General features: G+C 65.7%; 109 protein-coding genes, 2 tRNA genes, 2 pseudogenes and 1 riboswitch (1 of these 114 running past the window's edge). Of the genes and pseudogenes, 60 read left to right on the top strand and 53 right to left on the bottom strand.

Annotated features, from left to right (window positions below):
* Positions 1-279, bottom strand: the 5' portion of a protein-coding gene (locus tag WKW79_RS04700; RefSeq protein ID WP_340333953.1) for an Lrp/AsnC family transcriptional regulator. It extends 183 nt beyond the left edge of the window; only the first 279 of its 462 coding nucleotides appear in the window; its start codon is at positions 277-279; the stop codon falls past the left edge of the window.
* A gap of 101 nt (positions 280-380) precedes the next feature.
* Here WKW79_RS04700 and WKW79_RS04695 point away from each other — a divergent pair, with 101 nt between their 5' ends.
* The 3 genes and pseudogenes from WKW79_RS04695 to WKW79_RS04685 all read left to right on the top strand — a co-directional run bounded on the left by WKW79_RS04695 (position 381) and on the right by WKW79_RS04685 (position 3,982).
* Positions 381-1,541, top strand: a complete 1,161-nt coding sequence (locus WKW79_RS04695) for a M20 aminoacylase family protein (protein ID WP_340333952.1) — start codon at positions 381-383, stop codon at positions 1,539-1,541.
* Positions 1,542-1,549: 8 nt separating this feature from the next.
* Positions 1,550-2,752 (top strand): annotated as a pseudogene (locus tag WKW79_RS04690) (diaminopropionate ammonia-lyase); the annotation flags it as partial.
* Positions 2,726-3,982, top strand: coding sequence for a Zn-dependent hydrolase (locus WKW79_RS04685; RefSeq protein ID WP_422823836.1), 1,257 nt, complete (start codon positions 2,726-2,728; stop codon positions 3,980-3,982). The pseudogene WKW79_RS04690 and the gene WKW79_RS04685, both read left to right, overlap by 27 nt.
* A 39-nt stretch (positions 3,983-4,021) precedes the next feature.
* On the opposite strand, the gene WKW79_RS04680 is transcribed toward WKW79_RS04685, so the two are convergent.
* Positions 4,022-4,657 (bottom strand): GntR family transcriptional regulator, encoded by a 636-nt coding sequence (locus WKW79_RS04680; RefSeq protein ID WP_422823835.1) that lies wholly within the window; start codon positions 4,655-4,657, stop codon positions 4,022-4,024.
* 251 nt (positions 4,658-4,908) lie between these two features.
* Between WKW79_RS04680 and WKW79_RS04675 the strand changes: the two genes are divergently transcribed.
* The 4 genes from WKW79_RS04675 to WKW79_RS04660 all read left to right on the top strand — a co-directional run bounded on the left by WKW79_RS04675 (position 4,909) and on the right by WKW79_RS04660 (position 10,186).
* A complete protein-coding gene (locus tag WKW79_RS04675; protein ID WP_340333950.1) occupies positions 4,909-5,886 on the top strand; it encodes a Bug family tripartite tricarboxylate transporter substrate binding protein in 978 nt (325 codons plus the stop codon).
* A 201-nt stretch (positions 5,887-6,087) separates the two neighbouring features.
* Positions 6,088-6,864 (top strand): LamB/YcsF family protein, encoded by a 777-nt coding sequence (locus tag WKW79_RS04670; protein ID WP_340333949.1) that lies wholly within the window; start codon positions 6,088-6,090, stop codon positions 6,862-6,864.
* Positions 6,864-8,453 (top strand): 5-oxoprolinase subunit B/C family protein, encoded by a 1,590-nt coding sequence (locus WKW79_RS04665; protein ID WP_340334612.1) that lies wholly within the window; start codon positions 6,864-6,866, stop codon positions 8,451-8,453. The genes WKW79_RS04670 and WKW79_RS04665 overlap by 1 nt, the downstream gene beginning before the upstream one ends.
* Positions 8,450-10,186, top strand: a complete 1,737-nt coding sequence (locus WKW79_RS04660) for an acetyl/propionyl/methylcrotonyl-CoA carboxylase subunit alpha (protein WP_340333948.1) — start codon at positions 8,450-8,452, stop codon at positions 10,184-10,186. Before WKW79_RS04665 ends, WKW79_RS04660 begins: the two co-directional genes overlap by 4 nt.
* An 82-nt stretch (positions 10,187-10,268) precedes the next feature.
* Here the strand turns inward: WKW79_RS04660 and efp are convergent, their stop codons facing one another.
* The 3 genes from efp to WKW79_RS04645 all read right to left on the bottom strand — a co-directional run bounded on the left by efp (position 10,269) and on the right by WKW79_RS04645 (position 14,087).
* On the bottom strand, positions 10,269-10,823 hold the full coding sequence (gene efp, locus WKW79_RS04655; protein WP_340333947.1) for an elongation factor P: 555 nt from the start codon (positions 10,821-10,823) through the stop codon (positions 10,269-10,271).
* 140 nt (positions 10,824-10,963) lie between these two features.
* On the bottom strand, positions 10,964-12,058 hold the full coding sequence (gene earP, locus WKW79_RS04650; protein ID WP_340334611.1) for an elongation factor P maturation arginine rhamnosyltransferase EarP: 1,095 nt from the start codon (positions 12,056-12,058) through the stop codon (positions 10,964-10,966).
* A 46-nt stretch (positions 12,059-12,104) separates the two neighbouring features.
* The gene (locus tag WKW79_RS04645) at positions 12,105-14,087 is read right to left on the bottom strand and encodes a gamma-glutamyltransferase family protein (RefSeq protein ID WP_340333946.1); all 1,983 of its coding nucleotides are present in this window, start codon (positions 14,085-14,087) and stop codon (positions 12,105-12,107) included.
* Between the two features lie 178 nt (positions 14,088-14,265).
* Here WKW79_RS04645 and uvrC point away from each other — a divergent pair, with 178 nt between their 5' ends.
* From uvrC to WKW79_RS04630, 3 genes are read left to right on the top strand one after another with little or no spacing between them, the layout of a single operon-like run.
* Positions 14,266-16,215, top strand: coding sequence for an excinuclease ABC subunit UvrC (gene uvrC, locus WKW79_RS04640; RefSeq protein WP_340333945.1), 1,950 nt, complete (start codon positions 14,266-14,268; stop codon positions 16,213-16,215).
* Positions 16,216-16,236: 21 nt separating this feature from the next.
* Positions 16,237-16,803 (top strand): CDP-diacylglycerol--glycerol-3-phosphate 3-phosphatidyltransferase, encoded by a 567-nt coding sequence (gene pgsA / locus WKW79_RS04635; protein ID WP_340333944.1) that lies wholly within the window; start codon positions 16,237-16,239, stop codon positions 16,801-16,803.
* Between the two features lie 35 nt (positions 16,804-16,838).
* A complete protein-coding gene (locus tag WKW79_RS04630) occupies positions 16,839-17,690 on the top strand; it encodes a DMT family transporter (protein WP_340333943.1) in 852 nt (283 codons plus the stop codon).
* Between the two features lie 2 nt (positions 17,691-17,692).
* Here the strand turns inward: WKW79_RS04630 and WKW79_RS04625 are convergent, their stop codons facing one another.
* Positions 17,693-18,628, bottom strand: coding sequence for a LysR substrate-binding domain-containing protein (locus WKW79_RS04625; RefSeq protein ID WP_422823815.1), 936 nt, complete (start codon positions 18,626-18,628; stop codon positions 17,693-17,695).
* A gap of 98 nt (positions 18,629-18,726) precedes the next feature.
* Between WKW79_RS04625 and WKW79_RS04620 the strand changes: the two genes are divergently transcribed.
* The 7 genes from WKW79_RS04620 (at position 18,727) to WKW79_RS04590 (ending at position 23,843) form a co-directional block, all read left to right on the top strand.
* Complete coding sequence (locus WKW79_RS04620; RefSeq protein WP_340333942.1) at positions 18,727-19,602, top strand: alpha/beta fold hydrolase; 876 nt, start codon at positions 18,727-18,729, stop codon at positions 19,600-19,602.
* A gap of 19 nt (positions 19,603-19,621) precedes the next feature.
* A complete protein-coding gene (locus WKW79_RS04615; protein WP_340333941.1) occupies positions 19,622-20,707 on the top strand; it encodes a tartrate dehydrogenase in 1,086 nt (361 codons plus the stop codon).
* 225 nt (positions 20,708-20,932) lie between these two features.
* On the top strand, positions 20,933-21,205 hold the full coding sequence (locus WKW79_RS04610; RefSeq protein ID WP_068642416.1) for an HU family DNA-binding protein: 273 nt from the start codon (positions 20,933-20,935) through the stop codon (positions 21,203-21,205).
* 16 nt (positions 21,206-21,221) lie between these two features.
* Positions 21,222-21,297 (top strand) — tRNA-Val (locus WKW79_RS04605).
* Positions 21,298-21,374: 77 nt separating this feature from the next.
* Positions 21,375-23,282, top strand: coding sequence for a SurA N-terminal domain-containing protein (locus WKW79_RS04600; RefSeq protein ID WP_340333940.1), 1,908 nt, complete (start codon positions 21,375-21,377; stop codon positions 23,280-23,282).
* Between the two features lie 29 nt (positions 23,283-23,311).
* Positions 23,312-23,387, top strand: a tRNA-His gene (locus WKW79_RS04595).
* Positions 23,388-23,504: 117 nt separating this feature from the next.
* Entirely contained in the window at positions 23,505-23,843 is a 339-nt protein-coding gene (locus tag WKW79_RS04590; RefSeq protein WP_340333939.1) for an H-NS histone family protein, read from the top strand.
* 230 nt (positions 23,844-24,073) lie between these two features.
* Here the strand turns inward: WKW79_RS04590 and WKW79_RS04585 are convergent, their stop codons facing one another.
* The gene (locus WKW79_RS04585) at positions 24,074-25,060 is read right to left on the bottom strand and encodes an NADPH:quinone oxidoreductase family protein (RefSeq protein WP_340333938.1); all 987 of its coding nucleotides are present in this window, start codon (positions 25,058-25,060) and stop codon (positions 24,074-24,076) included.
* A 169-nt stretch (positions 25,061-25,229) separates the two neighbouring features.
* Here WKW79_RS04585 and surE point away from each other — a divergent pair, with 169 nt between their 5' ends.
* The 5 genes from surE to rlmD all read left to right on the top strand — a co-directional run bounded on the left by surE (position 25,230) and on the right by rlmD (position 30,285).
* Positions 25,230-25,988 (top strand): 5'/3'-nucleotidase SurE, encoded by a 759-nt coding sequence (surE, locus tag WKW79_RS04580; RefSeq protein WP_340333937.1) that lies wholly within the window; start codon positions 25,230-25,232, stop codon positions 25,986-25,988.
* Positions 25,988-26,764: a protein-L-isoaspartate(D-aspartate) O-methyltransferase gene (locus WKW79_RS04575; protein ID WP_340333936.1), complete on the top strand. Its 777-nt coding sequence runs from the start codon at positions 25,988-25,990 to the stop codon at positions 26,762-26,764. Before surE ends, WKW79_RS04575 begins: the two co-directional genes overlap by 1 nt.
* A gap of 11 nt (positions 26,765-26,775) precedes the next feature.
* Positions 26,776-27,729, top strand: a complete 954-nt coding sequence (locus tag WKW79_RS04570) for a peptidoglycan DD-metalloendopeptidase family protein (protein WP_340333935.1) — start codon at positions 26,776-26,778, stop codon at positions 27,727-27,729.
* A gap of 105 nt (positions 27,730-27,834) precedes the next feature.
* Complete coding sequence (locus tag WKW79_RS04565) at positions 27,835-28,755, top strand: sigma-70 family RNA polymerase sigma factor (RefSeq protein ID WP_340333934.1); 921 nt, start codon at positions 27,835-27,837, stop codon at positions 28,753-28,755.
* Positions 28,756-28,854: 99 nt separating this feature from the next.
* Positions 28,855-30,285 carry a 23S rRNA (uracil(1939)-C(5))-methyltransferase RlmD gene (gene rlmD, locus WKW79_RS04560; RefSeq protein WP_340333933.1) on the top strand — a complete coding sequence of 477 codons (1,431 nt, stop codon included), beginning with the start codon at positions 28,855-28,857 and terminating at the stop codon, positions 30,283-30,285.
* Positions 30,286-30,342: 57 nt separating this feature from the next.
* Here the strand turns inward: rlmD and WKW79_RS04555 are convergent, their stop codons facing one another.
* Complete coding sequence (locus tag WKW79_RS04555) at positions 30,343-31,044, bottom strand: Bax inhibitor-1/YccA family protein (RefSeq protein WP_340333932.1); 702 nt, start codon at positions 31,042-31,044, stop codon at positions 30,343-30,345.
* A gap of 132 nt (positions 31,045-31,176) precedes the next feature.
* On the opposite strand from WKW79_RS04555, the gene WKW79_RS04550 reads away from it, so the two are divergent.
* Positions 31,177-31,584 carry a GlcG/HbpS family heme-binding protein gene (locus tag WKW79_RS04550; RefSeq protein WP_340333931.1) on the top strand — a complete coding sequence of 136 codons (408 nt, stop codon included), beginning with the start codon at positions 31,177-31,179 and terminating at the stop codon, positions 31,582-31,584.
* A 175-nt stretch (positions 31,585-31,759) separates the two neighbouring features.
* On the opposite strand, the gene hemP is transcribed toward WKW79_RS04550, so the two are convergent.
* From hemP to bfr, 13 genes are all read right to left on the bottom strand, one after another.
* Entirely contained in the window at positions 31,760-31,969 is a 210-nt protein-coding gene (gene hemP / locus WKW79_RS04545) for a hemin uptake protein HemP (protein WP_340333930.1), read from the bottom strand.
* Between the two features lie 96 nt (positions 31,970-32,065).
* The gene (locus WKW79_RS04540) at positions 32,066-32,479 is read right to left on the bottom strand and encodes an ExbD/TolR family protein (protein ID WP_340333929.1); all 414 of its coding nucleotides are present in this window, start codon (positions 32,477-32,479) and stop codon (positions 32,066-32,068) included.
* Positions 32,480-32,484: 5 nt separating this feature from the next.
* Complete coding sequence (locus WKW79_RS04535) at positions 32,485-33,198, bottom strand: MotA/TolQ/ExbB proton channel family protein (protein WP_340333928.1); 714 nt, start codon at positions 33,196-33,198, stop codon at positions 32,485-32,487.
* 15 nt (positions 33,199-33,213) lie between these two features.
* The gene (locus WKW79_RS04530) at positions 33,214-33,951 is read right to left on the bottom strand and encodes an energy transducer TonB (RefSeq protein ID WP_422823814.1); all 738 of its coding nucleotides are present in this window, start codon (positions 33,949-33,951) and stop codon (positions 33,214-33,216) included.
* Positions 33,952-34,022: 71 nt separating this feature from the next.
* Positions 34,023-34,295 carry a (2Fe-2S)-binding protein gene (locus WKW79_RS04525; RefSeq protein WP_340334609.1) on the bottom strand — a complete coding sequence of 91 codons (273 nt, stop codon included), beginning with the start codon at positions 34,293-34,295 and terminating at the stop codon, positions 34,023-34,025.
* Between the two features lie 263 nt (positions 34,296-34,558).
* The gene (locus tag WKW79_RS04520; protein ID WP_340333926.1) at positions 34,559-35,239 is read right to left on the bottom strand and encodes a Fe2+-dependent dioxygenase; all 681 of its coding nucleotides are present in this window, start codon (positions 35,237-35,239) and stop codon (positions 34,559-34,561) included.
* A gap of 88 nt (positions 35,240-35,327) precedes the next feature.
* Complete coding sequence (locus WKW79_RS04515; RefSeq protein ID WP_340333925.1) at positions 35,328-37,712, bottom strand: catecholate siderophore receptor Fiu; 2,385 nt, start codon at positions 37,710-37,712, stop codon at positions 35,328-35,330.
* 226 nt (positions 37,713-37,938) lie between these two features.
* Positions 37,939-39,294, bottom strand: a complete 1,356-nt coding sequence (locus WKW79_RS04510) for a sulfite reductase subunit alpha (protein ID WP_340333924.1) — start codon at positions 39,292-39,294, stop codon at positions 37,939-37,941.
* A complete protein-coding gene (locus WKW79_RS04505; protein ID WP_340333923.1) occupies positions 39,291-40,247 on the bottom strand; it encodes an FAD:protein FMN transferase in 957 nt (318 codons plus the stop codon). The genes WKW79_RS04510 and WKW79_RS04505 overlap by 4 nt, the downstream gene beginning before the upstream one ends.
* Before the next feature lie 56 nt (positions 40,248-40,303).
* Positions 40,304-41,098 carry a DUF4198 domain-containing protein gene (locus WKW79_RS04500; RefSeq protein ID WP_340333922.1) on the bottom strand — a complete coding sequence of 265 codons (795 nt, stop codon included), beginning with the start codon at positions 41,096-41,098 and terminating at the stop codon, positions 40,304-40,306.
* Between the two features lie 26 nt (positions 41,099-41,124).
* Positions 41,125-41,649 (bottom strand): DUF2271 domain-containing protein, encoded by a 525-nt coding sequence (locus WKW79_RS04495; RefSeq protein WP_340333921.1) that lies wholly within the window; start codon positions 41,647-41,649, stop codon positions 41,125-41,127.
* 28 nt (positions 41,650-41,677) lie between these two features.
* On the bottom strand, positions 41,678-42,322 hold the full coding sequence (locus tag WKW79_RS04490) for a PepSY-associated TM helix domain-containing protein (protein WP_340333920.1): 645 nt from the start codon (positions 42,320-42,322) through the stop codon (positions 41,678-41,680).
* A gap of 149 nt (positions 42,323-42,471) precedes the next feature.
* Complete coding sequence (gene bfr / locus WKW79_RS04485; RefSeq protein WP_340333919.1) at positions 42,472-42,948, bottom strand: bacterioferritin; 477 nt, start codon at positions 42,946-42,948, stop codon at positions 42,472-42,474.
* A gap of 241 nt (positions 42,949-43,189) precedes the next feature.
* Between bfr and ahpC the strand changes: the two genes are divergently transcribed.
* Complete coding sequence (gene ahpC / locus WKW79_RS04480; RefSeq protein ID WP_340333918.1) at positions 43,190-43,762, top strand: alkyl hydroperoxide reductase subunit C; 573 nt, start codon at positions 43,190-43,192, stop codon at positions 43,760-43,762.
* Positions 43,763-43,841: 79 nt separating this feature from the next.
* The gene (ahpF, locus tag WKW79_RS04475) at positions 43,842-45,443 is read left to right on the top strand and encodes an alkyl hydroperoxide reductase subunit F (RefSeq protein ID WP_340333917.1); all 1,602 of its coding nucleotides are present in this window, start codon (positions 43,842-43,844) and stop codon (positions 45,441-45,443) included.
* A gap of 79 nt (positions 45,444-45,522) precedes the next feature.
* Here ahpF and ppsR read toward each other — a convergent pair whose 3' ends face one another.
* Positions 45,523-46,344, bottom strand: a complete 822-nt coding sequence (ppsR, locus tag WKW79_RS04470; RefSeq protein ID WP_340333916.1) for a posphoenolpyruvate synthetase regulatory kinase/phosphorylase PpsR — start codon at positions 46,342-46,344, stop codon at positions 45,523-45,525.
* A gap of 185 nt (positions 46,345-46,529) precedes the next feature.
* Here ppsR and ppsA point away from each other — a divergent pair, with 185 nt between their 5' ends.
* The 7 genes from ppsA (at position 46,530) to dnaB (ending at position 52,800) form a co-directional block, all read left to right on the top strand.
* Positions 46,530-48,923 carry a phosphoenolpyruvate synthase gene (ppsA, locus tag WKW79_RS04465; RefSeq protein WP_340333915.1) on the top strand — a complete coding sequence of 798 codons (2,394 nt, stop codon included), beginning with the start codon at positions 46,530-46,532 and terminating at the stop codon, positions 48,921-48,923.
* Between the two features lie 231 nt (positions 48,924-49,154).
* Positions 49,155-49,643: a hypothetical protein gene (locus WKW79_RS04460; protein WP_340333914.1), complete on the top strand. Its 489-nt coding sequence runs from the start codon at positions 49,155-49,157 to the stop codon at positions 49,641-49,643.
* 118 nt (positions 49,644-49,761) lie between these two features.
* Positions 49,762-50,139 (top strand): 30S ribosomal protein S6, encoded by a 378-nt coding sequence (rpsF, locus tag WKW79_RS04455; protein ID WP_213956395.1) that lies wholly within the window; start codon positions 49,762-49,764, stop codon positions 50,137-50,139.
* A 4-nt stretch (positions 50,140-50,143) separates the two neighbouring features.
* Positions 50,144-50,446 carry a primosomal replication protein N gene (priB, locus tag WKW79_RS04450; protein WP_340333913.1) on the top strand — a complete coding sequence of 101 codons (303 nt, stop codon included), beginning with the start codon at positions 50,144-50,146 and terminating at the stop codon, positions 50,444-50,446.
* An 18-nt stretch (positions 50,447-50,464) separates the two neighbouring features.
* A complete protein-coding gene (gene rpsR, locus WKW79_RS04445) occupies positions 50,465-50,746 on the top strand; it encodes a 30S ribosomal protein S18 (protein WP_007830781.1) in 282 nt (93 codons plus the stop codon).
* A 13-nt stretch (positions 50,747-50,759) separates the two neighbouring features.
* Positions 50,760-51,212: a 50S ribosomal protein L9 gene (rplI, locus tag WKW79_RS04440; protein ID WP_340333912.1), complete on the top strand. Its 453-nt coding sequence runs from the start codon at positions 50,760-50,762 to the stop codon at positions 51,210-51,212.
* A 181-nt stretch (positions 51,213-51,393) separates the two neighbouring features.
* Positions 51,394-52,800, top strand: a complete 1,407-nt coding sequence (gene dnaB / locus WKW79_RS04435; protein ID WP_340333911.1) for a replicative DNA helicase — start codon at positions 51,394-51,396, stop codon at positions 52,798-52,800.
* Here the strand turns inward: dnaB and WKW79_RS04430 are convergent.
* From WKW79_RS04430 to WKW79_RS04400, 7 genes are all read right to left on the bottom strand, one after another.
* On the bottom strand, positions 52,797-53,489 hold the full coding sequence (locus WKW79_RS04430; protein WP_340333910.1) for a helix-turn-helix transcriptional regulator: 693 nt from the start codon (positions 53,487-53,489) through the stop codon (positions 52,797-52,799). The genes dnaB and WKW79_RS04430 overlap by 4 nt on opposite strands.
* Complete coding sequence (locus WKW79_RS04425; protein ID WP_340333909.1) at positions 53,489-53,941, bottom strand: MGMT family protein; 453 nt, start codon at positions 53,939-53,941, stop codon at positions 53,489-53,491. Before WKW79_RS04425 ends, WKW79_RS04430 begins: the two co-directional genes overlap by 1 nt.
* A 6-nt stretch (positions 53,942-53,947) precedes the next feature.
* Complete coding sequence (locus tag WKW79_RS04420; RefSeq protein ID WP_340333908.1) at positions 53,948-54,412, bottom strand: EVE domain-containing protein; 465 nt, start codon at positions 54,410-54,412, stop codon at positions 53,948-53,950.
* 8 nt (positions 54,413-54,420) lie between these two features.
* Complete coding sequence (locus WKW79_RS04415) at positions 54,421-54,792, bottom strand: VOC family protein (RefSeq protein ID WP_340333907.1); 372 nt, start codon at positions 54,790-54,792, stop codon at positions 54,421-54,423.
* A gap of 152 nt (positions 54,793-54,944) precedes the next feature.
* Positions 54,945-56,741: a PhoH family protein gene (locus WKW79_RS04410; RefSeq protein ID WP_340333906.1), complete on the bottom strand. Its 1,797-nt coding sequence runs from the start codon at positions 56,739-56,741 to the stop codon at positions 54,945-54,947.
* Positions 56,742-56,909: 168 nt separating this feature from the next.
* Positions 56,910-57,386: a peroxiredoxin gene (locus WKW79_RS04405; RefSeq protein WP_213956404.1), complete on the bottom strand. Its 477-nt coding sequence runs from the start codon at positions 57,384-57,386 to the stop codon at positions 56,910-56,912.
* Between the two features lie 135 nt (positions 57,387-57,521).
* Entirely contained in the window at positions 57,522-57,908 is a 387-nt protein-coding gene (locus WKW79_RS04400; protein WP_340333905.1) for an Mth938-like domain-containing protein, read from the bottom strand.
* 67 nt (positions 57,909-57,975) lie between these two features.
* Here WKW79_RS04400 and WKW79_RS04395 point away from each other — a divergent pair, with 67 nt between their 5' ends.
* From WKW79_RS04395 to moaD, 6 genes are read left to right on the top strand one after another with little or no spacing between them, the layout of a single operon-like run.
* Positions 57,976-59,199, top strand: coding sequence for a pyridoxal phosphate-dependent aminotransferase (locus WKW79_RS04395; protein WP_340333904.1), 1,224 nt, complete (start codon positions 57,976-57,978; stop codon positions 59,197-59,199).
* Positions 59,200-59,203: 4 nt separating this feature from the next.
* Positions 59,204-60,529 carry a homoserine dehydrogenase gene (locus WKW79_RS04390; protein WP_340333903.1) on the top strand — a complete coding sequence of 442 codons (1,326 nt, stop codon included), beginning with the start codon at positions 59,204-59,206 and terminating at the stop codon, positions 60,527-60,529.
* Complete coding sequence (thrC, locus tag WKW79_RS04385; protein WP_340333902.1) at positions 60,529-61,944, top strand: threonine synthase; 1,416 nt, start codon at positions 60,529-60,531, stop codon at positions 61,942-61,944. Before WKW79_RS04390 ends, thrC begins: the two co-directional genes overlap by 1 nt.
* A 39-nt stretch (positions 61,945-61,983) precedes the next feature.
* Complete coding sequence (mobB, locus tag WKW79_RS04380) at positions 61,984-62,529, top strand: molybdopterin-guanine dinucleotide biosynthesis protein B (RefSeq protein WP_340333901.1); 546 nt, start codon at positions 61,984-61,986, stop codon at positions 62,527-62,529.
* Positions 62,522-63,775, top strand: a complete 1,254-nt coding sequence (locus WKW79_RS04375; RefSeq protein ID WP_340333900.1) for a molybdopterin molybdotransferase MoeA — start codon at positions 62,522-62,524, stop codon at positions 63,773-63,775. The genes mobB and WKW79_RS04375 overlap by 8 nt, the downstream gene beginning before the upstream one ends.
* Positions 63,775-64,026, top strand: coding sequence for a molybdopterin converting factor subunit 1 (moaD, locus tag WKW79_RS04370; RefSeq protein WP_340334608.1), 252 nt, complete (start codon positions 63,775-63,777; stop codon positions 64,024-64,026). The genes WKW79_RS04375 and moaD overlap by 1 nt, the downstream gene beginning before the upstream one ends.
* Before the next feature lie 147 nt (positions 64,027-64,173).
* Here the strand turns inward: moaD and WKW79_RS04365 are convergent, their stop codons facing one another.
* On the bottom strand, positions 64,174-64,860 hold the full coding sequence (locus WKW79_RS04365; RefSeq protein ID WP_340333899.1) for an RraA family protein: 687 nt from the start codon (positions 64,858-64,860) through the stop codon (positions 64,174-64,176).
* Positions 64,861-64,895: 35 nt separating this feature from the next.
* On the bottom strand, positions 64,896-65,780 hold the full coding sequence (gene dapA / locus WKW79_RS04360) for a 4-hydroxy-tetrahydrodipicolinate synthase (protein WP_422823811.1): 885 nt from the start codon (positions 65,778-65,780) through the stop codon (positions 64,896-64,898).
* A gap of 274 nt (positions 65,781-66,054) precedes the next feature.
* On the opposite strand from dapA, the gene WKW79_RS04355 reads away from it, so the two are divergent.
* Complete coding sequence (locus WKW79_RS04355; protein WP_340333897.1) at positions 66,055-66,543, top strand: molybdenum cofactor biosynthesis protein MoaE; 489 nt, start codon at positions 66,055-66,057, stop codon at positions 66,541-66,543.
* A 135-nt stretch (positions 66,544-66,678) separates the two neighbouring features.
* On the opposite strand, the gene WKW79_RS04350 is transcribed toward WKW79_RS04355, so the two are convergent.
* Positions 66,679-67,527 (bottom strand): acid phosphatase, encoded by an 849-nt coding sequence (locus WKW79_RS04350; RefSeq protein WP_340333896.1) that lies wholly within the window; start codon positions 67,525-67,527, stop codon positions 66,679-66,681.
* Between the two features lie 123 nt (positions 67,528-67,650).
* Positions 67,651-68,643: a Bug family tripartite tricarboxylate transporter substrate binding protein gene (locus WKW79_RS04345; RefSeq protein WP_340333895.1), complete on the bottom strand. Its 993-nt coding sequence runs from the start codon at positions 68,641-68,643 to the stop codon at positions 67,651-67,653.
* 101 nt (positions 68,644-68,744) lie between these two features.
* On the opposite strand from WKW79_RS04345, the gene clpB reads away from it, so the two are divergent.
* The 5 genes from clpB to WKW79_RS04320 all read left to right on the top strand — a co-directional run bounded on the left by clpB (position 68,745) and on the right by WKW79_RS04320 (position 74,610).
* On the top strand, positions 68,745-71,366 hold the full coding sequence (gene clpB, locus WKW79_RS04340) for an ATP-dependent chaperone ClpB (RefSeq protein ID WP_340333894.1): 2,622 nt from the start codon (positions 68,745-68,747) through the stop codon (positions 71,364-71,366).
* A 6-nt stretch (positions 71,367-71,372) separates the two neighbouring features.
* Positions 71,373-71,705: a hypothetical protein gene (locus WKW79_RS04335; protein WP_340333893.1), complete on the top strand. Its 333-nt coding sequence runs from the start codon at positions 71,373-71,375 to the stop codon at positions 71,703-71,705.
* A gap of 94 nt (positions 71,706-71,799) precedes the next feature.
* Positions 71,800-72,984, top strand: a complete 1,185-nt coding sequence (locus WKW79_RS04330) for an acetyl-CoA C-acyltransferase family protein (protein WP_340333892.1) — start codon at positions 71,800-71,802, stop codon at positions 72,982-72,984.
* Between the two features lie 2 nt (positions 72,985-72,986).
* The gene (arfB, locus tag WKW79_RS04325; protein WP_340333891.1) at positions 72,987-73,394 is read left to right on the top strand and encodes an alternative ribosome rescue aminoacyl-tRNA hydrolase ArfB; all 408 of its coding nucleotides are present in this window, start codon (positions 72,987-72,989) and stop codon (positions 73,392-73,394) included.
* A 115-nt stretch (positions 73,395-73,509) separates the two neighbouring features.
* Positions 73,510-74,610, top strand: coding sequence for an enolase C-terminal domain-like protein (locus WKW79_RS04320; protein WP_340333890.1), 1,101 nt, complete (start codon positions 73,510-73,512; stop codon positions 74,608-74,610).
* Here WKW79_RS04320 and WKW79_RS04315 read toward each other — a convergent pair.
* A complete protein-coding gene (locus tag WKW79_RS04315; RefSeq protein ID WP_340333889.1) occupies positions 74,598-75,542 on the bottom strand; it encodes a LysR family transcriptional regulator in 945 nt (314 codons plus the stop codon). The two genes, WKW79_RS04320 and WKW79_RS04315, sit on opposite strands and share 13 nt — an antisense overlap.
* Positions 75,543-75,664: 122 nt before the next feature.
* On the opposite strand from WKW79_RS04315, the gene WKW79_RS04310 reads away from it, so the two are divergent.
* The 9 genes from WKW79_RS04310 (at position 75,665) to WKW79_RS04270 (ending at position 84,829) form a co-directional block, all read left to right on the top strand.
* Positions 75,665-76,819: a muconate/chloromuconate family cycloisomerase gene (locus tag WKW79_RS04310; protein WP_340333888.1), complete on the top strand. Its 1,155-nt coding sequence runs from the start codon at positions 75,665-75,667 to the stop codon at positions 76,817-76,819.
* Between the two features lie 11 nt (positions 76,820-76,830).
* Positions 76,831-77,121 (top strand): muconolactone Delta-isomerase, encoded by a 291-nt coding sequence (catC, locus tag WKW79_RS04305; protein WP_340333887.1) that lies wholly within the window; start codon positions 76,831-76,833, stop codon positions 77,119-77,121.
* Between the two features lie 47 nt (positions 77,122-77,168).
* Positions 77,169-78,098, top strand: a complete 930-nt coding sequence (locus tag WKW79_RS04300) for a dioxygenase family protein (RefSeq protein ID WP_340333886.1) — start codon at positions 77,169-77,171, stop codon at positions 78,096-78,098.
* A gap of 149 nt (positions 78,099-78,247) precedes the next feature.
* Complete coding sequence (benA, locus tag WKW79_RS04295; protein WP_340333885.1) at positions 78,248-79,621, top strand: benzoate 1,2-dioxygenase large subunit; 1,374 nt, start codon at positions 78,248-78,250, stop codon at positions 79,619-79,621.
* Positions 79,621-80,106, top strand: coding sequence for a benzoate 1,2-dioxygenase small subunit (gene benB / locus WKW79_RS04290; protein ID WP_340333884.1), 486 nt, complete (start codon positions 79,621-79,623; stop codon positions 80,104-80,106). The genes benA and benB overlap by 1 nt, the downstream gene beginning before the upstream one ends.
* A gap of 24 nt (positions 80,107-80,130) precedes the next feature.
* Entirely contained in the window at positions 80,131-81,147 is a 1,017-nt protein-coding gene (benC, locus tag WKW79_RS04285; protein ID WP_340333883.1) for a benzoate 1,2-dioxygenase electron transfer component BenC, read from the top strand.
* Positions 81,144-81,932 (top strand): benzoate diol dehydrogenase BenD, encoded by a 789-nt coding sequence (gene benD / locus WKW79_RS04280; RefSeq protein ID WP_340333882.1) that lies wholly within the window; start codon positions 81,144-81,146, stop codon positions 81,930-81,932. The genes benC and benD overlap by 4 nt, the downstream gene beginning before the upstream one ends.
* A 31-nt stretch (positions 81,933-81,963) precedes the next feature.
* The gene (locus WKW79_RS04275; RefSeq protein ID WP_340333881.1) at positions 81,964-83,346 is read left to right on the top strand and encodes an MFS transporter; all 1,383 of its coding nucleotides are present in this window, start codon (positions 81,964-81,966) and stop codon (positions 83,344-83,346) included.
* Between the two features lie 160 nt (positions 83,347-83,506).
* Positions 83,507-84,829 (top strand): amidohydrolase, encoded by a 1,323-nt coding sequence (locus WKW79_RS04270; protein ID WP_340333880.1) that lies wholly within the window; start codon positions 83,507-83,509, stop codon positions 84,827-84,829.
* A gap of 21 nt (positions 84,830-84,850) precedes the next feature.
* Here the strand turns inward: WKW79_RS04270 and WKW79_RS04265 are convergent, their stop codons facing one another.
* Positions 84,851-85,714, bottom strand: a complete 864-nt coding sequence (locus WKW79_RS04265; protein ID WP_340333879.1) for a LysR family transcriptional regulator — start codon at positions 85,712-85,714, stop codon at positions 84,851-84,853.
* Positions 85,715-85,802: 88 nt separating this feature from the next.
* Here WKW79_RS04265 and WKW79_RS04260 point away from each other — a divergent pair, with 88 nt between their 5' ends.
* Positions 85,803-86,735, top strand: coding sequence for a DMT family transporter (locus tag WKW79_RS04260; protein WP_340333878.1), 933 nt, complete (start codon positions 85,803-85,805; stop codon positions 86,733-86,735).
* Between the two features lie 76 nt (positions 86,736-86,811).
* Positions 86,812-87,171 (top strand): DUF1428 domain-containing protein, encoded by a 360-nt coding sequence (locus WKW79_RS04255; RefSeq protein ID WP_340333877.1) that lies wholly within the window; start codon positions 86,812-86,814, stop codon positions 87,169-87,171.
* A 15-nt stretch (positions 87,172-87,186) separates the two neighbouring features.
* Here WKW79_RS04255 and WKW79_RS04250 read toward each other — a convergent pair whose 3' ends face one another.
* On the bottom strand, positions 87,187-87,831 hold the full coding sequence (locus WKW79_RS04250) for a PDZ domain-containing protein (RefSeq protein WP_340333876.1): 645 nt from the start codon (positions 87,829-87,831) through the stop codon (positions 87,187-87,189).
* 16 nt (positions 87,832-87,847) lie between these two features.
* Complete coding sequence (locus tag WKW79_RS04245) at positions 87,848-89,542, bottom strand: SulP family inorganic anion transporter (protein ID WP_340333875.1); 1,695 nt, start codon at positions 89,540-89,542, stop codon at positions 87,848-87,850.
* Here WKW79_RS04245 and WKW79_RS04240 point away from each other — a divergent pair.
* The gene (locus WKW79_RS04240; protein WP_340333874.1) at positions 89,541-89,939 is read left to right on the top strand and encodes a hypothetical protein; all 399 of its coding nucleotides are present in this window, start codon (positions 89,541-89,543) and stop codon (positions 89,937-89,939) included. The genes WKW79_RS04245 and WKW79_RS04240 overlap by 2 nt on opposite strands.
* On the opposite strand, the gene WKW79_RS04235 is transcribed toward WKW79_RS04240, so the two are convergent.
* Together WKW79_RS04235 and WKW79_RS04230 are read right to left on the bottom strand one after the other, a co-directional pair.
* A complete protein-coding gene (locus WKW79_RS04235; RefSeq protein ID WP_340333873.1) occupies positions 89,906-90,292 on the bottom strand; it encodes a DUF2501 domain-containing protein in 387 nt (128 codons plus the stop codon). The two genes, WKW79_RS04240 and WKW79_RS04235, sit on opposite strands and share 34 nt — an antisense overlap.
* A gap of 24 nt (positions 90,293-90,316) precedes the next feature.
* Positions 90,317-91,180 (bottom strand): AraC family transcriptional regulator, encoded by an 864-nt coding sequence (locus WKW79_RS04230; protein WP_340333872.1) that lies wholly within the window; start codon positions 91,178-91,180, stop codon positions 90,317-90,319.
* Between the two features lie 88 nt (positions 91,181-91,268).
* On the opposite strand from WKW79_RS04230, the gene WKW79_RS04225 reads away from it, so the two are divergent.
* Positions 91,269-92,519: an MFS transporter gene (locus WKW79_RS04225; protein ID WP_340333871.1), complete on the top strand. Its 1,251-nt coding sequence runs from the start codon at positions 91,269-91,271 to the stop codon at positions 92,517-92,519.
* Positions 92,520-92,603: 84 nt separating this feature from the next.
* On the opposite strand, the pseudogene arsC reads toward WKW79_RS04225, so the two are convergent.
* From arsC to WKW79_RS04165, 12 genes and pseudogenes are all read right to left on the bottom strand, one after another.
* A pseudogene (gene arsC, locus WKW79_RS04220) lies at positions 92,604-92,954 on the bottom strand (arsenate reductase (glutaredoxin)); the annotation flags it as partial.
* Positions 92,955-92,995: 41 nt separating this feature from the next.
* Entirely contained in the window at positions 92,996-93,505 is a 510-nt protein-coding gene (locus WKW79_RS04215; protein ID WP_340333869.1) for a 6,7-dimethyl-8-ribityllumazine synthase, read from the bottom strand.
* 92 nt (positions 93,506-93,597) lie between these two features.
* Positions 93,598-93,777, bottom strand: a riboswitch (FMN riboswitch).
* Positions 93,778-93,867: 90 nt separating this feature from the next.
* Positions 93,868-94,959: a DNA glycosylase AlkZ-like family protein gene (locus WKW79_RS04210; RefSeq protein WP_340333868.1), complete on the bottom strand. Its 1,092-nt coding sequence runs from the start codon at positions 94,957-94,959 to the stop codon at positions 93,868-93,870.
* Between the two features lie 19 nt (positions 94,960-94,978).
* Entirely contained in the window at positions 94,979-95,857 is an 879-nt protein-coding gene (locus WKW79_RS04205; RefSeq protein ID WP_340333867.1) for a sugar phosphate isomerase/epimerase family protein, read from the bottom strand.
* A gap of 4 nt (positions 95,858-95,861) precedes the next feature.
* Positions 95,862-97,046, bottom strand: a complete 1,185-nt coding sequence (locus WKW79_RS04200; RefSeq protein WP_340333866.1) for a dihydrodipicolinate synthase family protein — start codon at positions 97,044-97,046, stop codon at positions 95,862-95,864.
* 6 nt (positions 97,047-97,052) lie between these two features.
* A complete protein-coding gene (locus WKW79_RS04195) occupies positions 97,053-98,216 on the bottom strand; it encodes a Gfo/Idh/MocA family protein (protein ID WP_340333865.1) in 1,164 nt (387 codons plus the stop codon).
* A 26-nt stretch (positions 98,217-98,242) separates the two neighbouring features.
* On the bottom strand, positions 98,243-99,685 hold the full coding sequence (locus WKW79_RS04190; protein ID WP_340333863.1) for an enolase C-terminal domain-like protein: 1,443 nt from the start codon (positions 99,683-99,685) through the stop codon (positions 98,243-98,245).
* Positions 99,686-99,693: 8 nt separating this feature from the next.
* Positions 99,694-100,524, bottom strand: coding sequence for an ABC transporter ATP-binding protein (locus WKW79_RS04185; RefSeq protein ID WP_340333862.1), 831 nt, complete (start codon positions 100,522-100,524; stop codon positions 99,694-99,696).
* 22 nt (positions 100,525-100,546) lie between these two features.
* Positions 100,547-101,545 (bottom strand): ABC transporter substrate-binding protein, encoded by a 999-nt coding sequence (locus WKW79_RS04180; RefSeq protein ID WP_340333861.1) that lies wholly within the window; start codon positions 101,543-101,545, stop codon positions 100,547-100,549.
* A 43-nt stretch (positions 101,546-101,588) separates the two neighbouring features.
* Complete coding sequence (locus WKW79_RS04175; RefSeq protein WP_340333860.1) at positions 101,589-102,359, bottom strand: ABC transporter permease; 771 nt, start codon at positions 102,357-102,359, stop codon at positions 101,589-101,591.
* Positions 102,360-102,372: 13 nt separating this feature from the next.
* Positions 102,373-103,110, bottom strand: a complete 738-nt coding sequence (locus WKW79_RS04170; RefSeq protein ID WP_340333859.1) for a phytanoyl-CoA dioxygenase family protein — start codon at positions 103,108-103,110, stop codon at positions 102,373-102,375.
* A 51-nt stretch (positions 103,111-103,161) separates the two neighbouring features.
* A complete protein-coding gene (locus WKW79_RS04165; protein ID WP_340333858.1) occupies positions 103,162-103,833 on the bottom strand; it encodes a TetR/AcrR family transcriptional regulator in 672 nt (223 codons plus the stop codon).
* A gap of 169 nt (positions 103,834-104,002) precedes the next feature.
* On the opposite strand from WKW79_RS04165, the gene WKW79_RS04160 reads away from it, so the two are divergent.
* The gene (locus tag WKW79_RS04160) at positions 104,003-105,706 is read left to right on the top strand and encodes a thiamine pyrophosphate-binding protein (RefSeq protein WP_340334607.1); all 1,704 of its coding nucleotides are present in this window, start codon (positions 104,003-104,005) and stop codon (positions 105,704-105,706) included.
* A 146-nt stretch (positions 105,707-105,852) separates the two neighbouring features.
* Here the strand turns inward: WKW79_RS04160 and WKW79_RS04155 are convergent, their stop codons facing one another.
* Both WKW79_RS04155 and WKW79_RS04150 read right to left on the bottom strand, forming a co-directional pair.
* Positions 105,853-106,296 (bottom strand): SWIB/MDM2 domain-containing protein, encoded by a 444-nt coding sequence (locus WKW79_RS04155; protein ID WP_340333857.1) that lies wholly within the window; start codon positions 106,294-106,296, stop codon positions 105,853-105,855.
* A gap of 156 nt (positions 106,297-106,452) precedes the next feature.
* The gene (locus WKW79_RS04150) at positions 106,453-107,313 is read right to left on the bottom strand and encodes a DMT family transporter (RefSeq protein ID WP_340334606.1); all 861 of its coding nucleotides are present in this window, start codon (positions 107,311-107,313) and stop codon (positions 106,453-106,455) included.
* Between the two features lie 95 nt (positions 107,314-107,408).
* Here WKW79_RS04150 and WKW79_RS04145 point away from each other — a divergent pair, with 95 nt between their 5' ends.
* A complete protein-coding gene (locus WKW79_RS04145) occupies positions 107,409-107,801 on the top strand; it encodes a gamma-glutamylcyclotransferase family protein (RefSeq protein ID WP_340333856.1) in 393 nt (130 codons plus the stop codon).
* A 411-nt stretch (positions 107,802-108,212) separates the two neighbouring features.
* Positions 108,213-109,544, top strand: coding sequence for an isocitrate lyase (gene aceA, locus WKW79_RS04140; RefSeq protein WP_340333855.1), 1,332 nt, complete (start codon positions 108,213-108,215; stop codon positions 109,542-109,544).
* Positions 109,545-110,015 lie beyond the last annotated feature (471 nt).

Genomic DNA, 110,015 nt, shown 5'->3' with positions numbered 1-110,015 from the left:
GTCGGGCTCCGCGCTCATGCGCTTCTCGAAGTTGCGCAGCAAGGCATCGTTCTGCTTGTCCAACTCGACCGAGACGAACACCGTGAGCGGCCGTCCGACCTTCAACCGGTCCACGATCGCCACCTGCTTGAGCAGCACGCCGGAGGCCTTGAGCTGGGCGATGCGGCGCTGGCAGGTCGCGGGGGAGGCGTTGAGCTTGTCGGCCAGTGCGCGCAGGGGCAGCGAAGCGTCTTGCTGCAACTGGTCGAGGATCTGCGTGTCCAGGCGGTCGAGGTTCATGCGGTGTCTGTTTCATCCGAGGGGCGAAGTCGGGCGAAATGAAGCAAAAGCGGGGCGCGAATGGTAAATCCACTCGCACGGCCGTTCCTAAGATCGTGGTCATGACCACCGAAGACTTCGACCAGCAACTGGTGCGCTGGCGCCATCACCTGCACCGCCATCCCGAGACCGGCTTCGAGGAGAAGAAGACCTCCGACTATGTGGCCAGCGTGCTCAATGCCTTGGGCCTGGAGGTGCATCGCGGCATCGGCGGCACGGGCGTCGTCGCCAACCTCAAGGTGGGCGACGGCCAGGGCACGATCGGGCTGCGCGCCGACATGGATGCACTCGCCATCACCGAGGATGCGACAGGCCGCGCGCATGCCTCGCAGGCACCGGGCCGCATGCATGCCTGCGGCCCTGACGGGCACATGTCGATGGTGCTGGGCGCGGCACAACTGCTGGCGGAGCGGCGCGATTTCAACGGCACCGTGCGCTTCATCTTCCAACCCGCCGAGGAACATGGCCGGGGCGCCAAGGCGATGATGGACGACGGCTTGTTCGAACGCTTTCCGGTCGACGAGATCCACGGCGCGCACAACATGCCCGGCATGCCGGCCGGCCACTTCGCCACGCGCAGCGGCGGCATCATGGCCAGCGAGGACAACTTCGTGATCCGCATCACCGGTCGCGGCGGCCATGCGGCCCGGCCGCACATGGGCGTGGACCCGCTGGTGATCGGCGCGGAGATCGTCGTGGCGCTGCAGACGGTGGTGGCGCGTTCGGTCGACCCCGGCATGTCGGCGGTCGTGTCCTGCACCGAGTTCATCACCGACGGCATCCGTAATGCCATCCCGACGCACGTGACCATCAAGGGCGACACCCGCAGCTACGCACCCGAGGTGCAGGCGCTGCTGGAGCGCCGCATGCGCGAGATCTGCATGGGCATCTGCCAGGCGCACGGCGCCGAATGCCGCTTCGACTACACGCACGAGTTCGCGCCCACGGTGAACTGGCCCGAATGCGTGCCCACCGCATTGGCCGCCGCCACCGCCATCGTCGGCGCCGACAAGGTCGACGCCAACGTGCAGCCGATGATGATTTCCGAAGACTTCGGCGCCTTCCTGCGCCATGTGCCGGGTGCCTTCGTCTTCATCGGCAATGGCGATGCAGGGCAGGGTGGCGTGCCGCTGCACAACGCCCGCTACGACTTCAACGACACCGTGCTGCCTGTGGGCGCACGCTACTTCGCCGAACTGGCGCGCATCCGCCTGCCGCGCTGAAAGACACCATGCTGATTGCCAACACGCGCGCCCGACGCGGCGCCTACGAGCCTGCGCTCGCGCAGGTCATGAACATCGCCGCGGCGCGCGAAAGCCGTCAATGGCTGTCGCACTGGGCGGGACTCAATCCCGGCGCAACGCCGTTGCGGACCTTGCCGGGGCTGGCGCAGCGCCTGTCGGTAGCGAGTGTCGATCTCAAGGACGAATCCGCACGCTCGCCGCTCGGCAGCTTCAAGGTGCTGGGTGCGCCCATTGCGTTGCTGCGATTGGTGCTGCGGCGCTGGCCCGACGATGCGTTCGAGCCCGCGGATTTATTGAACGGGCGCCATGCGCAAGTGCTGAAGGACTTCACAGTCATCAGCGCCACCGACGGCAACCATGGCCGCGCGCTGGCCGCTGCCGCGCAGAGCCTCGGCTGCCGTTGCGTGATCGTGCTGCATGCCCACGTGAGCCAGGAGCGCGAGGACGCCATCGCGGCTTTCGGCGCGACCATCGTGCGCATCGCCGGCAACTACGACGCCTCCGTGCAGGAGGCCGCGCGCCTCGCCGAGGCCAACGGCTGGCAGGTGGTCTCCGACACCTCGTACGAAGGCTACGAAGACATCCCGCGCGACGTGATGCAGGGCTACGCGGCGATCGTCGACGAATTGCTCGAAGGCCAGGGTGCATGCCCCTGGACCCACGTCGTCCTGCAAGGCGGCGTCGGCGGGCTCGCGGCCGGCATCGTGAGCTACTTCTGCGAGCGCTTCGCCGCAGCCCGGCCCACCTTCATCGTGGTCGAGCCCGAGCAGGCCGATTGCCTGTTCCAGAGCGCCCGCTTGGGCCGGCCGGCACTCGCGACCGGCTCGGTCGATTCGGTGATGGCCGGGCTGGCCTGCGGCGAAACCTCGCCCCTCGCTTGGCGCTTCCTGGACCCCGCCGTCGACTTCTTCATGACGATCCCTGACGACGCAGCGGTGCATGCGATGCGCACCCTGGCCGAAAGCGCGGGAGGCGACGTGCCTGTGTTGAGCGGCGAGTCCGGCGCCGCAGGCCTGGCCGCGCTGCAAGTGTTGGCCGGTGCACCGTCGCTGCGTCAGCAAGTCGGGCTCGCCAGCGATTCGCGCATCCTCCTCATCAACACCGAAGGCGCGACAGCACCCTCCGTGTACCGGGAACTCACCGACCGATCGCCCGCCGATGTGCTGGCCGCACAAGCCGCTTTTGGCGCCCGCACGGACATCAACGAACACGCGCTGCTGCGTCGCATCGCCGCCCATGCCGAAGTCGGCGCGACCCCGCAGGGCGGCGTCTGCCGCATCGCACTGACCGACGCCGACCGCGACGGCCGCGACCTCCTGGTGCGCTGGATGAACGAACTGGGCCTCGACGTGCGCATCGACCAGATCGGCAACATCTTCGGCATCCGCGCAGGTGCGCAGGCCGATGCTGCACCCGTCATGATGGGCTCGCACATCGACACCGTGGCGACCGGTGGCCGCTATGACGGCTGCTACGGCGTGATGGCGGGGCTCGAGGCGGTCCGCGTGATGAATGCAGGTGGCATCCGGACGCATCGCCCTATCGTCGTTGCCGCATTCACCAACGAAGAGGGTGTGCGCTACATGCCCGACATGATGGGTTCGCTGGTCCATGCGGGCGGCTATCCGCTGGATCAGGCGCTGGCCACGATCGGCACGGATGGCAGCGTGCTCGGCGCGGAGCTTGCGCGCATCGGCTACGCGGGCGCCATGCCTTGCGGCGCGATCCTGCCCCATGCCTTCGTCGAACTGCACATCGAACAGGGCCCTGTGCTGGAAGCCGAAGGCATCACCATCGGCGCGGTGCAGGACTTGCAGGGCATCTCCTGGCAGGAGATCACCATCGCCGGCCAATCGAACCATGCGGGCACCACGCCCATGCACCTGCGCCGCGATGCGGGCTATGCCGCGGCCGCCATCGCGGTGTTCGTGCGAGAGCTGGCGCAACGCTACGGCGGCAGTCAGGTGGCAACCGTCGGCTCGCTGCAACTGCATCCGAACCTGGTCAACGTGATCGCATCGCGCGCCACCTTGACCGTCGACCTGCGCCACACGGACGAGGCGACCTTGCAACGCGCCGAGGCCGAATTGGCCGGGTTCCTCCAGGCCTTGTCCGAGCGCGAATCGGTGAGCATCGAAACGCGCCCGCTGGCCCGCTTCGAACCGGTGCGCTTCGACCCGCGCATCGTGGGCCTGATCGAGCAATCGGCCGCCCGCCGCGGCCTGTCCCGTCGCCGAATGACCTCGGGCGCCGGCCACGATGCGCAGATGATGGCGCGCATCTGCCCCACGGCGATGGTCTTCGTGCCCAGCCAGCAGGGCATCAGCCACAACCCGCGCGAGTACACCGCGCCCGCGGACCTCGTGCACGGTGCCAACGTGTTGCTGGACGTGTTGCGCGCGCTGGCAGACGAAAAGTAGGGCCCGTCAAACGGCCAGGGACCGGGCAGCCTCGGCCGTTCAGCTCCCCCAGCCGCCCTCGGAGATGTGCCGCGCATAGACCGCGAGCACGATGCGCTCCGAGTGCACCAGGTACTCGTTGAGTTCCGCCGCCGCCTCGGCGAACTTGCCGGCCTCCGCCAGCTCGACGATCTTCACGTTCATTTCCACGTAGGGCGCGTGCAGGAATTCGGCGTCGCGCAGGAAGCCGAAGGCCAGGCGCAGTTCGGCCAGCACCGGCGCGAACAGCTGGTTGAGCCGTTCGCTGTCGGCCAGCTCCACGATGGCCATGTGGAAGGCCATGTTGGCCGTGCCCACGGCGACCCAGTCGCCTTCGCTGCGGCAGCGCAATTGCGTTTCCACTGCCTCACGCATCTTTTTCTTGGCCGGATGGCGTGGGTAGGCCTGCGACAAGGCCTGGCACTCGATCAGCCGGCGCACCCGATAGATGTCGATGATCGACGCGATGCTCGGGATGGCCACGAAGACGCCGCGATTCGGCGCATGCTTCACCAGGCCGTCCTTGGTCAGCATGCGGAACACCTCGCGCAGGGTGTTGCGCGAAATGCCCAGGCTCTCGCTCAAGGCCTGCTCCGACAGACGCTGGCCGGGCAGGAACTCGCCCTGCGTGATCTTCTGTCGAACCTGCTCGGCCATGCGCTCGCTGAGCGTCCGGGCGGCGGGGGAGGGGGTGTCGGGCGCGGTCATGGGATCTGGGTTGTAACAGAGTCGGTGCCGGATTGTTCAACAGTGCTCGGGTATCTCCCTAGAAGTTTGGCCTAGTCTTGTCTTCCAATTTTTCTTGATTGTTCAACAATACATCCTGTTTGAATCAACCAAAAGTTCACGATGGTTGAGCCATCCACCCTTTCGCTGTCACATCCCACAAGCCAAAACCGGAGCCTCCGATGACCTCTTCTACCTTGCGTGTTCTCGCCGCCGCCGCGGTGTTCCTCGCCGGCGCCCAGCCGGCCTGGTCCGCCGACTATCCGACCAAGGCGATCAAGATCGTCGTGCCGTATGCGGCCGGCGGCTCCACCGACACCCTGGCCCGGGTGGTCGCGGAAAAGCTGGGCAAGCGCCTGGGCCAGCCCGTGGTGGTCGACAACAAGCCGGGCGCCAGCGAGCAGATCGCCATCACCAGCGTCACCAAGGCCGCGCCGGACGGCTACACGCTGTTGCTGTCCACGCTCAGCGGCCTGGCGGTCAATCCGGGCCTCTACGGCTCTCGCATCCAGTACAACCCGCAGAAGGACCTCGCGCCCATCGTGCTGGCGGCCACGGTGCCCAGCGTGGTCGTCGTGCACCCGTCGGTGCCGGCCAAGAACATGAAGGAACTGGGCGCCTACCTGAAGAGCAAGCCGGGTGAGGTCAGCTATGCCTCGGCCGGCGCCGGCACGCCCAGCCACCTCGGCATGGAGTACTACAAGAAGCAGAACGGCTTCGATCCGGTACATGTGCCCTACAAGGGCGGCGCCCCCGCCTTGAACGAGGTGATGGGCGGGCAGGTGCAACTGATGATGGCGCTGGTGCCGGAGGCGATGCCCATGGTCAAGGGCGGCCGCCTGCGCGCGCTGGCGGTGACGACCACCAAGCGCCTCTCCACCTATCCCGACCTGCCGACCGTATCGGAATCCGGCGGCAAGGACTTCGACATGACCTTCTGGTACGCCTTCATGGCCCCGGCCGGCACGCCCCCGGAAATCGTCACGAAGCTCAACCATGAGATCGACGCGATCCTGGCCGAGAAGGACGTCAAGGCCAAGCTCGACGAGATGAACCTCGACGTGGTCGGCGGTGCACCGTCCAAGGTGACTGAATTGATCAAGACCGACTCCGCCAAGTGGAAGAAAGTCATCGACGACGCCAACATCAAGGTGGATTGAAGAAGGTGTGAATCCTTCTGCCGCGGCCATCGACACCGGGGCCGCGGTCTCGGCTCCGGCTTGACAAGCGCTTCGCGCAGTTGCCGGCCTCTGCCGCAACTTCGTTGTCATCGCACAAGAGTGCGGTTGCGCGCCGAAGACCGGACCTCGGCGCCCTCGCCACGAAATCTTCACGCCTTCTGAACCCCTCAAGGAACTGATATGGATCTGAACAGCGATCTCGGCGAAAGCCTGGGCGCCTGGCGCATGGGCGACGATGACGCCATGCTCGGCATCGTCAGCAGTGCCAACGTGGCCTGCGGCTTTCATGCAGGCGACGCCGCCGGCATCCTGCGCACCTTGCGCGCCGCGGCCCGGCAGGGCGTGACGGTTGGTGCGCATGTGGCCTATCCAGACCTGGCCGGCTTCGGCCGCCGCAACATGGACGTGGCCAGTGCCGACCTGGTGGCCGACGTGATCTACCAGATCGGCGCGCTCAAGGGTCTGGCTGCTGTCGCGGGCACCACGGTGCGCTACGTCAAGCCGCACGGCGCGCTCTACAACACCATCGCGCATGACGAGCGGCAGGCGCGCGACGTGATCGAGGCGATCCGCGCGATCGATGCCAGCCTGTACCTCGTCGGGCTGGCCGGTTCGCCGCTGCTGGATTGGGCCCAGGAAAGCGGCCTGCGCACCGTGGCCGAGGCCTTCGCCGACCGTGCCTACACGCCCAATGGCACGCTGGTCTCGCGGCGCGAGAAGGGCGCCGTGCTGCACGACGCGAACGAGGTGGCCGCGCGCATGCTGCGCCTGGCGACCGAGGGCGTCGTCACCGCCATCGACGGCAGCACGGTGCGCATCGAGGCCGACTCCATCTGCGTGCATGGCGACAGCCCTGGCGCGGTCGAGATGGCGCGGGAAGTGCGCGCGCTGCTCGAGCGCTCGGGTGTGCGCGTGCAATCCTTTGTCGATGCGCCGGTCGCGCAGGCGCATTCATGATGCGTTTCCTCCCGGTCAACCTCGACGCCTTGCTGGTCGAGCTCGACGACCTCGCCCAAACGCTGGCGCTGCTGGCTTCTTTGCAGGCCGAGCCCATCGCCGGTATCGAGGAACTGGTGCCGGCGGCACGCACGCTGCTGGTCCGCTATCGGCCTGCGAAGGTCTCGCAGGCCGCGCTGGTCGAACGCATCGGCGCACGCAGCCTGGACGCACGCGTCGAGCGCGCCGCCACCCGGATCGAAATCCCGGTCGACTACAGCGGCGAGGACCTCGACGAGGTCGCGCGGATGCTGGGCATCCCGCGTGAGGAAGTGATCCGCCGCCACACCGCCGGCGAGTACACCGTCGCCTTCACCGGCTTCGCGCCGGGCTTTGCCTACATGAGCGGCGGCGATCCGCTGCTGAACGTGCCACGCCGTACCACGCCGCGCACGCGCATCCCGGCCGGCGCCGTCGGACTGGCCGGGCCGTTCAGCGGGATCTATCCGCAGGCCAGCCCCGGAGGTTGGCAGATCATCGGCGTGACGGACTTGCCGATGTGGGACCTGGGCCGCGAGGTGCCAGCCTTGCTCCAGCCGGGCTTCCAGGTGCGCTTTGTGGACAAGGCGGTTCGGCCTGCGCTGGCCTTGCCGGCATCGGTGGCCCGGCCCGTCGCGGCGCGCATTGCCCAAGAGGCCTCCGGAGGCGCCGCGCTGGAAATCCTCAGCCCCGGTGTGCAGGCCCTGTTCCAGGACACCGGTCGCCATGGCCAGGCCGGGCAGGGCGTGTCGGCATCGGGCGCGGTCGATCAGGGCGCCTTGCGCGCAGCCAATCGATTGGTCGGCAATGCCAGCGATGCAGCCTGCGTGGAGATCGTCGATGGCGGCTTCCACTTCGTCTGCCGCGGCGAGGCCGTGATCGCCTTCACCGGCGCCGATGCGCCCATTGAAGTCACTTCGGTCAGCGGTGCGCAATGGACCGCGCCGGACCACGAAGCGATCGCACTGTCGGACGGCGACAGCGTCATGCTGGGCCACCCGCGAGCAGGCATGCGCTCCTACCTGGCGGTGCGCGGCGGCTTCGCCATCGCGCCAGTGCTCGGCAGCTGCGCGACAGACACGCTGGCTCGCGTCGGCCCCGCACCCATCGGGGCCGGTGACCTGCTGCCGGTGCGGCCAGTGGCCCACGGTGCGATCGTTGGCACACCGGAGCAACCGCCCGCCGAACTCCCCACGCGGGAGCACACCGTCACCCTCGACGTCGTGATGGGCCCGCGCACCGACTGGTTCACGCCCGAGGCCGTGGCCCTTCTGGCCAGCCAGGTGTGGCAGGTCACGCCGCAGTCCAACCGCGTTGGCCTTCGCCTGGCCGGCGAACAACCCCTGTCACGCAGCAACCCGTCCGAACTGCCGAGCGAAGGCACGGCACTGGGCGCCTTGCAGGTCCCCCCGAGCGGCCAACCCGTGCTGTTTCTGGCCGACCACCCATTGACCGGCGGCTACCCCGTGATCGGCGCCGTCGCCAGCCATCACCTCGACCGCGCGGGCCAGATCCCCATCGGCGCCAGCGTGCGCTTCAACCCCATCCAACCCTTCACCGCTGCCTCATGAAAAAAGTCCTGATTGCCAACCGCGGCGAGATCGCCGTACGCATCGCGCGTGCCTGCGCCGACTACGGCGTGAAGTCCGTCGCCGTCTATGCCGACGCCGACCTGGATGCGCTCCACGTTCGCATGGCCGACGAGGCCTACGGCCTGGACGGCCAGCGCCCCGCCGACACCTACCTGCGCATCGACAAGCTGCTGGCCATCGCCGAGCGCAGCGGCGCCGACGCGGTGCATCCGGGCTACGGCTTCCTGTCGGAGAACGCGGGCTTCGCGCGCGCCGTCATCGCGGCCGGCCTGCGCTGGATCGGCCCGCCGCCGGACGCCATCGATGCGCTGGGCGACAAGGTCCAGGCCCGCCAGATCGCAATGGAAGTCGGCGCGCCGCTGGTCGCCGGCACGCCCGGCCCGGTGGACAACGCGCTGGAAGTGCTCGCCTTCGCCGAACAGCATGGCCTGCCCATCGCCATCAAGGCTGCCTTTGGCGGCGGCGGACGCGGCCTCAAGGTGGCCTGGCGCATGGACGAAGTGGCCGACTTGTACGAGTCGGCCGTGCGCGAGGCGGTCACGGCCTTCGGCCGCGGCGAATGCTACGTCGAGCAGTTCCTGGATCGCCCGCGCCACATCGAGGCGCAGGTCATCGCCGACACCCACGGCCACGTGGTCGTGCTCGGCACGCGCGACTGCTCGCTGCAGCGGCGCAACCAGAAGCTGGTCGAGGAGGCACCCGCGCCCTTCCTGACCGACGCCCAGCGCGAGCGCATCCACACCTCGGCCCGCGACATCTGCGCCAAGGCCGGCTATGTCGGCGCCGGCACGGTGGAATTCCTGTTGAGCCCGTCCGGCACCATCTCCTTCCTCGAAGTCAACACCCGCCTGCAAGTCGAGCATCCGGTCACGGAGGAAACCTCCGGCATCGACCTGGTGGTCGAGCAACTGCGCGTGGCCGACGGCCTGCCGCTGTCGATCGCCGAGACCCCCGTGCCGCGCGGCCATGCCTTCGAGTTCCGCATCAATGCCGAAGACGTGGCCCGCGGCTTCCTGCCGACGCCCGGCCCGGTCCGCCTGTTCGAGCCGCCGTCGGGCCCCGGCGTGCGCGTCGACACCGGCGTGCTGTCCGGCTCCACGGTGCCCGGCACCTTCGATTCGCTGATGGCCAAGCTCATCGTCACCGGCGCCACCCGCGCCCAGGCCATCGCCCGTGCACGGCGCGCGCTCGCGGAGTTCCGCATCGAAGGCGTGGCCTCGGTCCTGCCCTTCCACCGCGCGGTCATGGCGCAGGAGGACTTCACCTCCGCCGACACCTTCCGCGTCCACACCCGCTGGATCGAGACCGACTTCGCCAACACCCTGACCGCCGCCGTCCGCAGCGAGCCGCCCGCATCCGACGCAAGCCTGGTCCGCACCGCCATCGAGATCGACGGCCGCCGCATGGCACTGGCGCTCCCGCCCGAACTCCTGCGCGGTCTGCAATCCGCGTCAGCCGGCGCCGCGCCCGCAGCAATACCCCGAGCTCCGGTCGTCACAGACCCCACCACCGTCGCCGCCCCCATCGCTGGCACCCTGCAATCCTGGAAAGTGTCCGAAGGCGACGCCGTCGCCCAGGGCGACCTCATCGCCACGATGGAAGCCATGAAGATGGAAATGCAAGTCACCGCCCATCGGGCAGGCCGGATCGCGCTGAAGGCGGAGCCAGGCGCGTACATGTCGGCAGGTTCGCCGGTCGCCGAAATCTGCTGAAGACCCACGAGGCAGGTGACTGCTGCGCGCGAAAACAAAAAAGGCTCCTTTCGGAGCCTTTTTCATTGGTGCGAAGCAAGCCTCAGACGCGCTTGCGGTACTCGCCCGTGCGCGTATCGATTTCGATGCGGTCGCCTTGCGCCACGAACAGCGGCACGCCCACTTCGAAACCGGTCGAGATCTTGGCCGGCTTCATGACCTTGCCCGAGGTGTCGCCCTTGACGGCGGGTTCGGTCCAGGTGATTTCGCGTTCGACGCTGGTCGGCAGTTCGACCGAGATGGCCTTGCCGTCGTAGAACACCACTTCGACCGGCATGCCGTCATCGAGGTAGTTCAGCGCGTCGCCCATGTTCTCGGCTTCGACTTCGTACTGGTTGTATTCGGCGTCCATGCAGACGTACATCGGGTCGGCGAAGTAGGAGTAGGTGCACTCCTTCTTGTCCAGCACGATCTGGTCGATCTTGTCGTCGGCCTTGAACACAACTTCGGTGTTGAAGTTGGCGATCAGGCTCTTGAGCTTCATGCGCACGGTGGCGGAGTTGCGGCCGCCGCGGCTGTATTCGGTCTTGAGGACGACCATCGGGTCCTTGCCGTGCATGATGACGTTGCCAGCGCGGATTTCTTGAGCGATTTTCATATCAGGGTCTCTGGATGTTGGGCCGCTCGGAGCGGCTGCAGACGAAAGGCCTGAAGCTGCATATTTCCCGCGGCGGGTTCAGCGAAACGTGAGGCGGGTCCAGGAAAGTGCCCGGCCCGAATTTCGCAAAGCCCGCAATTTTAGCTTTTTTGCGAAATCAGGCCGCGCAACTGTGTCACCAGATCGTTCTGTTGCAACAGCCGTTCGCGCGCGGACTGGGCATTGGCGCGCCATTCCGCCAGCGTCGCACGGTCGAGCGAGGGCAGGGGGCCGGCCTCGAATCCGTTCCAGATCAGGTGACCGTGGCGCAGTGAAGCGGGCGCGCCCAGCCAGTCCAGAAAGGCCGCCAGCTTGACGTGGTGCGCGTCGTCGTCCTGCGGATAGATCTGCCAGACCATCGGCGCGCCGGCCCAGATCGCGCGTACGAAGGAATCCTCGCCGCGAACGAAATTCAGGTCGCTGGCCCAGAGGAGGTGATCGAAGTCCTGCTGAGTCAGGTAGGGCAGCCAGGAGATGGACAGCGCGCCCCGCACGTATGGCGCGCTTTTCGCGTTGAGGCCGGTGATCGCCTCGACCTCTCGTGCCGCACGGCCGGGCGTGACCAGCAGTCGCGTCGGCACCGGCCCGGCGGCCAACTGGCCCAGCAGGTCCGCCAGCGCCGGTGGCTCGTAGCAAAAGAGCGAGACCAGCCGCTCGCCCTGCCAGTCGATGCCCTGCGCGCTCAGCCAGGCCGCGCGGTCGAAGGCCTCCTGCCGCGACGTCAGGTCCGGCTCGCGCAGCAGGCCGCCCGTGGCCGTCGTGAACCCCGGATAGAAAAACTTCTTCGACAGACCCTCGCCCGGCCCCCGGAACACCGGGGACGGCAAGCCGTGCAGCCGCTCGACGTACGGCTCGGCCGACAGGTACTCCAGGTTGATCCAGGGCCGCGGCGGCCGGTCGTCCGAGCCCGCCTCCGCGAAGCGCGCAATGAGTTCCGGCGCCGGATCGCAACCGAAGGCCTCGACCAGCACATCCGGCGCTGCCTCCGCGGCGGCCTCCAGCACGGCCGCCGACGCGCGCCAGTCGACCACCTGCACGCCGGCATGTCCCGTCGGCGCCATCCACTGCAGCGCCGCGCCATCGTCCACCCAGAGCCGAACGCTGTCACCCTGCGCTGCCATCTGGCAAGCGAGCCGCCAGCACACCCCCAGGTCGCCATGGTTGTCGATGACTTTGCAGAAGATGTCCCAGCGCATCATGGCGATTGTGGCGGTCCAGGAGGCGCAGAGGCCATCCGGCCTTTCAGGGCATGGACCCGAGCACGATTCCCTCGCGCCGCGGATCGGCGCCACCCGTCAGCACCGTCCCGCCGTCCACCTTTTTGCGGATGATGGTCGAAATGCCACTGATCTGCGCGGTGGTCGACACCGTGTGCCCCAGCGCCCGCAACCCGGTAATCAACGGATCGTTGTTGCCGCCGTTGGAGGTATCGATGTTCGGATGCTCGCCGCCGACGTTGGTCGTCGGCGTATTGGCCGCGCCGAAGTCGACCATCGACGTCGCCTGCTGCGCATCCAGCCCCCAGTCCAGCGCACCCACCGTGGTCTTGACCACGTACTGGATGATCGTGCCGCCGCCCGGCGAGCCGGTTGCCATCAGGAAGTCGCCCGTGTCGGTGCCCTTGAACACCAGCACCGGCGCCATCGTGCTGCGCGGACGCTTGCCCGGCGCCACGCGGTTGGCCACCGGCACGCCGTTGGCATCGACCGGCGACGCGCTGAAGTCGGTCAACTGGTTGTTCAGCATGATCCCGCGCGCCATGTGGTACGAGCCGAGCGTGGATTCCACCGTGGTCGTCATCGTCACCACGTTGCCTTCCCTGTCGACGATGGAGATGTGCGTCGTGCCTTGCTCCACCGTCTTGTCGATGCCCAGCGGCGGCGCGCCGAAGTCGCCTGCGGTGGCCGTGCCCATGCTCTTGTTGAGGCTGATCAGGGCGGCCCGCGAGGCGAGGTAGGGCTTGTTGAGCAGCGTGTCCGGGCTGCCACCGGGCAGCGGCACGAAGTCGGTGTCGGCCACGTACTTGTCGCGGTCGGCATAGGCCAGGCGTTCGGCCTCGCTGACCAGGTGCACGCCCAGCACGGCGGGCTTGCCGCCTTCCAGGTCGATGTTGGTCGGCGGATAGTTGCCGAGCTGGAAGTTCTCCAGGATGCCGAGCGTCGACAGCACACCGATGCCGCCGGACGACGGCGGCGACATGCTGCAGACGTTGTAGCTGCGGTAGGTCGCGCACACCGGATCGCGCCGCTTGGGCTGGTAGGCCGCCAGGTCGGCCAGCGTGGTCTTGCCCGGCGTGATGACCGAGCCGTCGGCGCCCTGGGTCGCCTGGATCTTGGCCACGATGTCCTGCGCGATGGGGCCGGTGTAGAGCGCATCGGCGCCCTTGGTCGCGATCGTCTTCAGCACCTCGGCATAGGCCGGGTTGGTCAGCGTCGTGCCCAGCGGCTTGGGATTGCCGGCTGCGTCGAGGAAGTAGGCGGCGGCCTCGGCATCGCGCTTGAGGTTCGGCGCCGACAGCGCAATGGCCGCGGCCATGCGCCCGCCGATCTTGAAGCCGTTGGTGGCGAGGTCGGTGCCTTCGCCGAACAAGTCCTTCCAGGGCAGCTTGCCGTGGTCGCCGTGCGCCAGGGCGAGCATGCGCATTACGCCCGGCGTGCCGATCGAGCGGCCGCTGGCGCGCGCATTCGGCAGGGGCGGCGACTGGTCGGTCGTGTCGTCGATGTAGCGCAGGTAGTTGCCGGTGGCGGCGGCTGGCGCCGTTTCTCGGCCGTCATAGGCCTGAACCTTCTTCGTCTTCGCGTCGTAGTGCAGCAGGAAGGCGCCGCCAGCCAGGCTGCTCGATTGCGGCTCGACCAGGCCCAGCACGGCCTGCACCGCGATGGCTGCGTCCGTCGCGCTGCCGCCGGCCTTGAGCACATCGCAGCCGGCCCGCGTGGCCAGCGGATGGTTGGCCACCACCATGTAGCTCTTCGTGGTCACCACCTTCCGACCCGTGATGTAGCCGGAGGCCGGCTCCGGCAGGGCCGGGTCGCCGGGCAGGCCCGAACCGACCACGACGGGTGTGCCCGATGCGCCGGTGGTCTCGCAGCTGCTGTCCACCGCGGCCGGCGGCGGCGTGGTGATGGGAAAGTAGTAGTTGCTGTTGTGGGAGCCCCCGCCGCAGCCGGCGAGCGCGAGCGACAAGGCAACCGGTGTGGCGAGCCACCAGGGGTGTTGGGTTTTCATGAGGCAATCCAGCGTTGGTTTTATCGATGCCCCGGCGCGTTGCACCGCGGCCCTCCCGCGTGCCGCACAAGGCGTGCGGCAGCCGGAACATCCTGCTTGAGAAAATGCAGCGAGACAAGGCCGACATTACCGAGGCGGGGCGCTTCGGGCGCCCTCCGGCCAAGCCACAATATCCGCCATGTCAGACGTGCATTCCGATCAACTGCTCAGCGAAGTCGCGGCCCTGCCGCAACTGCCGGGCGTCTACCGCTACTTCGACGCGGCCGGCGCGGTCCTCTACGTGGGCAAGGCGCGCAACCTCCGGAAGCGGGTGGCCAACTACTTCCAGAAGAACCACGGCGGCACGCGCATCGGCCACATGATCAGCAAGATCGCGCGCATGGAGACGACGGTGGTGCGCTCCGAGGCCGAGGCGCTGCTGCTCGAGAACAACCTCATCAAGACGCTCAAGCCCAAGTACAACATCCTGTTCCGGGACGACAAGAGCTACCCCTACCTGAAGATCGCCTCGCACACCTACCCGCGCCTGGCCTACTACCGCGGCGCGACCGATCGCAAGCACCGCTACTTCGGCCCGTACCCGAGCGCCTGGGCCGTGAAGGAGTCGATCCAGCTGCTGCAGAAGGTGTTCAAGCTGCGCACCTGCGAGGACACGGTCTACGCCAACCGCGCCCGGCCCTGCCTGCTCTACCAGATCAAGCGCTGCACCGGTCCGTGCGTCGGCTACATCACGCCCGAGGCCTATGCGCAGGACGTGGCCAATGCCGAGTCCTTCCTCATGGGCGACACGCAGGCTGTGCTCGGCCAGCTGGAAGCCCGCATGACCGCGCATGCCGAGAAACTCGAATTCGAGCAGGCGGCCGAACTGCGCAACCAGATGTCGGCCATCTCGCGCGTGCTGCACCAGCAGTCCATCGAGATCGCCTCGGACAAGGACGTCGACATCCTGGCCGTGAAGGTGCAGGGCGGCAAGGCCTGCGTCAACCTGGCCATGGTGCGCGGCGGGCGGCACCTGGGGGACCGGGCCTACTTTCCGGTGCATGTGGAAGACGCGTCGCTGGTCCATCCCGACGAGCTGGACGAAGGCAGCGCGCCCGCCGTGCTCGATTCGGTCGAAGTCCAGGTGCTCGAAGCCTTCATCGCCCAGCACTACATCGACGTGCCCGTGCCTGCCACGCTGGTGTTGAGCGAACAGGTGAGTCGCGCGCTCATCGAGGCGGTGTCGCAGCAGGCCGGCGTGCGCGTCACCGCCGTGTTCCAGCCGCGCGAACAGCGGCGCCACTGGCTGGAGATGGCGCAGACCAATGCAGGCCTGCAACTGGCCCGCCTGCTGGCCGAGGAAGGCTCGCAGCAAGCCCGTACGCGCGCGCTGGTCGATGCGCTGGAACTGGCCCCTGACGATCTCGACACCCTGCGCATCGAATGCTTCGACATCTCGCACACGGCCGGCGAGGCCACGCAGGCCTCCTGCGTGGTGTTCGAGAAGCACGCGATGCAGAACCGCGAGTACCGCCGATTCAACATCGAAGGCATCACGCCCGGCGACGACTACGCCGCCATGCGCCAGGTGCTCACGCGCCGCTACGGCCGCCTCGCAGAAACCATGGCCGCCGAGACCGACGCCCCCACGCCCGGCGATGGCGGCGGCGCCGACGCACCCGCCGGCACCAAGGCCGCGCGCATGCCCGACCTGGTGCTGGTCGACGGCGGCAAGGGCCAGGTCTCGATGGCGCGCGAGGTGTTCAGCGAACTGGGCCTGCCGCTGTCGCTGATCGTCGGCGTCGAAAAGGGCGAGGGCCGCAAGGTCGGGCTGGAAGAACTGGTCTTCGCCGATGGCCGTGAAAAGGTCTACCTCGGCCGCGACTCCGCCGCCTTGATGCTGGTCGCGCAGATTCGCGACGAGGCGCACCGCTTCGCCATCACCGGCATGCGGGCCAAGCGCGCCAAGGTCCGCGTGGGCGGCAGCCAGCTCGAGGACATTCCCGGCATCGGCCCCAAGCGGCGTGCCCGGCTGCTCCAGCGCTTTGGCGGAATCCGGGGCGTTGCGGCGGCCAGCGTCGAGGACATCGCCTCGGTCGAAGGCATCGCCCTGGACCTTGCGGAAGACATCTACAAAGCACTCCACTAATCCAAGTCACAATCAAGCGCTATGTTCTGGACCCTGCCGACCATCATGACCTGGACGCGCATCGTCGCGATTCCCTTGATCGTCGGTGTGTTCTACCTGCCCCTTGCCGAGCCGATGCGCAATCTCATCGCCACGGTGATGTTCATCGTCTTTGCCGCGACCGACTGGCTGGACGGCTACCTGGCCCGCAAGCTCAACCAGACTTCGTCCTTCGGCGCCTTCCTCGACCCGGTGGCCGACAAGTTCCTGGTCTGCGCCTCCTTGCTGGTGCTGGTGCACCTGCAACGCGCGGACGTGTTCGTGGCGCTCATCATCATCGGCCGTGAGATCGCGATCTCCGCCTTGCGCGAATGGATGGCCCAGATCGGCGCCAGCAAGAGCGTGGCCGTGCACATGGTCGGCAAGGTCAAGACGGTCGTGCAGATGGTGGCGATCCCGTTTCTCCTCTACAACGGTGTCCTGTTCGGTGTGATCAACACGCAGTGGTGGGGACACATCCTGATCTGGATCTCCGCCGTGCTCACCGTCTGGTCGATGGTCTATTACCTGCAGAAGGCGCTGCCCGAGATCCGGGCCCGCGCCAAATGACGGCCCAGGGGCGAGACACCGCCTGGCTTCGGATGATGCCGGGGGTCTTCGTGCTGATCTGGAGCACCGGCTTCATCGTGGCGCGCTATGGCATGCCCTATGCGCCGCCGCTCAAGTTCCTGGCGGTGCGCTATGCGTTCTCGGTGCTTTGCTTCGGCTTGTGGATCGCCATTGCGCGCGTCGCGTGGCCTCGGGGCCGGGCGCAGTGGCTGCACCTGGTCGTCACCGGCATCCTGATGCAGGCCGGCTACCTGGGGGGCGTTTGGGCCGCAGTCAAGGCCGGCATGGGCTCGGGCCTGATCGCCTTGCTGGTCGGCATCCAGCCCGTGCTGACGGCCGTGTGGCTGTCGCTCCGCGGCGGCGCCATCTCCAGGCGTCAGTGGACAGGGCTGCTTCTCGGCTTTGCCGGCCTGGTGCTTGTGGTCTCGCGCAAGCTGGGGCAGGGTGGCGAAGTCACTGCCACGAGCATGAGTCTGGCAATTCTTGCGTTGCTGTCGATCACCGCCGGCACGCTCTACCAGAAGCGCTTCGTCGAGCCTTGCGACGTGCGCAGCGCGAGTGCAGTGCAACTCGGCGCCGCGCTGATCGTGACCTTGCCATTCGCCCTCATGGAGACGGACGCCATCGTCTGGAATGCCTCGGTGATCGGTTCGCTGGCCTGGTCCGTGCTCGCACTTTCACTGGGTGGCAGCTCGCTGCTCTACATGTTGATCCAGCGCGGCACCGCGACCGCCGTCACCAGCCTGCTGTACCTCGTGCCGCCGACCACAGCGGTCATGGCCTGGCTGCTGTTCGATGAACCCATCACCGCGACGACGCTGGCTGGCATTGCCATGACGGCCGTGGGCGTGAGCCTGGTGGTGCGCGGCGACAGCGCGCAAGCGTAGGCCTACCTGTTCCGGCGTGTCGCTTTCGATGCGGCCGGTACCTTCCACGGCTCCGCGCGAAACGCCTCGACCAGGAAGTCGATCAGCAGGCGCACGCGGCGCGGCGTCTTCGGGCGCCAGGGCGCGATCCAGTGGATGTCCGCATCGGGCATCGCGTACTGCGGCAACACCCGCACCAGTTCGCCCGAGGCCAGTTGCGGCGCAATGTCCCAGAGGCTGCGCAGCATGATGCCGCGCCCCTGCAGGCACCAGTCGCGCACCATCTCGCCAGAGTTGCTCGCCAATGCGCCGTTCACACGGACGCGCGCCGTGCTGCCGTCGCGTGAATGCTTCAAGGTCCAGAGATCGACCGGCCGTTGCAGTGCGTTGGCGTTCTCGCGCGTCACCAGGCATTCGTGCCCGACCAGCGCCTGCAAGTCGGCCGGCGAGCCGCACCGGGCCAGATAGCCCGGTGCCGCGGCCAGCACACGCTGGTTGCGCGCTATGCGGCGCGTGACCCAGTCACTCGCATGTCGGCTCTGCACGCTCCACAGCCAGACCGCGCCGTCGTAGCCTTCGGCGCCCAGTTCGGGCAGTTGCTCGGTCAGGTGCAGGTCGATCTGCAACCCCGGATGCCTTGCCTGGAACTCGGCCACCGCGGGCCCGACCCAGCGCCGGCCGAAGCCGAAGGTCGCCACCAGCCGCAAGCTGCCGCTCAAGGCGTTCTGCCGTTCCGACAGTTCCGTCTCCAGCGCGGCGAAGCCATCGAGCAGGCTGTCCGCGCGCAGGCACAGCGCCTCGCCTTCGGTGGTCAGGCTCAGTCGCCGCGTCGTTCGTTCGAACATGCGCTGCCCCAATCGCGACTCCAGCGCACCCAGGCGCTTGGTGACAACCGAAGGCACCACGTCCAGCGCAAGCGCCGCGCCCGCCAGACTGCCTTGCGCGCGAATGGCCTGCATCAGCTCAAGATCGTCTCGATCGATTCGTGCCATAAGGGAAAGTATTGCTTCGCGGATTGTTGCTTGATGCAGCGAAGCGCGCAACGCACAATCATCCCGTGCTCAATACCTTCACCCCCTTCGATGTTCAACGCGGCCCGGTCCGCCTGCATGGCCGCATTGGCGGCCAGGGCGCACCCCTGCTGCTGTTGCACGGTCATCCACAGACGCATGTGATCTGGCACCGCATCGCTCCCATGCTGGCGCAGCGCTTCACGCTCGTCATGATGGACCTGCGCGGCTATGGCGACTCCAGCCGTCCCATCGCAGGCGCCGACCACGCGGCCTACAGCAAGCGCGAGATGGCGCTCGATGCGCTGGCCGTGATGCGGCACCACGGCTTCGATCGCTTCAGCGTGCTGGCGCATGACCGAGGCGCGCGTGTCGCGCATCGACTGGCCGCCGACCATGTGGACGCGGTCGATCGCATGCTGCTGCTCGACATCGCGCCCACGCTGGCCATGTACCGCGACACCAGCGAGGCCTTCGCCCGCGCCTACTGGCACTGGTTCCTGCTGATCCAGCCGCCGCCCTTGCCCGAGGCATTGATCGAATCCGGACCGGCGCGCTATGTGCGCAGCGTCATGGGCAGCCGCCATGCAGGCCTTGCGCCGTTCGCGCCCGAAGCGCTTGCCGAATACGAACGCTGCGCCGCCATCGAAGGCACGGCCCATGCCATCTGCGAGGACTATCGCGCCTCCGCATCGATCGACCTCGAACACGATCGCGCCGACATCGCCGCAGGCAAGTGGCTTACCCAGCCCGTGCAGGTGCTATGGGGCGAGCATGGCGCGGTCGGCCGCTGCTTCGACGTGCTCTCGCTGTGGCGTGAGCGCGCATCCGATGTGTCCGGCCGCGCATTGCCGTGCGGCCACTACCTTCCCGAAGAGGCACCGCAAGCCATCGCCGACGCGGCCCTCTCTTTCTTTCAATGATGAATTCTGGAGACCCTGAATGAGCACCCAACGCATCGCAGTCATCGCCGGCGACGGCATCGGCAAGGAAACCATGCCCGAGGGCATTCGCGTCCTCGACGCAGCCGCCCGCAAGTTCGGCATCGACCTGAAGTTCGATCACTTCGACTTCTCGAGCTGGGACTACTACGAGAAGCACGGCAAGATGCTTCCCGACAACTGGAAGGACCAGATCGGCGGGCACGATGCCATCCTCTTCGGTGCCGTTGGCTGGCCGCAGAAGATCCCGGACCACGTCTCGCTGTGGGGCTCGTTGCTGCTGTTCCGTCGCGAGTTCGACCAGTACATCAACCTGCGCCCGGCGCGCCTTATGCCTGGCATCACGGCGCCAGTGGTCCGTCGCGACGGCTCGCCGCGTCAACCCGGCGAGATTGACATGTACATCGTGCGCGAGAACACCGAAGGCGAGTACTCGAGCATCGGCGGACGCATGTACGAAGGCACGTCGCGCGAGATCGTCATTCAGGAAACCGTCATGTCGCGCATCGGCGTGGATCGCGTGCTGAAGTTCGCCTTCGAACTGGCCCAGTCGCGCCCGAAGAAGCACCTGACGAGCGCCACCAAGTCCAACGGCATCTCCATCACCATGCCCTACTGGGACGAGCGCGTCGCAGCAATGGCCAAGGACTACCCCGGCGTCGAACTGGACAAGTTCCACATCGACATCCTCACCGCGCATTTCGTGCAGCGCCCCGACTTCTTCGATGTGGTCGTTGCAAGCAACCTGTTCGGCGACATCCTGTCCGACCTCGGCCCCGCGTGCACCGGCACCATCGGCATCGCGCCCAGCGCCAACCTGAATCCGCAACGCACCACGCCTTCGTTGTTCGAACCCGTACACGGGTCCGCCCCCGACATCGCGGGCAAGGGCATCGCCAATCCGATCGGGCAGATCTGGTGCGGCGCGATGATGCTCGAGTTCCTTGGTCACAAGGATGCGCACGATGCGATCCTGGCCGCGATCGAGGCCGTGCTCGCCCCGAAAAGCGGCGCGCCACGCACGCCGGACATCGGTGGAACGGCCGGCACGATCGACCTCGGAAAGGCCATCGCAGCCGCCCTTTGAAATGGAGTTCACGAAAGGCCCCTAAAATCGCGGACCCCGTTGGTCAGACCGGCGCCATGTCTTATTGACACCCCGTAGACCAGTGGCTTTAATCCTTGTCGGCAGTGCGCTGCCGACGCGCCGAAATTGTTTCCTCCTTCTCGCACCGCGCAGCGCGGCAACACTGCGAAGTCGGTCATGCCATCGGCGATACACCTGACAACTTTTTTCCGACAAGAGGCCCTTGTGAACAAGACCGAACTGATTGAGCACATCGCAAAGAATGCCGATATTTCCAAAGCAGCCGCCACGCGCGCCCTCGAATCCACCATCGGCGCGATTCGCACGACCTTGAAAAAGGGCAACTCGGTGTCGCTCGTGGGTTTTGGTACTTTCGCTGTAGGCAAACGCGCGGCGCGCACTGGTCGCAACCCGCGCACCGGCGCTGCGATTAAAATCAAGGCCGCCAAGATCCCCAAGTTCCGTCCCGGCAAGGCGCTGAAAGACGCGCTGAACTGAGACATCGTTTTCGGTGGGGTGCTTAGCTCAGTTGGTAGAGCGGCGCCCTTACAAGGCGTAGGTCGGGGGTTCGAGCCCCTCAGCACCCACCACCCGATGCAAAGGCGAACAGGTTGTTCGCCTTTTTTATTGCCTGAGTTCGGGCCGCGTTCGATAGAGAGAGTGCTCAATGTTTGATTTCTTCCGCAAGCACAACAAGATCGTCATGGTGTTCTTGTTCTTGCTGATCATTCCGTCGTTCATCTGGTTCGGCGTTGCAGATCGCTACGACAAATCCAACCAGGGCGAGAAGGTCGCGAGCGTCGATGGCCATGGCATCACGCGGCCCGAATGGGAAGCGCAGCACCGCATGGAGGTCGATCGCATTCGTCAGCAGAATCCGAGTGTCGATGCGGCCATGTTCGACACCGACGCAGCCAAGTACGCAACGCTCGAGCGCATGGTGCGCGACCGCGTGCTGCAGGCAGCCGCGGCGAACACGCACATGACGGTGTCGGAAGACAAGCTGGCCCGCGTATTCGCGGCGGACCAGGGCCTGGCCATGTTCCGCGGCGCGGACGGCAAGTTCGATCGCGCGTTGTTCCAGCGCGCCACCCAGCAGACACCCGAGCAATACGAGGCTTCGGTCCGCGCTAGCCTGGCGACGCAACAGGTGTTGCAAGGCATTGCCGGTTCGGCATTCGCGACCAAGGCGCAAGCCGATGCAACACTCAATGCGTTCTATGACCGCCGCGAGGTGCAGTTGGCCCGCTTCAATCCGACCGACTTCGCCAGCAAGGTCACGGTGAGCGACGCGGACCTGGAGTCCTGGTACAAGGATCACAAGGCCCAATTCCAGGCGCCGGAGCAGGCCGATGTCGAATACGTCGTGCTGGACCTCGATTCGGTCAAGAAGAACATCGCCGTCAGCGACGCCGACCTCAAGACCTACTACGAGCAGAACAAGTCGCGCTTCAGCACCAAGGAAGAGCGCCGCGCCAGCCACATCCTGATCACCGCGCCGGCCAGCGCGCCCGCCGCGGACCGCGAAAAGGCCAAGGCCAAGGCCGAGCAGTTGCTGGCCGAGGTGAAGAAGTCGCCCGCCAGCTTTGCCGACATCGCACGAAAGAATTCGCAGGATCCCGGCTCGGCAGAAAAGGGCGGCGACCTGGACTTCGTGAAGCGTGACGGCACGATGGTCAAGCCCTTCGAGGACGCGATGTTCTCGCTCAAGAAGGGCGAGATCAGCGGCATCGTGGAAACCGAGTTCGGCTATCACATCATCGAGGTCACCGACATCAAGCCGGAGACGACGCCTTCGTTCGAGCAGGTGCGTGCGCGCATCGAGGACGAGGCTCGCGCGCAACAGGCGACGCAGGAGTTCGCCAAGGCGGCCGAGTCATTCACCGACATGGTCTTCCAGCAGCCGGACAGTCTCCAACCCGTAGCCGACAAATTCAAGCTCAAGATCCAGACGGCCAGCGATGTTGCACGCACACCGCCGGCCGGCGCCACCGGCCCCTTGGCCAACCGCAAGTTCCTGGATGCATTGTTTGCCGCCGATACGCGCGAGCGCAAACACAACACCGAGGCCATTGAAATCGGCGCGAGCCAGATCGCTTCCGGGCGCATGACCAAGTACATGGCAGCTCGCACGCTGGAGTTTGCCGAGGTCAAGGACAAGGTGCGCACCCAGTTGATCGCCGAGCGCGCTGCTGCGCTGGCCAAGGCCGAGGGCGAAACGAAGCTCAAGGCGTGGCAAGCCGATGCGGCAGGTGCCAAGCTGACGGAGCCCGTGACGATCTCGCGGCTCGAGGCCCAGTCGGTGCCGCCGCAGGTCGTCGAGGGCGCACTGCGCGCCGACACGAACAAGCTGCCGGCATGGACGGGCGTCGACCTCGGCGCGCAGGGCTATGTGGTGGTTCGCGTGAACAAGGTGGTGCCGCGTGAAGCGCCCAAGCCGGAGCAGGCCGCGCAGGAGATCGGCCAGTTCTCCCAGATCGTTTCCAGCGCCGAGAGCAACGCGTACTACGAGTTGCTGAAGCAACGCTACAAGGCAGAAATCAGCGTTTCGAAGCCTGCTGCGCCAACACAGTAAATTTTGACGCTATAATTGAAGGCTCTTTGGTGGCTGTAGCTCAGCTGGTAGAGTCCCAGATTGTGATTCTGGTCGTCGTGGGTTCGAGTCCCATCAGCCACCCCAAAACACCTTGAAACGCGCCCGTCCTCACGACGGGCGCGTTTTTTTGCGTCTGCGGGTTGGAAGCATTATTTTTTTGAATTAGAATTTTTTCTTTTCAAATTTGAGAAAGCAGGCCAAATGTCCTCCCTTGCCGATATCAATTCCCAGATCAAGAAGCACGACGAGCAGATCGCGCAATTGCGCAAGCAGGCCGAGGAGCTTCGCAACCAGGAACGCGCCGCCGTCATCGATGACATTCGGGCGAAGATTGCGGAATATGGCCTCAGCGCTGCCGATCTGAAACTCGTGGCGCGCGGCGCTGCCGGCAAACGCAGCGGTGGTGCGGCACCGGCAAAGGCCGCTGTCAAATACCGTGGTCCGAATGGCGAAGGTTGGTCGGGTGGCCGCGGTCGCAAGCCGCGTTGGGTGACCGAGGCACTGGCTGCCGGCAAGTCGCTTTCCGACTTCGAAATCTGAACGAATCCTGGCCTCAAAAGAAAAGCCCGCATCGCGGGCTTTTTCAATGGTGCGCCGCACTGGGGGCGCGGCAAGGACGCATCAGTCTTTCACCACGTATCGCATGAGCCACGGCGCATGAATCCAGCGTCTGCACGCCCATTCGTGGGCACCCGCGGAACCGGCTCTGCCGGGCCGCTGGATGCGCCCCCTTGAGGGGGAGGCGCCGCAGGCGCTTCGGGGGGTTGATTTCAGTTGACCATCACCAGTTTGCCCTTGACCCCGCGTGAACCCATGTGCTCATAGGCGGCCTTCAGGTCTGCCATGGGCATCGTGCTGTCGATCACCGGCTTGATCTTGCCCTGGCCATACCATTGGGCCAATTCGGCCATCATTGCCGCATTGGCCTTGGGTTCCCGTTTGGCAAAGTCGCCCCAGAACACGCCCACCAGCGATGCGCCCTTGAGCAACATCAAATTCAAGGGCAGTGCGGGAATGGGTCCCGATGCAAATCCGACCACCAAATAGCGGCCACGCCAGCCGATCGAGCGGAAGGCAGGTTCGGCAAAGTCGCCGCCTACAGGGTCATAAATGACATCGGGGCCTTTGCCGTCGGTCGCCGCTTTGATGGCATCGCGGAAGCCATTCGGCAAGGCATGCGTCGTGTAATTGATGGCGATATCCGCACCGATGGACTTGCACAGTTCGCATTTCTCATCGGTTGATGCAGCCGCAATCACGCGAGCGCCGGCCGCCTTGGCAATCTGGATTGCCGCAGTACCGACGCCGCCCGCCGCGCCCAAAATCAACACGGTTTCGCCGGCTTTGAGTTGCGCCCGGTCCATCAATGCATGCCATGAAGTGGCGTAGATCATGATGAAGGCGGCCGCATCCACATGGCCGAACCCATCGGGCAGTGGCATGCAGAGTGCGGCCGGCGCCAAGGTGTGCGTGCCGAAGCCGCCGGTGCCGGACAGGCATGCCACGTTCTGGCCCACCTTGAGATGCGTCACGCCTTCACCGACCGCCTGCACCACGCCGGCGTACTCCGAACCCGGCACGAAGGGCAGGGGCGGCTTCATCTGGTACTTGTTCTGGACGATGAGCAAGTCCGGGAAGTTCAGGCTGGCCGCCTTGATCTCGATCAGCACCTGGCCGGGGCCGGGTTGCGGTGTCGGCAGTTCCTTCCAGGTCAGCGCATCGACGCCCACCGGGTTTTCGCAAAGCCATGCGTGCATGTCAGGCCTCCCGCCGGGCCGCCCCAACGGGCGCGTTGAATACACGAAGTGATGAAGGTGGGCACATAGATTGAGTCTCCTTGAGGGGCGGCCATGATACGGTTGGCGGGCGTGGGCCCAATGTCTCTGGCGTGACCTGGCGCAACCCTAGAATGACCGCATCAACGCCATGAAAATTCTCATCTCCAACGACGACGGTTACCAGGCACCCGGCATCGTCGCACTGCATGCCGCACTGAAGGACATTGCCGACGTCGAGGTCGTTGCACCGGAGCACAACAACAGCGCCAAGTCGAACGCACTGACGCTGGCCGCGCCGCTCTACGTGCATGCGGCGCACAACGGCTTTCGCTATGTCACTGGCACGCCGGCGGACTGTGTTCACATCGCGCTGAAGGGCCTGCTCGGCTACCGGCCGGACCTGGTCGTCTCAGGCATCAACAACGGCGCCAACATGGGCGACGACACGATCTATTCAGGGACGGTCGGCGCGGCCATGGAGGCGTATCTGTTTGGCATCCCGGCCATTGCGTTCTCGCAAACGGAAAAGGGCTGGGCGCACATCGAGGGAGCGGCGGAGGTCGCGCGACGGCTTGTGCAGCAGATCGAGCGCGAGCGCATGCTCGAAGGGCCGGCTTTCCTGCTCAACGTGAACGTGCCGAACCTGCCGTTCACTGAATTGCAGTCAACCAAGGTCTGCCGCCTTGGGAGGCGCCATTCGGCGGAGAAGGTCATCACGCAGGACAGCCCACGCGGCGAAACCATGTACTGGATCGCCGGTGCCGGTAGCGCCAAGGACAGCGGCGAAGGCACGGACTTCCATGCCGCGTCGCTGGGTCATGTGGCGCTGACGCCGTTGCAGATCGACCTGACCGATCACGCGAACCTCGGCGCCTGGCGCGACGCGGTCGCACGTCTCACGACCTGATGGCAACGCAGCGCCCGAGTTTCCCGGTCCGGCTCAAGCCGACCGCCTCCGCAGCCCTGCAAGGTCGCACCTCCTCTGTGCCCATGCGGCCTGCCGTGCTCAGCAGCACGCCGTCGATGGCGTCGGACGCGGTGCGCGATCGCATGGTCCAGAAACTGGCCGCGCAAGGTATCTCCGACGTGCGCGTGCTGCGCGCCATGGGCGCCGTGGAGCGACACCGGTTCGTCGACAGTGCACTGGTCAACCAAGCCTACGAAGACACAAGTTTGCCAATCGGCCTGGGCCAGACCATATCCAAGCCGAACGTGGTGGCCCGCATGATCGAGTTGCTGCTCGGCGCGCCCGCGTTGAACGGCAAGCCCAATGATCGGCTCGGCCGGGTGATGGAGATCGGCACCGGATGCGGCTACCAGGCGGCGGTGCTGAGCCATGTGGCGAGCGAGGTCTACAGCATCGAGCGCCTGCGCGGCCTTCATGAGAAGGCACGCGCCAATCTGCGGCCGTTTCGCCTCGCGACGGTGCACCTGTTGTTGGGCGACGGCATGATCGGCTACGCAAAGGGTGCGCCCTATGCGGGCATCATTGCGGCGGCCGGCGGCGAGTCGGTGCCGGAAGAATGGATTTCACAGCTTGCGGTGGGCGGGCGCATCGTGGCGCCGACCCACGCCGCCTCGGGCGGGCAAGCGCTGGTTGTCATTGACAAAACCGCCGTCGGCGTGCAGCGCCGCGTTCTTGAGGCGGTCCACTTTGTCCCCCTAAAATCGGGAATTGCTTGAAGGAAGAACAAATGCAGGGTATTGGCAATCGGAGCTGGGTCGCCGGCGTTTCGCTGGGGTTGACGCTCGTGATTGCGGGTTGTGTCACGCCACGCACTCCCGCGCCGGTCGAGGACCGCGGCGCGATGACGAAGATGCCTGCGGCCACCACCGCACCGGTGGTCGCCAACCCCGGTGGCTCGCCATTGACGGTCGACCAGCAGGGCCGTCCGCTGGCTGGCATCGAGAACTACGGCAAGCCGGGTTACTACGCCGTGCGTCCGGGCGACACCATTCGCCGCATCAGTGCCGACACCGGGCAGCGCTGGCAGGATCTTGCCCGCTGGAACAACCTTGAGAATCCGGACCAGATCGAAGTAGGCCAGGTGCTGCGCGTCATTCCGCCGCCGGGCAGCGGGACCGCCGCACCGGCCGTGGTGGCCGCGACCCCCTCGGCCGCAGCGACTGCACCCGCCACTTCTTCGGCGACCGCCCCGGCCGCCGCAGCCACGGGCGCTGCAAGTGCGGCCGCGGTCGCCGCGGCGGCAGCCCCCACACCGGTCAAGCCGCCAGTCACGACCTCGTCCGTGGCCCCCGCTGCTGCGGCTTCAGGCGACGAGGATGTGGGCTGGATCTGGCCGGCTCAGGGCAGCCTGGTCGCCGGCTTCGACGAGGTCAAGAACAAGGGCCTGGACATTGCCGGCAAGGCCGGCGAACCGGTGCTGGCCGCCGCTGATGGTCAGGTGGTGTATGCAGGGGCCAACCTGCGCGCCTATGGCAACCTGATCATTCTCAAACACAACAGTACCTACCTCACGGCATACGCCCACAACCAGACGCTGCTGGTCAAGGAAGACCAGACGGTGCAAAAGGGCCAGAAGATCGCCGAGATGGGTAACAGCGGGACTGACCGCGTCAAGTTGCATTTCGAGATCCGTCGCCAGGGCAAGCCGGTCGATCCGGCCCGCTACCTGCCGCCTCGATAACGACTTGCGCCCCGCCTCTGTCGAGCACAGGGGCGCGAGGCGATCGATTGCCAACGTGCTGATCTCGCACAATGCCTGCCAGTGCCGCAGGCTTGGAGGGAACAGATGGAGTCCCCAAGCGACGAAGACCCGCAGCGCCAAGCGGGCCAGGAGCCATTGCAGGGGCTGGAAGGTGGCGACTCGCTGACGCAGTACCTGCGCGAAGTCCGGCGCACCCAACTCTTCACCTTGGCCGAGGAATTCCAGACCGCCTGCGCGGCCCGTGCGGGCGACTTCTCAGCGCGGCAGTCGATGATCGAGCACAACCTGCGGCTGGTGGTCAATATTGCCAAGGGCTATCTGGGCCGCGGGGTGCCGCTGGCCGATCTCATCGAGGAGGGCAACCTCGGCCTGATGCATGCCATCACCAAGTTCGAGCCCGAGCGCGGCTTTCGCTTTTCAACCTATGCGACGTGGTGGATACGCCAGTCGACGGAGCGGGCCGTCATGAACCAGGGGCGCGCGATACGGCTGCCGGTGCATGTGGTGCGGGAACTGCAGCAGGTGCTGCGCGCGCGGCGGACGCTCGAAGGCGATCCCGATTTCATTGCGCATCGACCGGACGGGGTGCGCGTCGAGGACATCGCTTCGCTGCTGGGCCGCGATGTGCAGGAAGTGAGCGACCTGCTGGTGCTCGCCGAGACGCCGCGCTCGCTCGGCGCCGGCGGCGAGCATGGTGGCGAAGAGGGGTTCAGCCTGGCCGACACGGTGGCCTCCGACGACGATGCAGCCGATCCGTCGGGCGTGACGCATTCGCGCGAGGTGGAACGGCTGCTCGACAACTGGATCGAGACGCTCAGTGGCCGTGAACGCGAGGTGCTGGAAGGCCGCTACGGCTTGCACGACCGCGAGCCCGAAACGCTCGAGGTCCTGAGCGTGCGCCTCGGTCTCACGCGCGAGCGCGTGCGCCAGATCCAGAACGAAGCGCTGGCCAAGATGCGCCGGCACCTGACGCGCGCGGGCATCGGCCGCGATGCGCTCTTTTGAGCTGTCGGGAGGGGATCGCAGGAGTGCTGCGCGCGGACCACTGGCCCTGCCGCACGCCGGTTGGACGGACGGCGCCTGCCGCGCTGAGACAATCGGGGCATGACAACAGAAACAGCAGAGAAGAAAGCGCCGCCGCTTCCCGATGAATGGCTGCAGGTCGAATCGCTCGACCTCGACGCACAAGGCGTCGCTCACAAGTCCGATGGCAAGGTGGTTTTCATCGAAGGCGCATTGCCTTTCGAGGAAGTGCAGATCAAGGTCTTGCGCAAGAAGAACAACTGGGAGCAGGGCGTGCTCACCGCCCTGCAGCGTGAGTCGTCGCAGCGCGTGCGGCCCGGTTGCAAGCATTTCGGCCTGCATCCCGGCGCCTGCGGCGGTTGCAAGATGCAGCACCTGGACGCCGCCGCGCAAGTGGCCGTCAAGCAACGCGCCCTGGAAGATGCGCTGTGGCACCTCGGCAAGGTCAAGCCCGACAACATGCTGCGCCCGCTGGAAGGGCCGTCATGGCACTACCGCTATCGGGCGCGGCTGTCGGTTCGGCACGTGATCAAGAAAGGCGTGGTGCTGATCGGCTTCCACGAGCGCAAGAGCAGCTACGTGGCCGACATGACGGAGTGCCCGGTGCTGCCGGCGCAGGTCAGCGACCTGCTGGTACCGCTGCGCGGTCTCATCGACTCGATGGAAGCGAAGCAGACCTGCCCGCAGATCGAACTGGCGTGTGGGGATGCGCCCGGCAGCACGACGCTCGGCGTGATCGCGCTGGTGCTGCGGCACCTGGAGCCCCTGTCCGCCGCCGACATCGCGCGCCTTCGGGCCTTTGCCATCGAACACCCTGGCGTCCAGTGGTGGCTGCAGGCCAAGGGTCCGGAAACGGTCAAGCTGCTCGACGAGGGCGGTCCGACGCTGTCGTACGACCTGCCCGATTTCGGCATCAGCATGCCGTTCAAGCCCACTGACTTCACCCAGGTCAACCCGCACATCAACCGCGTGCTCGTCACGCGCGCGTTGCGCTTGCTGGACGTACAAGGCGACGAACGGGTGATCGACTGGTTCTGCGGGCTGGGCAACTTCACGCTGCCGCTGGCCACGCAGGCCGGCGAAGTGCTTGGGATCGAGGGCAGCGACACGCTGGTAGCGCGTGCCCATGAGAACTTCAAGCGAAACCAGGCCGCCGCACCCGCCAGCCGTCCGTTGAGCCCGACCCGGTTCGTCTCGCGCAACCTGTTCGAGATGACGCCAGACATGCTGGTCGCCGACGGCCGGGCCGATCGCTGGCTGGTCGACCCGCCGCGCGAGGGCGCCTTTGCGCTGGCAAAGGCGGTGGCCGAGTTGCACCAGGAACCCGAGCGCCGCAACGGCTGGACGCCACCGAAGCGCATCGTCTATGTGAGCTGCAACCCTGCCACGCTGGCGCGAGACGCCGGCCTGCTCGTGCATCAGGGCGGCTATCGTTGCAGCAGCGCCGGCGTGATCAACATGTTCCCGCACACGGCGCACGTCGAGTCGATGGCCGTGTTCGATCTGGCGTAGTTCCTGTTGCGCATGAAAAAGGGGCCCGAGGGCCCCTTTTCGCTGTGCGGCGTGCGATCAGTCGCGTTCGCCGCCGAAGATGCCAAGCAATGCCAGCAGGCTCTGGAACACGTTGAACAAGTCCAGATACAGCGCCAGCGTCGCGCTGATGTAGTTGGTTTCACCCCCATCGATGATCTGCTTCAGGTCATACAGGATGTAGGCCGAGAAGATGCCGATCGCCGCGACCGAGATGGCCAGCATGCCGGCCGTGGAGCCGACGAACACATTGATGATCGAGCCGATGAACAGCACCATCACGCCGACGAACAGGAACTTGCCCATGCCCGACAGGTCGCGCTTGATCACCGTGGCCAGCGAGGCCATCACGAAGAAGACGCCTGCCGTGCCGCCGAATGCGGTCATGACCAGTTCAGCGCCATTCTTGAAGCCCAGCACCTGTGCGATCAGGCGCGAGAGCATCAGGCCCATGAAGAAGGTGAAGCCAAGCAGCACCGGCACGCCCGCGGCCGAGTTCTTGGTCTTTTCGATTGCGAACATGAAGCCGAAGGCACCTGCCAGGAAGACGATGAGGCCGAAGCCGCCACTGAGGCTCGCGGTGATGCCGGTCTGCACGCCGATCCAGGCGCCCAGCACGGTCGGGATGAGGCTGAGTGTCAGCAGCCAATAGGTGTTACGCAGTACGCGCTGGCGCTCCGCCTGCGGCAGCGTCTGGCTGTAGCCGGCGGCGACATCGATGGAAGTGACGCGGTCGTTCATCTTGATTTGCTCCTTTTGGGGTACTGCTGACGGCAGTTGGGCCCATTCTAGAGGTCTGCAAGGGGTGCGCAGCAAAAACCGCGCCGGCCTGTCGCCGTTATGCTTGAGGGTTTACCTCAGTCCACATCGATCATGAAGACCAAGTCCTATCTCGAACTCGCCGACGTCAAGGCCATCGCCGCCGCTGCCGAGGCGGAAGCCCTCAAGAACAACTGGGCGGTGACCATCGCCATCGCCGACGACGGCGGCAACCTGCTCTGGCTGCAACGCCTGGACGGCGCCAATGCGCTGTCGGCGCACATCGCACCCGCCAAGGCCCACACCGCCGCCATGGGCCGACGCGACAGCAAGGGCTACGAAGACATCATCAACGGCGGGCGCACCGCGTTCCTGACCGTGCCGGCGCTTCACGGCATGCTCGAAGGCGGCGTGGCCATCGTCAAGGACGGGCAGGTGATCGGCGCGGTGGGCGTGAGCGGCGTGAAGTCGAACGAAGACGCGCAGATCGCCAAGGCGGGCATCGCGGCCATCGGCCTCTGATATCCCACCGCCGGAAAGCAAAACGCCGACCCATTGGTCGGCGTTTTTCATTTGGCGCGCATCGTGAAAAAAAGCTTGGCTGGTCGGCGAACCGTTGGCTAGCAAAAAACGACCTTTGGAGATTGCTCTCCTCGGTCGCCCCACGATGAAACTTGCCCGGGGCGGCAGGCCGGCCCTACTTGGTGAGGATCAGCTTGCCCAGTTTGGTGGCCTGCAGGCGGTAGAGCGATCCGTTGTGCAGGATGCCGACCGTCTTGTTGCCTTGCAGCAGCGCCGTGCTTTCAACGAGCGGGACTGGTTTTTCGCCAGGCGCGGCGCCTCGGCCACCCGACCGATCGAGCGATGGATGGCTCAGGACAGAAAAGGAGGTCAGGGTGGTTTGCATGGCGAGGGCCTTTGCTGAATCAATACGTTAATGATAATGATTCTCAATACTTTTGTCAATCAAAATGATTGAAAAGTGCGATCAACAAGGGCTTGACTACTTGGCGTCCGGTTCGGTGATGAAGCCGATCTTGCGCACGCCGGCCTCGCGTGCCGCCGACATGGCCTTGGCCACACGTTCATAGCGCACGTCCTTGTCGCCGCGGATGTGCAACTCGGGCTGCGGCTCCTTCGCGGCTTCTGCCGCCAGGCGCGGTCCGAGGTCGGCATCGCTGACGGGCTGGTCGTTCCAGTAGTAGCTGCCGTCGGCCTTGATGCTGAAGACGATGTTCTCCGGCTTGGTCAACTCGCGCTCGCTGCTGGCGCGGGGCAGGTCGATGGCGACGGCGTGCTTCATCACCGGCACGGTGATGATGAAGATGATCAGGAGCACCAGCATGACGTCGACGAGCGGCGTCATGTTGATCTCGTTCATCACCTCATCCGGTTCGTCTTGGGTTCCGAAGGCCATGGTGCTCAGCCCTTCTTCAGCGGCAGCACGGTGGCGGGCTCGCTGCTCTGGACGCGGGCGCCGGTCACGAAGTAGGCGTGCAGGTCATGCGCGAAGCTGTTGAGCTTGGTCAGCACGAACTTGTTGCCACGCACCAGCGCGTTGTAGCCCAGCACCGCGGGAATCGCCACCGCCAGGCCGAGCGCGGTCATGATCAGCGCCTCGCCGATCGGCCCGGCCACCTTGTCGATGGTCGCCTGGCCGGCGGTGCTGATGCTCATCAGCGCGTGGTAGATGCCCCAGACCGTGCCGAACAGGCCGATGAAGGGCGCGGTGGAACCGACCGAGGCCAGGATGGCCAGCCCGGTTTGCAGGCGCGCGGTGAATTCATCGATGCCATTGCGCAGGCAGCGCGTGACCCAGTCGCTCACGTCCAACGTGTCGTGCAGGTGCGCCTTGGTGTTGCGATGGTGCGCGGTGGCTTCGCGGCCTTCCAGCGCGAGGGCGCGGAAGGGGTTGCTGTCGTCCTTGCCGAGCTTGTTGAGGGCGGTGGCGAAGTCTTCGCTGTGCCAGAAATCGGAGGAGCCGCGGGCCAGGCGCTTGTAGCGGATGACGTCCAGCGCCTTGATCAGGATGACGATCCAGGAGGCGAGCGACATGCCGATGAGCAACAGTGCGACGCCGCGGGTGACGATGTCACCCTGCGCCCACAGGTTCATCAGGCCAAATTGGTTATCCATGCGAATGCTCCAGATCTACTCGGGTTTTGTGAAATTGATGGGCGCCAGGAAGTAGCGCAGTGTTTCGTCGCTGGCACCGGGGCGATTCAGCGGTGTGATTTGCGATTTCATGATGGCATCGCGCGCGGCCTGGTCCAGCCGTTCATAGCCGCTCGACGTCCGGACTTCGGCCCGCTTCGGAAAGCCGGCGTTGTTGAAGTACACGGCAATGACCACGCGGCCGTATTCGCCCATGCGCGCGCTCATCCGCGGGTACTCGCGGGGCGGTTCGCGCACCCACTGAACATCGCCTTCCGACAGGTTGATGATGCGCGGCGGGGCCGGTGGCGCGGGTGGCGGCGGTGCCGGTGGTTCGGGCGGCGCGGGGGGAGCTGGTGGCGCCGGGGGCGCAGGCGGCGGTGGCGGCTCGACCGCGCCGGTGGGCGCGTTGGGCGTCGGCGGCGCGGGCGTGCGGATGGCCTGCGGGCGCGGGGGCGGCGGGGTCTTCGTGATCTCGCGCTTGACCGGGGGCGGGGGCGGGGGCGGCGGTGGTGGGGGCGGTTCCGCAGGCTTGGGCGGCGCGATCAGTTCGCTGAGGATTTCGACCGGGATCACCACTTCGGCCGCCTTGCGGATGAGGCCGGTCTGGAGCGCCCAGAGGGCGGCGAGATGGAACACTACCACGCCGCTGGCGATGATGGCGTTGCGGGACATCCCCGCGGGAGCATTGAAGCGGTCAGACACGTTCGATCTTTTCGACGAGAGAGGGCGCATGAAGCGCCCGGATGCAGCAACGAACCGCTAGGCTTTCCGAAGAATCCACCAGGCCGAGCCGGCCACGAAAATCAGGCTGCCGCCGAGTGTTGCGATGAGTTCCATGCCTTGCTTCCCTTGATGGAGTTGGCAAGCTGGATCACCTGGACCTCGTCGTCGCGATGAATCGCGGCAACCGGATGCGAGGCACTGCACTGCGCGAACACGTCGCGTGCGCATCCTTCGCACTGGCCACACTGGGTGGCCACGCCAAGTTCGAATTGGACTTCGTCGAACGTCATGCCGGCTCGCGCATGACGCGCGATTTCTCGGTCGGACACTCGGCGGCAGACGCAGACGATCATGGCGAATGAGGCAGCGGTTGGCTGGCTGTTGGTGAAGGCCTGATTATAAATACGAATCTCTCGCATTTGCAATAACTATCCGGCGGGCGAGGTCGGCGGATTGAATGTCAGCGTGTTCCAACGTTGTCTGGCAAGGGGCGCTGCGAGCGAGACCAGGGCGGAAAGGGCGAGGCCTTTTCGGGGGCACGCGCGGATCCGGCTTCGCCGGGCCGCTGGGTGCGCCCCCTCGAGGGGGAGGCGCCGCAAGGCGCATCGGGGGTGGGTCAAACTTCGGACCAGCGTCTCAGGAGGTTGTGGTAGTGGCCGGTCAGGGCGACCGTCTCCTCGCATTCGCCGATGCGTGCACGCAGCTTCTGGATCTGCTGGTCCAAGTCGAAGAGCATGGCGCGCTGCTCACTGTCGCGCACCATGCTCTGCACCCAGAAGAAGGAACAGATGCGCGCACCCTGTGTGACCGGTTGCACCCGGTGCAGGCTGGTCGACGGGTAGAGGATCAGGTCGCCGGCCGGCAGCTTGACTTCATGGGTGCCGTAGGTGTCGAACACCTCGAGTTCGCCGCCCTCGTACTCCTCGGGCTCGCTCAGGAACAGGGTGCAGGACAGGTCGGTGCGCAATTGCTCGCCGGTGCCGGGGAGCGATCGCACGGCGCCATCGACATGCAGGCCGTAGTGTTCGCCGCCCTCGTAGCGGTTGAACAGCGGGGGCACGAAGCGCAGGGGGAGCGCGGCCGAGTGGAACAAGGTGCTGCGTGCCAGGGCGGTGAGCACGCTTTTGCCGAGTTCGCGGCTGACGGGGGAATGTTCGGGCAGCTGGCGATTGCGCTTGACGCGCGCGCCTTGCTCGCCGACGGTCTGCCGGCCGTCGATCCAGTCGGTGGCCTGGAGTGCCGCACGCAGGTTGCGCACCTGGTCGGGGGTCAGCACGTCCGGTACGTGGAGCATCATCTTCTGGGCACCTCACAAACAGAAAAGCCCCGGCTGGAAGCCGGGGCCGAAGTGTCGCATCGACGTGCGGGCGACAGGTTGCGGTCGATCAGAACGCGAAGTTGGCCGTGATGCGGGCGGAGCGCGGCGTGCCGGGGATGTAGCGGTAGCCGCTCTTGTTGATGGCCGCCACGTATTCCTTGTCGGTCAGGTTGTAGACGTTCAACTGGATGTCGAAGTTCTTGTTGATGCGGTAGGCGGCCATGGCATCGAACACCCAGTAGGCCTCGGTATAGGCCGGCGTGCCGACGGCGCCGTCGGTGCCGCGCAGCAGTTTGCCGTTGTAGCGCACTCCGCCGCCGATGGTCAGGCCGAAGGGCAACAGGTAGGTGGTCCAGGCGGAGAACGAATCCTTCGGCGTGTAGGCCAGTGCGCTGCTGCCGTCGGCGAGCACCGACGGGCCGCTGATGACCTTCGAGTTCTGGTTCGAGTAGCCCGCGCTGATGCCCCAGGCGCTGGTGATCGCGCCGGCAACGCCGAGTTCGACGCCCTCGACGCGCTTCTTGCCGGTCTGGTAGTACAGCAGCGTGGTCGGGTCCTGGATGACTTCGTTGCTGACGTCCGTGCGGTAGATGGCCGCGGTCAACGACAGCTTGTTGTTCAGCACGTCCCACTTGGTGCCGATTTCATAGGTCTCGGCTTTCTGCGGCAGGAAGTCGGTGCGGTTGGCGCTGTTGCCGCTGCCGCCTGCGGCCAGCGCAAAGTTCGCGCCGCCCGGCGGCTGCGCGCCCGTGCTGTAGCCGGCGTAGATGCTGCCGTTCTGTGCCGGCTTGTAGACCACGCCAATCTTGCCGGACCACAGGTCGTCGGAGGTCTTGAGGGTCGTCGGGCCGACGAGGGTGCCGACCGGCAGCGTCGGGTTGGCCGCTGCGGTGGACAGCACGGTGGCCGTGTACTTGGTGTTGTAGTGGTCGTAGCGCAGGCCGCCGGTCAGCGACCATTGCTCGTTGAACTTGAGGGTGTCGAAGGCGTAGAGGCCGATGGTGTCGGTGCGGCCGTCGTTGTCCGCATAGCTGCGCAGGCGGTTGTAGCCGACCACGTTGGGGTTGGGCGCGTACAGGTTGGCGACGGGCCAGTAGCCGTTGTTCAGCGGGCGACCGTTGAAGGTGGCATTGGGGCCGAAGTAGCCGAGCGCGCTCTGTTCCTCGCGCGTCAGTTCCAGGCCGGCGTTGAGGGAGTGGCCCACGGAGCCGGTATTGAACTTCGAGCTGAGATTCGTCTGGTTGACGATGATCTCGTTTTCCTGGTTCTTGTTGGTCGGCAGGTTGCGCGTGACCGTCCAGGTGGCGGGGACCAGCGGGTTCGGCGTCGCCAGGAAGCCGGTGGTCGGCAAGGGCGGCGGCAGGCCGTTGGCGGCCAGGCCGCCGGCCTGGAAGGATGTGAGCATGTAGTCCTGCTCGGTCTTGCCGTAGCGCGTGATGTTGCGCACCTTCATGTCGGGCGTGATGTCGTGTTCGACGCGTGCGGTGAACATGTCCGACTTGACCTTGTCGAAGTCTGAACTGGTGCCGTAGTAGTTGCTGGGGTCGACCGGGGCCGCGTAGTTCAGGAACGTGCGGCGGCGCGCGCCGAGCGCGAGCGGGTCGGGGTTGGTGTAGCCGGGCAAGCCGACGGTGGCCACGCCGCCGTCCGGGATGTTGTTCTGGTCGATGTGGACGTAGTCGAGATAGACGCGTGTCGGGGAATTCAGCCCGAAGGCGAGCGAGGGCGCGATGCCCCAGCGCTTGCTCTTGACCTCGTCGCGGCCCGCCACGTCGGCGTCCAGCGCGAAGGCGTTGAGGCGGAAGGAGGCGCCGATGCCGTTCTCGCCGCTCAGCGACTTGTTCCAGTCGATGCTGCCGCGCTTGTAGTTGGCGCTGCCGAAGCCGAGCGAGCCGTAGAAGCTGTCCTCCTTCTGCGGCTTCTTGGTGATCATGTTGATGTAGCCGGTCGGCGCGGTGCGGCCGATGTCCGCGCTGGCCGCGCCCTTGACCACTTCGATCTGCTCGATGTTGAACACGTCGCGCGATACGGAGCCGAGGTCGCGGATGCCGTCCACGAAGATGCTGCTGGAGGTGTCGAAGCCGCGCAGGTAGATCGCGTCGCCGGTGCTGGTGTTGCCGTTTTCACCGAGGTAGAAGGCGCCCGCGCCGGGGGTGTTGCGCAGCGCTTCGGTGAGGGTGGTGGCGCCTTGTTCGCGCAGGATTTGTTCCTTGATCACCTGCACGGTCTGCGGCGTGTCGAGCAGCGGCGCGGTGAACTTGGGGTTGGCCGAGGTGTCGGTCTTGTAGTCGGCCGGGTTGGCGGTGCCCTGGACCTGGATTTCTTTCAGGGTGCCGGCGGTTGTCTGGGCGCCGGCGGGCGAGGCCAGCGCGACGAGCGTGGCGGCGGCAACGCTGCCCAGGGGTGGAACGGCACGCGCGACCGCGTGCTTGCGACTCTTGATGTACGCCATGTGAGGGACTCCGATGGATAAGGGAAATCGTCTCGACTGGCGGGTCTGGCCTTGCGGCCGAGGGCGGCAAGCAGATTGGCTGGGTCGGAGGGGCTGAAGCGCCCGAGTTCCAAATGATAACCAATCGTATTCAGAACGGGTTCATCTGGTAGCAACTATTTCTGCGAATCGGTCGCAGCGTTGCATGCCAGACACAATCCATTAACTTGCGCCGCGCAACGGGGGCTCAGTAGATGTCGCGGCGATAGCGTCCGTTCGCCACCATGTCGGCAAAGCGGTCGGTCCCGGCGATTTGCCGCAGGGCGGCATCCACGCCGCTGGCCATGCCTTGCAGGCTTCCGCAGACATAGACGGCGGCGCCGCGGTCGATCCAGGCGCTGACCTCGTCCGCGACTTGGAGCAGGCGGTGCTGCACGTACGCGCGCTCGGGCTGGTCGCGGGAAAAAACCCTGTCGACCCGGCTCAGCAGGCCCGCCGATTGCCATGCGGCGATCTCGTCGTGGCACAGCGAGTCGTGTGCCGCGTTGCGCTCGCCGAACAGCAGCCAGTTGTCGCCGTTCCCTGCCGCGGCACGGGCGCGCAGATGGCTGCGCAGTCCCGCCAGGCCGGTGCCGTTGCCGATCAGGAGCAAGGGGCGCGCGGCGTTGTCGCCGAGCCGGAAGCTGGGGTGTGGCTTGATCCGCAGGGGCACCTGGGCGCCTGGCGACAGCGTGTCGGTGAGCCAGCCCGATGCGAGGCCCAGGCGGCCGTCGGGATGCATTTCCTGGCGGACCAACAGTTCGATCGCGCCGTCCTCGGGGATCGAGGCGATCGAATACTCCCGCGGACGCGTCGGGTCGGCCGGCACTTCGACCTGTACCAGGTCGCCGGATTGCCAGAGCAGCGCCACGTCACTGGGTGGCGACAGCACCAGGCGGTGAATCGACGTGCCGACGCTGCCCGGGTTGAGCCACTCGCGCTCCGACAAGCGCCACGGCGTGAAAGGGGTTGCGCTTTCTCCTTCTTCGTCTCCCGCCAGCCCGAGCCGACTGTTCCACTGCGCCAGCGCCGCGGGATCGGCGTTGTCGACTTCGACGCGTGCGAACTCGCGCTTCGCGCCGTTGGCATGAAGCCACTCGTCGAGTTGTCGGCCGAAGCCGCAGAAGTTCTGGTACTGCCGGTCCCCAAGGGCCAGTACGGCGTAGCGCAGGGAGGGCAGGGCGCCGATGCCCGCCATGATCTTCTCGACGAACAGGCTGGCGCCATCGGGCGCGTCGCCTTCGCCGTAGGTGCTGGCGACGAACAGGGCGCGCGGCGTGCTTCGCAGCATGTCGGCATCGAGCGCGTTGAGCGGCAGCACGCGGACCGGCATGCCGAGCGCATGCAAGCCCTTGGCGGTTTGCCAGGCGAGCGCTTCAGCCTGCCCGGTCTGCGTGCCGAAGAGGACGAGGGCAGGTGCCTTGCCATTGCCTGCCAGCGCTCGGGCGGACGCTTGCGATGCAGCTTTCCGGCGTTGCTCGCGCCACCAGATCGCGCCGCACAAGGCCGCGTAGGCGAGCACTGTGCCGGCTGCCGCGGCGCCGCGGAGGGCGTCGATGGTCATGGCTGGGGCCAGGCGCGCGAAGGGTGCGCGGTCATGCCGCCGGGTTCGCGCGCGAACAACAGGGCGGCAACCTTGTGCGCATCAGCAAATGCGATTCCTTCGTCAGGACCGAGCACGGTGAGAACGGTGGCCAGCGCGTCCGCGTGCATGCATTCGGAATGCAGCACGGTCACGGATGACAGCGCATGGCCCACCGGCTCACCGGAGCGCGGGTCGATGGTGTGCGACCAGCGGTGGCCGGCGTGTTCGCGGTGATGCCATTGGTCGCCCGATGTTGCGACGGCCATGTCGGCGAGGGCGATGGTTCGTGCTGCCCCGGCGCTTTCGTCTGCGGCGATCTGCACCGACCATGGCCTGCCGTCCGGTCGGCGACCCACGCCGCGCAATTCGCCGCCAACCTCGATGAGGAAGTTTTCAAGTCCCAGCGCCCGCAGCCCATCGACCATGTGATCGACTGCGAAACCCTTGGCGATGCCGGAGAAATCCAGCGACAGGCCGCCCGGCTGCGACAAGGCGCGGCCGTTGGGGTTGAAGTCAAGACGGCGCCAGCCGCAACGCGCTCGGGCTGCTTCCACGGCTTCCGGCGTCGGTGCCGCGGCGTCAAAGCTTGCATCGGGGCCGAACCCCCATAGGCTCACCAGCGGCCCCACCGTCGGATCCAGCGCGCCGCCGCTGGCTTCCGCCCAGTGCAGAGCACAGGCCAGCACGGTTGCGAACTCGGGCGCCAAGGCATGCACGCTGCCGGCGCGCGCGCGTCCGAAGAGGCTCAGGTCCGAGTCCTCTTCCCAGTGGCTCATCTGGTCGACCACCCGTGCCAGCGCGGCTTCCGCCTCTGCGCGAACCGAATCGAGCGGGAGCATGCGCGGGTTATCGAATCGCAGCGACCAGGTCGTGCCCATGCTGCGCCCCGCCAGTTCCTGCAACGTGGCCGGATCCGCCGGGCGTGGCGTCACTGCGCCGGCATTGGCGTAGCCGCCCGCGCGCCGGGTCGCAAAGGAAGGCCGCGGATTCAGGGCATCACTTCCAGCGTGGCCGCGTAGCTCAGGCGGCGTTCCTTGGCCTGCGGCACCGAGGTCTTGTTGTCCCGCATGTTGACGTCGAGCCAGTACATGCCGGCGGTCGGCCATGTCACGCTGAACTGGCCCTTGCTGTCGGTCTTGATCTTCACGTCTTCGAGCTTGTCGCGGTACTGCGTGTTGCCGGCGGTCACGGTCACGTCAAGGTCCTTGGCCGGCTGGCCATCGAGGTGGATCGTGAAGGTGGATTTCTCGCCCTTGACCAGGTCGGTCGGCGCGCCGGTCGAGATCAGTTCCAGGCCCTGGCCGATCGGCTTCAGCGGCGAGGGCTTGCCCACCGTGATGAAAGTTTCGATGCGGCCCATCGATTGCGTGATGGCCACTTCCTGCGCATCGGCCGGGATCTCCTTGCCGATGGTTTCGGCCGTGCCGCGTGCGCGTTTCTGTTGGCCTGTGGCCTTGTCCTTCCAGGACGCGAACACGCCGTTGTTGAGCACCGCGATGCGGTAGGTGCCCGGCTGCGCGACGTTCACGTCGAACACGTTGCGCTGCTTGAGCTTGGCTTCGGACTCGGGCTTGAGGGCGCTGCCGTCGGGCGCGGTGATCTGCAACCCGTCGAGTCGCAATGCGTTGTGGTTGGCGACGAACAAGTCGTTCGACACGGCGGCATCGATGGTCACGATGTCGCCCTTCGACAGCACGGTGGTCGACGGCAGCAGCCAGGCGTTGTGCGCCTGGGCGCTACCCAGCGCGGCGGTAAGTGCGATGGCAAGCAGGGAGGTCTTCATGGTGGCTCCTTTGGAAGGGTGCGCTGTCAGGGTTTGAGTTCGAGCTTGATGCCGCCGAGTTCGTCCTTGCCCGCGGCGGCGAGCGGCTGCGCCGAAGTGGGCGGCCATTGGAAGGGGATGCTCACGACCTCACGGCCGCCCTGTTCGCGCGCGGCCTCGACGACGAACTTGTAGGCGCCCGGCGCCAGCTTGGGAAAGGCGGCCGAACCTTCGCTGGCGTTGATCTGGTGCGTGCCCGCGGGCTTGGTGGCGCCCGTGACGCCATCGACCGGCACAGCGAGTTCACGCCCGCCGCGCCGCCACCACTGGCGCAGGTCCTTCAGCCACTTGGTGCCTTCCCCTTCGGGGTTGTTGGTCTTGGTGCGCACGTCGTACCAGACGGCAATGGTGCTGGCGACGCTGTTGTCCGCCCGCTCGATCCAGGCCGCGACATAGGGCCGGTGGTACTCGGCCACGTTCAGGCGCGGCACTTCGATGCTGGCACCAAGGCTGGCGGCAAATGCCGGCGCGCCGAACAGTGCGCCGAGCGCGAGGGAATAACGGACTTTCACGAAGCAACCTCGTTTCTCTTGGATGAAGTCAATGAATCAGGAGCAGGGCCAGCAGCATCGGGATCACCAGCCCCATGCCGACCATCGGCCAGGTGAAGGGGCGGTTGCCGGCGTGCATCTTCAGGATGAACAGCCCGGTGATGGAGAAGACCAGCGTGGCCGCCGCGAAGATGTCGATGAACCAGCTCCAGGCGACGCCGGTGTTGCGTCCCTTGTGCAGGTCGTTGAAGTAGGAGAGCCAGCCGCGATCGGTGCTTTCGTACTCGACCTCGCCATCGTCGAGGTTCAGGCGCAACCAGGCATCGCCGCCGGGGCGGGGGAGGGAAAGGTAGATCTCGTCGTCCGACCATTCAGCCTGCTTGTCGGCGGTGTCGATGGCCCAGCGCTCGCGCAGCCAGGCTTGCAGGTCGGGCGGCAACTCGGCCTTGCCCTTGGCGCGCTGCTTGATTGGATCGACCTGTGCTTCAAGCGCGGCGAGCAGCGGCGCGTTGACGGTGCCGCGTTGCGTCACGATCCTGGGCTTGGCCTCGATCTGGCCCGCATGATTCAACGTGAATCCGGTGATACCGAAAAGCAACAGGCCGATGAGGCAAACCGCCGAACTGACCCAGTGCCACTCGTGCAGGGTCTTCAGCCAATAGGCTCGGCGGCGGTTGTCGGTGGGGCCACTCATCTGGCGGTGTGGGTTCGAATCGGCATGGGGAAGCCGGCGATTCTAGCGACACAGATGAGAATGAATGTTATTTACAGGTAAAGTTCAGGCGCAAAAAAAGGGCCGAAGCCCCTGAGTGGTCCAGCCTCGCTTCGAGGCGGGCGGCATGCTCAGCTGGGTTCACCCATCTGGCTCTGCAGGTAGTTCTGCAGGCCGACCTTCCCGACCAGGTCGATCTGGGTTTCGAGGAAGTCGATGTGCTCTTCCGTGTCGTCGAGGATCTTCTGCAGCAGGTCGCGCGACACATAGTCACGCACCGACTCGCAATGCGCGATGCCTGCCTTGATGGTGGCTTGCGCGCCGGTCTCGCTCTTGAGGTCGCAAGCCAGGATTTCCGGCACGTCTTCGCCCACTTGCAGCTTGCCGAGGTCCTGCAGGTTGGGCAGGCCGTCGAGCATGAAGATGCGGTCCATGATCCAGTCGGCATGCTTCATTTCGCCGATGGATTCGTCGTATTCCTTCTTGGCCAGCTTGTCCAGGCCCCAGTGCTTGAGCATGCGGTAGTGCAGGAAGTACTGGTTGATCGCAGTCAACTCGTTCTTGAGCTGCGCTTGCAGGTGTTCGATGACTTGAGGGTCGCCCTTCATGGTGTTTTCCTTATTGTGAACAGCCAATTGTGCGAGTTCGTTCACATAGGGCGCAAGGGATGTCCCCGTGTTCGCAGTCTTCATGCGTTTGATCGTGATGCGCGTTCGCATCGGGATGACCCTGTCTCATAGTTGTGACGCTATCATTTAATAGTCATGATCTATCGAGAGTGCTATTTGTATTGGGTATACTCATGGCTCACCCTTTTCAATCACAAGCACTTCGTTCAAGGAACCAGGCATGTCTCTTATCAACACCGAAATCATTCCCTTCAAGGCCACCGCGTATCACAACGGCAAGTTCGTTCCGGTGAGCAACGAAAACTTCAAGGGCAAGTGGTCGGTTGTGGTGTTCTATCCCGCAGACTTCACCTTCGTCTGCCCGACCGAACTGGGTGACCTGGCCGACAACTACGCTGAATTCAAGAAGCTCGGCGTCGAGATCTATGGCGTGTCGACCGACACCCACTTCACGCACAAGGCCTGGCACGACACGTCGGACACGATCCGCAAGGTGCAGTACCCGCTGGTCGGCGACCCGAGCGGCCAACTGGCCCGCGCCTTCCAGGTGATGATCGAAGAAGGCGAAGACGCCGGCCTCGCCTATCGCGGCACCTTCGTGATCGACCCCGAAGGCAAGATCAAGACCGCCGAAGTGCACGACAACGGCATCGGCCGTGATGCTGGCGAATTGCTGCGCCGCGTGAAGGCTGCCCAGTACGTGGCCGCCCACCCCGGTGAAGTCTGCCCCGCCAAGTGGACCGAAGGCGCCGAGACCCTCAAGCCCTCGTTCGACCTCGTCGGCAAGATCTAAGCGCGCCTTGCGCAAAGCCCGGGCGCTCGTTTGGCCCCGGGCTTTTTTGTTCCCATTTGAAATCTGAAAGTGAGTCCTCATGCTCGACGCAGCCTCCAAAGCCCAACTCAAAAGCTATCTCGAACGCGCCACGCAGCCGATCGAAATCGTCGCCTCCCTCGACGACGGCAAGGCTTCGGCGGATGTGCTGTCGCTGCTGAAGGACGTCGCTGAAGTCTCGCCGCTGGTCAAGCTGATCGAAAGCCGCGACGACAACCATCGCAAGCCCTCGTTCTCGATCAACCGTCCGAGCGAGAACCACGGCCCGCGCTTTGCCGGGCTGCCGATGGGCCATGAATTCACGTCGCTGATCCTTGCGTTGTTGCAGGTCGGCGGCTATCCCCCCAAGGTCGAGCAGGCGGTGCTCGACCAGATCCGAGCGCTCGATGGCGACTTCGAGTTCGAGATCTACGTCTCGCTGACCTGCCACAACTGCCCGGACGTGGTGCAGGCATTGAACCTGATGGCGGTGCAGAACCCGCGCATCCGCGCCACGATGATCGAAGGCGGCACCTTCCAGCAGGAAGTGAAGGAGCGGCAGGTGATGGCCGTGCCGACCGTGTTCCTCAACGGCACGGAGTTCGGCCAGGGCCGCATGAGCCTGGAAGAGATCCTCGCGAAGATTGACACCAGCGGTGTCGAGCGCGAAGCGAAGAAGATTGCCGGCAAGGACCCGTTCGATGTGCTGATCGTCGGCGGCGGCCCGGCCGGTGCGGCCGCGGCTGTGTACGCGGCGCGCAAGGGCATCCGCACGGGTGTCGCGTCGGAGCGCTTCGGCGGCCAGGTGCTGGACACCATGGGCATCGAGAACTTCATCTCGATCAAGGAAACCGAAGGACCGAAGTTCGCCCACGCGCTGGAAGAGCATGTGCGTGACTACGAAGTGGACATCATGAACCTGCAACGCGCCAAGGCGCTGGTGCCGGGCAAGGAGTTCATCGAGGTGCAGTTGGAAAGCGGCGCCTCGCTCAAGAGCAAGTCCATCGTCATTTCGACGGGCGCGCGCTGGCGCAACATCAACGTGCCGGGCGAGCAGGAGTTCAAGAACAAGGGCGTGGCCTATTGCCCTCATTGCGATGGCCCGTTGTTCAAGGGCAAGCGCGTCGCGGTGATCGGCGGCGGCAACTCGGGTGTGGAAGCGGCCATCGATCTGGCCGGTATCGTTGGCCACGTCACGCTGATCGAGTTCGACACGCAACTGCGCGCCGACGCGGTGCTGCAACGCAAACTCAAGAGCCTGAAGAACGTCGACATCTTCACCAACGCGCAGACGACCGAGATCACCGGCGACCAGAAGGTCAACGGCCTGGTCTTCAAGGACCGTGCGACGGGTGAATTGAAGACGGTGCCGCTCGAAGGCGTGTTCATCCAGATCGGCCTGGTGCCCAACACCGACTGGCTCAAGGGCACGGTCGAGCTGTCGAAGCACGGCGAGATCATCGTGGACGCCAAGGGCCAGACCTCGGTGCCCGGCGTGTTCGCGGCGGGCGATGTGACGACGGTGCCGTTCAAGCAGATCATCATCGCGGCGGGTGAGGGCGCGAAGGCTGCGCTCAGTGCATTCGACCACCTGATTCGGACGTCTGCACCGGCGGAAGAAGCCGCGACGGCGAAGGGTCTCGCGCCCGAAGCTGTCGCCTGAATGAGAACGATGCTGCGCCTCGGGCAGTCGGTGTCAGGTCGCGACGGGGCAACGCAGTTCCCCTCGGGGGTTCGTGCCTTCAGTACGTGAGTCGCTCCGGCCGCACTTCCTGCAGTATCGTCGTCGCGATCTCCTCGATCGATTTGGTCGTCGTCGACAGCCACCTGATGCCGGCGCGCCGCATCATCGCTTCCGCTTCGGCAATCTCGTGGCGGCAGTTCTCGAGGCTCGCATAGCGCGAATTCGGGCGTCGCTCATTGCGGATCTGCGACAGCCGCTCGGCCTGGATCGTGAGCCCGAAGATCTTCTTCTTGTGCGGCACCAGGGCCGGCGGCAACTGGCGCCGGTCGAAGTCCTCCGGGATCAACGGATAGTTCGCCGCCTTCAGCCCGTGCTGCATGGCGAGGTAGAGCGAGGTCGGCGTCTTGCCGCTGCGACTCACGCCGACCAGGATCACGTCGGCGCCGTCGAGGTCGCGATTGCTCTGCCCGTCGTCATGCTGCAAGCTGAAGTCGATGGCCGCGATGCGGGCGTCGTACTCCTTGCTCTTGCTCACGTCACTGAAGCGCCCGATGCGGTGGTTCGACTTCATCGCCAACTCGATTTCCAGTGGCCGCACGAAGGTGCCGAACATGTCGAGCAGCATGCCCTTGCAGCCGGTCTCGATGACCTCGAGCACGTCCATGTTGGCCAGGGTCGTGAAGACGATGGGGCGCTGGCCCTCGATCTCGGCCGTGTGATTGATGCGCCGCACGGCCTGGTGCGCCTTGTCGACCGTGTCGGTAAAGGGCAGCCGGACGTGCCGGGGCGTCAACTCGAACTGGGCCAGGACCGCATTGCCGAAGGTCTCCGCGGTGATGCCTGTGCCGTCTGAAACAAAGAAAACTGTACGCGTGTGCATGTGGGGCTGCCCGGTGTTGCGGCGCGCAAAAACGGAGCGGCGCCTACAATTCAGCCCAATTATGGGGAATCCGTTCCCCGCGCCACATTTCTCCCCATGCCTTCCGCAGCCGCACCCACAACCAGAACAATGATCGTGCGTTGCCGTCGGCATGACCCAAAGGTTTTAACTTCTGGAGCTTTCCCATGTCTGACCTCTTTGAAGCGACCGCCCTGGTCGTTCCGTTTGAGAACCTGAGAATGACCGACGTCGAGTCGGTCGGCGGCAAGAACGCCAGTCTCGGCGAGATGATTTCCCAACTGCCGCAAGGCGTGCGCGTGCCCACCGGCTTTGCGACCACGGCTCATGCGTTCCGCCAGTTCCTGGCCCATGACGGCTTGGCCGACAAGATCAGCAAGCGCCTGGCTTCGCTCGACACGGAAGACGTGCGCGCGCTGGCCGTGGCCGGCGCGGAGATCCGCGGCATGGTCGAGGCCCAGCCTTTCCCGGCCGATCTGCAAAAGGCAATCGCCGATGCTTTCGCGACGCTGAGCGCCGGCAATCCGCAGGCCAGCTTCGCCGTGCGCTCGTCCGCCACGGCCGAAGACCTGCCCGACGCCTCCTTCGCCGGCCAGCAGGAGACCTTCCTGAACGTGGTCGGCATCGACGACGTGCTGCACAAGATGAAAGAGGTCTTCGCCTCCCTCTACAACGACCGCGCCATCAGCTACCGCGTGCACAAGGGCTTCGCGCACGACGTGGTTGCACTGTCGGCCGGCGTGCAGCGCATGGTGCGCTCCGACCTCGGCGCCGCTGGCGTTATGTTCACCATCGACACCGAGTCGGGCTTCGAGGACGTGGTCTTCATCACCTCCAGCTACGGCCTGGGTGAGACGGTGGTGCAGGGCGCGGTGAACCCGGACGAGTTCTACGTCCACAAGCCGATGCTCAAGGCCGGCAAGCGCTCGGTGATCCGCCGCAACCTGGGTTCCAAGCTGATCCAGATGGAGTTCGCCACGCCCGAGGAAAAGAAGGCCACCGGCAAGCTGGTCAAGACCACCGACGTGCCGACCGAACAGCGCAACCGCTATTCGCTGACCGACGCGGACGTCGAGCAACTCGGCAAGTACGCCCTGGTGATCGAGGAGCACTACGGCCGCCCGATGGACATCGAGTGGGGCAAGGACGGCACCGACGGCCAGCTCTACATCCTGCAGGCGCGCCCGGAGACGGTGAAGAGCCAGCAGCAAGGCAAGGCCGAGCAACGCTACAAGCTGCTGGGCAAGGGAGCCGTGCTGGCCGAAGGCCGCGCCATCGGCCAGAAGATCGGCACCGGCCCCGTGCGCCTGGTGCACAACATCAGCGAAATGGACAAGGTCCAGGCCGGCGACATCCTCGTCACCGACATGACCGACCCCAACTGGGAGCCGGTGATGAAGCGCGCTTCCGCCATCGTCACCAACCGCGGCGGACGCACGTGCCACGCGGCCATCATCGCGCGTGAACTCGGCATCCCGGCCGTGGTCGGCTGCGGCGACGCGACCGAACTGCTCAAGGAAGGCACGCTGGTCACGGTGAGCTGCGCCGAGGGCGACACTGGCTTCATTTACGACGGCCTGCTCGAGACCGAAGTGACCGAAGTCTCGCGCGGCGAAATGCCGGCGATCGACCTGAAGATCATGATGAACGTCGGCAATCCGCAGCTGGCCTTCGACTTCGCGCAATTGCCCAACCACGGCGTGGGCCTGGCGCGCCTCGAGTTCATCATCAACAACAACATCGGCGTGCATCCGAAGGCCATCCTCGACTATCCGAACGTCGACGTGGACCTGAAAAAGGCCGTCGAGTCGGTGGCCCGCGGCCACGCCTCGCCACGTGCTTTCTACGTCGACAAGGTGGCCGAGGGCATCGCCACCATCGGCGCGGCCTTCTGGCCCAAGCCGGTGATCGTGCGCCTGTCCGACTTCAAGTCGAACGAGTACCGCAAGCTGATCGGCGGCTCGCGCTACGAGCCGGAAGAAGAGAACCCGATGCTGGGCTTCCGCGGCGCCGCGCGCTACGTGAGCGACGAGTTTCGCGAGGCGTTCCTCATGGAATGCGAGGCACTGCGCCGCGTGCGCAACGAGATGGGCCTGACCAACGTGCAGATCATGGTGCCCTTCGTGCGTACCCTGGGCCAGGCCGAGCGCGTGACCGGCCTGCTGGCCGCCGAGGGCCTCAAGCGCGGCGAGAACGAGCTCAAGCTCATCATGATGTGCGAAGTGCCGAGCAACGCCATCCTGGCCGACGAGTTCCTGCAGTTCTTCGACGGCTTCTCGATCGGCTCCAATGACCTGACCCAGCTCACCCTTGGCCTGGACCGCGACTCCGGCCTCGAGTTACTGGCCGCCGACTTCGACGAACGCGACCCGGCCGTCAAGGCCATGCTGAGCCGTGCCATCAAGGCATGCAAGTCGCAGGGCAAGTACGTTGGCATTTGCGGACAGGGCCCCAGCGACCATCCGGACTTCGCGCTGTGGCTGGCGGAGCAGGGCATCGAGTCGATCTCGCTGAACCCCGACAGCGTGATTGACACGTGGAAGCAACTCGCGGGGCGTTGATCCCGCCTGCGGCCGACCACCCGGGCCGACCCGAAGCGACACCGCCGTGTCGCTCGCGCTACGCAATCGATCACGCTCCCGCGCTATTTGCCTCGCCGGAGTGTGTCAATTTGCAACTTGTTGCCAGTTTGGTGTCAGACTTCCGTGCCATGAGGGGACGGAAGTCTGCCGCTTTGCCGAGGGCGCAAGACCCACGCAACGGCCCGCGAGCCATTCGCGTGAGGGATAGCCATGATTCTTGTGAAGACCGACGCCGGGCAGCAGGCGTTCAAGGACCGGACGATCCGGCTCACGCCCCGTCAGCGCTCCGCCTTCTTCCTCTGCGACGGCAAGCGCACCGTGGCAGAGGTGCAGGCCGCCGGCATGAACATCACCCGTGAAGACCTGGACGAGATGGTCTCGCTGGGCATGCTCACGGTAGCGAGCGGCGGGGCTCAGGCCGTCGCGCCGGCCATCGCAGCCGCCGCGCCAGTTCCCGCCGCTCCCATCGCTGCCCCCAGGGCCGCGGCCAATGACGCCCGTCCGGCCCAGGACCGCTACAAGGAGGCCTACCCGATCGCCACCCGCCTTTCCGGCGGCCTGGGCCTGCGCGGCTTCCGGCTCAACCTGGCGGTGGAAGGCACGACCAGCTACGAGGAACTGCTGGCCTTGGCCCCCAAGATCCGTGCCGCTGTCGGCCCGGACAAGGCCGCGGAGCTGGACCGCGCGCTCGGCGCCTGACGTTCTGAAGCCTGGAGCTCAAAAACCGGGCTATAATCATCGGCTTTGCCTTGCCACACCGCTTTGCACACTGCGGGTGGCTTTATCCCTTCCCCCGGGAAGATCCACAAGGAGTGCCATGCGTCACTATGAAATCATTTTGCTGATCCACCCGGATCAGAGCGAGCAAGTTCCGGCCATGCTGGAGCGTTACAAGGGCCTGATCACGGCCGGCGGCGGCAAGATCCACCGCGTTGAAGACTGGGGCCGTCGCCAGCTGGCCTACCAGATCAACAAGCTCAACAAGGCTCACTACCTGTGCGTGAACATCGAAGCTGAACAAGCTGTGATGGCCGAACTGGAACACGCGTTCAAGTTCAACGACGCCGTGCTGCGCCACCTCACCGTCCAGAAGAAGAAGGCCGACACCGGTCCTTCGTCGATGATGAAGACGGTCGAGCGCGAAGAAGCCCGCAAGGCTCAACAGGCCGAATACGCTGCCGCCAACAACAACTGATGGCGTGAAGGTTGCCGCAGCCAACCAGGTTCGCCTGACTGCCTGCGTCGCCGAAATCGGAAGCCTGCGATACACGCCCGCCGGATTGCCCGCCATCGACCTGAAGCTCGAACACGAGTCGACCGTCGAAGAGGCCGGCAAGCCCAGGCAGGTGAAGGCGGCCCTCAAGGCCGTGGCGTTCGGCGCGATTGCCGAGCGGCTCGCAAGGCAGGCGATGGGAAGTCTCTGGTTGTTCCAAGGCTTCCTCGCCACTCCGGGCAACGGCAAGCATCCGGTTCTGCACATCCAGGATTTTCAGCAAGATTAATTTTTCAGAGGTCCAACCATGGCCACGTTCAAGAAATTCAACAAAGACAAGCGCCCGAAGCGCAACACCCAGTCGCTGCTGTTCAAGCGCAAGCGCTTCTGCCGCTTCACCGTCGCTGGCGTCGAAGAGATCGACTACAAGGACATCGACACGCTGCGCGACTTCATCAGCGAAAACGGCAAGATCATCCCCGCACGCCTGACCGGCACGCGCGCGATCTACCAGCGCCAGCTCAACACCGCCATCAAGCGCGCACGCTTCCTGGCCATGGTGCCGTACAGCGACCAGCACCGCGTCTAAGGAGCCAGACACCATGCAAATCATTCTTCTGGACAAGGTCGTCAACGTCGGCGCACTCGGCGACATCGTCAAGGTCAAGGACGGCTACGCCCGCAACTTCCTGATCCCGTCGGGCCGCGCCCGCCGCGCCACCGAAGCCAACAAGGCCGAATTCGCCGCCCGTCGCGCCGAACTCGAAAAGGCTGCCGCTGCCAAGCTGGCCGAATCGCAAGCCCAGGGCGAGAAGCTCGCCGGCACCTCGATCAAGCTGACCCAAAAGGCTGGCGTCGACGGTCGCCTGTTCGGCTCCGTCACCAACCACGACGTCGCCGAAGAGCTGAACAAGCAAGGCTACAAGGTCGTGAAGTCGCAAGTGCGCATGCCCAATGGCCCGATCAAGGTCGTTGGCGACAGCACCGTGAGTGTCGCGCTGCACACCGACGTGGTGGTCGACATCACCGTCACCGTGTACGGCGAAACGGCTTAAGTGCTGCACGTCAGGAGTTGCCTTCGGGCAGCTTCGAACCAAAGGCCGCCTTCGGGCGGCCTTTGTTTTGGGCCGCGCAAGTTGTCCTTGTCGCTGCACCGCAATCCCACTGCTTATCCACAGCGTTATCCCATGACGCAGGCCGCCGTGCGCCGTAGCATGGCGGGCTGCAAGGAAATCCATGTCCGCCGTTTTCTCCTATGCCGACAATGATTCGTCGGACGATCGCCAGGTCGCACAACTGCGCATCCCGCCCCACTCGATCGAGGCCGAGTCGAGCGTGCTCGGCGGCCTGCTGCTCGACAACGGCGCCTGGGACCGGGTGGCCGACCTGCTCGAAGAGGGCAACTTCTACCGCTACGAACACAAGCTGATCTTCACGGCGATCAGCACCCTGATCAACGGCAGCAAGCCGGCCGACGTGATCACGGTGTTCGAGAACCTGCAGAGCCTCGGCAAGTCCGACGAGATGGGCGGCCTGGCCTACCTCAATTCGCTGGCGCAGTACGTGCCCAGCGCAAGCAACATCCGCCGCTATGCCGAGATCGTTCGCGAGCGCTCGATCCTGCGCAAGCTGGTGAGCGCGGCCGACGAGATCGCGACCAACGCCTTCAACCCGCAAGGCAAGGCGGTCGACAAGATCCTCGACGAGGCCGAGCAGAAGATCTTCCACATCGGCGAGGAAGGCACGCGCGGCAAGCAGGGCTTCCAGAGCATGGACACGCTGGTGGTGGACCTGCTGGACCGCGTGACCGAGATGGCCGACAACCCGAACGACATCACCGGTATTCGCACCGGCTTCGACGAGTTCGACAAGATGACATCGGGGCTGCAACCCGGCGACATGATCGTGCTGGCCGCGCGCCCGTCGATGGGCAAGACCTCGCTCGCGATCAACATCGCCGAGCACGTGGCGCTCAATGAAGGCCTGCCGGTGGCCGTGTTCTCGATGGAAATGGGCGCCGCGCAATTGGCGGTTCGTATCGTCGGCTCCATCGGCCGCATCGACCAGGGTCACCTGCGCACCGGCAAGCTCACGGACGAGGAATGGCCGCGCCTGACCGAAGCGATCGAGAAGCTTCGCACCATCTCGCTGCACATCGACGAGACGCCGGGCCTCACGACCAGCGAACTGCGCGCGAACTCGCGCCGGCTCGCGCGCCAATACGGCAAGCTCGGCCTGATCGTGGTCGACTACCTGCAACTGATGAGCGTGTCGACGTCGATGAACGACGAGAACCGCGCGACCGCCGTGGGCGAAATCTCGCGCGGCCTGAAGATGCTGGCCAAGGAACTCAAGTGCCCGGTGATCGCGCTGTCGCAGCTCAGCCGCGGCGTGGAAAGCCGCACCGACAAGCGCCCCATGATGAGCGACTTGCGCGAATCCGGCGCCATCGAGCAGGACGCGGACTTGATCATGTTCATCTACCGCGACGACTACTACAACAAGGAGTCGAAGGAGCCGGGCGTGGCGGAAGTGATCATCAGCAAGCACCGGAATGGCCCGACCGGCACGGTGAAGCTGGGCTTCCTGAAGCCGTTGACCAAGTTCGAGAATCTTGCCGGGTATGGCGGGGGCGATTTCTAAGTCGCCTTGCGCTCTGCGCGGACCTTGCGCATGAAGTCGGCGAGGGTCTTGCCGGGCTCGTCGCGGAAGTGCTGCGCGAGCACCTCGACTTGGTCGATGCGGTCGACCCTAAAGCCGCGGAAGTCGTTGCGCATCTCGCACCAGGCTGACAGCGTCCAAACCTTGCCCCAGTAGAAGCAACCGAGCGGGCGCACCGTGCGCTCGCTCGGCGCGTCGTTCAGGTCGTGATAAACCAAGTGCAGCTTCTGCCGCGAACGGACGGCTTCTCGGAGTGTCTGCAAGCGCGATCGCGTGGCGTCATCAAGCGCCAGCGCTGGCGCGTACAGCGCGATGGCTTCGGCCGAGACGCGCGCAGCCGGCGGCAGCACCGACAGGATCTTGCCGAGCGCGCTTTCGATGTCGCGCGCCATTGCCGCGTCGACCCAACTCTGTGCCAGCCGAGCGGCTGCCACCAACGCGCTGGCTTCGTCCTGCGTGAACATCAAGGGCGGCAATTCGAAGCCCGCGCCCAGTCGATAGCCGACGCCTGCTTCACCTTCGATGGGCACGCCCTGGTGCTGCAAGTCGGCCACGTCGCGGTACACCGTGCGCTCGGATACCTCCAGCCGCTGCGCCAGGAAGGCAGCGGTCGTGAGCCGGCGCCCGCGAATGAGCTGCACGATCTGGAACAGGCGGTCGGCGCGACGCATCAGATGAGCCGTTGTTCGTAGTCTTCGACGAAGAAGCGCTTGCCGCGCTGCACGACGGTGTGGCCTTCCGCCTCCAGCCTGCGCATTTGCGCCTCGATGCCGCCGGGATACTTGGGATTGAGCTCGCCATCGATCTTCAGCGTGCGCCACCAGGGTGTCGTCCCGCGCGTTTCCTCGACGGCATGCGCCACCATGTGCGCAAAGATCGCGGTGGTCACCGTGCAGCCGATGGTGGCCTGGTGTCGCGCCGCAATGTCCTCGCCGATGCCGAATACGGTCGCCAGCCGACCTTCAGGCACGCCGCGCATCGCCGCCTCGACTTCCTGCGGGGAAGGCGTGGCGATGGTGCCATCCCCACGACGCGCGCGCATCGCGTCGGGAATGGGTTTCACATTCGGCAGATGCGGGTAGCTGGCGAGGCGGTCTTGCCAGCTTTTGCGGATCGCGGTCATTCGGGTTCAGAGGTCCAGCGAGTTCACATCGGCCCGCATCGCGTCGGCAATCAGGCGCATGTCATGCGCGCTGACTTCGAAGAGCCCGAAGCGGAACTTCGCGCCCCAGCGCTTCGGATCCTCGACGAATTCGAAGGCTTCGATCAGCGGCGCGATCGGCGCCTCCGCCGCCTCCGCCGCCTTCGCATACTTGACATCGCGGCGCCACGGCACGAAGCCGTTGCCCATCTCCGCGGTGTACGGTTCGCCCGGCTGCACCACGCCGATGGAGACAAAACTTTGCAGCTTGTCGGTGCCGCCGAACACCGTGGCCGGCGAGTAATAGGCGACGCGATCGCCCGGCGCGATGCGCTTGAGCGGCGCACCCTTGCCATGGCCGACCTGCATGAAGCCCATCGGCCGATGGTCCCGGCCGATCCGCGCGTGTTCGGCGCTGGCGATGGCGATCCAGTTGCGAGGTGTGGTGGCCATGATGCTGCTCAGGCCGTGGCGTGAAGGCCGACCTCATTGCCTTCGGTGTCGCGCATGTGGGCGATGAAGCCGATGCCCTGCGGCAGCTCGAACTTCGGCGAGACGATCTGGCCGCCCGCGGCTTCGATGCGCGCGAGCGCGGCATCGATGCTGGGCATGCAGTCGAGGTAAATGCGGATGCCGGAGCCCGATGCTGCGATCTTGTTGGCGCCGAATTGCAGGCAGCCACCGGTGGCGGGCGCGTCGTACGGAAACACGGCCAATTGCTCGCCGCCAAAGTCCTGGCGCTTCAAGCTGCGCCCGAGCACGGTCTCGTAGAAGCGCTGCGCACGGTCCATGTCGGTGACGGGAATCTCAAACCAGTTGATGGCGTTGCTCATGTCGAACTCTCTTGGGTGGAAGGGAGCCTCGATGGTGCGAGGGTGCTGCTGACAGCGTATTGTCAGTAGCCTGTCACTCGGGCGCAAAAAAGCCCGCTGCGCCGAGGGCGGCGAGCGGGCGATTTCGGGGTGTGAGCGCGCGCGGGTGCCGATCAGAGCACTTCGCTGGCGAAGTCCGCCAGCCGCGAGCGTTCGCCGCGTGCCAGCGTGATGTGCCCACCGTGCGGCCAGCCCTTGAACTTGTCGACCGCGAAGGTCAAGCCGGACGAGCCTTCCGTCAAGTAGGGCGTGTCGATCTGCGCGAGGTTGCCCATGCAGATGATCTTGGTGCCGGGGCCAGCGCGCGTGATCAGGGTCTTCATCTGCTTGGGCGTCAGGTTCTGCGCCTCGTCGACGATCACGTACTTGTTGAGGAAGGTACGGCCCCGCATGAAGTTCATGCTCTTGATCTTGATGCGCGAGCGGATCAGCTCGTTGGTCGCGGCGCGGCCCCATTCGCCGGCGCTGCCGCCGTCGCCCTTGGCCAGGAACTCGAGGTTGTCGTCGAGGGCGCCCATCCATGGCCCCATCTTCTCTTCCTCGGTGCCGGGCAGGAAGCCGATGTCTTCGCCGACGCTCACGGTGGCGCGGGTCATGATGATCTCGGTGTAGCGGCGGTCGTCCAGCACCTGCGTGAGGCCGGATGCCAGCGCCATCAGCGTCTTGCCGGTGCCGGCCGTGCCGGTCAGCGTCACGAAGTCGATCTCCGGGTCCATCAGCACGTTCATCGCGAAGTTCTGTTCGCGGTTCTTCGTCGACACGCCCCAGACGGCGTTCTTGGCCGAGCTGTAGTCCTTCAGCGTCTTGAGCACCGCGGTCTTGTCGCGGATCTCGGTGACGCGGGCGTACATGCTGGGCTCGCCCGGTGCCTCGAAGTAGACGAACTGGTTGATGAACAGGTTGGGCACGATCGGGCCGGTGATGCGGTAGAAGGTCGTGCTGCCGCTCTGCCAACTCTCGACGGTCTTGCTCTGGCGCGTCCAGAAGTCCGGCGGCAACGCGAGCGAGCCGGAGTAGAGCAGGTCGCCGTCTTCCAGCGTCTTGTCGTTCTGGTAGTCGTCGGCGGCCAGGCCCAGCGCACGGGCCTTGACGCGCATGTTGATGTCCTTCGACACCAGCACCACTTCCTGCTTCGGATGTCCTGGACGATCTTGCGAATACAGGTCGCGCAGCGCATGCACCACGCCAAGGATCTGATTGTCGGCCTTGCCCTGCGGCAGGCTGCTCGGCAACGAGAAGTCCATCACCTCGGTCTGGAAGAACAGCTTGCCGCCGGCGCCTGTGTGGCCGGTGGTATCAAGCCTCAAACCCTTCGCGATGTCCGCGCCCTTGGCGCCGGCCAGCGCATCGAGCGTGCGGCTGGTCTGGCGGCCGTTGCGCGCGACTTCGGTCGTGCCTTTCTTGTGACCGTCGAGCTCTTCCAGAACAATCATCGGCAGATAGATGTCGTGTTCCTCGAAGCGGAACAGGCACATCGGGTCGTGCAGCAGCACATTGGTGTCGAGCACGAACAGCTTCGCAGGCCCGTTCGACTTGGAACGGCGCGGGCGGCTTTCTTGCGTGACGGCCTTCGGACGGGCCACTGGCGTGGGCGCCGCGACTTGCGCGGGCTCCTGTTCGGCGCGGGCTTGCGCTGGCTCGGGTGCGCGTTCGACGGCACGTTCCGGCGCGGATTGCGGGCGCGGCTTGGTTTCGATCTGTTGCAATCCTTCGGTCAGGGGCGCGCCACCGGCTTCACTCGCGCGGGTGTCGAACAGCTCGAGCGGTTGCGGCGCCGCGGCCCGCGCGTTCTCAGCATGTCGGCTGCCGCTGCTGCGGCGCGAGGGTTTGGAGGACGAATGCGCCGGCGCGTCAAGCGCGTCGGGAGAGAGAAGGGCGGCGCGCTTCGTGGGGGCGGGGGGCAGGGGCATGGAGGGGGGTGCTCGCAAAGAAGAAGGAACCAGAAAGTAAAAAAGCCGCCTGGCGAGCCGGGCGGCTTTCTTGAAGGGACGCGGTTGTTGCGATCAACAGCATGAGACCACTATACACGTCCCCCTACCACGTCGTTCTTACACGTGGTGCGAATGAAACATGTTGTTTCAGGCGGCTTTCTTGAGCGCCTTGACTTCCTTGAGCACGTCGTCGACATGGCCTGGAACCTTGAGGCCGCGCCATTCGGCCTTGAGGATGCCATCTGCGCCGATCAGGAAGGTGCTGCGCTCGATGCCCTTGACCTTCTTGCCGTACATGATCTTGTTCTTGACCACGCCGAACATGTGACACATTTTTTCTTCTGTGTCAGCGATCAGTTCGAACGGGAGTTCGAGCTTCGCCTTGAATTCGTCGTGCGACTTCATGTTGTCGCGCGAGACGCCGAACACCGTGGCGCCGGCTTTCACGAAGTCCTTGTAGCGGTCGCGGAACTGCATGGCTTCGGTGGTACAACCGGGCGTGTTGTCCTTCGGATAGAAATACATCACCAGCACGTGGCCGAGGTGGGAGGTGTTCGAGACCTTGATGCCACCGGTCGCGTTGGATTCGAACTCGGGAATGGGTTTGTTGACAACGATCGCCATGAAACTTGTTTTCTCCGTTATGGTTCCCGAGGGAAGATTGGCCGTTGCTACCGAAAACCGCCGGGACGGCCTTGGGCGCCCGCGGTGAGCGTCCGCCAGCCTTTTTCGCAACCCATGATTTTACCCCGAAATGCCTCAGGCGCCCGTCGCCGGGCGCTCGACCAGTAGCGCTGCCAGGACGTGCCTTCCCTCACCCGCGAGGATGTTGTAGGTACGGCAGGCAGCGGCGGTGTCCATCGTTTCCACGCCTGTGCGCAGAGCCATCAACGGCTGCAGCCATTGCGGGCGGGGAAAGCGAATGCGTACTCCGCTGCCGAAAATCACCAGTTCGGCCCCGAGTGATGCAAATTGCGCGAAATGCGAGGAATTCAAGTCCTCGAACTTTTCGCAGTCCCAGGCGAAGCGCTCGCCGCGCGAGCCGACCACGACGCTGTGCTCGATCTTCTCGTTGTTGATGGCGACCCAGCCCGGGCCGTGTGCTGTGATGGTCTGGACGTCGGATTTGTCGGGCTGGAGCTTCATCAGGAGGGGTGTGGAACTGTGGTCAAATTATAGGTTTTCCCCAGTGTCAAGCCGCCCGGGAGGGCCTTTGAAAACGCTCAAGAAATCGACCAAGCTCGCCAACGTGCTCTACGACATCCGTGGCCCGATCATGGATGCCGCCAAGCAGATGGAGGAAGAGGGTCAAAAAATCATCAAGCTCAATATCGGCAACCTAGCGATATTCGGCTTCGACGCGCCGGAAGAGGTGCAGCAGGACATGATCCGCAACCTGCCGGGATCGGCGGGCTATTCGGACAGCAAGGGCATCTTCGCGGCGCGCAAGGCGGTGATGCACGAGACACAGAAGCAGGGCATTGCCGGCGTCACGCTCGATGACATCTACCTGGGCAACGGGGCCAGCGAACTGATCGCGATGGCGACCAATGCGCTGCTGAACGATGGCGACGAACTGCTGCTGCCGGCGCCGGACTATCCGCTGTGGACAGCAGTGTCTAGCCTGTCGGGCGGCAAGCCGGTGCACTACATCTGCGACGAGGCCGACGGCTGGATGCCGAGCCTGGAAGACATCCGCTCGAAGATCACGCCACGCACCAAGGGCATCGTGGTCATCAACCCGAACAACCCGACGGGAGCGCTGTATTCCGTGGACCTGCTCAAGGGCATCATCCAGATCGCCCGCGAGCACGGCCTGGTGATCTTCGCGGACGAGGTCTACGACAAGGTGCTGTATGACGGCGTCAAGCACACGGCCATCGCGAGCCTCAGCACCGACGTGGTCACGCTGACCTTCAACTCGCTGTCGAAGAGCTATCGCTCCTGCGGCTACCGCGCAGGCTGGCTGGTGGTCTCGGGCGACAAGAAGCGGGCGCAGGACTACATCGAGGGGCTCAACATGCTCTCGAACATGCGGCTGTGCGCCAACGTGCCTGGGCAGTGGGCGATCCAGACGGCGCTGGGCGGCTACCAGAGCATCAACGACTTGGTGGGCGAGGGCGGCCGGCTGCGGCGCCAGCGCGACCTGGCCTATGAACTGATCACCGCCATCCCGGGCGTGACCTGCGTGAAGCCTGTGGCTGCGCTCTACATGTTTCCCAAGCTCGATCCGAAGATCTATCCGATCGAGGACGACCGCCAGTTCTTCCTCGAACTGCTGAAGGAAACCAAGGTGATGCTGGTGCAGGGCACCGGCTTCAACTGGGCCACGCCGGACCACTTCCGCATCGTGTTCCTGCCGCATGAAGAAGACCTTCGCGAGGCGGTGAACCGCATCGCCCGATTCCTTGAGCGCTATCGCAATCGAAATGACTGAATCCATGAAACCCATCCAGGTCGGCCTTCTGGGCATCGGCACCGTCGGCAGCGGCACCTTCAACGTGCTCAAGCGCAACCAGGAGGAAATCAAGCGCCGCGCCGGTCGCGGCATCGAGATCACGATGGTCGCGGACCTCGATACCGAGCGCGCCAAGGCGGCCGTGGGCGGCGGCGTGCAAGTGGTGAGCGATGCGCGTGCCGTGATCGCCAACCCCGACATCGACATCGTCATCGAACTCATCGGTGGCTACGGCATCGCCAAGCAACTTGTGATGGAAGCCATTGCCGCGGGCAAGCACGTGGTCACCGCCAACAAGGCGCTGCTGGCCGTGCATGGCACCGAGATCTTCGAGGCGGCGCAGCAGAAGGGCGTGATGGTCGCGTTCGAAGCGGCCGTCGCCGGTGGCATCCCGATCATCAAGGCACTGCGCGAAGGCCTGACGGCCAACAGCATCCAGTGGATCGCCGGGATCATCAATGGCACGACCAACTTCATCCTGTCCGAGATGCGCGACAAGGGGCTGGACTTCGGCACCGTGCTGAAGGAGGCGCAGCGCCTTGGCTATGCCGAAGCCGATCCGACCTTCGACATCGAAGGCGTGGATGCGGCGCACAAGGTCACATTGATGAGTGCGATCGCGTTCGGCATTCCGGTGCAGTTCAGCAAGGCGCATGTCGAGGGCATCACCAAGCTGGCGGCGCAGGACATCAAGTACGCGGAGCAACTCGGCTACCGCATCAAGCTGCTGGGCGTGACCAAGCGTGCGAAGAACGGCATCGAACTGCGTGTGCATCCGAGCCTGGTGCCGGCGAAGCGCCTGCTGGCCAACGTCGAAGGCGCGATGAATGCGGTGGTGGTGCATGGCGATGCCGTCGGCACGACGCTGTATTACGGCAAGGGCGCCGGCAGCGAGCCGACGGCCAGCGCGGTGATCGCCGACCTGGTCGACATCACGCGCCTTCACACCGCCGACGCCGCGCAGCGCGTGCCGCACCTGGCCTTCCATCCGAACGCGATGAACGACCACCTCGACGTGCTGCCAATGCGCGAAGTGGTGACCAGCTATTACCTGCGCATGCGTGTGGCCGACGAGGCCGGCGTGCTGGCCAGGGTGACGGGCCTGCTGGCCAATGCCGGCATCAGCATCGACGCTGTGCTGCAGCGCGAGGCCGATGAAGTCGGCGGCGAAGGCTCGACGCAAACCGACCTGATCATCCTCACGCATGACACGCGCGAAGGCACGGTCGACGATGCGTTGGCCGAGTTGCAGGCGCTGCCGTCGGTGCTGGCGCCGATCGTGCGGCTTCGCAAGGAAGAGTTGAGCTGATGCGTTATCTCTCGACCCGCGGCGACACCACGCCGCGCAAGTTCTGCGACATCCTGCTCGAGGGACTGGCACCCGATGGCGGGCTCTATCTGCCGGAGCGCTATCCGCAAGTGGATTCCGCGACGCTGGCGAAGTGGCGCAACCTGCCGTATCACGAGCTCGCATTCGAAGTCCTGTCGCTCTACATCGACGACATCCCCGCCGCGGACCTGAAGGCGCTGTGCGCGAAGACGTACACCGCCGAAGTCTTCGGCACCGACGAGATCGTGCCGCTGCGCGAACTGGAAGATGGCGTGTACCTGGAGGCCTTGTCGAACGGCCCGACGCTCGCCTTCAAGGACATGGCGATGCAGCTGCTCGGCAACCTGTTCGAGTACGAACTGGCGCGCCGTGGCGAAGAGCTCAACATCCTCGGCGCGACCAGTGGCGACACGGGCAGCGCGGCCGAGTACGCGATGCGCGGCAAGCACGGCGTGCGCGTGTTCATGACCTCGCCGGAAGGCCGCATGAGCCCGTTCCAGCAGGCGCAGATGTTCAGCCTGCAAGACGCGAACATCCACAACCTCGCGATCGCCGGCGTGTTCGACGATTGCCAGGACATCGTGAAGGCGGTGTCGAACGACCTGGACTTCAAGCGCAAGTACAAGATCGGCACGGTCAATTCGATCAACTGGGCGCGCTTGCTGGCGCAGGTCGTCTACTATTTCGCGGGGTACTTCCAGGCGACGGCGAGCAACGACAAGCCGGTGAGCTTCACCGTGCCCTCGGGCAACTTCGGCAACGTCTGCGCTGGCCATGTGGCGCGCATGATGGGCCTGCCGATTCACACGCTGGTCGTGGCCACGAACGAGAACGACGTGCTCGACGAGTTCTTCCGCACGGGCGTGTACCGCGTGCGCTCGGCCGCCGATACGCACGAGACCTCGAGCCCGTCGATGGACATCAGCAAGGCCAGCAACTTCGAGCGCTTCGTGTTCGACTTGGTTGGGCGCGATGGTGCGAAGCTTCGTGGGATGTTTGAAGGCGACCTGGGCAAGAGCGGGCGCTTCGACCTCAGCAACGATCCCGCGTTCAAGCAGGCTGCCGAGCGCTTCGGTTTCCGCAGCAGCCGCAGCACGCATGCGGATCGGCTCGCGACCATTCGCGACACGGACAAGCGTTTCGCCACATTGATCGACACCCATACGGCTGACGGCCTCAAGGCTGCGCGCGAGCATCTTTCGCCGGGCGTGCCGATGGTGGTGCTGGAAACCGCTTTGCCGATCAAGTTCGCCGAGACCATCGTCGAGGCGCTGGGCCATGAGCCCGATCGCCCGAAGAAGTTCATCGGCATCGAGGACTTGCCCAAGCGCGTGACCTCGTTGCCGGCCGATGCGGGTGCAGTCAAGGCTTTCATTGCCACGCACTGTGATTGACGGGGGCGTGGCACGGCATGGCCGTGGCGCCAGGTTCGCATGAAGGTCATCGGCTTCGCAGGCTATTCCGGCGCGGGCAAGACCACGCTGGTCGAGCGGCTGATTCCGGTGCTGCGCCTGCATGGGCTGCGCGTGTCCGTGGTCAAGCATGCACACCACAAGTTCGACATCGACCACCCTGGCAAGGACACCTGGCGCCATCGCGAGGCGGGTGCCTTCGAGGTGGTGGTGGCGTCGGACCGGCGGCTGGCGCTGATGCGCGAGTTCGAGCAATCGGCGCAGATGTCGGTGCATCAACTCATCGCTGAACTGGATGCGGGCGTCGACTGGGTGTTGGTCGAGGGCTTCAAGCACAGCGACCTGCTGAAGATCGAGGTCTGGCGTGCGACGATGCCGGACGAGCCGCCGCGGCCCGCGCGCTACATCGCGGATGAGTTCGTGACGGCCATCGCCACCGATACGCCGGACGGCCTGCCGGCACCCACGCAATTGCTGGTGTTCGACCTCAATGACGCCGAGGCCATCGGGCAGTGGCTGATCGACAGCGGTTCGCGCTTCGAATACAAACCTCCTCACGATGTCTGAAACCGCCGCCCCCAAACGCCCCCCATTGATGCCGCTCGACGAGGCGCTCGCCACGTTGCTTGCGAAGGCCACGCCCGTGCTGGGCAGCGAGAGTGTTTCCACTTTCGAGGCCGATGGCCGCGTCTTGGCGCAGGACGTGGTGTCGGGCCTCACCGTGCCGCCGCGCGACAACAGTTCGATGGACGGCTACGCGGTGCGAACCGCCGACTGCGGCACGGCTGGCGCAGAACTGTCGGTGGCGCAGCGCATCCCCGCCGGCACGGTCGGCGTGGCGCTGGCGGCGGGCACGGCGGCGCGCATCTTCACTGGCGCGCAGATCCCCGAGGGGGCGGATGCAGTCGTGATGCAGGAAGACACGACCGCTGTGCCTGAAGAAGGCTCGCTCGGCCGCGTGCGGATCGACCTGGTGCCTGCGGCGGGCCAATGGATTCGCCGTGCGGGCGAGGACGTGGCCAGCGGCGATGTGGTGCTGTCGCGCGGCGAGCGCCTGTCGCCGGCCGGGCTGGGCCTGGCGGCGAGCGTGGGCATGGACCGCCTGCTGGTGGCCAAACGGCCGCGCGTCGCGCTGCTGTCCACTGGCGATGAGCTTGTGATGCCCGGCGAAGTGGCGCCCGAGGCGATGAAGCCCGGCGCGATCTACAACTCCAACCGCTTCTTCATGCGCGCCCTGCTGCATCGGCTGGGTTGCGAGGTGAACGACCTTGGCATCGTGCCGGACGACCGCGAGGCGACCATCGACGCCTTGCGCCGCGCGGCCGAAAGCAATGACGTGATCATCACGACCGGCGGCGTGTCGGTCGGCGAGGAAGACCATATCAAGGCCGCCGTGCAGGCGCTGGGCGAATTGCAGTTGTGGTCGCTTTCGATGAAGCCGGGCAAGCCCTTTGCCTATGGCCGGATAGGCAAGGCCCATGTGACGGGGCTGCCGGGCAATCCGGTGTCGAGCTTCCTGACCTTCCTGCTGCTGGTGCGACCGTTCCTGCTGACGCTGCAGGGTGCGACACGCGTGGCGCCGCAGCCGATCGCCGTGCGAGCCGATTTCGATTGGCCGCGCGCGGACAAGCGCCGCGAGTTCCTGCGGGCGCGCCGCAACGCGCAGGGCGGACTCGATCTCTTCGGCAACCAGAGCTCAGGCGTGCTCACCTCGGCGGTGTGGGGCGACGGCGTCATCGACACGCCTGCGGGCCAGCCCTTCAAGGCGGGCGACATGGTGCAGTTCATCTCCTTTGCCTCGTTGCTGGCGTGATGCGGATCAGCGTGCGTTATTTCGCCTCGGTGCGCGAGGCATTGGGCCGGGGCAGCGAGTCGGTCGAGACGAATGCGCAGACGCTCGCCGCGCTGCGCGATGAGTTGATCGCGCGCGGCGAGCCCTATGCGAGCGCGCTGGCGCGTGGCAAGGCAGTTCGCATGGCGCTGGACCAGTTGATGTGCGCCGAGTCTGTAGCCTTGCAAGAGGGCAGCGAGGTCGCGTTTTTTCCGCCCGTTACGGGCGGCTGATCGCGTCTGGCGTGCTGCGCAAAGAAGGTGCGAAGATTTCGTAGCGAGGGCGCCGAGGTCGGGTTTGGGGCGCGGAACTGCACTTCCGTGCAGTGAGCACCGAAAACCCGAGTTCGGTGGCCGCAGTAGAAAGATTCGCACCTTCTTTCACATCACGCCGAACGTCTCCAGCGCCTTGCAGGCGCTCATGCCACCCTTGATCGCATCGGCCACCTTGTTCTCGGTGCGCACCTTCTCCAGCGCCTTGGCGATGGCCTCCGCCTCGACCGCGCGCGGGATGACGATCACACCTTCGCGGTCGCCGAAGAGCAGGTCGCCCGGCGCGATGCGCACGCCGTCGATCTCGATGGTGCAGCGGTAGTCGATGACCTGGCCGCGCACGCCTTGGTCCTGCGCGTAGGTGCCGCGACAGAACACGGTGAAGCCGAGGCTCTCGATCTCGTTGGCATCGCGCACATAGCCGTCGAGGATGGCACCGGCCGCCTTCAGGTGCTGGGCGCGGGTGGACATCAGCCCGCCCCACAGCGCATAGCGCAGCGAGGCGCCGGTGGCGATGTAGATCTCGCCGGGCTGCAGGTCGTCCAGCGCCTCCAGCATCAGGCCGAAGGGCTTGCCCGAGAGCGGCCCCTTGGCCTTGGAGCCGTCGTTGATGACGTCGGCCTCCAGCACCGGCATGGCACGCCCGATGATGCGCATCGTCTTGTCCAGCGGCATGATGCCGGCCGGCAGGAACTGGCGCTGGTAGCCCATGGTGTCCAGCACGTCGCCGACGGCGGCGACGAAGAGTTCATCGCGCATCTGCTGGAACAAGGCTGCATCGTTGTGGTCGGGCATGGTGTCGTTGTCTCTGAGAAGTTGGGACCTTGATGCTACTCAAGGCCGCTCAGCATGGCATGCAGGCGAATACGCATGGACTCGGAGGCATCGGTCATGGGCGGGCGCAGCACGTCGCTCATCAAGCCCTCGATGGCGAGTGCGGCCTTGACGGGCGCCGGATTCGGCTCCGCGAACATGAGTTCGATGAGCGGCAGCAACGGCTGCCATTGCCCTCGTGCCTCGGCAAGGCGGCCTTCGCGCAGCAGTCGGATGACCTGGACGAAGCGCCCGGTCTGCAGATGCCCACTGGCCGCAATGGCGCCCACGCCGCCTTCGGCCACCGTGCTGAAGATCTGTGAATCTTCGCCGGCCAGCAGTTGCAGGCGGCCGTCCGCGATGATCGCGCGGGTCTTGTCGGCATCGCCGCCGCAGTCCTTGATCGCGACGATGTTGGGGTGGGCGGCCAGGGCGAGCAGGGTGTCGCGTTCCAGCGTCGCGCCGGTGCGATAGGGGATGTCGTAGACCAGCACCGGTGCCGTGCTCGCGTCCGCGATGGCGCTGAACCAGTGGATGAGGCCCTGCTGGGAGGGGCGGATGTAGTGCGGCGGCGGCACCAGCAGCCCCGCCAACTTTTCGGGGCCCAGGCGCCGCACCCAGTCCAGCGTCTGGCCGAGGTGATAGCCGGAGATGCCCATGATGCGCGGCAGGTCCGGCGCGGCTTCGGCGACGGTGGCGAGGGCGGCCAGCTGCTCGCTATCGTCGAGCGCCGCGGCCTCCCCGGTCGAGCCGCAGACCACGGTGCCGGCGATGCCGGCCGGCGCCAGCCGCCGGACCAGTGCCTGCAGCGCCGCATGGTCGACCGCATCGCCCGCGAATGGCGTGACGAGCGGCACCCAGAGGCCGGACAAATCGGGAGTGGTTGAAGAATTGATGGACACGCTGTTTCCTCTCAGGAATCGACCGATGGAATGAACCATCGACGGATGCGCGCACATCAACACACGTGGGGGCCGGAAAGGGGCTCCTGCAGGTTCCGTCGCTCATCCGACGACGGAACCGCGGCTCCGGTCAGACGAGCTTTGGTTTTTTGGCTTTGCCGCCCAGGCGCGCGACGTCCAGGCCTTCGTGCGAAGGCGATGGGAGGTGCGTGAGCCGGGAAGACATAGGGCTGCAATGTACTACGGCCTTTGCGCCCGGTGCCACAATTTGCCCATGAGCCAGCTGACCCGCGTTTCGATCCAGACCCAAGATTTCGACCTTGCCTCCGAGGTCGCCGCGCTGCGCGGGAAGGACATGCGCGTGGGCGCGGTCTGCAGCTTCATCGGCACGGTGCGGGATCGCAATGACGGGTCGGCGGTCGCCTCGATGGAACTGGAGCACTACCCCGGCATGACCGAGAAGGCGATCGAGGCCATGATCGACGATGCCGTGCGCCGCTTCGACATCCTCGGCGCGCGCGTGGTGCATCGCGTGGGGCTGCTGCAGCCGCTCGACCAGATCATGATGGTCGCGGTGATCTCGGCGCATCGGGGGTCGAGCTTCGAGGCCTGCGAGTTCCTGATGGACTACCTGAAGACCCAGGCGCCGTTCTGGAAGAAGGAACAGACGCCCGAAGGCGCCCGTTGGGTGGATGCGCGCGTGGCCGACGACAAGGCGCTGGCGCGCTGGGGTATCCACGCAGCCAACGCGCAGAAGGTGTGAATTTTTCTACTGCGGCCACCGATCTCGGGCCTGTGGTGCTCACCGCACGAGAGTGCAGTTCCGCGCCGCAGACCCGACCTCGGCGCCCTCGCTACGAAATCTTCACATCTTCTGGCCGGTGCCGAGAGTTCTTGATCAGGGCGCGGTCAACGCCGAGCCGCTGATCGTCGCGGCTTCAGTGGCGCAGGCGGGCGACTGCGGCGCAGCGGTCGCACGGGCCTTGGCGATCTCGTCGCGGGCCGCGGCCATCTGCGCGTTGAACACCGGATTGGCATGAAGGCGGGCCACCGCGGCGGAGCCGACCAGGCGGCCGGCTTCGATGTCGCTCTGCCAGTGGACGCCGCAGATGGCGCGGCTTTGCGAGAAGGCGCGGCCGCGTTGCAGGATCGCGTCTGCGCGGTCGGGGGCCGCTTCGGTCAGCACCAACGCCCAGGCCCAGCCGACGGCCGAATGGCCCGACGGATAGGAGCCGTCCTTCGCGAGGAAGGCCTCTTCCTTTGGCGTGCAGCTCGCGGTCTTGTACACGACGAAGGGGCGCGTGCGCACGTACTTGTCCTTGGCCTTGTAGGTGGACAGGCCGGCGTCGGTCAGGGTGCGGCGCAGCAGCATGTTGAGGTTGGGCGTGGCCTGCTCGGAAATCTGCACGCCCAGGGCGCATGAGAAGACCGATGCGGCTTCCGGGAAATGCAGGTTCGCGTCCTGTACGGCCATCGCGCCGCGCGGCGTGCCTTGCTGCTTGGTGAGGTTGCGGAAGGTCGCGGTATCGGCCGCGTACGCGGGTGAATCCGCGGCCGGCGGGGCGGGCAGCAAGGCGAGGCTGTCCGCCAACTCGGCGGTCGCCAGATAGCCCTTGAGGTAGCCGCTACCGGCGCGAACTTCGCCCACTTCGGCGGCCGATGTGGGCGCGACGACCTTCGGTGATGTGGTGCATGCGCCGGTGACCAGTGCAACGGCCAGGGTGGCCGCCAGTGTCTTGATTTCCATGGATGTCTCCTCCTCGTTTTTGGGAGGCGACATGGTAACGGGCGGCGAAGCCGCTTCTGACCAGGTCCCCGCGAGGGGATGCACAGAGGAGGCGCATGCCGCGAGGACTTGATCAGCGTCTCCTCAAAGCGCCTTGAACCCGCTCGCCTGGATGATGCGCTCCCACGACTGCGTATAGGTCCGCACGCGGCCGGCGAACTGCCCTTGCGGCTCGTAGCCCACGGTCAGGCCCATGTTGGTGAGCTTGTCCCTCACCTCGGGCATGGCCAGTACCTTCTGCAGCGCGGCGCCGAAGCGGTCGACGAAGGCCTGAGGCGTGCCGACCGGCGCGAACACGCCGTAGTAGGGCAGGTCGTTCAGGTTGGCAAAGCCGAGTTCAGTGAAGGTCGGCACTTGCGGCAGCAGGGCCTGGCGCTTGGCGCCGATGCTGGCGACGATGCGCACCTTGCCGGCACGGTGGTTCTCGATGAAGTCGGGCACGGAGGCGATGCCGGCGCTGATCTGGTTGCCGAGCATGTCGGCGGTCATCGGCGCGCTGCCGCGGTAGGGCGCCGACTGGAGGTCCAGCTTCGACTTCTCGGCAATCATCTTGACCAGAAACTCCGGGATCGAGGCCGGCGCGGGCACGCCGATGGTGTCCTTGCCGCCCTTCTGGGTCCGGACCCATTTCAGGTACTCGTCGTAGGTCTTCGCTGGCGTTCCGCCCGACACCGCCAGTACATTGGCGAAGGTGGCGAAGCCGGCCACGGGCACGAAGTCGGTGGCCGAGTTGTAGCCCGGGTTCTTCACCACTTGCGGCAGGATCGAGATGGTGTGGTCGTGCGACAGCAACAGGGTGTGACCGTCGGCCGGCGCGGCCTTGAGCGCCTGCGCGGCGATCTGGCCGCCGGCGCCGGCACGGTTCTCGACGACTACGGGCGCGCCGAGTTCGTCCCTGAGCTTTTCGCCGAGCGTGCGGGCGATGGCGTCGGTGCCGGCGCCGGCCGGGAAGCCGACCAGCAGGCGGATCGGGGTGCCGCTTTGCGCCTGCGCGAGGCCTGCCAATGAGGTGAGGGCGGCGAGCGCCACCGCGCCGCGGAGGCCGCGCGACAGGACACCTCGTCTTGAAAAGAACATGATCGACTCCAGAGCAGGTTTTGATGAAAGAAGGCGGCCTGGGCGCGATTTGCCCTTGAACTGCCGCACAACAGTCCTATTTTGAATGCAGGAAACAAGCCATGCGTCAAGACAAACTCACCACCAAATTCCAGGAAGCCCTCGGCGATGCCCAGTCGCTCGCCCTTGGGAATGACAACGCCTACATCGAGCCGGTGCACCTGTTGCTGGCGATGCTGCGCCAGGACGAAGGTCCGCGCGCCGTGCTCGAACGCGCCGGGGCCAACGTGCCCGGTCTCGTGCAGGCCGCCGAAGCCGCGATCAAGAAGCTGCCGCAGGTGCAGGGGCACGACGTCGTGCAGGTCGGGCCGGATCTCAACAAGCTGCTGCAGGCCACCGAGAAAGAAGCCATCAAGCGCAATGACCAGTTCATCGCGGGCGAACTCTTCCTGCTGGCCGTGGCCGACAGCAAGGCCGAGATTGGCAACCTCGCGCGTGCCAACGGGCTCACGCGCAAGTCGCTGGAGGCCGCGATCGATGCCGTGCGCGGCGGGCAGGGCGTGAACAGCGCCGATGCCGAAGGCCAGCGCGAAGCCTTGAAGAAATACTGCCTCGACCTGACCGAGCGCGCGCGTCTCGGCAAGCTCGATCCGGTGATCGGCCGTGACGAGGAAATCCGCCGCGCCATCCAGGTGCTGCAACGCCGCACCAAGAACAACCCCGTGCTCATCGGCGAACCCGGTGTGGGCAAGACCGCCATCGTCGAAGGCCTGGCGCAGCGCATCGTCGCGGGCGAAGTGCCGGAGTCGTTGAAGGGCAAAAGGGTGTTGTCGCTCGACATGGCCGCGCTGCTGGCCGGCGCCAAGTTCCGCGGTGAGTTCGAAGAGCGCCTGAAGACGGTGCTGAACGAACTCGCGAAGGATGAGGGCCAGACCATTGTCTTCATCGACGAACTGCACACCATGGTCGGCGCCGGCAAGGCCGAAGGCGCGATGGACGCGGGCAACATGCTGAAGCCGGCGCTCGCGCGCGGCGAACTGCATTGCGTCGGCGCAACCACGCTGGACGAATACCGCAAGTACATCGAGAAGGACGCCGCGCTGGAGCGCCGCTTCCAGAAGATCATCGTCGGCGAGCCGAGCGTGGAGGCGACCATCGCCATCCTGCGCGGCCTGCAGGAGAAGTACGAGCTGCACCATGGCGTGCAGATCACCGACCCGGCCATCGTGGCTGCGGCGGAGCTGTCCGACCGCTACGTGACGGACCGCTTCCTGCCCGACAAGGCCATCGACCTGATCGACGAGGCCGCGGCCAAGATCAAGATCGAAATGGACTCCAAGCCCGAGGTCATGGACCGGCTCGACCGCCGCCTGATCCAGTTGCAGATCGAGCGCGAAGCTGTGCGCCGCGAGAAGGACGAAGCTTCGCAGAAGCGGCTCGGCCTGATCGAGGAAGAGGTCGTCCGCCTGCAGAAGGAAATCGCCGACTACGACGAGATCTGGCAGGCCGAGAAGGCGCAGGCCCAGGGCAGCGCGCACATCCGCGAGGACATCGACAAGATCAAGTTCCAGATTGCCGAATTCACCAGCAAGGGTGATTTCAATCGCGTCGCCGAACTGCAATACGGCCAGCTTCCCGCGCTCGAAAAGCGCCTGAAGGAAGCCGAGGCCAGCGAGGCGAAGAAGGGCACGGCGAGCGCGCCGAAGCTGCTGCGCACGCAGGTCGGCGCGGAAGAGATCGCCGAGGTCGTGGCGCGCGCCACCGGAATCCCGGTCGCCAAGCTGATGCAGGGCGAGCGCGACAAGCTGCTGGTGATGGAAGACAAGCTGCATGAACGCGTGGTCGGCCAGGACGAGGCGATCGGCGCGGTGGCGAATGCGATCCGCCGTTCGCGCTCGGGCCTGAGCGATCCGAACCGCCCGACCGGTTCCTTCCTGTTCCTCGGCCCGACGGGCGTGGGCAAGACCGAGCTGTGCAAGGCGCTGGCCGGCTTCCTGTTCGACGCGGAAGACCACCTCATCCGCATCGACATGAGCGAGTTCATGGAGAAGCATTCGGTCGCGCGCCTGATCGGCGCGCCGCCCGGCTACGTGGGCTACGAAGAGGGCGGCTACCTGACCGAAGCCGTGCGCCGCAAGCCCTACAGCGTGGTGCTGCTCGACGAGGTCGAGAAGGCGCATCCGGACGTGTTCAACGTGCTGCTGCAGGTGCTCGACGATGGCCGCCTGACCGATGGCCAGGGCCGCACCGTGGACTTCAAGAACACGGTGATCGTGATGACCAGCAACATCGGCTCGCCAATCATCCAGGCGATGGTTGGCAAGCCGGCCGAGGAGATCAAGGACGCGGTGTGGGACGAGTTGAAGAACTACTTCCGCCCCGAGTTCCTGAACCGCATCGACGAGACGGTGGTGTTCCACGCGCTCGACGCGAAGAACATCGAGGCGATTGCGGCGATCCAGCTCAAGGTGCTGCAGGCGCGGTTGGCGAAGATGGACTTGGGCCTGGATGTGTCACCGGCGGCGCTGGCGGAGATTGCCAAGGTCGGCTTCGACCCGGTGTTCGGTGCGCGGCCGCTCAAGCGGGCGATCCAGCAGCGCATCGAGAACCCGCTGTCGAAGCTGCTGCTCGACGGCAGCTTCGGGCCGAAGGACACGATCCATGTGAAGACGGACCCGATCCACGCGCCGGGCCGGTTCGACTTCACCAAGGAAGGGGAACCTATGGCGGAGGTGGTAGCCTAAGTGCCGATGTTCAATTTTCTGCTTCGCGTCGTTCTGTTCTTGATGGGGCTGGTGCTTGCCGCCAGCCTGCTGTTCGCGGTGCTGTTCCTGGCTGCGCTGTGGATGATTGGCTATGTGTGGGCGCGCCTCACTGGCAAGCCCGTCAAGCCGTGGGTGATGCGCTTCAATCCGGGCAGCGGTTTCGACCGCTTCCGGCAGGCTGCGAAGCCGGCGGAGCCCAATGCAGCCGACGTGGTGAATGCGCGGGCGCGGGGTGGGTCGGTGGATCAACCTGTGCGGATTCGCGGCGAGGCGAGCGACGTCACGGATGTGACGCCGAAGCGGCCTTCGAACGGCTGACCTTTCCCCGTAGCCACGGCGCACCCCCGCGCCGCCTGCGAAAATGGCCGGTTGACTCTGTCACCGGCTTTTTCATTTCCAGGAGATTGATTTCATGAGCGCACGCGACATCTTCGTGGTCGGCACGGCCCGTACCGCCATCGGCACCTTCGGCGGTTCGCTGAAGGATGTACCCAACACCCAGCTCGCCACCACCGCCGTCAAGGCCGCCATCGAGCGCAGCGGCGTAGCCCCGGATGCCGTCGGCCATGTGGTGATGGGCAACGTCATCCCGACCGACGTCAAGGACGCCTACCTCAGCCGCGTGGCCGCCATCGATGCGGGCTGCCCGATCGAGACGCCGGCCTTCAACGTCAACCGCCTCTGCGGCTCCGGCTTGCAGGCCATCGTGTCGGCGGCGCAGGCCATTGCGCTGGGCGATTGCGACATCGCCATCGGCGCCGGTTCGGAGTCGATGAGCCGCGGACCGTACTTCGACACCTCGGCTCGCTACGGCGCGCGCATGGGTGATGCGGTGCTCGTTGACTACATGCTGGGCATCCTGCACGACCCGTGGCAGAAGATGCACATGGGCATCACGGCGGAGAACGTCGCGGCGCGCCATGGCATCACGCGCGAGATGCAGGACGAGTTGGCGGTGATCAGCCAGCAGCGTGCGGCTACGGCCATTGCGGCGGGTCGCTTCAAGGAGCAGATCGTTCCGGTCGAGGTGAAGACGCGCAAGGGCGTCGTGCTGTTCGACACCGACGAGCATGTGCGTGCAGACACGACGGTCGAGACGCTGGCCAAGATGAAGCCGGCGTTCAAGAAGGATGGGCTGGTCACCGCCGGCAATGCCTCGGGCATCAACGATGGCGCCGCCGCCATCGTGCTGGCCGAAGGTGCGCGCGTGCAGGCGCTGGGGCTCAAGCCGCTGGCCCGCCTGGTCGGATACGCGCATGCGGGTGTCGAGCCGGCGTACATGGGCATCGGCCCGGTGCCGGCCACGCGCAAGGTGCTGGAGCGCACGGGGCTCAAGATCTCCGACCTCGACGTGATCGAGTCGAACGAAGCCTTTGCGGCGCAGGCCTGCGCGGTGATCAAGGAGCTGGGTTTCGATCCGGCCAAGGTGAACCCGAACGGCTCCGGCATCTCGCTGGGTCACCCGGTCGGCGCGACGGGCGCGATCATCACGGTGAAGGCGATTGCCGAGCTGCAGCGCACCGGTGGCCGCTATGCACTGGTCACGATGTGCATCGGCGGCGGGCAAGGCATCGCCGCGATCTTCGAGCGCGTCTGATCGTGGGCTCGGCCTCCGCGCAAGTCGACGAGCGCGAGGTCGAGTTCAGCGCCATCCGCGCGCAAGGCGCGGGTGGGCAGAACGTCAACAAGGTGTCGAGCGCGGTGCACCTGCGCTTCGACATTCCGGCTTCGTCCTTGCCTGATGGCGTGAAGGAGCGGCTGCTGGCATTGCGCGACAGCCGCATCACGCAGGAGGGCGTGCTGGTGCTGAAAGCGCAGACGCACCGCAGCCAGGACATGAACCGGGCCGATGCGCTGGCTCGGTTGCAGGAACTGGTCGACAGCGTGGCGGTGGCGCCGCGCGTGCGGCGTGCCACCAAGCCGACCTATGGCTCGAAGCAGCGGCGTCTTGAGGGCAAGAGCCAGCGTTCGGCGATCAAGCAGTTGCGTGGACCGTTGAAGGATTGAGGCTGCGCCGGGGGGCTGTCTTGCATGACACTTCGGGGGAGGCATTGGGCAAGTCGCGGCCCATCGTCCTCGAGATCGAGATCGCCTGATCAACCTTCCGCACCTGGAGACAACCATGAGCACAACCGCCGTTCGCACCAACGTCCCGGTCATCACGTCGGTGAGGGCGCGTGCGGTCAACGTGCCATTGAAGTACCCGGTGCGCACCAGCGTCGGCATCATCGCAACATCGCCGCTCGTGCTGATCGACATGTCGACGGACGCCGGAGTCGTTGGACGCGCATACCTGTTCACCTACACCCCCTTGGCCTTGGAAGCGACCCGGCAGATGGTCCTCGCACTGGGGCGATCGATCGAAGGCCAGCCGCTTTCGCCCTTCGAACTGGACCGGGGATTCGCGCAGCGCCTGCGATTGCTGGGTCGGACCGGCGTGGCATTGATGGCGTGCGCCGGCATCGACATGGCGGCCTGGGATGCATTGGCAGTCCACCAGGGCCTGCCGCTTGTCACGCTGCTGGGTGGACGCCCCCGTCCCGTGCCGGCCTACGACAGCCACGGCATGGACGGCAAGGCGCTCGGGGTCGAGCGTGCCGCGCGAGCGCGGGACGAAGGCTACAAGGCCATCAAGACCAAGGTCGGCTATGCGACGCTGGAAGAAGACCTGGACATCGTCCACGCCTTGCGCAAGGCCACCGGGCCCGACATGGCGATCATGGTCGACTACAACCAGGGCCTGGCGGTGCCCGAGGCCACGCGTCGCATTCTTGCCCTGCAGGACGAGGGCATTGCATGGGTCGAAGAGCCGACGCTCCAGGAGGACTATCGCGGCCATGCCTCGATCCGCGCCAAGGTGAGGGTGCAGGTCCAGATGGGAGAGAACTGGTGCGGCGTCGACGAGATGACGAAGGCGCTGGACGCAGGCGCCTGCGACCTCGCGATGCCCGATGCCATGAAGATCGGTGGAGTCACCGGATGGCTGCGCGCGGCGGCGCTTGCGCAGGTACGCGGCATTCCGATGTCGAGCCACATCTTCCAGGAAGTCAGCGCGCATTTGATGGCGGTGACACCCACCGCTCATTGGCTCGAGCGCATGGACCTGGCCGGACCGATCCTTGGCCGTCCGCTGTCCTTCGAGGACGGGTCTGCCGTCATTGGCGACGAGCCCGGTATCGGCATCTCGTGGAACGAAGAGGCGGCGTCGCGCTACGCCGTTTGATCGGGCGCGGCAGCCTGTTGTGCTCGCCGCGCGATGCTGCGCACTGACGTCGGCAATGACCGGACCATCTCGGCCAGGTAGGTGGTCAACTCGGATTCGTCATTGCGGCGGCGGTTCATGATCACCGGCGTCTTCACGCCCTCATCTCCCAGCGGCAGGTAGAGCACGCCCTCGCGGTGCAGGTTCTGCACCGACTGTGGCACCAGCGCGTAGCCCAGGCCTGCGACCACGAGGCCGATGGCGGTCTGCACCTCGTTCGATTCCAGCGCGATCACCGGCTTCAGCCCGCGCGACTGGAACATCTCCAATACCTGGTCCGCATAGCTTGGCCGCGGCTTGGCGGGGTAGAGCAGCAGCGGCTCCGTCGCGAGCTTGGCCAGGCTGATGCTCTTGTGCTTGACCAGGCGATGGTTGACCGGCAGCGCCACCATCACGCTTTCCTCGCGCACCAGTTCGCCGACCACGTCGTCGTCATCGAAATTGAGTCGGCCGAAGCCCATGTCGATGCGGCCGGCCTTGAGCGCTTCGACCTGCTGCACCGTCGTCATTTCGTACAGGTTCAGCTCGACAGAGGGCTGTGCTTCGCGGAACTGGCGGATCACATCGGGTAGCTTGCCGTAGAGCGTCGAGGGCGCGAAGCCGATGGCGTACCAGGTGCGCCGGCCGCCGGCGATGCGCACCGTCGCGGCCTGCAGCTCCGTCACGCGGTCGAGCATCTGCTGCGCCTGGATCTGGAAGAAGCGGCCGGCCGGCGTGAGGCGCAGCGGTCGGGACGTGCGGTCCAGCAACTCCACGCCGAGTTCGTCCTCCAGCGAGCGGATCTGTCGGCTCAAAGGCGGCTGCGCGATGTGCAGTTGCTCCGCGGCGCGGCTGAAGTTCAGCTCGCGCGCGACCGCGCAGAAGTAGCGCAGGTGACGCAGTTCGATGTGCATGGATGTCTCCTCTCGGGAATCGTTCGGGTCAGTAAAAACCCGATGCCTCTATACCTTGAAGGTATTTTGCCGGACTCAATCGATATTGGACCCCAAGGCGCGTGAAGAGGACCATTCAGTCCATGAACACGAGCCCCACCATCCACTCCATCGAGGCGATCCTGGTCGACCTGCCGACCATCCGCGCCCACAAGCTGGCGATGACGACCATGATGCGCCAGACGCTGGTCATCGTGCGCCTGGTCTGCAGCGACGGCCTCGTCGGCATCGGCGAAGCGACCACCATCGGCGGCCTGGCGTATGGCGACCAGAGCCCCGAGAGCATCAAGAGCGCCATCGACACTTACCTGGCGCCGCTGCTGGTCGGCACCGATGCGACCCGCATTAATGTCGCCATGCAACGCGTCGCCGTTTCGGTGCAAGGCAACTCCTTCGCCAAGTCGGCCGTCGAGATCGCATTGCTCGACGCGCAGGGACAGCGCCTGGGCCTGCCGGTGCATGCGCTGCTCGGCGGCGCGATGCGCAGTGCGCTTCCCGTTCTGTGGACGCTCGCCAGCGGGGATGCCACGCGGGACGTCGACGAGGCGCTGGCCCTGATCGAGGCGCGCCGCCACAAGGTCTTCAAGCTGAAGATCGGCAGCCACCCGCTGGCCGAGGACATCGCCCATGTGCAGGCCATCCGCCGCGGCCTGGGCGACGACGTGATGCTCACCGTCGACGTCAACCAGGCCTGGGATGAGACCACGGCTGTGCAAGGCGTGGCGGCGCTCGAAGCGATCGGCGTCAGCCTGATCGAGCAGCCGGTGGCACGTCGGAATCGCCGCGCATTGAAGCGGCTTGCCACGCGCTTCGACGTGGCCATCATGGCCGACGAAGCGGTGCACGATGCCATCGATGCCTTCGACCTCGCGACCGATGCCGCGGCCGATGTCTACGCGCTGAAGATCTCGCAGGCCGGCGGCCTTTGGCCCACCTTGCGTGCTGCCGCCGTCGCCGATGCGGCCGGCGTCGGCATCTACGGCGGCACGCTGCTCGAAGGCAGCATCGGCAGCATCGCCGCGGCCCATGTGTTCGCCGCCAGCCCGACGCTGGCCTGGGGCACCGAGCTCTTCGGCCCGCTGCTGCTCAAGGACGACATCGTGGTGGAGCGCCCTGTCTACCGCGACTTCGAACTGCAACTGCCGCAGGTGCCTGGCCTCGGCGTACAGATCGATCTCGACAAGCTCGCCCACTACCGCCGCGACCGCGCATCGCAATCCGTCGCCGTCATAGCCTGAGGAGCAAGACCATGCTGTTCCACGTTGAAATGACCGTCAACCTGCCGCACGACATGGCGCCGGCACAAGCCGACCAGCTCAAGGCGCGCGAGAAGGAAATCGCCCAAGGCCTGCAACGCGATGGCGTCTGGCGCCACCTGTGGCGCATTGCCGGCCGCTACGCCAACGTCAGCATCTTCGACGTCACCGACAACGCTGCATTGCACGACACGCTGATGACGCTGCCCCTGTTCCCCTACATGGACATCGTCGTGCGGCCGCTGTGCCGCCACGGCTCGTCCATCCGTGAAGACGACCGCTGATCCATCCACCCTTTTCCCCAACCCACGACCCCAAGGAAGACAAAGCCATGAACAACGAACTCACCCAATCCGAGCTGCTGGAACTCGTCACCCTCGCCAACCGGCCCAACGCCAACCCGCGCGTGCAGAAGATCACCGCCCGCATCGTCGGCGACCTGTTCCGCGCCATCGACGAACTGGACATCCAGCCCGACGAGTTCTGGGCCGGTGTGGACTGGCTCTCGCGCCTGGCCTCCAGCGGCCAGGCCGGGCTCATCACCGCAGGCCTGGGCTTCGACCGCCTGCTCGACATCCGCCTGGACGAAGCCGACGAACGCGCCGGCCGCAATGCCGGCACGCCGCGCGCCATCGAAGGGCCGCTCTACATCGCCGGTGCGCCGCTGTCGAAGTACGAAGCGCGCGTCGACGAAGAAGGCGACGAAAAGCGCGGCGAGACGATGGTGATGGAAGGCCGCGTGCTCGACGTGAAGGGCAACCCGGTCGCCAACGCCGTCGTCGACGTGTGGCATGCCAATGAACTGGGCCGCTATTCGCACTTCGATCCGGACCAGGCCGAGTACGCGCTGCGCCGCAAGATCGAGACCGATGCGCAAGGCCGCTATCGCTTCCGCAGCTTCCTGCCGCCGGGCTACGCGATTCCGCCGAACAGCCCGACCTCGGAACTGTTCAGCGCCATCGGCCGCCATGGCAATCGCCCGGCGCACATCCACTTCCTGGTGGTCGCACCCGGCCTGCGCACGCTGACCACGCAAGTCAATGTGCCGGGCGACAGCTTCATCGACGACGACTTCGCATTCGCGACGCGTGATGGGCTGATCCTGACGCTCGAGAAGAACACCTCGCCCAAGGGCTACGAATCGCTCGGCGTGAACGAGCCTTTCACCCGCGTGCCTTTCGACTTCGTCATGCAGCCGGCCGTGGATGAAGGCGAAGCCGCACCACAAGCCCGCGTCGCCAAGGCTTTGGCACTGGCCTGAGTCCTGCCAGCCACTCCTGTGCCGGCCAGCGCAGCCCGGCCAGGAGCCTCTCTCCCCACACCGATCGTCGATGACAGAAGCAGGGTGCTTCGGCTTTGCGACGACCCCCATTCAGTAAATCGCCATTCCGCAGACATCTGGAGACCCACATGATCCCCATCTATCCCGTCAAGTCCACGCCGAACCTCGAAAAGCTCGACGCGCTGCTCGAAGACGATCCGGTCGAGCACAAGTACCGCCTCGACCGCTCGGTGTTCACCGACGAGCAACTGTTCGACTTGGAGATGAAGCACATCTTCGAAGGCAACTGGGTCTACCTCGCGCATGAAAGCCAGATCGCCAACGTCAACGACTATCTGACCGTGTACGTGGGCCGCCAGCCGGTGGTCATCACGCGCAGCAAGGACGGCAAGCTCAACGCGCTGGCCAACACCTGCACGCATCGCGGCGCCATCCTGTGTCGCCACAAGAAGGGCAACAAGTCCAGCTTCACCTGCCCCTTCCACGGCTGGACCTTCAACAACGCGGGCAAGCTGCTCAAGGTCAAGGACAACAGCGCCGAGGCGGGCTACCCGCCCAGCTTCAACTGCGAAGGCAGCCATGACCTGGCGAAGCTCGGCGCCTTCGAGAACTACCGCGGCTTCCTCTTCGGCAGCGTGAACCCCGACGTCGTGCCGCTGAAGGAGCACCTCGGTGAGGCCGCCAAGATCATCGACATGATCGTCGACCAATCGCCCGAAGGGTTGGAAGTCCTGCGCGGCGCATCGACCTACACCTTCGACGGCAACTGGAAGCTGGGCGCGGAAAACGGCGCCGACGGCTACCACGTCTCGTCGGTGCACTGGAACTACGCGGCCACCACCAGCCGCCGCAGCGTCGACGGCAAGGTCGACACCGTGAAGGCCATGAATGCCGGCAAGTGGGCGCAGCAAGGTGGTGGCTCGTACACCTTCAAGCACGGCCATCTGCTGCTGTGGACCAACTGGTCGAATCCGGAAGACCGTCCGCTGTATTCGCAGCGCGATGAATGGATCGGCAAGTTCGGCGAGGCCAAGACCGACTGGATGCTGGGCAAGTCGCGCAACCTGTGCCTGTACCCCAACGTCTACCTGATGGACCAGTTCAGCTCGCAGATCCGCATCGTGCGGCCGGTGTCGGTCAACAAGACGGAAGTAACGATCTACTGCATCGCGCCGAAGGGTGAAGCACCCGAGGCACGCACACGACGTCTCCGCCAATACGAAGATTTCTTCAACGCCACCGGCATGGCCACGCCGGACGACCTGGAAGAGTTCCGCTCCTGCCAGCACGGCTACGGCGCACGCGCCGTGAAGTGGAACGACATGAGCCGCGGTGCCACGCACTGGATCAAGGGCGCCGACGCCACCGCCGACCTGATCGAACTCAAGCCCGAGATGAGCTGCATCAAGACGGAGGACGAGGGCCTCTACATCGGCCAGCACGAGTACTGGCTCGACACCATGAAGAAGGCCGTCGTTGCCGAATCGGAAGGAGCGCTGTGATGCTGTCCTACCAGGCCATCCAGTCCTTCGTCTACTCGGAGGCACGCGCGCTCGACGAGAACCGCTGGGCCGACTGGCTCGACTGCTACGCCGACGACGCCGAGTTCTTCATGCCCTCGTGGGATGACGATGACAAGCTGACGACGGACCCGCAGAACGAGGTCTCGCTCATCTACTACCCGAACAAGCAGGGCCTCGAGGACCGCGTGTTCCGCATCCAGACCGAGCGCTCCAGCGCCACGATGCCCGACACGCGCACCGGCCATGCGATCAACAACCTGGAGGTGCTGTCGCAGGACGACAAGCAATGCGTCGTGTCCTTCAACTGGACCACGCACAGCTTCCGCTACGACATCGTGGACGTGTACTTCGGCAGTTCGCAGTACACGCTGGACACCAGCGGCGAGAAGCCGCAGATCAAGCGCAAGTACGTCGTGCTGAAGAACGACTACATCCACCACCTGCTCGACATCTATCACATCTGAATTCCGGGGACAGGAGACAACACCATGACCTACAACATCGCCCTGCAGTTCGAAGACGGCGTCTCGCGCATCATCCCGTGCGAGCCCAACGAACTCGTCGCCGACGCGGCCTACCGCGCCAAGATCAACATCCCGCTGGACTGCCGCGACGGCGCCTGCGGCACCTGCAAGTGCCACTGCGAAAGCGGTTCCTTCACGATGGGCGACTACATCGAGGATGCGCTGGCCGACGACGAAGCCGCCAACGGCTACGTGCTGACATGCCAGATGAAGCCGACCTCGGATTGCGTGGTGCGCGTGCCGGCTTCGTCGGCGGCGTGCAAGACGGAAGTGGGCGCGCATGGCGGCAAGCTCACGAAGATCGAGCGCGACTCGGCCACGACCGTTTCGTTCTCCCTGCAGGCCGAGCGGCCGCTGGCTTTCCTGCCAGGGCAGTACGTGAACCTCATGGTGCCCGGCAGCAAGCAGACGCGCTCGTACTCCTTCAGCTCCGCGCCCAACACCTCCGAGCTGGCCTTCCTAATCCGCGACGTGCCCGACGGCCTGATGAGCACCTACATGCGCAAGCAGGCGCAGCCCGAGGACTTCATGATGTTCACGGGGCCGTACGGCAGCTTCTACCTGCGCCCTGCGGTGCGCCCGATCCTGATGCTGGCGGGCGGCACCGGCCTCGCACCATTCCTCTCGATGCTGCTGTGGCTGAAGCAGAACCCGACCGACCATCCGATCCGCCTGGCCTATGGCGTCAACACCAACGAGGACCTGGTCGAATTGGAAACGCTGGCCGAGCTGAAATCCCACCTGCCCAACTTCGAGTTCTTCACCTGCGTGGTGGACACGGACAGTGGTCATCCGAGGCAGGGCTACGTCACCAACCACCTCTCGTCCGATGACCTGCGCGACGGCAATGTCGACGTGTACGTGTGCGGACCGCCGCCGATGGTGGAGGGCGTGCGCAAGTGGATGTCCGGCGTCGGTGTCACGCCGAAGAGCTTTCACTTCGAGAAGTTCTCGTCGGCCAACGAAGCGGTGGCGGCATGACTTCGACGCGTTTCAAGAACAAGGTCGTCATCGTCACCGGCGCCGCGCAAGGCATCGGTCGCGGTGTGGCGCTGCGCATCGCCTCCGAAGGCGGGACGGTGCTGGCGGTCGACCGGTCCGACATCGTCAACGAGGTCGTGCAGGAGATCAAGGAGGGCGGCGGCACGGCCGCTGGCTTCCAGGCCGATCTCGAAACCTTCGCCGGCGCGCAGGCCATGGTCGCCGAATGCCTCGCGAGGTTCAAGCGCGTCGACGTGCTCGTCAACAACGTGGGCGGCACCATCTGGGCCAAGCCCTACGAGCACTACGAGGAAGCGCAGATCGAGGCCGAGATCCGCCGCTCGCTGTTCCCCACGCTGTGGTCCTGCCGCGCGGCGCTGCCTTTCATGTTGAAGAAGAAGCGCGGCGTCATCGTCAACGTGTCGTCGGTCGCGACACGCGGCGTGCATCGCGTGCCGTACTCGGCGGCAAAGGGCGGCGTGAACGCGCTGACCGCGTCGCTGGCGATGGAGCACACCCGCAACGGCATCCGCATCAATGCCACGGCACCAGGCGGCACCGATGCACCGCCGCGCCGCGTGCCGCGCAACCAGGCGAAGGTGAAGCCGAGTGCGCGCGACACCGTCTGGTACCAGGGCGTGGTCGACCAGACGGTGGACTCCAGCCTCATGCACCGCTACGGGACGATCGACGAGCAGGTCGCGCCCATCCTGTTCCTGGCCTCCGACGACGCTTCCTACATCACGGGCACCGTCGTGCCCGTGGGTGGCGGCGACCTCGGCTGATCGACACAACACAACCTCACGAGACAAGACCATGCGCAACATCGATCTCCACAAGCTGGCCGACGAGGCCCGCTTCAATCGCTTCCACGGACTGGTGCTCTTCTGGTGCGCCCTGATCATCATCTTTGACGGCTATGACCTCGCGGTGGCCGGCATCGCCTTGCCTTCGATCATGAAGGAGATGGGCGTGAGCCCTACCAATGCCGGCTTCATGGTCAGCTCCGCGCTGTTCGGCATGATGTTCGGCGCCATCTTCCTCGGCACCATCGCGGACAAGATCGGACGGCGACGCGCCATCGTCATCTGCGTTGCGTTGTTCAGCGTGTTCACCGCAGCGGCAGGACTCACGCACGAGCCCATCAGCTTCAGCGTGATGCGCTTCCTGGCCGGACTCGGCATTGGCGGCGTGATGCCAAACGTGGTCGCGCAGATGACGGAGTACTCGCCGCGCAAGATCCGCAGCACCATGGTCACGCTGATGTTCAGCGGCTATGCCGTTGGCGGCATGCTGGCTGCGCTGCTCGGCAAGGGGCTGATGGAAGCCTATGGCTGGTCATCGGTGTTCCTTGCGGCGGGCCTGCCGGTGTTGCTGGTGCCTGCGATCCTGAAGTCGATGCCGGAGTCGATGCCTTTTCTCATCAAGGCGAACCGGCTCGACGAATTGCAGCGACTTGCCAAGCGGCTCGATCCTGCCTACCAACCGGCCGCTGGCGACAACTTCGCACTCCCGCGCGAGGACAAGGCCGTGAGCGCACCCATCGGCCGCCTGTTCCAGGAAGGCCGCGGCTTCAGTACCGTGATGTTCTGGATCGCCTTCTTCATGTGCCTGTTCATGGTGTACGCCCTCAGTTCGTGGCTGACCAAGCTGATGGCAAGCGCGGGCTACAGCCTTGGCTCGGCACTGACCTTCGTGCTGGTGCTGAACTTCGGCGCCATGATCGGTGCGGTGGGCGGCGGCTGGCTGGCGGACCGCTTCCACATCAAGTACGTGCTGGTCGGCATGTATGCGTTGGCGGCGGTGTCGATCACCTTGCTGGGGTATCGCGTGCCGACCGAAGTGCTGTTCCTGCTGGTCGGCCTGGCGGGTGCATCGACCATCGGCACGCAGATCGTGACTTATGCCTATGTCGGGCAGTTCTATCCGATGGCGGTGCGCGCCACGGGCATCGGCTGGGCATCGGGCGTGGGACGCAGCGGCGCCATCCTCGCGCCCATCGCGATCGGCAGTCTGGTCGGCCTCGCCCTGCCGCTGGAGCAGAACTTCATGGCGATCGCGATTCCCGCGGTGATCGCGGCGATTGCGGTGGCCTTGATCAACCATGGTCGCTCGACCGGTGCACAGCGTGTGGATGCCTCGCATGCGAGGCATGAGCGTTCGACGGTGGGGGCGAAGGTCGCCATCGCGTCGAAGTAGCCACGCATTTCGCCACAGCGCGCGCATTCTTTGCCATGATCCAACGGCTGCGCGCCATCGTCGCTGCAGTTCATCGTCTCGTGACAGCCTCGGGCGCATTGATCGATGTTGCGACACCCACCGTCGATCGCGTCGCGCCCATTCAACCGGAGAAATCAAGATGATCCATGGTGTCTTTCAACGCAGCGCATTGCTCGCCGCGGTTTTCGTTGCTTCAACCGCGGGCGCGCAGACGCCCTCGCCATTGCACACGCAGGTCTCGCCCATCGTCAGCGGCATGTACCCCTCGCTCGAAGCGCTTTACAAGGACCTGCATGCGAATCCGGAGATCGCCTTCCAGGAAGTCCGCACGGCCGGGAAGATGGCCGAGGAAATGCGCAAGCTCGGCTTCGAAGTGACCGAGAAGGTCGGCGGCACCGGCGTGGTCGCGATCTACAAGAACGGCGCCGGCCCGACGGTGCTCGTTCGCACCGAACTCGACGCCTTGCCGATGGAGGAGAAGACCGGCTTGCCCTATGCGAGCAAGGCCAAGACCCTGTCCAACGGCCGCGAGTCCTTCGTCGCGCACAGTTGTGGCCATGACATCCACATGGCCAGCTGGGTCGGCACCGCGCGCACGCTGCTGGCGATGAAAGACCAGTGGAAGGGCACGCTGATGTTCGTCGCGCAGCCGGCCGAGGAAACCGTGTCGGGCGCCAAGGCCATGATCGCCGACGGCCTGTTCAAGCGCTTCCCCAAGCCCGACTACGCCTTCGCATTGCACACCTCACCATCGCCGTACGGCTTTGTCGGCTACAAGGTCGGCGCGATCAGCTCGAATTCCGATTCGATCGAGATCACCTTCAAGGGCCGTGGCGGCCACGGCTCCGCGCCGGACAAGACCATCGACCCCATCGCCATCGCCGCGCGCTTTGTCACCGACGTGCAGACCGTGGTCAGTCGCGAGAAGGACCCGGCGGAATTCGGCGTCGTCACGATCGGCGCGATCCAGGGTGGCACCGTCGGCAACATCATTCCCGATACGGTGGTGTTGCGCGGCACCGTGCGCTCCTACAGCCCGCAGGTGCGCGAAAAGCTGCTGGCCGGCATTCGTCGCACGGCCAATGCGGCCGCGATGATGGGCGGTGCGCCGGAGCCTGCGGTTGAACTCGTGCCCGGCGGGGCTGCTGTCGTCAATGACGAGGTCGTGGTCAAACGCACCGTGACCGCACTCAAGGCCGCGTTCGGCGATCCCAAGGTGGTCGCGGTGCCGCCGATTTCCGCCAGCGAAGATTTCTCGGAGTTCGTGAACGCCGGTGTCCCGTCGATGTTCTTCTTCGTCGGGGTGCTTTCGCCGGAAGACGTGGCTGCCTCGATGAAGCCAGGCGGCAAGCCCCTCGCGTTCAATCACTCGCCGTTCTTCGCGCCGGTGCCGGAGCCGTCGATCAAGACCAGTGTCGAGGCGATGAGCGTTGCGGTGCTGACGACGATGGCCCCGAAGTAGTCCCGGCGAAATCGGCTTCGTTCACCCGTTGCGCCGCAAGGTGCGCAACACCTCCGCGTGCAGCGCGTCGACCGCGCCCGACCCCGCCGAGGCCCGGCTGCGCAGCGCGGCCACTTCCATCGAGGGCAGGGCGGGCAGGCCGTGCTTCTCCTGCAGTTGCAGCAGGCCCGGTGGCATGCTGCAGCGCGTGAGCACTGCAATCGCAAGTCCGCTCTCGACGGCAGCCAACTGTCCGGCCAGGCTCGCGCTGTTGTAGACCACGCGGTAGGCGCGCCGCTGGGACGCCAGGGCGGCCAGCGCAGCACGGCGCGCCATGCTGCCGGCCTCGTAGGCGGCGATGGGCAGCGGGTCGCGCCGCCAGGCCTCGTGCTGCGGCGAGCCGACCCACACCAGCGGCTCGTGAAACAACAGCGTGCCGCGGTTCGCGCGATCCCTCGACACCACGGCCAGGTCGATCTCGCCGCGCGAGATCTTCGGCAGCAAGGTGGTCGATTGCTCGCACACCAGGTCGATCTCGACGGCGGCATGGCGTGCGCCGAAGCTGCGCAGCACGGGCGTGAGGTACGCGGCGGCGTAGTCGTCGGGCACGCCCAGGCTCACGCGGCCGGTGACTGTCGGGCCGTGCAAGGCCGCTTGCGCCTGCGCATGCACCTCCAGCAGCCGACGCGCGTGGCCCAACAACTCCAGCCCGGTGGGCGTCAGCTCCAGGTGGCGCGGGCCGCGGTTGAGCACCGGGCGGCCGACGGCGTCCTCCAGCTTTTTGAGCTGCATGCTCAGCGCCGACTGCGAGCGGTGCACCAGCGGCGCGGCCGCGGTCAGCGAGCCCGCGTCGACCACTGCGACGAAGGCGCGGACCCAATCGAGTTGCAGGTCGGCGGCGGGCATGCGATGCGCTCCATTATTCGATGATCGAATGGTAGCAGTCGGAACAATGCGCTTGTCGCGGCATGGGCCGCGCCGAACAATGTGGCTCATGGACAAGCTGATCACACCTTCTCTCCCGCTCGTGCCTCTCGCCGGCGCGTCAGCCACCACCCCGCGCGAGCGGCAGGGCGTGGCGATGATGGTCGGCGGCGGCCTCTTGCTGGGCACCCTCGGCGTGTTCGTCGAGGAAGCCGGGCAGGACCCGCTGACCACTGTGTGGTTCCGTTGCGCCTTCGGCGGACTGGCCTTGCTGCTGTGGGGCGCCGCGACCGGGCGCCTCGGCGAATTGCGCCTGCGTGGCACGGCCCTCGTGGCAGCGCTGGCCGCCAGTGCATTGGTGATCGCCAACTGGGCACTGTTCTTCGGCGCCATCGAGCGCACCTCGATCGGCGTGGCCACCGTCGTCTTCCATGTGCAGCCGCTGTGGGTGCTGGCACTCGGCGCGTGGTGGCTGCGCGAGCGCGTGTCGTGGCGCCAGGCCGGCGCAGCGTTGCTGGCGCTGGGTGGCCTGGCCTTGGCGACGGGGCTGTTCGACGGCGGCGGGGCCGGCAACCTGCACCAGCGCGACTACCTGGTCGGCCTGGCCATGTGCCTGGGTGGCTCGCTCAGCTATGCCGGCGTGACGCTGATCGCCAAACTGGCCCGCGGCCTGAGTTCCTTCGCGCTGGCCTGGTGGCAATGCGCGGTGGGCACCGTGGCGCTCGCATGGTGGCCCCTCCTGCACGGTTGGCCGGCGTTCGGTGCCAGTTGGGGCTGGCTCATGGGCCTGGGCGCCATCCACACCGGCCTGGCCTATGTGGTGCTGTACGGCGGCATGGCCCGCCTCGGAACCAGTCGCATCGCGCTGCTGCAGTTTGTCTACCCGGCCGCGGCGATCTTGATGGACTGGGCCGTGTACGGGCGCGCGCTCAGCGGGGTGCAGATGGCGGGCGTCGCCTTGATGGCGGTGGCCCTGACGGCGGTGCGACGGGATGCGGCGTGACGCGAATGTGCCGCACTGAATTGCTTGCGCGACCGGGCCGGACGCCGTAGCGTGCGGGGATTGAAAGGAGAAATCCATGGCCTATGTCGACGGATACGTCCTCCCCCTGCCCAAGGCCAATGTCGAGGCCTACCGCGCGATGGCGTTCCAGGTCGGCGCCATCTGGCGCGAGCATGGTGCGATCGAATACCGCGAGGCGCTGGCGGACGATGTGCAGCCCGGCCAGCACACCTCGTTTCCGCAGGCCGTGCAGTTGAAGGACGACGAGTTGGTCGTGTTCTCGTGGATCGTCTTCGAGTCGCGATCGAAGCGCGACGAAGTCAATGCCAAGGTCATGGCCGACCCGCGCCTGAAGGAGTGGATGGACGCGTCGAAGCTGCCTTTCGACGGCAAACGGATGTTCTGGGGCGGCTTCGAGATCATGATGACCTTGTAGCCATCGGGTGCAGGCCTACTTCGCCGCCTGCACCACGGCCGATCCGGGCACGGTGACCTCGATGCTCATCTTGACGAGCGCACCGTCGCGCCAGACACCCAGCGGCGCCTTGTAGCCCGGTGCCATCAGGCTCACGATGGATTGCAGCTCGACCGGCGTCTGCACGCGCTGGCCTGAGATCTCGACAACAACGTCGCGTGTGCGCAGGCCGGCTTGCCCGGCGGGGGTCTCCACCACCAGTGCGCCATACGCGCTGCGCATGCCGAGCGTGGTCGCCATGGCGGGCGTCACGGCCTGGAATTGCACGCCCAACTGCCCGCTGATCACGGGGTTGGACGACGTCCCCGCCTTGGCGTTGACACACCCCTTTTCCTGCTGCACCTGCTGGATCGCATCGACATGCCATCCGTAGACCTTCTGCGGAAACCCGACGGTGACGCGGTAGCCCTGCTGCATGACGCCCAGGAAGCGGCCGAGCATGTAGCAATCGTTGCCGCGGTAGTCGGCGGGCGTGGCGTTCATGCGCGCCGGGGTCTGCGCCGAGAACGCCTCGACACTTTCTTCATCGACGATTGGATTGACCTGGCCCGCGCAGGCCGAGAGCAGCGCCACGGCGGGGAACATCGCGCGCAGCAACAAAAACCGCAGTGAAGCGTTCATCGACATGAGGCCCAGCCTACGCCGGTTGGCTTGTCAATGCTGCCAGTGCGTCTGCATCCGTGCGATAGACGAAGAGCAGCGGTCCCGGCGCGAGCAGGCCCGCGCGTTCCAGAACCTGCTGCGCCGGCAGCTTGAGCCCGCTCAGGTGCAGCCGGATGCCGGCGTTCTCCAGCGTCCGGCGGATCGAGCCGAACACCTCCGCGCCCGTGATATCGATGCGATTGATGGGCTGCGCGAACAGGCACACGTCGGTCAGGCCGGGCCGCGCCGCGATGACTTCCGAAATGGCCCGCTCCAGCGTGCTGGCGGAGGCGAAGTCCAGCTCCGCATCCATGCGCAGCGCATAGAGATTGGGGGCCAGCATCGGCAGCTTCCACAGGTGGCGATCACGCAGGCTGCCGTCTCCGTGCAGGCCGACCTCGATGATGCGCGGATGCAGATGCCGGTACATGTAGTTGGCCAGGCTGGCCAGCAGGCCGCCCAGCACGCCCCAGTAGATCGACGGTGCGGTGGCCATGGTCAGCAGGAAGGTGCCGAACGCGATGCCGGCCTCCACGCGCGACACCTTCCACAGTGCCGCGAAGGTGCGCGGCTTCAGCAGCCCCAGGATGGCCGTCATCACCACCGCCGCCAGCACCGACTGCGGCACGTGGTACATCAGCGGCATCAGCCACAGCAGCGCGATGGCGACGAACACCACGCTGAACAGTGTGGCCCAGCCGGTCTGCGCGCCGGCATAGAGCGTGATGGCCGAGCGCGAGAAGGAGGAACTGGTCGGGAAGGCGCCGGTCAGGCCGGAGGCCACCTTCGCCAGGCCCTGACCGATCAGGTCCTGGTTCTCGTTCCAGAGCGTGCCGGCGCGGGCGTTGTCGATCTTGGCGCTCGAGGCCGTCTCCAGGAAGCTCACCAGCGTGATCATCAGCGCGGGCAGCAACAGCGCGGAAATCTGGTGCAAGGACGAGAAATCGGGCAGGTAAAGCGAGGGCAGGCCGGATGGCAGCGCCCCCACGACGGCGCCCCCCAACAGCGCGTAGCTCAACGCATGACTGATGGCGGCCGAACCCGCGACCAGCGCCATCGTCGTCGGGAACTTGGGCGCCCAGCGCTTGCCCAGCCACATGACGGCCATGCTGCCGAGGCCGAAGGCCATGGCGGTCCAGTCCGGCGGTGTGCCGCCTTGCAGCGCCTGCATGACGGTGCGGCCGGTAAAGCCCAGCAGCGAAGGCAGTTGCGACAGCGCGATCAGGATGGCCGCCCCCTGCGTGAAACCGCTCAGCACCGGCGAATTGACCAGGCGCAGGATCCAGCCAAAACCACCCGCGCCGATCACGATCTGGATGGCGCCGGAGATCAGCGTGAGCCACACCGCCATCGCCACCCATTCCGCACTGCCTGCCACGGCGAGCGGCGCCAGCGAGGCGCCCACCAGCAGGCTGGTGAGCGCGGTCGGCCCGACCGACAGGCGTTGCGACGAACTGAACAACACCGCCACCAGCGCCGGCCACAACGCCGCATACACGCCGGTGACCAGCGGCATGCCCGCGAGCGCGGCGTAGGCGACGCCCTGCGGCAGCACCATCAGAGCGACCGTGATGCCGGCCAGGGCTTCGGTGTGGAGCAGATGGCGACTTGGGCGGGGCCAGCCCAGGCAGGGCATGAAGCGGGCGAGGCGCTGGCGCAAAGGGGCGGGGCTGTCGGAGGTCGAGTTCATGAGCGGCAAGAATTTACCCGGAGCGGCCGGTCACAAAGTGATGCGCCACATGCGGGAGGGTAACCCGCACGAGGAGGAAGGTGGCGCCGCGCTCCTCGGCATTGCGCGAGAGGAAATGAACGGCGGCGCCGACTGGCACCAGTTCCGCAGAGGTACTCACCGGCCGCAGTCGGCGTGGTACTCAGTCATCAGTGGTCAGCAACTCTTCCAGGATGTCGTCGGTCAGGCCCTCGGCTGCGGCCTCGGCGCCGACGCGTTCGCACAGATCGAGCAATCTGTCGACGTTGAGTCGATGCAGGCGCTGGTCTTCTTCGGCGGAAGTTTCCATGGCGACATCAGGATTCAGGACGCTGGCGCATCAGCTCACACCAGCGACTTCGCATTCTTCAGCACGTAGTCGCAAGCCTTCGTCTTGAGCTGGCCCGAGACGCTCTTCAAGTCGAAGGACTTGCCATCCGTGCCTTGCAGCAAGCCCTTGGCGCCGCTGGCGTAGCCGGCCTGCTGCGGCTGCTGGCCGCTGACCATGCCCATCAGCTTGTCCTTGACGGCCGTGGCGTCGCCGCCGGCCAAGTAGTTGTTCTTCACGCAGTACTGCAGCACGCCGGCCGCATTCCCCATGGTGCTGGAATCCATCTGGGGCATCGAGAAGTTTCCGGCCTGGGATTTGAGGGTGCCCAGCAGGTCGGCAGCCGAAGCAGTGCCGGCAACGCAGATGGCGAGGCTGGCGACGAGAGCGATGCGAGTCTTCATGACGAGCTCCTGGGTTGTGTGGCCTTACGACTTCTTCTTGTGTTGAAAAGCAGTGGGCGACTGGCCGGTCGCGGCCTTGAACATGGCGCAGAAGGCGCTGTCGGTGGCATAGCCGCTGGCCGTGGCGACCTGGCTGACTGGCATGCCGCGCGCGAGCAGCGGCAGCGCATGGGCCATCACGGCCTGCTGGCGCCATTGCTGCCAGCTCATGCCCAACTGATCGCGGAACATGCGCGCCACGGTGCGCTCGCTGGCGCCGATGGCATGCGCCCGCTCGGCCAACGTGGCGCGGCTGGCGGGCGCGCGCAGCATGGTTTCGCACAACTGGCGCAGGCGCTTGTTGGCGGGCAGCGGCACGTCGATGCGGATCTGCGTGGCGCGCTCCAGTTCGTCGACCAGCAACGGCGCGATCCAGCGTTCGCGCTGGGCGGCGTGCGGGTCGGCGGGCGGCAGGCCATCGGGCGTGGTGTCGAGCGCGAGCATGAGGGCGCGCAGCAGCCGGCTGATCTCCAGCACCTCACAGCGCTCCCAACTCGGCGCAATCCACCCGTGCAGGTACACCGTGCGCAACTCGGCATCCTCGATCAGCGTGATGCTGTGCGGCATGTTGGCCGGCACCCAGAGCGCACGCGAGGGCGGCACGATGTAGCTGCCATCCTCGGTGCTGAGGCGGATCACGCCGCGCGTGGAGAAGGTGAGCTGTGGCCACGGATGCTGGTGCAGTTCGACCAGCGTGTCGGCCTTGAGGAAGTGCTCCTTGGCGCGCAGCGGTCGCACGGCGTCCGGCGCGTACAGGTGCGGCGTCAGCGGGCCGACGCTGTTGGTCGGTGCGGTCGCCGTGCTGCGCGGCAATTCACGGAGTCTGTCGGGGCTTTCAGTGCTTGGCATGATTGCGACAATTGTTGTCCCTCTATCGCCATTCTGACGCTGCTGGCCCGGCTAGCATCAGAGTCCGCCCTCGAATTTGTAGCCAGACATGACCGCCGCTTCCGACGCCACCGCCGCCAAACCCAGCCTGGGCTCCGACGCCAAATTGATCGGCCTGGTCGGCCTGGCCCACGCCATCAGCCACTTCAGCCAACTGACGCTGGCGCCGCTTTTCCCCTGGCTCAAGGACGCCTTCAACGTCAGCTACACGGAACTGGGCGCGGTGCTGACCGTGTTCTTCGTGGTTTCCTGTGTGGTGCAGGCGGCCTCCGGTTTCGTGGTCGACAAGCTGGGTCCGCGGCCGGTGCTGTTCGTGGGGCTGGGCCTGCTGGGTGTGGCGTCCATCGGCTATGCGCTGGCGCAGAGCTACTGGATGCTGCTGGCCTGCGCAGTGTTCGCGGGCATGGGCAACGGCGTCTTCCATCCGGTCGACTACACGCTGTTCAACCGCAAGGTGACCCCCTCGCGCCTGGGCCATGCCTACAGCGTGCACGGCATCACCGGCAGCCTGGGCTGGGCGCTGGCGCCGGCCTTCGTGGTGCCGCTAGCCATCGCCTTCTCGTGGCGGGTGGCATTGGCATCGGCGGGTGCGGTCGCATTGCTCGTGTTGCTGGTGCTGTGGCTGTATCGCAAGGAGTTGGCGCTCGACGTCAAGGAAGTGCACAAGGCGACGGGCCACGCCGACGGTGCGCACGTAGGCGGTGATTTCGACTTCCTGCGCATCCCCGCCGTGTGGATGTGCTTCGGTTTCTTTTTCTTCTACGCCATGGTGATCAGCGTGGTGCAGACCTTCGCGCCGGTGGCGGCCGGGCATCTGCATGCGGTGCCGGTGGCGGTGGTCGCGGTGTGCCTCACCGTTTACATGGTGGCGAGCGCGGCAGGCATGGTGGTGGGCGGCTTCCTGGCCTCCGATCCGACGCGCTGCGAGCGCATCGTGGGCACGGGGTTCGGCATCGCGGCGGCGCTGGCGCTGGTGCTGGCCTTTGCCAGCTTCCCGGCGGCGATGGTGCCGGTGCTGTTCGGCGCGATGGGTTTTGCATCGGGCATTGCGGGACCGTCGCGCGACTTGCTGGTCAAGAAGTCGACGCCGCCGAATGCGACCGGGCGGGTCTATGGCGTGGTGTATGCCGGCCTGGACATCGGCCAGGCGGTGGCGCCGTTGATCTTCGGGCCGCTCATGGATCGGGGCCAGTACCTCAGCGTGATCCTCGGCCTGGCGCTGACGCAGGGTGTGCTGATTGCCAGCGCGTTCAATGTGCGGCGCGTGCGGCGGACATTGCTGGTGCCTGCTTCCGCCTGATCACGATCGTTTCAATGTCAAAAGGGCCGGCGCTGGAAATGCGCCGGCCCTTTTTTCGTTGGGCTGCAAGCTGACTCAGAGTGGCGGCAGTATCTCGTTGACCACTTCCTTCGGCCGGCAGATCCGCGTGCCCATCGACGTGACGACGATGGGGCGCTGCAGCAGGATCGGGTGTTCCTGCATGAAGTCGAGCAGTTGCGCGTCGGTCCACTTCGGGTCGTCCAGGCCAAGTTCGTCGTAGGGCGTTCCCTTCTGGCGCAGCAGGCCGCGGACCGTGGTGCCCATGGCGGTCGCAAGTCCCTGCAAGGTTTCTCGCGTCGGGGGCGTCTTGAGGTACTGGACGACCTCCGGCTCGATGCCGTGCTCGCGAATCATCGCGAGCACGTTGCGTGAGGTGCCGCAGTTGGGATTGTGGAAGATGGTGGTGGTGCTCATCTCGCCATTTTCGCGCTGCGGCGTGGGTGCGTACGGAAGGCTCAGGCCGTCGTCAGTGTCTCGACCAGACTCAGGCTTTGCAGCGTCTTGATGCACGCATCCGCCGCCTCGGTACCCTTGATGGCGAAGTGGCGGTGGAAGTACTTGCGGTGCTCCACATGCTCGTGGAAGTGGTGCGGCGTGAGCACGGCCGACAGCATCGGCACGTTGGTCTCCAGTTGCAGCGACATCAGCGTGCTGACAACCGTGTTGGCGACGAACTCGTGCCGGTAGATACCGCCGTCGACCACCAGGGCGCAGCCGACGATTGCGGCGTAGCGGCCCGACAACGCGAGCCGCTTGGCGTGCAGGGGAATCTCGAAGGCGCCCGGCACGTCGACGACGTCGATGCGATCGCGGGCGAAGCCCTGGCGCTCCATCTCGTCGAGGAAGGCATCGCGCGCCTGGTGCACGATGTCGGAGTGCCATTGCGCCTGCACGAAGGCGATGCGCAGTCCGCGCGAGGCGTCGGACGGAATGGCGGAAAGGGGAAGGTCGTTGATCTGACTCATGGTGCCTCTTTTGCAAAGCAGGTTGTATGAATCAGGGCGCACGAAAACACATGCAAGGCCGCGCGACGAATGCGCGCAGCCCGGCCTGCGGTTCGCGCTCTCTTTCATCCGGACTTTAGGGTACTGCTTGCGCAGTACCCAACCGTCGGCTTCGGAATCGCACCGAAATCTGCTGACCCTGAACCTCGGGAGAGGCCAGGCGCTCGCGGGCTTGTGCGGCTCTCGCCGCCATCACCGCCGGTGGGGAATTGCACCCCGCCCTGAGAACGCTTCGCCCCGGCTTGCGCTGGAGCGGGTTGGATTCTAGGCACGCTCGCCGGATCCCGCTGTCACGCAGGGCGCAAGACCCCACGGCGTGCGGGTCAGCGAGGGGCAAGGAATTGCGCGAGGCGATGCAACTCGTCGTCGAGCGCGGCGCGGAATGCCGCGTCGCGCGGCTTCCGGTCGACGTAGCCGAAGCTCGGTTGCAAGCGCCCCTCGCCAGCCGCCACGTTGGCCCAGCCGATCACACGGTCGTGCCAGAGCAGAGGCAGGGCGTAGTAGCCGTATTGCCGCTTCGGCGCCGGCGTGTAGGCCTCGAACTTGTACGCCCAGCCCCAGAGCAGTTCGAAGCGGCGGCGATCCCAGACGACCGGGTCGAAGGGCGCGAGCAGGCGCACGGATTCATCGGGGGCATGGCGACGCGAGGCGGGATTCTCCTCGGCCGGCCAGTACCAGGTGGTGCCATCGATGCGGCAGGAGGCCAGTTGCTCGCGCGCATGTTGCAGGGCGGTCTGCGTCTGGGGCGAGAGGTGCGGCGCGCCGTAGCCTAGGAGGCGCACGAGGTAAGTGAGGCTCGCGGCCGGCAGTGGCGCGTACTTGCGCACCACCAGGTCGACCAGCGCACCGGCGCGTTGGGCGCGACCGGCCAGGCTGTCGTCGGCGGGTGCATGCATCACGGCCTCGTAGACGCGCGTGCCGCTCTCGCGCCGGGCCACGCGCAGCATGCCGCGGTAGTGCATGCCGTCGAGCAAGTGCGTGGTCGCGTTGCTCTGTCCACCCCAGTAGTTCTGGACGCGGCCATGCGCGAAATGCAGCTCGACATCGCGCGGATGCACTGCGCCATGCTCGCGCACGAAGGCGAGCACGTCCTCCGCCTTGCGCCGCGTCTCCGCGTCCCAGACGCGGGCCGACTCGCGCGGGTGCATCAGGGTCAGGTGCTCGCGCGGCAGGAAGCCGTAGTTGACGAGGCAGTCTTCTTCCACGGCCAGCCGCGTGTACCTGCGCTCCAGGTCGCCCGCCCGATAGTCCTTCACGCGATGGCGCAGCGTCAGGTCCTGCGCGCGCGCCGGTGCACGGATGGGATCGGCCTGCACGAAGCCCAGGCGCTGGATCGCGCGCGGCAGCGTGGTGGGCTTGAACAGCGTGCGCGCGATGGCGTAGCGCCGCAGGTTGTCGAGGGTCGGGGTGGCCATGAGGCCGATCTCTATAGCCTCAAACGCAGCTGCGATGCCGTTCGATGCAGGTGTCCAGCGTCTCTTCGCCGCTGCGCTGCCACCAGTCCAGCGACGAGAAGATCTCGACTTCGCAGAAGCCTTCGAAGCCGGCGGTCTCGACCCAGCCGCGCACCTTCTTCAGCTCGACCACGCCGTCGCCCATCATCGCGCGGTCGGTCAGCAGGTCGCGCGTGGGCGTGCGCCAGTCGCAGAGGTGGTAGGCGAGCAGGCGCTGCTTGCCGGCGCGGGCGGTCTGCTGCTCCAGCTTCGGGTCCCACCAGACGTGATAGATGTCGAGTGCCACGCCGAGCATGCCGGTCTGCTGCGGATCGAGTGCGTCGCAGATGTCGAGCGCATGTTCCAGCGTGTTGATGCAGGCGCGGTCGGCTGCCTGCATGGGGTGCAACGGCTCGATGGCCAGCGGCATGCCGACTTCGCGTGCGTACTCGAGCGAGGCCGCGATGCCATCGAAGACCTCGCTACGCGCGCGGCCGATGTCCTTGTAGGCGACCTTGCCTTCGAGGGCGCCGGGCAGGCCGCCGACGACCAGCACCACGCACGGCGCGTCCAGCGTCTTGGCCTCGTCGATGGCGCGCCGGTTGTCTTCGAGCGCCGCTTTCAGGCCAGCCGCGTCGGGCGCCGGATAGAAACCGCCGCGGCAATAGCCGGAGAGGCCGATGCCGTGTGCCTTGAGTTGCTTCGCAGTCTTGTCGAGCCCGGCCGCCATGACCTGGTCGCGCCAGGGCGCGATGGCGCGGATGCCGCGCTCGGCGCACTGGTCGATGATGCGGTCGAGCGGGATCTCGACGCCCCGTTGCTTGCGCACGGTCGCGGTGTTGATGGAAAGCCAGTGGTGGTCGTTGGAGAAATCGCGCATCGCCTTACTCTAAGCCATGCAACGCGAGCAAGGTCTTCATGCGGTGCACGGCCAGCGCGGGTTGCTCCAGAAGGTTTGCCGCATCGGCCAGGCGGAACAGTTCAGCCAAGTGAACCAGCGAGCGCGTGCTCTGCTGCCCGCCGACCATTGTGAAGTGCGACTGGTGCCCGTTGAGCCAGGCCATGAAGACCACGCCCGTCTTGTAGAAGCGCGTGGGCGCTGCAAAGATGTGGCGCGACAGCGGCACCGTCGGGCCGAGGATCGCGTGGAAGCGGTCGACGTTGCCCTGCGCGAGTTCGCCGAGCGCGGCGCCGGCGGCGGGGGCGATCGCATCGAAGATGCCGAGCAGCGCGTCGCTTTGGCCGTGCGTGGGCTCGCTGCCGTGGCCGTCGCCTGCTATCAGTTCGGCGTAGTTGAAGTCGTCGCCGGTGTACATGCGCACGCCTGGGGGCAGGCGGCGGCGCATGGCAATCTCCTTGTCCTTGTCGAGCAGCGAGATCTTGATGCCGTCGACCTTGTCGGGGTGCGCCGCGATGATGCCGAGCGCGGTGCTCATCGCGGTATCGACATCTTGAGAGCCCCAGTAGCCCGCAAGGGCTGGGTCGAACATGTCGCCGAGCCAGTGCAGCAGCACGGGTTGCCGGGCCTGCGAGAGGATGCGGTCGTACACGCGCTCGTAGTCGGCGGGGCTCGTCGCGACGCGGGCCAGCGCACGGCTGGCCATGACGATGAGCTTGCCGCCGAGCGCCTCGATCGCCGCCATCTGCTCCTCGTAGCCGCGGATCACGTCGTCGACGCCTTTCACCTTGTCGATGTCGAGGTGGTCGGTGCCGCAGCCCGATGCGACCAGTGCGCCGGGCACGTCCTTCGCGGCATCGAGCGAGCGGCGGACCAGTTCCAACGAGGTCGGCCAGTCCAGCCCCATGCCGCGCTGCGCGGTGTCCATCGCCTCGGCCACGCCCAGGCCGAGCGACCACAGGTGGCGGCGGTAGCCGAGGGTTGCGTCCCAGTCGACCGCGGCCTGCAGCCAGGGATCGACCGCGGCCAGCGGGTCCGCGACGACGTGCGCGGCCGAATAGGCGATGCGGTTGAACGCGATGCCGGCGCGCGGCTTCACCGGCACGTCGCCTCGCAGCGAATAGGGCGCGAGCGCACCGCTCGCGGCGGGAAGGTTGAGCGTCAGGGTCATGTCGCTTCAGATGTGCATCGGCGACACATCCACCCAGCGCCGTTCCTTCCAGCTCTCCAGCGCAGCCTCGACCAACTGCACGCCCTTGGCGCCCTCGGGCAAGGTCCATCGATATGGCGCGTCTTCCACCACATGGCGGATGAAGTGCTCCCACTGGATCTTGAAGCCGTTGTCGTAGACCTGTGAATCCGGGATCTCTTGCCACTGGTCGAAGAAGTTCATGCTTTGCTTCTCGTCAGGATTCCACACCGGGCGCGGCGTCGCCACGCGCGATTGCGCACGGCAGGCCGAAAGACCTGCGACGGCCGAGCCATCGGTGCCGTCGACATGGAAGGTCACGAGGTCGTCGCGCCGCACGCGCGTGGCCCAGCTCATGTTGAGTTGCGCGATGACGGGCTCGCCCTGGTGGCCGATCAACTGGCAGGTCGCATAGGCCGCGTCGTCGGCGGTGGCTTCATAGGGTTGTCCGGTTTCGTCCCAGCGCTTGGGGATGTGCGTGGTGCCCAGGCAGGACACCGACTTCACTTCGCCGAACAGGTTGTCCAGCACGTAGCGCCAGTGGCACATCATGTCGAGGATCATGCCGCCGCCGTCCTCCTGCCGGTAGTTCCAGCTCGGCCGCTGGATCGGCTGCAGGTCGCCCTCGAACACCCAGTAGCCGAACTCCAGGCGCACGCTCAGCATGCGGCCGAAGAACCCGGCGCGCCGCAGCATGTCGAGCTTGCGCAGGCCGGGCAGGAAGAGCTTGTCTTGCACTGCGCCGTGCTTCAGCCCTGAGCCCTGCGCCAGCCGCGCGATCTCCACGGCCTCGTTGAGGTTGGTGGCGATCGGCTTCTCGCAATACACATGCTTGCCTGCGCGAAGGGCCTTGGCCAGCAGCGCCGGTCGCATCAGCGTGGTACCGGCATCGAAGAACACGGTGTCGTCGGCATTGGCCAGTGCATCGTCGAGATCGGTGCCCCAGCGTGTCACGCCGTGGGCCTTCGCCAGGGCCTCGATCTTCGAAGCGTTGCGCCCGATCAGCATGGGGTCCGGCATCACCTTGTCGCCATTCGACAGCGCGACGCCGCCCTGCGCACGGATGGCGCAGATCGAGCGGATCAGGTGCTGGTTCGTGCCCATGCGTCCTGTCACGCCGTTCATGATGATGCCGAGTCGTTGGGTTGCCATGGGATCGTTATCTCCGGAGGGTGGAACTACACGAGCAGTGGCGCGTCGGCCAATGGACGCAGGCTGTCGAAGTCTGGGATCGCGCTGGAGGCAAAGCCGGTGCGCGCGAGCGAGTCGATGGCGATGCGGCCGTCGCGGATGGCGAGCCGGGTGCGACCCGATGCCGCCTCGTACAAGCCCATGTGCGCGACGGCGAAGGCGATCTGTTCCTGCTCCGGCGCGTCGCCGAAGCCGTCGACGTAGTGATGGCCGTTGCGCTCGCAATGGGTGAGGCCGAGCAGCGCGGCGAGCGCCAGGTCCTGCTGCACGGAGAGGCCGGCCTGGCAGGTCAGGTCTTCGGCGGACATGAAGTAGCGAGGTCCGTCGGGCATCCGCGCATTCCATCGGTCGCAGCGGGCGCGGTTGATGATCGACTTGTAGAGGCCCTTGCAGCCCTTGCTGGACACTCCGCGCCAACCTGCAGCGCGCCCCGCCGGGAAGGCATCGAGCGAGCCGTCGGCTTCGTCGAGCAGCAGCGGCGCGGGGCTGTCGAGCGAGGCGACATCGGCCTCCAGGCTGGCGTCGCGCGCGAGCGGTTGTTCGATGTAGAGCAGGGCTGCAGGTCGCGCCGCCAGCCGAGGCAAGGCACGCAAGCCGTCGCACAACGCGGCCAGCCCGTCGGTGCTGGCATATTGCTCGTTGCCGTCGAGCGTGAAGCAATGGCCGGGCTGCACGGCGTCCAGCTTGGCCAGCACGGCATCGAGCCGTGCCAGGTCGGCGGCCACATCGCCGCCGAGCTTGATCTTGAAATAGCGGTGGCCGTAGCGGCGCACGATCGCAGGCAGGCCCACGGGCAGCGCGGCCGGGTCATCGGCATCGCTGTCCAGCGCGTCGAGCATGCCGACAGTGTGGCGGGCGTGCAGCGTGGTCGAGGGAACGCGCGCGGCCAGCCAATTGTTCCAGTCCCAGTCGGCCATGTCGGCGGCGATGGCCGTGTCGGTGAGACCGACCAGGTTGCGCTGGAAGGCGGTGTACACGGAAGTCCGCGTGGCCCGGCACAGCGCATCGAGCACGGCGCGGTCGAGCACGGCCTGGCCGAAGGCGGTGGAAAGCTCAGTCGAATCCCGGAAGGTACCTTCCGCCATCAACTCCGGGTAGTGGCGCTCGAAAAGCCCGAAGGCCGGCTGCGCGGCGCTGTGGGTGTAGGCGTCGACTGCTGCGGTCACGGCCAGTTGGAGGTCGCGCACGTTGCCGGCATGGCTCGGGCCGCTGCGCTTGTCGAACCAACGCGGCACCATCATTTCGGCGGCCCACCCGGTCGTGGTGCCATGCGCGCCGCAGTCCACGACGGCTCGCACGAAGAGTTGCGGGCAGCGCGTGAGCGTCGCGGCGCCAAACTTGAAGGGCAGGCGCAGCGTCATCGGCCGCACGCCGCAGTCCACTTCGAGCACCCGCAGTGCGGGTGCGGACGAGAGGGAGAGGTCAACCATGCCGGTGCTCAATGGGCGTCGAGGTTGCCCTGTGCAAAGAAGTGCGCGCGCAGCGTCTTCGCGTAGCCAGCGAACTTCGCGCTGCCCATCACGTCGAGTCCACGCGGACGCGGCAGATCGATGTCGTACACCGCGGCGAAGCGGCCCGGCCGCTCGCTCATCACGAAGACGCGGTCCGACAGGAAGATCGCCTCCGGAATGCTGTGCGTGATCAGCAACACCGTCTTGCCGGCGGCCATCCAGATGCGCTGAAGTTCCACGTTCATCTTCTCGCGCGTCATCGCGTCGAGCGCGCCGAAGGGCTCGTCCATCAGCAGCACCGGCGGGTCATGCAACAGGGCCCGCAGGATAGCGACGCGCTGCTGCATGCCGCCGGAGAGCTGCCACGGGTACTTGTTCTCGAAGCCTTGCAGCCCCGCCATGGCCATCAGCTGGTCGGCGCGTTCGCGCGCGGCCACCTTGGGCAGGCCGCGTATCTCCGCCTGCAGCAGGATGTTGTCGATCACCGTGCGCCAGGGCAGCAGCAAGGCGCTCTGGAACACGATGCCGATGTCGGTTTGCGGCCCGTTCACCACCTTGCCAGAGAGCTTCAACTCGCCGCCACTGATCGGCAGCAGCCCGGCCACCATCTTCATGAGCGTGCTCTTGCCGCAGCCCGAAGGCCCGATCACCGAGACGAACTCGCCCGCGCGGATCTGGAAGTCCAGCGGCTTCAGCGTCTCCACATCGCCGTCGCGCGTGCGGTAGGTCTTGCGCACGCCACGCCCTTCGATCAGCACCGGCGCGACCGACTGCGCCGCGCGCTCGGCCGGGTCGAGCGGGATGACGATGGCGGTCATGTCCGCACTCCTGGCGCTGCCCTCATTGCGGCAGGAATTCGTTCGTCACCCAGTCCTCCGCCTTGCCGCGCGAGGCCGTCTCGAGCCCGCCGTACTGCACCAGAAGGTCCAGCGATTCGTTGATGTCCTTCATCGATGCGCGCAGCGGGCGTTGCGACTTCGTCTCGGCCGAGTGATAGAGCGGCGTGGTCAGCTTGATGCCGACGATCAGCGTGTCGCGCTGCCCGGCCTTGCTGTTGGCGGCCAGCATGGCGTCGATCGCGGCTTCAGGCGCCTTCTCCGTCTCCTCGAAGGCCTTGGTCGTCGCGCGCATGAAGCGCTTCACCAGGTCGGGCTTGTTCGCCAGCGTGTCCTTGTGCGCGACGATGCCGGAGCTGACCAGCGTCACGCCGTAGTCGGCAAAGCGGATGACCGTCACCGGCTTCTTGGTCGCGTCCTGCACCTTGATGTTCTGGTCCATCACGTAGCCCAGCAGCAGGTCGGCCTGTCCATTGATGACGGCATTCAGCTTGGTCTGCGCATCGCCCGAGACCACCTTGTACTGCCCCTCCTGCAACCCGGTCTTCTTGAGGAACAGCGGCCAGATCTGGCTCATCGAATCGCCGGGCGTCATGGCCACCGTCTTGCCGACGATGTCCTGTGGCGTCTTGATGTTCTTCTCGCTGAAGCCCATGGCCGCCATCGGGCTCACCTGCAAGGCGACGCCTACGGCCTTGACCGGCGCGCCCTTGGTCGCCGCCTTGATCATGGTCGGCACGTCCACATAGCCGAAGGTGGCCGAGTTCGCCGCCACCGCCTGGATCGACACGGCCGAACCACGGCCCTCCTGGATGTCCAGGTCGATGCCTTCCGCCTCATAGAAGCCCTTGGCCTTGCCGATGAAGAAAGGCGCATGCTCGCTGTACACATACCAGTTGAGAAGCAGCGTCACCTTGTCGCGCTGCTGCGCCATCGCAGCCGGTGCCAGCCCCGCCACCATTGCCGCGGCGGCCACCATCCGAATCCAGTTGCGACGTTCCATGCTGTGTCTCCTGTGGGTTGAGGTTGCGAAAGAAAATCGGGGGTCAGGCCATGGCCTGCTGCACGTCATGGCGCTGCGACGCATGCCAGGGCATCAGCCAGCGCTCGACCAGTTCGACGATGAGGAACAGCACCACGCCCATCATCGACAGCACCACCAGCGCCGCGAACATGAGCGGCAAATCGAATGTCCCGGTCGCGCGCTGCAGCACGAACCCGATGCCCGAGTTGGACCCGACGAATTCGCCGACCACCGCGCCGACCACGGCCAGCGTGACCGACACCTTGAGCCCGCTGAAGATGGCCGGCAGCGCATGCGGCAGGCGGAACTTGAGGAAGATCTTGAAGCCGTTGGCGCCCATCGACCGCGCCAGGTCGATCACATCGGGCTCCACCGACTTGAAGCCCTGCACCGTCGACACCACCACCGGAAAGAACCCGAGCAGGAAGGCCGCAATGACCTTCGGCACGATCCCGAAGCCGAACCACACCACGAACAGCGGCGCGATCGCCACCTTCGGCACCGACTGCGAGAACACCAGCAGCGGATAGACGAAGCTCTCCACCAGCCGTGAATAGGCGATCCACATCGCGATCGGCACGCCGATGATCGCGGAGGCCGCGAAGCCGCCCAGCGTGGCCCACAGCGTCGGCATCATCTCCCGCAGCAGCATCGGCCATTCGCTGAACAACTGCTTGACCACCGCGAGCGGCGGCGGAATGAGGTAGGGCGGGATCTTGAACAAGCGGATCGCGATGTCCCACAGCACCAGCAGGATCAGGATCAGCCAGAACGGCCGCGCGGCCGGATGCATCCAGTGCCTCATCTCATGACACCCGGAACTTCAGTGAATGGTCGTAGGGCAGGGCGGGCGTGTCGAAGCTGTTCCCGTCGCTCACGAAATGCAGCGCGCAGGCGCGACGCCACCGGCTGCTGTTGTTCGACCCGGAGCAGTGGAAGGTGTTGCCATGATGGAAGCTCACGCCGCCCTTGCGCACCGGCGCCGGCACCATCGGCTGCCGCGCCAGGATGTCCGGCGGAATCTGAAGATTGAACGGCTCCCCCTCGGGTGCGAAGTGCACGTAGACCGGACCCTGGTTGGTCCCGTCGCCGAAGTAGAGGCAGCCGTTCTCCAGCGTCGCGTCATCGAGCGCGATCCATGCCGTCACCACGCCTTCCGGGTCGGCCGGCCCGAAGTAGAAGTTGTCCTGGTGCGCCGGCTTGGGCCCCCCGCCTTCCGGTGGCTTGAAGAAGATCTGGCTGAAGTAAACCGAGACGCCTGGCCCGATGAAGGCTTCCACCAGGTCCAGCAACCGCCGGTCGCGCGCCAGCGCCTGCACTGCGGGCCGATGCGCATGCGGGTTGTCGAGCTTGCGCAGCACCGTGCGAGCGGTCACCCCGCCGTCGATGTACCAGGCGCGCTGCTCCGCAGGCAGCGTCTGCAGGAATGATTCGCCCCAGGCCTCGATGTCACGCACGACGCTGTCCATCTCGTCAGAGTGGAAAACGCCATTCACCGTCAGGTGCCCGTGGTGCCGGTAATACGCCGAGTCGAACGGATCCATCGGATCTCCGCCGTTGTCGTTACCTCCCTGGTGAATTGCCCACCCGCACTGCTACTTGCGCAACAGGTACCCCATCACCACATCCGTCATGTGCGAAAGCCGCTCCGACAAGGCCGCCGGCGTGCGCAAGTCGCGCCCGAAGATCGTCGACAGCGTCGGGTTGTTGGACAGGTAGAAATAGCAAAGCGCCGCGATCGAGATGTAGAGCTGCACCGGATCCACGCCCTCGCGGAACAAGCCCTCGCGCTGGCCGCGGTCCACCACATCGCGCAACAGTTGCACGAGCGGCGAGTTCATCTCCTGGATATGCGAGGAGCGCTGCAGGTGGCAGGCATGGTGCAGGTTCTCGCTGTTCAGCAACGCGAGGAATTCAGGGTGTTCGAGGTAGTAGTCCCAGGTGAACTCGACCAGACGGCGCACCGCCGTGGCGGGCTCCAGGTTCTCCAGCCGCAAGGTGCGCTCGGCCGCGCGGATGCGCGCATAGGTGTCCTCGAGCACCGAGAGAAAGAGCAGTTCCTTGCTCTCGAAGTAGTAGTACACCAGCCGCTTGTTCACACCCGCCAGCGCCGCGATGCGCTCCATGCGCGCACCGCCCAGACCCGCTGTCGAGAACTCCTGCGTCGCAGCCTTCAGGATCTCCTGCTGCGTGCGGTCCGCGTTGCGGCTGCGCAGTTCGACAGGGGCTGCGTCAGTCGTCGACAACACGGTTGCGGGACTCAACATGGCGGCCATAATTCACCGCGTCGTTAATAGGTGCCACATCGTTTTCCCGAGGGGCCACGGTGAATTGCGCGCTCCCCATAATCGGCCATCACTTCCAGAGGCTCGCGTGACACAAGCCAACCCCACCCTCCCGCAAGACGCCATTGCCGGCGCCACCCCAACCCCCGTCATGGCCGGCCACCTGCTCGTGTCCTGCCTCGTCGCGCAAGGCGTGACCCATGCCTTCGGCGTGCCCGGCGAAAGCTTCCTCGCCGTGCTCGACGGCTTCCACGCGCATGGCGACGCCATCCGCTTCATCGTCAATCGCCAGGAGGGCGGCGCCGCCTTCATGGCCGACGCGCATGCGCGCATCACCGGCCGCCCCGGCATCTGCTTCGTCACGCGCGGACCGGGTGCCACCAACGCATCGATCGGCGTGCACAACGCCTTCCAGGACTCCACGCCGATGGTGCTGTTCATCGGCGATGTGGGCAGTGACTTCCGCGACCGCGAAGCCTTCCAGGAAGTCGACTACGGCAGCTTCTTCGGCCCCAGCACCAAGGGCTTCGCCAAGCGCGTCGAGCGCATCGACGACGCCAGCCGCATCCCCGAGTACGTGGCGCGCGCCTTCTCCACCGCGATGAACGGCCGGCCCGGCCCTGTCGTGCTGGTCCTGCCCGAAGACATGCTGACCTCGATGACCACGGCGCAGCCCCTGCCGCGCGTCGAGGCCGTGCAGCCGTGGAGCGACCCCGGCGCCCTGCGCACCCTGCGCGAGTTGTTGCTGGCCGCCAAGCGTCCCTTCGTCATCGCCGGCGGCAGCGGCTGGACCCCGCAGGCCGCCCAGGCCCTGCAGCGCTTCGCTGAGAACTGGCAACTGCCGGTCGGCAATGCCTTCCGCTTCCAGGACACCTTCGACAACCACCACGCGCTCTACGCCGGCGATGTCGGCATCGCGATCAACCCCAAGCTTGCGCAACGCGTGAAGGACAGCGACCTCGTCATCGCCATCGGCCCGCGCCTCGGTGAGATGACGACCAGCGGCTACACCCTGCTCGAAGCCCCGCGTCCGAAGCAGAAGCTGGTCCACATCCATGCCAGCGCCGAGGAACTCAACCGCGTCTACCAGGCCGACCTCGCCATCAACGCCGGCATGAGCGCCGCCGCCCGCAGCCTCGAGGTGCTCACCGCGCCGCCCGAACTGCCCTGGCAGGCGTGGACCGACGCAGCCCATGCCGACTACGAGGCCAACCTACAACCCCAGCCGCTGCCCGGACTCCCGCCCGAGGCCCCGCGCGGCGCGGTCGACATGGCAGCCGTCGTCTCACTGTTGCAGCAGCATCTGCCGGAAGACGCCGCCATCACCAACGGTGCCGGTAATTTCGCGAGCTGGGTGCACCGCTTCTTCCGCTACCACGGGCTCGTGAAGGGCCACAAGACGCAGCTCGCGCCCACCAGCGGCGCCATGGGCTACGGCGTGCCCGCGGGCATCGCGGCGAACCTCGTGAGCGGGCGCATTGCCTTCACCATCGCGGGCGACGGCGACTTCCTCATGAACGGCCAGGAGCTTGCAACGGCCTCGCAGCATGGCGGCAAGAGCATCATCGTGCTGCTCAACAACGGCATGTTCGGCACCATCCGCATGCACCAGGAGCGCGAGTACCCCACCAACGTGAGCGGCACGGCCCTGCGCAACCCCGACTTCTGCGCGCTCGCCCGCGCCTACGGCTATGCGGCCGAGCGCGTGACTGCCACCGACCAGTTCGAGGCGGCGCTGCTGCGTGCGTTGAAGGCCGACACCGGCACGCTGATCGAGATACCGCTCGACCCCGAGATCATCACCACGCGCGGCACGCTGAGCGGCATCACGAAGTCGGCGCTCGGGAAGAAATAGCCCCTCCCCAAGGGCACGTCCGTGGAGCGGCCCCCTGAGGTCGCTCTGGCGAGCGCGAGAGCCCTGCATGGTGCAGGGCGGCCCTCAACGAAAAAGAGCCGGCACAAGGCCGGCTCTCCTTGGCAAGCGCACGAGGCGCCTGCTGCTTACTTGACGTGCTTGCCGATCAGCGAAGCGAGCTCGAACATCGACACTTGCGGCTTGCCGAAGATTTCCTTCAGCTTGGCGTCGGCGTTGATGTTGCGCTTGTTGGCCTTGTCCTGAAGGTTGTTCTTCTTGATGTAGTCCCACAGCTTGCTGACCACGGCGGTGCGCGGCAGCGGGGTGGAACCGACCACAGCGGCGAGTGCCGGGCTGGGGGTCAAGGCCTTCATGAACGCAGCGTTGGGAGTGCGCTTCTTGGCGGGAGCTGCCTTCTTTGCCGGTGCGGCCTTCTTGGCCGGAGCTGCCTTCTTCGCAGGAGCAGCCTTCTTCGCCGGAGCTGCCTTCTTCGCAGGAGCAGCCTTCTTTGCCGGAGCAGCCGCCTTCTTGGCTGGAGCAGCCTTCTTCGCGGGAGCCTTCTTGGCCGGAGCCTTCTTTGCAGTTGCCATGATTGATTTCCTTGTTTTGGATGAGAGATTCACCAATGAAAAACAGAGCATCCACTGGTACCGCGAATGCTAAATGAGAAAAAACGCGTTTCCAAGGGAAATGAGGGTTTTTTCATTGGGAGATGTTGTTTTTTCAGAGGAGAGAACGGCCTGCTTTCACCGTCTGCGCGCGGGCCATGTCGCGAGTACCACGCCCAGCAGTGCAAGCGCAAAGGCCAGCACCTGCAATTGCGACAGTGTTTCCCCTAACACCAGCACGCCCACGAGCGCCGCGCTGACCGGCAACATCACCATGAACACACCCGCCTTCGAGGCCGGTACATGGCGCAGTCCCGTCATCCAGAGCCACACGGTCCAGATGCTCGCGGCCAGTGCATAGGCGACAAGCAGCATCCACATGCTCGCACTCACAGCGCCGAAGTCGAAGCGCAAGGCGTACCAGATGCCGAACGGCGTCGAGAGCACGAAGCCCCAGAGATTGATCAGCGACGAGATTCGCCTCGGCCCCAGCTTGCCCGTCAACGACTTCCCGATCACCGAGTACGCCGCCTCGCACAGCACCGCGCAGAACACCAGCAGGTTGCCGAGGACTGGCATCGCACCCCTTGGCGCGTCCGGCGCCGCGGCATGCGCCGGCGTGAGAGCGAGCAGGCCGATGCCCAAGGCCGCGCAGGCGATCGCCATCGCGATGCGGGGCGTGATCCGTTCACGCAGGAACAACCAACTGGCCACAGCCACCACGGCCGGCAGCGTCGCCATGATCACGCCGGCCGACACCGCACTCGTCATGCTCACGCCGAACAGCATGCAGATCGAAAACAGGAAGTTGCCGAAGAACGACGTGAGGAACACCAGGCCGTGCGTGCGTCGCGACATCGGTGCCTCGTCGGGAGGGCGACGCAGCCAGTGCGGCATCGCGAGCCCCGCGATGCCGAAGCGAAGCCACGCCAGAAGCAGGACCGGAAAAGCCGCAACCAGCGGCTTGGAAAGGGCGACATAGGAGCCAACCATCGACATGCAAAGCGCGAGGCAGCCGTACGCCAGCAGGCGCTGGCCGGTGGGATGCGGGGAGTTCAATAGACTGCGAGCCGTTCAGGACAAAGATTTCGATGATGCCGCAACCGCCCCTCGCAGACCGTCACGTGTTCGTCTACGGCACCTTGCGTGCGGGCGGAAGCAACGACATCGCGAGATATCACCCGCGGCCGCAGCGCGTTGGCGACGGCGTCATCGCCGGCACGCTGTATGACTTGGGCCCCTATCCCGGTGCCGTGCTGGGCGGGGAGGGGCGCATCGTGGGCGAGGTCTATCGAGTCACACAGGATGTGGAGGTTGAACTCGACTTGCTCGAAGGTGTGATGGCTGACGGCAGCGGCGAGTACCTCAAGCGCGAACTCGATGTGATGGTTGGTGCGGCGCGACTGCGTTGCCTTGTCTATGAAATCCATCCCAGCCGCATCGAGGGGCGGCGCAGCATCGACAGTGGCGACTGGCTGATCCGCTGAGTCTCTGCCATCAGGGTCGACGCAATCCATCCGATATGGGCGGGCTGCGGCGCTGATCGCTGTACTCGCGGGCATCGCTGCACCTTGCGACCTCGAATCTCATCCCGCCTCGCGCTTTCTCAGCATCCGTTTCGCTGAGCCACCGGAGTAGTGCGTATCGCGCATGGTGAGCAGCCTGCCTCCTTTTCACCGCAAAGGAAGTCATTGCGCATCGTGAAAAGCGATGGTGCTGCGCCGCAATATTTTTTCTCAATATGAGAGAGTTCTTTTCACATTGAGAGAAGTTTTCGTAACTTATTGATTTTGTTGATGGAAATTTATGTCTTCTATAAGACATAAGACCCGGCAATGCCGCTACAGTAAACCCCCAAGGCGCGCTGCGCCGACCCATCAACCAACTCCGGAGTGACCATGCCCCAAACCATCACCGAACAACTGAGCCGCGAACAACAGATCGCCGCCCTCGAAAAAGACTGGGCCACCAACCCCCGCTGGAAGGGTGTGAAGCGCGGCTACAGCGCGGCCGACGTCGTGCGCCTGCGCGGCTCGCTGCCGATCGAGCACACGCTCGCCAAGCGCGGCGCGGAAAAGCTCTGGGAAAAGATCAACGGCGGCGCCAAGAAGGGCTACGTCAACGCATTCGGCGCCATCAGCGCCGGCCAGGCCATGCAGCAAGCCAAGGCCGGCCTCGAAGCGGTGTACCTGTCGGGCTGGCAAGTCGCCGCCGACGGCAACACGTCCGAAACGATGTACCCCGACCAGTCGCTCTACGCGTACGACTCGGTGCCGACGATGGTCCGTCGCATCAACAACACCTTCAAGCGCGCCGACGAAATCCAATGGGGCCGTGGCATCAACCCGGGCGACAAGGAATTCATCGACTACTTCCTGCCGATCGTCGCTGACGCGGAAGCCGGCTTCGGCGGCGTGCTCAACGCCTTCGAACTCATGAAGAACATGATCGCCTCGGGCGCTGCCGGCGTGCACTTCGAAGACCAGCTGGCTGCCGTCAAGAAGTGCGGCCACATGGGTGGCAAGGTGCTCGTGCCGACGCAAGAGGCTTGCGAAAAGCTGATCTCGGCCCGCTTCGCAGCCGACGTCATGGGCGTGTCGACCATCGTGCTGGCCCGCACCGATGCGGAAGCCGCCAACCTGATCACTTCCGACCACGACGCCAACGACAAGCCTTTCTTGACCGGCGAACGTACGCAAGAAGGCTTCTACCGCGTCAAGAACGGCCTGGAACAAGCCATCAGCCGCGGCGTCGCCTACGCGCCCTACGCCGACCTGGTGTGGTGCGAAACCGGCGTGCCGGACATCGGCTTCGCCCGTGAATTCGCGCAAGCCGTGCACGCCGCCTGCCCGGGCAAGCTGCTGTCGTACAACTGCTCGCCCTCGTTCAACTGGAAGAAGAACCTCAACGACAGCCAGATCGCTTCCTTCCAGGAAGACCTGTCGGCCCTGGGCTACAAGTACCAGTTCATCACGCTGGCTGGCATCCACGTCAACTGGTTCAACACCTTCCAGTTCGCCCACGCTTACGCCCGCGGCGAAGGCATGAAGCACTACGTCAACATGGTGCAGGAGCCGGAATTCGCGGCGCGCGACAAGGGCTACACCTTCGTGTCGCACCAACAGGAAGTCGGCGCTGGCTACTTCGATGACGTGACCACCGTCATCCAGGGCGGCTCGTCCAGCGTCAAGGCGCTGTCGGGTTCGACCGAAGAAGAACAGTTCCACTGATCGGCTTCGCTGTCACATTCAAGCCCGGCCCCGTGCCGGGCTTTTTTGTTTCTGGCGAGTGCGCTCTTATGGGGAGAGCCGGACGACGATGAGAGATGCGTTGCGGTGCGAGAGAAACGAGACGCGGAAGCGAGACGTTTCGCTGTGAGCCGTGGTGAATGCCGCGGTGACTCCCCTGAACGCATTCACACGCAAGTGCAGGGCGAGTGCGCTTGTCGCGAGCACTCAGGGAAGTGTCCGATTGACTTTTTTCGCCAGCGTCTCGCAGAACGCCGAAAATGGCATATACTCGTGGGCTCGGCAGGAAACGCACTGAGCGTTTCGTCAGACAGGGCTCTTCGGGGTGGTTTGAAAAGTCGAGAAAAAAGTCCCTCGGACTTGACGAAGTTGTAAAAACTGAGTCATAATCGAAGGCTTCGCTGAAACGGCTTCAGCACTGATTGCTTCGGCGGTTGGATGCGGAAGGAAGTT

Origin of the sequence: Variovorax robiniae, assembly GCF_037889955.1 — a bacterium.
GTDB lineage: Bacteria > Pseudomonadota > Gammaproteobacteria > Burkholderiales > Burkholderiaceae_C > Variovorax > Variovorax robiniae.
Note: the sequence above shows the minus strand (reverse complement) of the source record. Positions and strands in the feature narration are given on the sequence as shown.

Excerpts from the sequence above, each read along its gene's own strand:
- ppsR (WP_340333916.1), bottom strand. The coding sequence starts at position 46,344 with ATGCACACGCGTACAGTTTTCTTTGTTTCAGACGGCACAGGCATCACC.
- WKW79_RS04660 (WP_340333948.1), top strand. The coding sequence starts at position 8,450 with ATGAAAAAAGTCCTGATTGCCAACCGCGGCGAGATCGCCGTACGCATC.
- WKW79_RS04615 (WP_340333941.1), top strand. The coding sequence starts at position 19,622 with ATGAGCACCCAACGCATCGCAGTCATCGCCGGCGACGGCATCGGCAAG.
- surE (WP_340333937.1), top strand. The coding sequence starts at position 25,230 with ATGAAAATTCTCATCTCCAACGACGACGGTTACCAGGCACCCGGCATC.
- WKW79_RS04365 (WP_340333899.1), bottom strand. The coding sequence starts at position 64,860 with ATGCCCGACCACAACGATGCAGCCTTGTTCCAGCAGATGCGCGATGAA.
- WKW79_RS04390 (WP_340333903.1), top strand. The coding sequence starts at position 59,204 with ATGAAACCCATCCAGGTCGGCCTTCTGGGCATCGGCACCGTCGGCAGC.
- WKW79_RS04160 (WP_340334607.1), top strand. The coding sequence starts at position 104,003 with ATGGCCGGCCACCTGCTCGTGTCCTGCCTCGTCGCGCAAGGCGTGACC.
- WKW79_RS04275 (WP_340333881.1), top strand. The coding sequence starts at position 81,964 with ATGCGCAACATCGATCTCCACAAGCTGGCCGACGAGGCCCGCTTCAAT.
- rpsR (WP_007830781.1), top strand. The coding sequence starts at position 50,465 with ATGGCCACGTTCAAGAAATTCAACAAAGACAAGCGCCCGAAGCGCAAC.
- clpB (WP_340333894.1), top strand. The coding sequence starts at position 68,745 with ATGCGTCAAGACAAACTCACCACCAAATTCCAGGAAGCCCTCGGCGAT.
- WKW79_RS04170 (WP_340333859.1), bottom strand. The coding sequence starts at position 103,110 with ATGGATCCGTTCGACTCGGCGTATTACCGGCACCACGGGCACCTGACG.
- WKW79_RS04190 (WP_340333863.1), bottom strand. The coding sequence starts at position 99,685 with ATGGTTGACCTCTCCCTCTCGTCCGCACCCGCACTGCGGGTGCTCGAA.
- WKW79_RS04315 (WP_340333889.1), bottom strand. The coding sequence starts at position 75,542 with ATGCACATCGAACTGCGTCACCTGCGCTACTTCTGCGCGGTCGCGCGC.
- WKW79_RS04500 (WP_340333922.1), bottom strand. The coding sequence starts at position 41,098 with ATGAAGACCTCCCTGCTTGCCATCGCACTTACCGCCGCGCTGGGTAGC.
- WKW79_RS04185 (WP_340333862.1), bottom strand. The coding sequence starts at position 100,524 with ATGACCGCCATCGTCATCCCGCTCGACCCGGCCGAGCGCGCGGCGCAG.
- WKW79_RS04320 (WP_340333890.1), top strand. The coding sequence starts at position 73,510 with ATGAGCACAACCGCCGTTCGCACCAACGTCCCGGTCATCACGTCGGTG.
- WKW79_RS04670 (WP_340333949.1), top strand. The coding sequence starts at position 6,088 with ATGGATCTGAACAGCGATCTCGGCGAAAGCCTGGGCGCCTGGCGCATG.
- WKW79_RS04200 (WP_340333866.1), bottom strand. The coding sequence starts at position 97,046 with ATGACCCTGACGCTCAACCTTCCCGCCGCGAGCGGTGCGCTCGCGCCC.
- WKW79_RS04625 (WP_422823815.1), bottom strand. The coding sequence starts at position 18,628 with ATGCAGGCCATTCGCGCGCAAGGCAGTCTGGCGGGCGCGGCGCTTGCG.
- WKW79_RS04375 (WP_340333900.1), top strand. The coding sequence starts at position 62,522 with ATGTCTGAAACCGCCGCCCCCAAACGCCCCCCATTGATGCCGCTCGAC.
- WKW79_RS04410 (WP_340333906.1), bottom strand. The coding sequence starts at position 56,741 with ATGCCCCTGCCCCCCGCCCCCACGAAGCGCGCCGCCCTTCTCTCTCCC.
- WKW79_RS04630 (WP_340333943.1), top strand. The coding sequence starts at position 16,839 with ATGCCGGGGGTCTTCGTGCTGATCTGGAGCACCGGCTTCATCGTGGCG.
- WKW79_RS04550 (WP_340333931.1), top strand. The coding sequence starts at position 31,177 with ATGAAGACCAAGTCCTATCTCGAACTCGCCGACGTCAAGGCCATCGCC.
- pgsA (WP_340333944.1), top strand. The coding sequence starts at position 16,237 with ATGTTCTGGACCCTGCCGACCATCATGACCTGGACGCGCATCGTCGCG.
- WKW79_RS04355 (WP_340333897.1), top strand. The coding sequence starts at position 66,055 with ATGAGCCAGCTGACCCGCGTTTCGATCCAGACCCAAGATTTCGACCTT.
- WKW79_RS04345 (WP_340333895.1), bottom strand. The coding sequence starts at position 68,643 with ATGTTCTTTTCAAGACGAGGTGTCCTGTCGCGCGGCCTCCGCGGCGCG.
- WKW79_RS04155 (WP_340333857.1), bottom strand. The coding sequence starts at position 106,296 with ATGGCAACTGCAAAGAAGGCTCCGGCCAAGAAGGCTCCCGCGAAGAAG.
- WKW79_RS04490 (WP_340333920.1), bottom strand. The coding sequence starts at position 42,322 with ATGAGTGGCCCCACCGACAACCGCCGCCGAGCCTATTGGCTGAAGACC.
- WKW79_RS04245 (WP_340333875.1), bottom strand. The coding sequence starts at position 89,542 with ATGAACTCGACCTCCGACAGCCCCGCCCCTTTGCGCCAGCGCCTCGCC.
- moaD (WP_340334608.1), top strand. The coding sequence starts at position 63,775 with ATGCGGATCAGCGTGCGTTATTTCGCCTCGGTGCGCGAGGCATTGGGC.
- WKW79_RS04165 (WP_340333858.1), bottom strand. The coding sequence starts at position 103,833 with ATGTTGAGTCCCGCAACCGTGTTGTCGACGACTGACGCAGCCCCTGTC.
- WKW79_RS04665 (WP_340334612.1), top strand. The coding sequence starts at position 6,864 with ATGCGTTTCCTCCCGGTCAACCTCGACGCCTTGCTGGTCGAGCTCGAC.
- WKW79_RS04405 (WP_213956404.1), bottom strand. The coding sequence starts at position 57,386 with ATGGCGATCGTTGTCAACAAACCCATTCCCGAGTTCGAATCCAACGCG.
- WKW79_RS04205 (WP_340333867.1), bottom strand. The coding sequence starts at position 95,857 with ATGCGCGATTTCTCCAACGACCACCACTGGCTTTCCATCAACACCGCG.
- WKW79_RS04335 (WP_340333893.1), top strand. The coding sequence starts at position 71,373 with ATGTTCAATTTTCTGCTTCGCGTCGTTCTGTTCTTGATGGGGCTGGTG.
- ppsA (WP_340333915.1), top strand. The coding sequence starts at position 46,530 with ATGTCTGACCTCTTTGAAGCGACCGCCCTGGTCGTTCCGTTTGAGAAC.
- WKW79_RS04510 (WP_340333924.1), bottom strand. The coding sequence starts at position 39,294 with ATGACCATCGACGCCCTCCGCGGCGCCGCGGCAGCCGGCACAGTGCTC.
- WKW79_RS04240 (WP_340333874.1), top strand. The coding sequence starts at position 89,541 with ATGAGCGGCAAGAATTTACCCGGAGCGGCCGGTCACAAAGTGATGCGC.
- WKW79_RS04225 (WP_340333871.1), top strand. The coding sequence starts at position 91,269 with ATGACCGCCGCTTCCGACGCCACCGCCGCCAAACCCAGCCTGGGCTCC.
- WKW79_RS04150 (WP_340334606.1), bottom strand. The coding sequence starts at position 107,313 with ATGTCGATGGTTGGCTCCTATGTCGCCCTTTCCAAGCCGCTGGTTGCG.
- WKW79_RS04645 (WP_340333946.1), bottom strand. The coding sequence starts at position 14,087 with ATGAAAACCCAACACCCCTGGTGGCTCGCCACACCGGTTGCCTTGTCG.
- WKW79_RS04230 (WP_340333872.1), bottom strand. The coding sequence starts at position 91,180 with ATGCCAAGCACTGAAAGCCCCGACAGACTCCGTGAATTGCCGCGCAGC.
- benA (WP_340333885.1), top strand. The coding sequence starts at position 78,248 with ATGATCCCCATCTATCCCGTCAAGTCCACGCCGAACCTCGAAAAGCTC.
- WKW79_RS04460 (WP_340333914.1), top strand. The coding sequence starts at position 49,155 with ATGATTCTTGTGAAGACCGACGCCGGGCAGCAGGCGTTCAAGGACCGG.
- rplI (WP_340333912.1), top strand. The coding sequence starts at position 50,760 with ATGCAAATCATTCTTCTGGACAAGGTCGTCAACGTCGGCGCACTCGGC.
- catC (WP_340333887.1), top strand. The coding sequence starts at position 76,831 with ATGCTGTTCCACGTTGAAATGACCGTCAACCTGCCGCACGACATGGCG.
- WKW79_RS04420 (WP_340333908.1), bottom strand. The coding sequence starts at position 54,412 with ATGGCCACCACACCTCGCAACTGGATCGCCATCGCCAGCGCCGAACAC.
- WKW79_RS04555 (WP_340333932.1), bottom strand. The coding sequence starts at position 31,044 with ATGAACGACCGCGTCACTTCCATCGATGTCGCCGCCGGCTACAGCCAG.
- ahpC (WP_340333918.1), top strand. The coding sequence starts at position 43,190 with ATGTCTCTTATCAACACCGAAATCATTCCCTTCAAGGCCACCGCGTAT.
- WKW79_RS04265 (WP_340333879.1), bottom strand. The coding sequence starts at position 85,714 with ATGCCCGCCGCCGACCTGCAACTCGATTGGGTCCGCGCCTTCGTCGCA.
- WKW79_RS04310 (WP_340333888.1), top strand. The coding sequence starts at position 75,665 with ATGAACACGAGCCCCACCATCCACTCCATCGAGGCGATCCTGGTCGAC.
- aceA (WP_340333855.1), top strand. The coding sequence starts at position 108,213 with ATGCCCCAAACCATCACCGAACAACTGAGCCGCGAACAACAGATCGCC.
- WKW79_RS04430 (WP_340333910.1), bottom strand. The coding sequence starts at position 53,489 with ATGCGTCGCGCCGACCGCCTGTTCCAGATCGTGCAGCTCATTCGCGGG.
- WKW79_RS04210 (WP_340333868.1), bottom strand. The coding sequence starts at position 94,959 with ATGGCCACCCCGACCCTCGACAACCTGCGGCGCTACGCCATCGCGCGC.
- WKW79_RS04675 (WP_340333950.1), top strand. The coding sequence starts at position 4,909 with ATGACCTCTTCTACCTTGCGTGTTCTCGCCGCCGCCGCGGTGTTCCTC.
- mobB (WP_340333901.1), top strand. The coding sequence starts at position 61,984 with ATGAAGGTCATCGGCTTCGCAGGCTATTCCGGCGCGGGCAAGACCACG.
- WKW79_RS04530 (WP_422823814.1), bottom strand. The coding sequence starts at position 33,951 with ATGCGCCCTCTCTCGTCGAAAAGATCGAACGTGTCTGACCGCTTCAAT.
- WKW79_RS04525 (WP_340334609.1), bottom strand. The coding sequence starts at position 34,295 with ATGATCGTCTGCGTCTGCCGCCGAGTGTCCGACCGAGAAATCGCGCGT.
- hemP (WP_340333930.1), bottom strand. The coding sequence starts at position 31,969 with ATGCAAACCACCCTGACCTCCTTTTCTGTCCTGAGCCATCCATCGCTC.
- WKW79_RS04535 (WP_340333928.1), bottom strand. The coding sequence starts at position 33,198 with ATGGATAACCAATTTGGCCTGATGAACCTGTGGGCGCAGGGTGACATC.
- benB (WP_340333884.1), top strand. The coding sequence starts at position 79,621 with ATGCTGTCCTACCAGGCCATCCAGTCCTTCGTCTACTCGGAGGCACGC.
- WKW79_RS04300 (WP_340333886.1), top strand. The coding sequence starts at position 77,169 with ATGAACAACGAACTCACCCAATCCGAGCTGCTGGAACTCGTCACCCTC.
- WKW79_RS04145 (WP_340333856.1), top strand. The coding sequence starts at position 107,409 with ATGCCGCAACCGCCCCTCGCAGACCGTCACGTGTTCGTCTACGGCACC.
- WKW79_RS04570 (WP_340333935.1), top strand. The coding sequence starts at position 26,776 with ATGCAGGGTATTGGCAATCGGAGCTGGGTCGCCGGCGTTTCGCTGGGG.
- WKW79_RS04695 (WP_340333952.1), top strand. The coding sequence starts at position 381 with ATGACCACCGAAGACTTCGACCAGCAACTGGTGCGCTGGCGCCATCAC.
- efp (WP_340333947.1), bottom strand. The coding sequence starts at position 10,823 with ATGAAAATCGCTCAAGAAATCCGCGCTGGCAACGTCATCATGCACGGC.
- benC (WP_340333883.1), top strand. The coding sequence starts at position 80,131 with ATGACCTACAACATCGCCCTGCAGTTCGAAGACGGCGTCTCGCGCATC.
- WKW79_RS04575 (WP_340333936.1), top strand. The coding sequence starts at position 25,988 with ATGGCAACGCAGCGCCCGAGTTTCCCGGTCCGGCTCAAGCCGACCGCC.
- WKW79_RS04425 (WP_340333909.1), bottom strand. The coding sequence starts at position 53,941 with ATGACCGCGATCCGCAAAAGCTGGCAAGACCGCCTCGCCAGCTACCCG.
- thrC (WP_340333902.1), top strand. The coding sequence starts at position 60,529 with ATGCGTTATCTCTCGACCCGCGGCGACACCACGCCGCGCAAGTTCTGC.
- WKW79_RS04415 (WP_340333907.1), bottom strand. The coding sequence starts at position 54,792 with ATGAGCAACGCCATCAACTGGTTTGAGATTCCCGTCACCGACATGGAC.
- WKW79_RS04250 (WP_340333876.1), bottom strand. The coding sequence starts at position 87,831 with ATGAACGCTTCACTGCGGTTTTTGTTGCTGCGCGCGATGTTCCCCGCC.
- WKW79_RS04590 (WP_340333939.1), top strand. The coding sequence starts at position 23,505 with ATGTCCTCCCTTGCCGATATCAATTCCCAGATCAAGAAGCACGACGAG.
- WKW79_RS04235 (WP_340333873.1), bottom strand. The coding sequence starts at position 90,292 with ATGAAGACTCGCATCGCTCTCGTCGCCAGCCTCGCCATCTGCGTTGCC.
- rlmD (WP_340333933.1), top strand. The coding sequence starts at position 28,855 with ATGACAACAGAAACAGCAGAGAAGAAAGCGCCGCCGCTTCCCGATGAA.
- WKW79_RS04270 (WP_340333880.1), top strand. The coding sequence starts at position 83,507 with ATGATCCATGGTGTCTTTCAACGCAGCGCATTGCTCGCCGCGGTTTTC.
- uvrC (WP_340333945.1), top strand. The coding sequence starts at position 14,266 with ATGTCAGACGTGCATTCCGATCAACTGCTCAGCGAAGTCGCGGCCCTG.
- ahpF (WP_340333917.1), top strand. The coding sequence starts at position 43,842 with ATGCTCGACGCAGCCTCCAAAGCCCAACTCAAAAGCTATCTCGAACGC.
- WKW79_RS04255 (WP_340333877.1), top strand. The coding sequence starts at position 86,812 with ATGGCCTATGTCGACGGATACGTCCTCCCCCTGCCCAAGGCCAATGTC.
- WKW79_RS04565 (WP_340333934.1), top strand. The coding sequence starts at position 27,835 with ATGGAGTCCCCAAGCGACGAAGACCCGCAGCGCCAAGCGGGCCAGGAG.
- WKW79_RS04350 (WP_340333896.1), bottom strand. The coding sequence starts at position 67,527 with ATGGAAATCAAGACACTGGCGGCCACCCTGGCCGTTGCACTGGTCACC.
- WKW79_RS04585 (WP_340333938.1), bottom strand. The coding sequence starts at position 25,060 with ATGCACGCATGGCTTTGCGAAAACCCGGTGGGCGTCGATGCGCTGACC.
- benD (WP_340333882.1), top strand. The coding sequence starts at position 81,144 with ATGACTTCGACGCGTTTCAAGAACAAGGTCGTCATCGTCACCGGCGCC.
- WKW79_RS04180 (WP_340333861.1), bottom strand. The coding sequence starts at position 101,545 with ATGGAACGTCGCAACTGGATTCGGATGGTGGCCGCCGCGGCAATGGTG.
- WKW79_RS04330 (WP_340333892.1), top strand. The coding sequence starts at position 71,800 with ATGAGCGCACGCGACATCTTCGTGGTCGGCACGGCCCGTACCGCCATC.
- rpsF (WP_213956395.1), top strand. The coding sequence starts at position 49,762 with ATGCGTCACTATGAAATCATTTTGCTGATCCACCCGGATCAGAGCGAG.
- WKW79_RS04515 (WP_340333925.1), bottom strand. The coding sequence starts at position 37,712 with ATGGCGTACATCAAGAGTCGCAAGCACGCGGTCGCGCGTGCCGTTCCA.
- WKW79_RS04175 (WP_340333860.1), bottom strand. The coding sequence starts at position 102,359 with ATGCATCCGGCCGCGCGGCCGTTCTGGCTGATCCTGATCCTGCTGGTG.
- WKW79_RS04215 (WP_340333869.1), bottom strand. The coding sequence starts at position 93,505 with ATGAGTCAGATCAACGACCTTCCCCTTTCCGCCATTCCGTCCGACGCC.
- WKW79_RS04600 (WP_340333940.1), top strand. The coding sequence starts at position 21,375 with ATGTTTGATTTCTTCCGCAAGCACAACAAGATCGTCATGGTGTTCTTG.
- earP (WP_340334611.1), bottom strand. The coding sequence starts at position 12,058 with ATGCGCTGGGACATCTTCTGCAAAGTCATCGACAACCATGGCGACCTG.
- WKW79_RS04195 (WP_340333865.1), bottom strand. The coding sequence starts at position 98,216 with ATGGCAACCCAACGACTCGGCATCATCATGAACGGCGTGACAGGACGC.
- WKW79_RS04260 (WP_340333878.1), top strand. The coding sequence starts at position 85,803 with ATGGACAAGCTGATCACACCTTCTCTCCCGCTCGTGCCTCTCGCCGGC.
- WKW79_RS04540 (WP_340333929.1), bottom strand. The coding sequence starts at position 32,479 with ATGGCCTTCGGAACCCAAGACGAACCGGATGAGGTGATGAACGAGATC.
- WKW79_RS04680 (WP_422823835.1), bottom strand. The coding sequence starts at position 4,657 with ATGGCCGAGCAGGTTCGACAGAAGATCACGCAGGGCGAGTTCCTGCCC.
- WKW79_RS04520 (WP_340333926.1), bottom strand. The coding sequence starts at position 35,239 with ATGATGCTCCACGTACCGGACGTGCTGACCCCCGACCAGGTGCGCAAC.
- dnaB (WP_340333911.1), top strand. The coding sequence starts at position 51,394 with ATGTCCGCCGTTTTCTCCTATGCCGACAATGATTCGTCGGACGATCGC.
- WKW79_RS04400 (WP_340333905.1), bottom strand. The coding sequence starts at position 57,908 with ATGAAGCTCCAGCCCGACAAATCCGACGTCCAGACCATCACAGCACAC.
- bfr (WP_340333919.1), bottom strand. The coding sequence starts at position 42,948 with ATGAAGGGCGACCCTCAAGTCATCGAACACCTGCAAGCGCAGCTCAAG.